99 protein-coding genes, 2 rRNA genes, 1 pseudogene and 1 riboswitch are annotated in these 106873 nt (G+C 69.0%); of the genes and pseudogenes, 55 read left to right on the top strand and 47 right to left on the bottom strand.

Going from position 1 to position 106873, the window contains the following annotated elements; all coding sequences use genetic code 11:
* Window positions 1-561: pseudogene (locus tag ON19_RS12325) on the bottom strand (methylmalonyl-CoA mutase family protein); the annotation flags it as partial.
* A gap of 181 nt (window positions 562-742) precedes the next feature.
* On the opposite strand from ON19_RS12325, the gene ON19_RS12320 reads away from it, so the two are divergent.
* Complete coding sequence (locus tag ON19_RS12320; protein ID WP_174377690.1) at window positions 743-1429, top strand: TVP38/TMEM64 family protein; 687 nt, start codon at window positions 743-745, stop codon at window positions 1427-1429.
* A gap of 7 nt (window positions 1430-1436) precedes the next feature.
* Here the strand turns inward: ON19_RS12320 and ON19_RS12315 are convergent, their stop codons facing one another.
* From ON19_RS12315 to ON19_RS38845, 3 genes are all read right to left on the bottom strand, one after another.
* The gene (locus tag ON19_RS12315; RefSeq protein ID WP_174377691.1) at window positions 1437-2339 is read right to left on the bottom strand and encodes a S1C family serine protease; all 903 of its coding nucleotides are present in this window, start codon (window positions 2337-2339) and stop codon (window positions 1437-1439) included.
* Between the two features lie 338 nt (window positions 2340-2677).
* On the bottom strand, window positions 2678-3046 hold the full coding sequence (locus tag ON19_RS12310; RefSeq protein ID WP_043690294.1) for a nuclear transport factor 2 family protein: 369 nt from the start codon (window positions 3044-3046) through the stop codon (window positions 2678-2680).
* 136 nt (window positions 3047-3182) lie between these two features.
* Window positions 3183-4112: a CorA family divalent cation transporter gene (locus ON19_RS38845; protein WP_051168782.1), complete on the bottom strand. Its 930-nt coding sequence runs from the start codon at window positions 4110-4112 to the stop codon at window positions 3183-3185.
* A gap of 751 nt (window positions 4113-4863) precedes the next feature.
* On the opposite strand from ON19_RS38845, the gene ON19_RS12300 reads away from it, so the two are divergent.
* Window positions 4864-5184: an ArsR/SmtB family transcription factor gene (locus tag ON19_RS12300; RefSeq protein ID WP_051168786.1), complete on the top strand. Its 321-nt coding sequence runs from the start codon at window positions 4864-4866 to the stop codon at window positions 5182-5184.
* Window positions 5185-5229: 45 nt separating this feature from the next.
* Here the strand turns inward: ON19_RS12300 and ON19_RS12295 are convergent, their stop codons facing one another.
* Window positions 5230-6252, bottom strand: coding sequence for a glycoside hydrolase family 113 protein (locus ON19_RS12295; protein WP_043690292.1), 1023 nt, complete (start codon window positions 6250-6252; stop codon window positions 5230-5232).
* Window positions 6253-6368: 116 nt separating this feature from the next.
* On the opposite strand from ON19_RS12295, the gene ON19_RS12290 reads away from it, so the two are divergent.
* The 5 genes from ON19_RS12290 to ON19_RS12270 all read left to right on the top strand — a co-directional run bounded on the left by ON19_RS12290 (window position 6369) and on the right by ON19_RS12270 (window position 12626).
* Window positions 6369-6986 carry a TetR/AcrR family transcriptional regulator gene (locus tag ON19_RS12290; protein WP_051168785.1) on the top strand — a complete coding sequence of 206 codons (618 nt, stop codon included), beginning with the start codon at window positions 6369-6371 and terminating at the stop codon, window positions 6984-6986.
* A gap of 370 nt (window positions 6987-7356) precedes the next feature.
* Window positions 7357-8655, top strand: a complete 1299-nt coding sequence (locus ON19_RS12285) for a condensation domain-containing protein (protein WP_043690290.1) — start codon at window positions 7357-7359, stop codon at window positions 8653-8655.
* Between the two features lie 392 nt (window positions 8656-9047).
* On the top strand, window positions 9048-9497 hold the full coding sequence (locus ON19_RS12280; protein WP_043690287.1) for a helix-turn-helix transcriptional regulator: 450 nt from the start codon (window positions 9048-9050) through the stop codon (window positions 9495-9497).
* 5 nt (window positions 9498-9502) lie between these two features.
* A complete protein-coding gene (locus ON19_RS12275) occupies window positions 9503-9913 on the top strand; it encodes a VOC family protein (protein WP_043690284.1) in 411 nt (136 codons plus the stop codon).
* Between the two features lie 319 nt (window positions 9914-10232).
* Entirely contained in the window at window positions 10233-12626 is a 2394-nt protein-coding gene (locus tag ON19_RS12270; RefSeq protein WP_043690281.1) for an ATP-binding cassette domain-containing protein, read from the top strand.
* Between the two features lie 121 nt (window positions 12627-12747).
* Here the strand turns inward: ON19_RS12270 and ON19_RS12265 are convergent, their stop codons facing one another.
* Genes ON19_RS12265 through ON19_RS12255 form a run of 3 tightly spaced genes read right to left on the bottom strand, consistent with a single transcriptional unit; the run spans window position 12748 to window position 14027 of the window.
* The gene (locus ON19_RS12265; RefSeq protein WP_043690278.1) at window positions 12748-13191 is read right to left on the bottom strand and encodes an SRPBCC family protein; all 444 of its coding nucleotides are present in this window, start codon (window positions 13189-13191) and stop codon (window positions 12748-12750) included.
* Between the two features lie 45 nt (window positions 13192-13236).
* Complete coding sequence (locus ON19_RS12260; RefSeq protein ID WP_043690276.1) at window positions 13237-13578, bottom strand: ArsR/SmtB family transcription factor; 342 nt, start codon at window positions 13576-13578, stop codon at window positions 13237-13239.
* On the bottom strand, window positions 13575-14027 hold the full coding sequence (locus tag ON19_RS12255; protein ID WP_043690274.1) for an SRPBCC family protein: 453 nt from the start codon (window positions 14025-14027) through the stop codon (window positions 13575-13577). The genes ON19_RS12260 and ON19_RS12255 overlap by 4 nt, the downstream gene beginning before the upstream one ends.
* A 75-nt stretch (window positions 14028-14102) precedes the next feature.
* Between ON19_RS12255 and ON19_RS12250 the strand changes: the two genes are divergently transcribed.
* Window positions 14103-14735, top strand: a complete 633-nt coding sequence (locus ON19_RS12250) for a TetR/AcrR family transcriptional regulator (protein ID WP_051168781.1) — start codon at window positions 14103-14105, stop codon at window positions 14733-14735.
* A gap of 37 nt (window positions 14736-14772) precedes the next feature.
* On the opposite strand, the gene ON19_RS12245 is transcribed toward ON19_RS12250, so the two are convergent.
* Window positions 14773-15390 (bottom strand): LppP/LprE family lipoprotein, encoded by a 618-nt coding sequence (locus ON19_RS12245; RefSeq protein WP_043690272.1) that lies wholly within the window; start codon window positions 15388-15390, stop codon window positions 14773-14775.
* Between the two features lie 206 nt (window positions 15391-15596).
* Here ON19_RS12245 and ON19_RS12240 point away from each other — a divergent pair, with 206 nt between their 5' ends.
* Window positions 15597-17189, top strand: coding sequence for a bifunctional phosphatase PAP2/diacylglycerol kinase family protein (locus tag ON19_RS12240; RefSeq protein ID WP_083899322.1), 1593 nt, complete (start codon window positions 15597-15599; stop codon window positions 17187-17189).
* 21 nt (window positions 17190-17210) lie between these two features.
* Here ON19_RS12240 and ON19_RS12235 read toward each other — a convergent pair whose 3' ends face one another.
* Window positions 17211-17777: a hypothetical protein gene (locus ON19_RS12235; protein WP_043690271.1), complete on the bottom strand. Its 567-nt coding sequence runs from the start codon at window positions 17775-17777 to the stop codon at window positions 17211-17213.
* 182 nt (window positions 17778-17959) lie between these two features.
* On the opposite strand from ON19_RS12235, the gene ON19_RS12230 reads away from it, so the two are divergent.
* Both ON19_RS12230 and ON19_RS12225 read left to right on the top strand, forming a co-directional pair.
* Entirely contained in the window at window positions 17960-18847 is an 888-nt protein-coding gene (locus ON19_RS12230) for a DUF2268 domain-containing putative Zn-dependent protease (protein ID WP_043690345.1), read from the top strand.
* A gap of 39 nt (window positions 18848-18886) precedes the next feature.
* The gene (locus ON19_RS12225; protein ID WP_043690269.1) at window positions 18887-19429 is read left to right on the top strand and encodes a YaeQ family protein; all 543 of its coding nucleotides are present in this window, start codon (window positions 18887-18889) and stop codon (window positions 19427-19429) included.
* A 215-nt stretch (window positions 19430-19644) separates the two neighbouring features.
* On the opposite strand, the gene ON19_RS41325 is transcribed toward ON19_RS12225, so the two are convergent.
* The 7 genes from ON19_RS41325 to ON19_RS12190 all read right to left on the bottom strand — a co-directional run bounded on the left by ON19_RS41325 (window position 19645) and on the right by ON19_RS12190 (window position 25309).
* Complete coding sequence (locus ON19_RS41325) at window positions 19645-20085, bottom strand: hypothetical protein (protein ID WP_157229679.1); 441 nt, start codon at window positions 20083-20085, stop codon at window positions 19645-19647.
* A 310-nt stretch (window positions 20086-20395) separates the two neighbouring features.
* Window positions 20396-22117, bottom strand: a complete 1722-nt coding sequence (locus ON19_RS12215) for an urease subunit alpha (RefSeq protein WP_043690342.1) — start codon at window positions 22115-22117, stop codon at window positions 20396-20398.
* 59 nt (window positions 22118-22176) lie between these two features.
* On the bottom strand, window positions 22177-22488 hold the full coding sequence (locus tag ON19_RS12210; protein WP_043690266.1) for an urease subunit beta: 312 nt from the start codon (window positions 22486-22488) through the stop codon (window positions 22177-22179).
* Between the two features lie 56 nt (window positions 22489-22544).
* The gene (locus tag ON19_RS12205) at window positions 22545-22847 is read right to left on the bottom strand and encodes an urease subunit gamma (RefSeq protein WP_043690264.1); all 303 of its coding nucleotides are present in this window, start codon (window positions 22845-22847) and stop codon (window positions 22545-22547) included.
* Between the two features lie 76 nt (window positions 22848-22923).
* Complete coding sequence (locus tag ON19_RS12200; RefSeq protein WP_227955040.1) at window positions 22924-23313, bottom strand: PaaI family thioesterase; 390 nt, start codon at window positions 23311-23313, stop codon at window positions 22924-22926.
* 99 nt (window positions 23314-23412) lie between these two features.
* Window positions 23413-24219 (bottom strand): carbonic anhydrase, encoded by an 807-nt coding sequence (locus ON19_RS12195; protein WP_227954873.1) that lies wholly within the window; start codon window positions 24217-24219, stop codon window positions 23413-23415.
* A 382-nt stretch (window positions 24220-24601) separates the two neighbouring features.
* Entirely contained in the window at window positions 24602-25309 is a 708-nt protein-coding gene (locus ON19_RS12190; RefSeq protein ID WP_043690259.1) for a hypothetical protein, read from the bottom strand.
* 132 nt (window positions 25310-25441) lie between these two features.
* Here ON19_RS12190 and ON19_RS12185 point away from each other — a divergent pair, with 132 nt between their 5' ends.
* The 13 genes from ON19_RS12185 to ON19_RS12125 all read left to right on the top strand — a co-directional run bounded on the left by ON19_RS12185 (window position 25442) and on the right by ON19_RS12125 (window position 40071).
* Window positions 25442-26488 (top strand): FecCD family ABC transporter permease, encoded by a 1047-nt coding sequence (locus ON19_RS12185; protein WP_043690257.1) that lies wholly within the window; start codon window positions 25442-25444, stop codon window positions 26486-26488.
* A gap of 74 nt (window positions 26489-26562) precedes the next feature.
* Window positions 26563-27573, top strand: a complete 1011-nt coding sequence (locus ON19_RS12180; protein ID WP_083899321.1) for a FecCD family ABC transporter permease — start codon at window positions 26563-26565, stop codon at window positions 27571-27573.
* The gene (locus tag ON19_RS12175; protein WP_043690253.1) at window positions 27570-28469 is read left to right on the top strand and encodes an ABC transporter ATP-binding protein; all 900 of its coding nucleotides are present in this window, start codon (window positions 27570-27572) and stop codon (window positions 28467-28469) included. The genes ON19_RS12180 and ON19_RS12175 overlap by 4 nt, the downstream gene beginning before the upstream one ends.
* 71 nt (window positions 28470-28540) lie before the next feature.
* Window positions 28541-28933, top strand: a complete 393-nt coding sequence (locus ON19_RS12170; RefSeq protein WP_043690252.1) for a BlaI/MecI/CopY family transcriptional regulator — start codon at window positions 28541-28543, stop codon at window positions 28931-28933.
* 43 nt (window positions 28934-28976) lie between these two features.
* The gene (locus ON19_RS12165) at window positions 28977-29915 is read left to right on the top strand and encodes a M56 family metallopeptidase (RefSeq protein WP_043690250.1); all 939 of its coding nucleotides are present in this window, start codon (window positions 28977-28979) and stop codon (window positions 29913-29915) included.
* 178 nt (window positions 29916-30093) lie between these two features.
* On the top strand, window positions 30094-31695 hold the full coding sequence (locus ON19_RS12160; RefSeq protein WP_043690248.1) for a DEAD/DEAH box helicase: 1602 nt from the start codon (window positions 30094-30096) through the stop codon (window positions 31693-31695).
* 4 nt (window positions 31696-31699) lie between these two features.
* Entirely contained in the window at window positions 31700-32545 is an 846-nt protein-coding gene (locus ON19_RS12155) for a DMT family transporter (protein ID WP_043690245.1), read from the top strand.
* 53 nt (window positions 32546-32598) lie between these two features.
* The gene (locus ON19_RS12150; RefSeq protein WP_043690337.1) at window positions 32599-34035 is read left to right on the top strand and encodes a GuaB1 family IMP dehydrogenase-related protein; all 1437 of its coding nucleotides are present in this window, start codon (window positions 32599-32601) and stop codon (window positions 34033-34035) included.
* 244 nt (window positions 34036-34279) lie between these two features.
* The gene (locus ON19_RS12145) at window positions 34280-35662 is read left to right on the top strand and encodes a hemolysin family protein (protein ID WP_043690243.1); all 1383 of its coding nucleotides are present in this window, start codon (window positions 34280-34282) and stop codon (window positions 35660-35662) included.
* Window positions 35655-36719 (top strand): hemolysin family protein, encoded by a 1065-nt coding sequence (locus tag ON19_RS12140; protein ID WP_043690241.1) that lies wholly within the window; start codon window positions 35655-35657, stop codon window positions 36717-36719. Before ON19_RS12145 ends, ON19_RS12140 begins: the two co-directional genes overlap by 8 nt.
* Before the next feature lie 43 nt (window positions 36720-36762).
* Window positions 36763-37692, top strand: coding sequence for a hypothetical protein (locus tag ON19_RS12135; RefSeq protein WP_043690334.1), 930 nt, complete (start codon window positions 36763-36765; stop codon window positions 37690-37692).
* A 154-nt stretch (window positions 37693-37846) separates the two neighbouring features.
* Window positions 37847-39421 (top strand): LVIVD repeat-containing protein, encoded by a 1575-nt coding sequence (locus tag ON19_RS12130; RefSeq protein ID WP_051168780.1) that lies wholly within the window; start codon window positions 37847-37849, stop codon window positions 39419-39421.
* Window positions 39422-39423: 2 nt separating this feature from the next.
* A complete protein-coding gene (locus ON19_RS12125) occupies window positions 39424-40071 on the top strand; it encodes a DUF305 domain-containing protein (RefSeq protein ID WP_043690237.1) in 648 nt (215 codons plus the stop codon).
* 8 nt (window positions 40072-40079) lie between these two features.
* Here the strand turns inward: ON19_RS12125 and ON19_RS12120 are convergent, their stop codons facing one another.
* Together ON19_RS12120 and ON19_RS12115 are read right to left on the bottom strand one after the other, a co-directional pair.
* A complete protein-coding gene (locus ON19_RS12120; protein ID WP_083899315.1) occupies window positions 40080-40853 on the bottom strand; it encodes an NAD(P)H-dependent oxidoreductase in 774 nt (257 codons plus the stop codon).
* Window positions 40850-41179, bottom strand: a complete 330-nt coding sequence (locus tag ON19_RS12115; protein WP_043690236.1) for a hypothetical protein — start codon at window positions 41177-41179, stop codon at window positions 40850-40852. The genes ON19_RS12120 and ON19_RS12115 overlap by 4 nt, the downstream gene beginning before the upstream one ends.
* Window positions 41180-41237: 58 nt before the next feature.
* Between ON19_RS12115 and ON19_RS12110 the strand changes: the two genes are divergently transcribed.
* Complete coding sequence (locus tag ON19_RS12110) at window positions 41238-41885, top strand: hypothetical protein (protein WP_227954874.1); 648 nt, start codon at window positions 41238-41240, stop codon at window positions 41883-41885.
* 132 nt (window positions 41886-42017) lie between these two features.
* Window positions 42018-42929 (top strand): hypothetical protein, encoded by a 912-nt coding sequence (locus tag ON19_RS12105; protein ID WP_043690330.1) that lies wholly within the window; start codon window positions 42018-42020, stop codon window positions 42927-42929.
* Here the strand turns inward: ON19_RS12105 and ON19_RS12100 are convergent.
* The 3 genes from ON19_RS12100 to ON19_RS12090 all read right to left on the bottom strand — a co-directional run bounded on the left by ON19_RS12100 (window position 42923) and on the right by ON19_RS12090 (window position 46270).
* Entirely contained in the window at window positions 42923-43438 is a 516-nt protein-coding gene (locus ON19_RS12100; RefSeq protein WP_043690235.1) for a hypothetical protein, read from the bottom strand. The genes ON19_RS12105 and ON19_RS12100 overlap by 7 nt on opposite strands.
* A gap of 56 nt (window positions 43439-43494) precedes the next feature.
* Window positions 43495-43647, bottom strand: a complete 153-nt coding sequence (locus ON19_RS41795; protein WP_157229678.1) for a hypothetical protein — start codon at window positions 43645-43647, stop codon at window positions 43495-43497.
* 442 nt (window positions 43648-44089) lie between these two features.
* Window positions 44090-46270 carry a malate synthase G gene (locus ON19_RS12090; RefSeq protein WP_043690233.1) on the bottom strand — a complete coding sequence of 727 codons (2181 nt, stop codon included), beginning with the start codon at window positions 46268-46270 and terminating at the stop codon, window positions 44090-44092.
* Window positions 46271-46513: 243 nt separating this feature from the next.
* Here ON19_RS12090 and ON19_RS12085 point away from each other — a divergent pair, with 243 nt between their 5' ends.
* From ON19_RS12085 to ON19_RS12070, 4 genes are read left to right on the top strand one after another with little or no spacing between them, the layout of a single operon-like run.
* Complete coding sequence (locus tag ON19_RS12085; RefSeq protein WP_043690232.1) at window positions 46514-47254, top strand: SDR family NAD(P)-dependent oxidoreductase; 741 nt, start codon at window positions 46514-46516, stop codon at window positions 47252-47254.
* A complete protein-coding gene (locus ON19_RS12080; RefSeq protein WP_043690230.1) occupies window positions 47251-48300 on the top strand; it encodes a zinc-binding dehydrogenase in 1050 nt (349 codons plus the stop codon). The genes ON19_RS12085 and ON19_RS12080 overlap by 4 nt, the downstream gene beginning before the upstream one ends.
* On the top strand, window positions 48297-48935 hold the full coding sequence (locus ON19_RS12075; protein WP_043690229.1) for a TetR/AcrR family transcriptional regulator: 639 nt from the start codon (window positions 48297-48299) through the stop codon (window positions 48933-48935). Before ON19_RS12080 ends, ON19_RS12075 begins: the two co-directional genes overlap by 4 nt.
* 2 nt (window positions 48936-48937) lie before the next feature.
* A complete protein-coding gene (locus ON19_RS12070; RefSeq protein ID WP_043690226.1) occupies window positions 48938-50227 on the top strand; it encodes an acyl-CoA dehydrogenase family protein in 1290 nt (429 codons plus the stop codon).
* 29 nt (window positions 50228-50256) lie between these two features.
* Here the strand turns inward: ON19_RS12070 and ON19_RS12065 are convergent, their stop codons facing one another.
* On the bottom strand, window positions 50257-50955 hold the full coding sequence (locus ON19_RS12065; RefSeq protein WP_043690224.1) for a winged helix-turn-helix transcriptional regulator: 699 nt from the start codon (window positions 50953-50955) through the stop codon (window positions 50257-50259).
* Between the two features lie 88 nt (window positions 50956-51043).
* On the opposite strand from ON19_RS12065, the gene ON19_RS12060 reads away from it, so the two are divergent.
* The 6 genes from ON19_RS12060 to ON19_RS12035 all read left to right on the top strand — a co-directional run bounded on the left by ON19_RS12060 (window position 51044) and on the right by ON19_RS12035 (window position 55776).
* Entirely contained in the window at window positions 51044-52186 is a 1143-nt protein-coding gene (locus ON19_RS12060; RefSeq protein WP_043690222.1) for an acyl-CoA dehydrogenase family protein, read from the top strand.
* Between the two features lie 120 nt (window positions 52187-52306).
* Complete coding sequence (locus ON19_RS12055) at window positions 52307-52843, top strand: DM13 domain-containing protein (RefSeq protein WP_043690219.1); 537 nt, start codon at window positions 52307-52309, stop codon at window positions 52841-52843.
* 34 nt (window positions 52844-52877) lie between these two features.
* Entirely contained in the window at window positions 52878-53105 is a 228-nt protein-coding gene (locus ON19_RS12050; protein WP_043690217.1) for a hypothetical protein, read from the top strand.
* Window positions 53106-53159: 54 nt separating this feature from the next.
* Window positions 53160-53705 carry an HNH endonuclease gene (locus ON19_RS12045; protein ID WP_043690329.1) on the top strand — a complete coding sequence of 182 codons (546 nt, stop codon included), beginning with the start codon at window positions 53160-53162 and terminating at the stop codon, window positions 53703-53705.
* Window positions 53706-53733: 28 nt separating this feature from the next.
* Entirely contained in the window at window positions 53734-54006 is a 273-nt protein-coding gene (locus ON19_RS12040) for a WhiB family transcriptional regulator (RefSeq protein ID WP_043690215.1), read from the top strand.
* A 105-nt stretch (window positions 54007-54111) separates the two neighbouring features.
* Window positions 54112-55776 (top strand): VWA domain-containing protein, encoded by a 1665-nt coding sequence (locus ON19_RS12035; RefSeq protein WP_043690213.1) that lies wholly within the window; start codon window positions 54112-54114, stop codon window positions 55774-55776.
* A gap of 178 nt (window positions 55777-55954) precedes the next feature.
* On the opposite strand, the gene gcvP is transcribed toward ON19_RS12035, so the two are convergent.
* The 8 genes from gcvP to ON19_RS11995 form a co-directional block, all read right to left on the bottom strand.
* Window positions 55955-58765 carry an aminomethyl-transferring glycine dehydrogenase gene (gcvP, locus tag ON19_RS12030; RefSeq protein ID WP_051168778.1) on the bottom strand — a complete coding sequence of 937 codons (2811 nt, stop codon included), beginning with the start codon at window positions 58763-58765 and terminating at the stop codon, window positions 55955-55957.
* 157 nt (window positions 58766-58922) lie between these two features.
* Window positions 58923-59023, bottom strand: a riboswitch (glycine riboswitch).
* A gap of 100 nt (window positions 59024-59123) precedes the next feature.
* Complete coding sequence (locus ON19_RS12025) at window positions 59124-60476, bottom strand: M14 family zinc carboxypeptidase (RefSeq protein WP_051168777.1); 1353 nt, start codon at window positions 60474-60476, stop codon at window positions 59124-59126.
* Between the two features lie 138 nt (window positions 60477-60614).
* Entirely contained in the window at window positions 60615-61172 is a 558-nt protein-coding gene (locus tag ON19_RS12020; protein ID WP_039797830.1) for a MerR family transcriptional regulator, read from the bottom strand.
* A 187-nt stretch (window positions 61173-61359) separates the two neighbouring features.
* Entirely contained in the window at window positions 61360-61833 is a 474-nt protein-coding gene (locus ON19_RS12015; RefSeq protein WP_043690208.1) for a bifunctional nuclease family protein, read from the bottom strand.
* Between the two features lie 158 nt (window positions 61834-61991).
* Entirely contained in the window at window positions 61992-62795 is an 804-nt protein-coding gene (ftsR, locus tag ON19_RS12010; protein WP_086006628.1) for a transcriptional regulator FtsR, read from the bottom strand.
* 94 nt (window positions 62796-62889) lie between these two features.
* A complete protein-coding gene (gene odhI / locus ON19_RS12005) occupies window positions 62890-63375 on the bottom strand; it encodes an oxoglutarate dehydrogenase inhibitor Odhl (RefSeq protein ID WP_043690204.1) in 486 nt (161 codons plus the stop codon).
* Between the two features lie 168 nt (window positions 63376-63543).
* Entirely contained in the window at window positions 63544-63942 is a 399-nt protein-coding gene (gene gcvH, locus ON19_RS12000) for a glycine cleavage system protein GcvH (RefSeq protein WP_043690202.1), read from the bottom strand.
* A 42-nt stretch (window positions 63943-63984) separates the two neighbouring features.
* On the bottom strand, window positions 63985-64632 hold the full coding sequence (locus tag ON19_RS11995; protein ID WP_043690200.1) for a CDP-alcohol phosphatidyltransferase family protein: 648 nt from the start codon (window positions 64630-64632) through the stop codon (window positions 63985-63987).
* Between the two features lie 164 nt (window positions 64633-64796).
* Between ON19_RS11995 and ON19_RS11990 the strand changes: the two genes are divergently transcribed.
* The 3 genes from ON19_RS11990 to ON19_RS11980 all read left to right on the top strand — a co-directional run bounded on the left by ON19_RS11990 (window position 64797) and on the right by ON19_RS11980 (window position 68956).
* Window positions 64797-66491, top strand: coding sequence for a GMC oxidoreductase (locus ON19_RS11990; RefSeq protein WP_043690325.1), 1695 nt, complete (start codon window positions 64797-64799; stop codon window positions 66489-66491).
* Window positions 66492-66536: 45 nt separating this feature from the next.
* The gene (locus ON19_RS11985; RefSeq protein ID WP_043690198.1) at window positions 66537-67934 is read left to right on the top strand and encodes a DUF2252 domain-containing protein; all 1398 of its coding nucleotides are present in this window, start codon (window positions 66537-66539) and stop codon (window positions 67932-67934) included.
* Between the two features lie 125 nt (window positions 67935-68059).
* Entirely contained in the window at window positions 68060-68956 is an 897-nt protein-coding gene (locus ON19_RS11980) for a nuclease-related domain-containing protein (protein WP_043690196.1), read from the top strand.
* A gap of 25 nt (window positions 68957-68981) precedes the next feature.
* Here the strand turns inward: ON19_RS11980 and ON19_RS11975 are convergent, their stop codons facing one another.
* Window positions 68982-70934: an acyl-CoA dehydrogenase family protein gene (locus ON19_RS11975; protein WP_043690194.1), complete on the bottom strand. Its 1953-nt coding sequence runs from the start codon at window positions 70932-70934 to the stop codon at window positions 68982-68984.
* Between the two features lie 103 nt (window positions 70935-71037).
* Here ON19_RS11975 and ON19_RS11970 point away from each other — a divergent pair, with 103 nt between their 5' ends.
* The 4 genes from ON19_RS11970 (at window position 71038) to ON19_RS11955 (ending at window position 76303) form a co-directional block, all read left to right on the top strand.
* Window positions 71038-71691, top strand: a complete 654-nt coding sequence (locus ON19_RS11970; RefSeq protein WP_043690192.1) for a TetR/AcrR family transcriptional regulator — start codon at window positions 71038-71040, stop codon at window positions 71689-71691.
* Window positions 71691-72623 carry an ABC transporter ATP-binding protein gene (locus ON19_RS11965; protein WP_043690323.1) on the top strand — a complete coding sequence of 311 codons (933 nt, stop codon included), beginning with the start codon at window positions 71691-71693 and terminating at the stop codon, window positions 72621-72623. The genes ON19_RS11970 and ON19_RS11965 overlap by 1 nt, the downstream gene beginning before the upstream one ends.
* Complete coding sequence (locus ON19_RS11960) at window positions 72620-74254, top strand: ABC transporter permease (RefSeq protein WP_043690190.1); 1635 nt, start codon at window positions 72620-72622, stop codon at window positions 74252-74254. The genes ON19_RS11965 and ON19_RS11960 overlap by 4 nt, the downstream gene beginning before the upstream one ends.
* A 153-nt stretch (window positions 74255-74407) precedes the next feature.
* Complete coding sequence (locus ON19_RS11955; RefSeq protein ID WP_043690188.1) at window positions 74408-76303, top strand: vWA domain-containing protein; 1896 nt, start codon at window positions 74408-74410, stop codon at window positions 76301-76303.
* An 89-nt stretch (window positions 76304-76392) separates the two neighbouring features.
* On the opposite strand, the gene ON19_RS11950 is transcribed toward ON19_RS11955, so the two are convergent.
* Window positions 76393-77247 (bottom strand): LLM class F420-dependent oxidoreductase, encoded by an 855-nt coding sequence (locus ON19_RS11950; protein WP_043690321.1) that lies wholly within the window; start codon window positions 77245-77247, stop codon window positions 76393-76395.
* A gap of 237 nt (window positions 77248-77484) precedes the next feature.
* Here ON19_RS11950 and ON19_RS11945 point away from each other — a divergent pair, with 237 nt between their 5' ends.
* The 4 genes from ON19_RS11945 (at window position 77485) to ON19_RS11930 (ending at window position 83805) form a co-directional block, all read left to right on the top strand.
* Window positions 77485-78909 (top strand): threonine/serine exporter family protein, encoded by a 1425-nt coding sequence (locus tag ON19_RS11945; RefSeq protein WP_227955041.1) that lies wholly within the window; start codon window positions 77485-77487, stop codon window positions 78907-78909.
* Between the two features lie 106 nt (window positions 78910-79015).
* Window positions 79016-79672 (top strand): biliverdin-producing heme oxygenase, encoded by a 657-nt coding sequence (locus ON19_RS11940; protein ID WP_043690186.1) that lies wholly within the window; start codon window positions 79016-79018, stop codon window positions 79670-79672.
* Between the two features lie 85 nt (window positions 79673-79757).
* Window positions 79758-81461: a bifunctional metallophosphatase/5'-nucleotidase gene (locus ON19_RS11935; protein WP_051168776.1), complete on the top strand. Its 1704-nt coding sequence runs from the start codon at window positions 79758-79760 to the stop codon at window positions 81459-81461.
* Between the two features lie 316 nt (window positions 81462-81777).
* Window positions 81778-83805, top strand: coding sequence for an SDR family oxidoreductase (locus tag ON19_RS11930; RefSeq protein WP_043690184.1), 2028 nt, complete (start codon window positions 81778-81780; stop codon window positions 83803-83805).
* Window positions 83806-83871: 66 nt separating this feature from the next.
* On the opposite strand, the gene ON19_RS11925 is transcribed toward ON19_RS11930, so the two are convergent.
* Together ON19_RS11925 and ON19_RS11920 are read right to left on the bottom strand one after the other, a co-directional pair.
* Complete coding sequence (locus ON19_RS11925; protein ID WP_051168775.1) at window positions 83872-84528, bottom strand: cutinase family protein; 657 nt, start codon at window positions 84526-84528, stop codon at window positions 83872-83874.
* A gap of 155 nt (window positions 84529-84683) precedes the next feature.
* Window positions 84684-85688 (bottom strand): zinc-binding alcohol dehydrogenase family protein, encoded by a 1005-nt coding sequence (locus ON19_RS11920; RefSeq protein ID WP_043690311.1) that lies wholly within the window; start codon window positions 85686-85688, stop codon window positions 84684-84686.
* A gap of 214 nt (window positions 85689-85902) precedes the next feature.
* Between ON19_RS11920 and ON19_RS11915 the strand changes: the two genes are divergently transcribed.
* Together ON19_RS11915 and ON19_RS11910 are read left to right on the top strand one after the other, a co-directional pair.
* Window positions 85903-86541 carry a TetR/AcrR family transcriptional regulator gene (locus ON19_RS11915; RefSeq protein WP_043690182.1) on the top strand — a complete coding sequence of 213 codons (639 nt, stop codon included), beginning with the start codon at window positions 85903-85905 and terminating at the stop codon, window positions 86539-86541.
* Window positions 86538-88229: an FAD-binding dehydrogenase gene (locus ON19_RS11910; protein WP_174377689.1), complete on the top strand. Its 1692-nt coding sequence runs from the start codon at window positions 86538-86540 to the stop codon at window positions 88227-88229. Before ON19_RS11915 ends, ON19_RS11910 begins: the two co-directional genes overlap by 4 nt.
* Window positions 88230-88232: 3 nt before the next feature.
* Here ON19_RS11910 and ON19_RS11905 read toward each other — a convergent pair whose 3' ends face one another.
* The 3 genes from ON19_RS11905 to ON19_RS11895 form a co-directional block, all read right to left on the bottom strand.
* On the bottom strand, window positions 88233-89102 hold the full coding sequence (locus ON19_RS11905) for an expansin EXLX1 family cellulose-binding protein (RefSeq protein WP_083899311.1): 870 nt from the start codon (window positions 89100-89102) through the stop codon (window positions 88233-88235).
* A gap of 291 nt (window positions 89103-89393) precedes the next feature.
* Entirely contained in the window at window positions 89394-90467 is a 1074-nt protein-coding gene (locus tag ON19_RS11900) for a phosphotransferase (RefSeq protein WP_051168773.1), read from the bottom strand.
* A 364-nt stretch (window positions 90468-90831) separates the two neighbouring features.
* A complete protein-coding gene (locus ON19_RS11895) occupies window positions 90832-91764 on the bottom strand; it encodes an AraC family transcriptional regulator ligand-binding domain-containing protein (RefSeq protein WP_157229677.1) in 933 nt (310 codons plus the stop codon).
* Window positions 91765-92209: 445 nt separating this feature from the next.
* Between ON19_RS11895 and ON19_RS11890 the strand changes: the two genes are divergently transcribed.
* Together ON19_RS11890 and ON19_RS11885 are read left to right on the top strand one after the other, a co-directional pair.
* Window positions 92210-93406 (top strand): cytochrome P450 family protein, encoded by a 1197-nt coding sequence (locus tag ON19_RS11890; protein WP_051168771.1) that lies wholly within the window; start codon window positions 92210-92212, stop codon window positions 93404-93406.
* Between the two features lie 148 nt (window positions 93407-93554).
* A complete protein-coding gene (locus ON19_RS11885) occupies window positions 93555-94517 on the top strand; it encodes an NAD(P)-dependent alcohol dehydrogenase (protein ID WP_255218377.1) in 963 nt (320 codons plus the stop codon).
* On the opposite strand, the gene ON19_RS11880 is transcribed toward ON19_RS11885, so the two are convergent.
* A complete protein-coding gene (locus ON19_RS11880; protein WP_218006397.1) occupies window positions 94498-94908 on the bottom strand; it encodes a helix-turn-helix domain-containing protein in 411 nt (136 codons plus the stop codon). The two genes, ON19_RS11885 and ON19_RS11880, sit on opposite strands and share 20 nt — an antisense overlap.
* Before the next feature lie 552 nt (window positions 94909-95460).
* Between ON19_RS11880 and ON19_RS41790 the strand changes: the two genes are divergently transcribed.
* On the top strand, window positions 95461-95754 hold the full coding sequence (locus tag ON19_RS41790) for a hypothetical protein (RefSeq protein WP_157229676.1): 294 nt from the start codon (window positions 95461-95463) through the stop codon (window positions 95752-95754).
* Window positions 95755-96395: 641 nt separating this feature from the next.
* Here the strand turns inward: ON19_RS41790 and ON19_RS11875 are convergent.
* The 4 genes from ON19_RS11875 to ON19_RS11855 form a co-directional block, all read right to left on the bottom strand.
* On the bottom strand, window positions 96396-97727 hold the full coding sequence (locus ON19_RS11875) for a hypothetical protein (RefSeq protein ID WP_157229675.1): 1332 nt from the start codon (window positions 97725-97727) through the stop codon (window positions 96396-96398).
* Between the two features lie 122 nt (window positions 97728-97849).
* A complete protein-coding gene (locus ON19_RS11870) occupies window positions 97850-98959 on the bottom strand; it encodes a site-specific integrase (protein ID WP_051168768.1) in 1110 nt (369 codons plus the stop codon).
* A 994-nt stretch (window positions 98960-99953) separates the two neighbouring features.
* On the bottom strand, window positions 99954-100793 hold the full coding sequence (locus ON19_RS11860; RefSeq protein ID WP_043690173.1) for an IclR family transcriptional regulator: 840 nt from the start codon (window positions 100791-100793) through the stop codon (window positions 99954-99956).
* Between the two features lie 160 nt (window positions 100794-100953).
* On the bottom strand, window positions 100954-101214 hold the full coding sequence (locus tag ON19_RS11855; RefSeq protein WP_051168767.1) for a three-helix bundle dimerization domain-containing protein: 261 nt from the start codon (window positions 101212-101214) through the stop codon (window positions 100954-100956).
* A 160-nt stretch (window positions 101215-101374) separates the two neighbouring features.
* Here ON19_RS11855 and ON19_RS11850 point away from each other — a divergent pair, with 160 nt between their 5' ends.
* Both ON19_RS11850 and ON19_RS11845 read left to right on the top strand, forming a co-directional pair.
* Window positions 101375-101851 (top strand): nuclear transport factor 2 family protein, encoded by a 477-nt coding sequence (locus ON19_RS11850; protein ID WP_043690171.1) that lies wholly within the window; start codon window positions 101375-101377, stop codon window positions 101849-101851.
* A gap of 84 nt (window positions 101852-101935) precedes the next feature.
* On the top strand, window positions 101936-102988 hold the full coding sequence (locus ON19_RS11845; RefSeq protein ID WP_043690298.1) for an aminotransferase class V-fold PLP-dependent enzyme: 1053 nt from the start codon (window positions 101936-101938) through the stop codon (window positions 102986-102988).
* Between the two features lie 543 nt (window positions 102989-103531).
* Here ON19_RS11845 and ON19_RS11840 read toward each other — a convergent pair.
* Window positions 103532-104608, bottom strand: a complete 1077-nt coding sequence (locus ON19_RS11840) for an NAD(P)H-dependent amine dehydrogenase family protein (protein ID WP_043690170.1) — start codon at window positions 104606-104608, stop codon at window positions 103532-103534.
* A gap of 1 nt (window position 104609) precedes the next feature.
* Complete coding sequence (locus ON19_RS11835) at window positions 104610-105401, bottom strand: SDR family oxidoreductase (RefSeq protein WP_043690169.1); 792 nt, start codon at window positions 105399-105401, stop codon at window positions 104610-104612.
* A 98-nt stretch (window positions 105402-105499) separates the two neighbouring features.
* Here ON19_RS11835 and ON19_RS11830 point away from each other — a divergent pair, with 98 nt between their 5' ends.
* Window positions 105500-106372: a helix-turn-helix domain-containing protein gene (locus tag ON19_RS11830; RefSeq protein WP_043690166.1), complete on the top strand. Its 873-nt coding sequence runs from the start codon at window positions 105500-105502 to the stop codon at window positions 106370-106372.
* A 123-nt stretch (window positions 106373-106495) separates the two neighbouring features.
* On the opposite strand, the gene rrf is transcribed toward ON19_RS11830, so the two are convergent.
* Together rrf and ON19_RS43275 are read right to left on the bottom strand one after the other, a co-directional pair.
* Window positions 106496-106612: ribosomal RNA gene (rrf, locus tag ON19_RS11825) — 5S ribosomal RNA — on the bottom strand.
* A gap of 133 nt (window positions 106613-106745) precedes the next feature.
* Window positions 106746-106873: ribosomal RNA gene (locus ON19_RS43275) — 23S ribosomal RNA — on the bottom strand; the annotation flags it as partial.

The raw sequence follows: 106873 nt of genomic DNA, 5'->3' as shown, positions 1-106873 counted from the left end.
GGTCAGCGGCGCGGCGCTGAGGCTGATCCGAATATCCTCGCGGTCCGGCGCGGCGTAGCCGTCGAGCACGGCGAACACCTGTGCCGCGGCATCGGCGACGTCGCCGCCCGCGTCCAGCGTGAGCGGGGCCAATTCGAACAGCAGGCCGTTGAGCGCGCTCGGCAGATCCGCCACCGGCACGCCGCGCTCGCCCACGCCGAGCCAGATCGCGCTGATCCCGTTCTCCAGCCCCGCGAGGATCTCCCGATTGGCCGCGGCGGCGTCGTGCTGCGCGACCTGCGCGCTGACGAACCAGCCCTGGTGCACGTCCCGGGTGGCGTCCCGGCCGCGAACGAAGGGAAAGGTTCCCGGCAGCGGCTGCTCCGGCAACTCGTCGCGCCGGGTATAGAGCGGGGCGACGGTCAGGCCGTCGTAGGTGGTTTCGTCGAGCAGCCGTTCGGGCTCCTCGGGAAGGTCGGTGACATCGACGCGGCGAGCCTTCGCCAGCACCCCGGCAACGCCCTTGCGCCATTGAGCGTAGTCGGGCACCGGATCCGCCCCGGGATCTGAAGCAATCGGCATAGCTTGCTGTTCCTCTTCCTCAACGCGGACGCACCGGCAGTGTGCGCCCGATTCCCTCACATTCGCCCAGCTCAGCGACTACTTCGGTTAACGAGCATTCGTCCCGCTTCCACTGATGCTAGCGGGCGGATTCCCGGCCGGTTGACCCTGCCCGCCACTACCAACCGGTAACCTGTCGCCGGTGACCAGGCTGCTCCGTGACCCGCGTATCGTCGCCCTGATCGTCGGCGCGGTTGCGTTGTTCGGCACGGCGCTGCTCGTCCCGCTGCCGTCGCCGCGCCAGGTGCAGGAGTGGGCGACATCGGTCGGCCCGATCTTTCCCCTGCTGTTCTTCCTGGTCCACGCCCTGGTGACGGTGGCACCGATCCCGCGCACCGTATTCACCGTGAGCGCCGGACTGCTGTTCGGACCGCTGCTGGGCATCACGCTGGCGGTCGGCGCCACGACGGTCAGCGCGGCGCTGGCGATCGCGCTCGTCCGCGCGCTCGATCGCGACCAGGTCGCCGCCCGGCTGACCCACCCGGCGGTGCGGGCGATCGATGAGCGTCTCGCGCGCCGTGGCTGGCTGGCGGTCGGCTCGCTGCGGCTCATCGCGGCGGTGCCGTTCTCGATAATCAACTATTGCTGCGGACTGTCCTCGATCCGGTTCTGGCCGTATCTGATCGCCACGGTGCTCGGTGTGCTGCCCGGCACGATCGGCACCGTCATCCTCGGCGACGCGCTCACCGGCACGACCCACCCCGCGATGCTGGCGCTGTCCGGCGTCTGTCTCGCGATCGGCTTGGCCGGCCTGGTCGTCGACGCCCGGTGGAAGACGGCGCCGACCACTCCGGTGGCTACCGCCGAGCCGGTCGCTGCCGCCGATTAGGTCGCGTTCAGTCCGCGGCCAATTCCACCGGAACCGCGATCACGTCCACCATGGCACCGTTGCGCAGCACGGTCACCGGCAGTTGCACGCCGATCGCCTCGGCGAACAGCTGCCGCTGGATGCCCTGCGCGTCACGCACTTCCGACCGCGCGACGCTCAACACCAGATCACCGCGGCGCAGCCCCGCCCGGTCGGCGGGGCCGCCGCGGACCACCTCCACGATGCGCACCCCGGCGGCCTGCCCGGTGCGCTCGGCGACCGGGTCGGGCAGTGGCGCGGGCACCCCGACCAGGCCGAGATAGGCACGCCGCACGCGCCCCTCGGCATGCAGCGTGCCGATGATCCGGCGCGTCGTCACGTTGATCGGAATGGCCAGGCCGAGCCCGATTCCGGCGACGGCGGTGTTGATGCCGACCACCCGGCCGGCCGAATCCGCCAGCGCGCCGCCGGAATTACCGGGGTTCAGCGCGGCGTCGGTCTGGATCACGTCTTCGATCACCCGTCCGGCGCGGCGCGAGGCGACCGGCACCGCGCGCCCGAGCGCGCTCACCACGCCCGCGGTCACCGAACCCGCCAGGCCGAGCGGGCTGCCCACCGCGACCACGAGCTGGCCGACCACCAACTGGTCGGCGTCGCCGAGGGTCACCGCGTCCGGCGCGCCGCCGTGCGCGCGCAGTACCGCCAGATCCGACAGCGGATCCACCCCGACGACGCCGAACCGTGCTTCCACCCCGTCGGCGAAGACCACCTCGCCCTCGCTCGTCGCGCCGATGACGTGCGCGTTGGTGAGCAGAAACCCGTCATCGGTGAAAACCACCGCCGATCCGCTCCCCCGCCTGGTCCGCACACTGGCCACGTGCGGCGTCACCGACGCCGCCACCGCGATCACCGTGCGCGAGTAGGCATCCATCGCGGCGTCGTCCACGCCGACCACCACCCTGTTTGCCGGAATTGCACTACTCGTCCAGGATGCCCCCGGGGCGGGAACGACGCACCGTGTTCGCCACAGGCGCAACCGGACTGCGGCGCGCCGGGCGTGTCACCGGGCCGCGGACCTGGCCGTGGAGCGTGGGCGAGGCAGCGGACCGCCCCGGTTTCGCCATGCCGGACTCGGCCTCACCGAAGTTCGGCGGCGACCAGGAAAACCGGCTTCCGGCCTCTCGGTCTCGGTGCCGTGGTCAGCGGCACCGATTCCCGCAGCGAAAGAGGCCGAACCACAGCCCACCGGGACAGTGGCGTCAGCGGCCGTCAGGCGGAGGGCACCCGGTCGAGAAAGCCGTGCACATTCGTGATCCGGTCGTCGGCCCCGAGGGTGATCACGTCCGAGCCCGCGACCGGGGCGCTGCCGTCGGCCCGCGAGACCAGTTCCCAGGAGAAGCGGGCGATGTCGTGGTGGCCATCGATCTCGCCGAGCCGACGGAACTCGAAGCCGGGGAACTGCGCCTGCACGCCGCCGATGGCCGCGGCCAGCTCGGCGTGCCCGCTGACCGCCGCGAGCGGATCGGTGTACCCGCCGTCCTCGGCCCACGCGGCCACGACCGCGGCGGTCCTGGCGTCCTCGTCGGTGGCGTTCCACGCGGCGAAGTACCGATCGACCGCTTCCTCGTAACGCGACATGCTGAAGCCTCCTGTGCTGTAACGGTTTTCGTCATCCGATCCGGATCTTCCGATCGGCTGTCTCCAACCTTGCCGCGCCGCGGGCCCCAGGTCGATTACGCGCGAGGTAATGATCGGCGGAAGCCGCGGCCGGGACTCAGCGCAGTCGGCCCTTCTTCCCGAGATAGACCAACGGAAGCACCGCGACCAGCGCCATCAGGACGATGGCCACGAGCCGATACTGCCAGGGTGACTCGGGCATCCAGGTGAAGTTCACGCCGAAGCAGGTGGCGATCAGCGTGGGCGGCAGCAGGACCGCGGTCAGTATGGTGAACGTATCGATGACCTGGTTCCGTTTCACCTCCGGCCGGCCGATGGCCGATTGCTGCAGGTAGCGGACCTTGTCGTGCTCGACCCCGGCGTGCTGTCGCACCCCGTCGATGTCGGCGAGGAGGATGCCGGTCACACCGTCGAGCTCGTGGCCGGGCGGCGTGTCGGCCATCAGGTGGCGCGCGGCGCGGGCCAGTTGCAGCTGGGTCTCCCGGACGCGCGAGACGATCCGTTCGGTCGCGTCCATCCGCGCCATCGTCGCGCGCACGTCGGCGGACGTGGTCGCCCGGTCGTGGCCGTCGACAGCGCTCGCGATCTCGTCGCGCATCTCCTCCAGCGTGTCAGCGGCGTGGTGGAGCACCCGCTCCGATGTCTCGTTCAGCGCCCACAGCAGCGCATACATCACACCGTGCGCGGAGCCGGCGAGCGCCGTGTTGCGCCGCATCTTCGCCACCGCTTTGTCGAACGGGACGAAATGCTCGGACGGCTGCAGCGTCACCAGGAACTCACCGCCCAACGCGAAGACGATCGTCGCGCGTTCGATGGTTTCGCCGCGCTGGTAGGTGGCGACCACCGGAATGTAGAGGAAGTTGTCGGTCTCCCAGACCTGGTTGCGTACGGCGGTGAAGTCGATGCCGAGCCGTTCCCGTAGCACGGCCGCGGTGTCGGCGTCGTCGGCGGCGAGGGGAATCCAATGCTGCTGGAGCACTTCGGTGTCGAAGTGGTCGGCGGTCACGGCGTTGAGAAAGGTCGTCATCGGCTACTGCCGCCCGGAGAGAGTGCGCGCGGGCGAACCTGCCTGCTGCGGAAGACTGCCACAGCGCGTGGCCGCATCGAGTAAACGGTGAGGACCACGGGCGAACAGGATCGCCCGGCCTTCCGGACTCGGTGGGCGAGGCGATGTTTCGGCTTTTTCGGGCAATATGGCCATAGCGGGGGCTCCAATACTTACTATCGTGCGGGCTGGGGCACCCCTCCGGAGACGGGCGCACGGGTGCGGGCAGCGTCGAGCCGCGACGACACCATGTCTGGGTCGCCTGCGGACAAAGGACCACGCACCGGTCGAACCGGGAGGCGCTGTCCTTACGCGTCGAAGAAATGACGAAGGTGGATTCGTGCCGCGTCGGCCGATCGCGGCGCCGTTGCCCGGCCGCCGATCACGCACACAGATCAACGACGCGCCGGCGCAACCCGTTTCGCGAGAGAGGCCCGGCTGTAGACGTCGATACTGTCATCCGGCATCTGCCGCTCACCTCGCTTCGTGGGTCGACCGGCGCGCGAATTGCGCCATCCATCATTAGAAACCCGCCGATCGGGGTACGTCAATCAGTTGCGCAAGTATTCGACCACGCGCCACCCGGTGGAAACCCAACGGCGCGGGCCGACCCGGATGACCGGGCACGACAGAGGTTTTCGCGGTGCGCGGCGCCGGTGCCGGTCACCGGCGGCCGGACGGTTGCACAACCGGACACGGTCGTGCCACCCTACCGACAGCTTTGGAGGCGGACGTGACCGAGCACGGCGAGCCGCCGGGCCCCATCCCGGAGGACCGATTACAGGACACCGCAGCGGTTTTCGGCATGCTCGCGGCCACCGCCCGCCTGCAGATACTGTGGCTGCTGGCTCAGGGCGACCGCGACGTCGGCACCCTCGCCGCCGCCGTCGGCCACTCCGTGCCCGCCGTCAGCCAGCACCTGGCCAAACTCAAACTCGCCGGGCTGGTCCGCGTCCACAAAGTCGGCAGGCGCCATGTCTACACGATCGCCGACCCCGGCATCGCCGACCTCGTCCGCCTGGCCGTCCGCCACCACCGCGGGCACCCCGGCTGACCGGCCGCCACTACGACCGCCCCCCGGCTCGGAGACTCTTGCGCCTCAGTGACTTCGGTAGTAGTCGGCGAGCGCGCCGAAGGCGGCCTTGGGCTCCCACGGAAGGTCGGGGTAGGTGTGGCCGCGGCGGCCTTCGAGGACTTTGACTATGCCGTAGCTCGCCAGGTCCAGGTCGTCGCGTGGGTCACCACCGGGGCGGTGCACGTGGTCGTAGAGCGCGAGGATGAACACGAACGCGCTGTCGACGCTCTCGGCGTCGAAGACGTCCAGTAGTTCCCGCAGATAGGCCGCCTGCCCGGCCTCGTCGCGGACGTACTCGCCGTCCAACCGGATCGGTCCGTGGGTGTCGTATTCGACGATATCGAGGCCTTGGGCGCCCACGTCGCCGGCGCCTTCGAAGGTCGCCGCGCCGAACTCGGTGATCGCGAGCGGCTTTCCCTGCGCGACAAGGGTACGAACGCCGTCACCGAATCGCTCGGCGACCTCGGCCGTCCGGTACAGGTCCACCGACACGATGTCGAACGGTGTCCAGTCGACGCGCTCGAGCGGGATGGAAGCGTAGGTGACGCGCCCGCCGAAACGCTCGCGCACGACGGACACCGCCTTGCCGAGGAAATCGTTCACCCGCGCGCTGGCTTCACCGACCCGCTCGCGCAGATCATCCGGCCGGGCGGTGAGCAACCGGACGCGCTCGTCGAGAGTGTCGCCGGGGAGAAAACCGTGGTGCATCAAGCTCAGTTCGGCGCCGGTCACGAACACGACCTCGGCCCCCCGCCGCCGAATCCGCTCCGCGCGCTCGGCACAGTCCGCGAACAGCGCCAGCATCTCGTCGTTGGTCGATTCGAGAGGGTACGGCGAGAACCATACCTCGAGGCCCAGATCGGCGGCATGGGTAGCGGCGAGTTCCAGCCGTTCGGGATCACCCCCGATGACCCGGACCGCGTTGCAGTGCAGGTCGTCACGGATGATACGCAGCTCGCTGGCCACGGTCTGTGGATCGAAATTTACGCGGGCGGATTGCCCGTCGCGCAGGAAGCCCGTCTCGTAGTTGATGCCTTTGGCGCGCATGGCAGCCGTCCTTTCATTCAACATAAGGTACTTCACGTACCCTAAATGGTCTGCGCGGACCGGGCAAGCCCGTGTTCGGGAAGTACGATCGGCACCGACTGCGGAAAGGGGTCGTCGTGGAGGATGCGGTGCGGCAAGGCGGCGCCGGGCAGACGCGCCGGCGCGGACCCGCCCTCGAAGGGGCGATACTGCGGGCCGCGGCGGACGAACTCGTCGAATCCGGATACGCCGCGCTCACCATGGACAAGGTCGCCGCCCGCGCCGGCACCAACAAGAACGCCATCTACCGGCGGTGGCCGAACCGGCTGGCGCTCGGCGTCGCCGCCTACCGGCAACTGGCCACGACTGCGCAACCGCCCGATACCGGCGATCTGCGCGAAGACGTGCTCGAACTGCTGCGACGGGTCAACCGCCATTGGAGTTCGCCGCTGGGCGCCGTCCTGCGGGAACTCATGGCAGCCGCGGGTGGCGCCTCGGAACTCCTGGCACAGCTGCCGGACCAGTCCGGCGAGGCCACCGCCGCACCGTGGCTCACCTTGCTCGGGCGCGCGGTCGCCCGGGGCGAAGCCGCTCCCGAAGCGCTGCATCCGCGCGTCGCCACAGTGGCCCTCGTTCTGCTCCGCAACGAATTCGTCGTCCGCGCGGCGCCGACCGCCCCTGACGACGTCCTGGTCGAGATCGTGGACGAGGTCTACCTGCCGTTGATCCGCCGCCGGGATCCGACATCGAGCTGACCCCGAAGCCGGCACCGCGCCACTCATCCGTTGCTGAAGTGGCCGGACGTCCAGCCCGAGCGCTCGGCATCGCGAGGCCGGGCGCTCTCGGCAACTCTTCCGCAGGTCGCTTCGAACAGCGCCCGGCCATGTCGTTCGCGCTGGACAGCGAACGCATCCGCATCTCACGGCCGTCCGTGGCGCCGGGCCGCCGAGGCCGCCGGCACCGAACCCGCCAGTAGGGTTGACCACGGCGTTGCCAGGCCGGATGCTCTACCTTGGCCGACCATCTCGAACATTCGAACGATCCGCATCGCGTAGCTTCGAGTCGTGGCGGCGACGACGCCGGTGCGGCTCTGCTCCGGCGTCCGGAACTCGAGGGGAGAATCGCGTGACCTACCGCCTGGACGACATCGACTGCGTGAGTGCACGGGGGCACTCCGCGCTAGGGGGAACCCTGGCGATACAGGCGGTGTGGCGTTACGACCGCCCGGTGGACCTGGCCGCGCTGAAGAACTTCCACGAGGCATTGCGCCACGGCAGGCTCGGTCGAGCGGTCGCGCCCGCGATGATCCCCGCCGCAGGGGATCGCTGGACCACGCGAGCCGAGTTCAGTCCGCTCGAGGTCGCGGACGCCCCCATTCCGCGCGGGCGATTGGAGGCCTGGATCGCCGAGCAGGGGCACGCGGAGTTGCGCACCTACGGCGGGCCCGCGTGGCGGTTGGCGGCGACCCAACTCGACAACGGGGAAAGTGCGGTGTCGCTGCTGGTTTCGCATACCCTCGCCGACGGCCAGGCATTCTGCGCGGCGGTCGCGGACGCGGTCGCGGACAAGCGGCTCGAGCTGACCTACCGGTCCGATGAATTCGGCCGGATGCGCCTGCTGTCCAACGATTTTCGCGATGCCGCGCGGCGCGCCCGGTCGCTGCCCTCGGCCGTCGGCTTGGCGCTGCGGTTGGGTCTGGCCCGCCGCGGCGGCGAGACCGGGCGGCCCGACGCGGACTTCCGCCTGCCGACGGTCACCGCGACCGTCCCGGCGCAGCTGTGGCAAGCGGCGGCGCGGACCCGAGGCGGAACCGGCACCACGTTGGCGGTGGCGATGATGGCGACCATCGCCACCGAGATCGGTCGCACCGACGAAGAAGGCCGGGTCCGCATCATGATGCCGGTCAGCACCCGCACCGCCGACGACCTTCGTGCGAACGCCTTGACCTCCATCGACTTCGAAGTCGACCTGCGCGACGGCCGAGCGGCCGACCTCGCCCCGCTGCGTGCGGTGATGAAGGAGAAGCTCAGCACCGCTGCCGCCAAAGGACAGAACGTCCCACCGCTGATCCCGATAGCCGTCGCGCTACCACGCGGGCGCTACGCCGCGCTCGCGCGGCAAGCCGCCACCGATCCGATTTCCACGGTGTGCTCCAGCCTCGGCAAGCTCGACCCCGAAATTCTCCGCATCGACGGGAGCCCGGCCTCGGCAATGACGATCGGCTTGGTCAACCAGAGCCTCGACTCCCCGACCGTCCTGACCGAACGCGGCGGCACCCTGTACGTCGCGCTGGTGGAGTCCGCCGAGGGAATCACGCTGCGCATCAACGGTTTCCACCCGCCGAAGCTCACCGATACCGAACAGCTCGGCGAACTCGTGCAGCGTGTGCTCGCTCAGTACGAACTCGCGGCAACCTTCTGGTAGCGATCGACCGGAACCCGCGTCGTGCGGGTGATCCACCCGAGGTGCGGAGCCCAGTAGTGCAGGGACCGAGCCCGCTCAGCGGCTACCCGAAGTCCGCAGTGCCCGCTCGGATGCCGAACCCGGCTCCGCGGCGAACAGGTCCAGCCCGCAGCACGACGGCTCGTCGGGCAGCGCGACAAGTTCGCCGTGCAGGGGTCAGCTCGCCCACGATGGGGTGGTGCAGCAGGTACGTCCGGCCGCTGCCTCCGATCGACCCGGCCTCCATTCGGGACAAGCTGCCGCCGGCGGTCACTGAGCGCAGGTGACGAGTAGCCGCCCGGTGGCGGGGCGGTCGGGCGCCGACATGTTGGACACCCGACCGATCGTCCCCACGATGTGGCACCATCTGGTAGATGACCAGCAAACCCGCCGGAGCGCCGCAGCTGCGTGACCTCGCTCGGTTGCGCCGCGTCCGCGACCGCATCGACCGGGAGTACGCGCAGCCGCTGGACGTGGAGGCGCTCGCGCGCGACGCGCACATGTCGGCCGGGCACCTCAGCCGCCAGTTCCGGCTCGCCTACGGCGAGTCGCCGTACTCCTATCTGATGACGCGGCGCATCGAACGGGCGATGGCGCTGCTGCGCCGGGGCGACCTCAGCGTCACCGAGATCTGCTTCGCGGTCGGGTGCTCGTCGCTGGGCACGTTCAGCACCCGCTTCACCGAGCTGGTCGGTATACCGCCGAGCGTCTATCGGCGCGAGGCCGAGCGCGCGACGGCCGGGATGCCGTCGTGCGTCGCGAAACAGGTGACCAGACCGATCAGGAATCGAGAAGCGCCTGCTACCCAGCCGCAATTAGCCTGATCGCCATGGACATCACCATCAACGCGAGCTTCCTGCCGCACGACGACCCGGACGCGGCCCTCGCCTTCTATCGCGACCTCCTCGGCTTCGAACTCCGCAAGGATGTCGGGTACGAAGGGATGCGCTGGCTCACCGTCGGCCCCGCCGATCAGCCCGGCACTTCCATCGTCCTGCACCCGCCGGGGGCCGACCCGGGCATCACCGACGACGAGCGCCGCACCATCGCGGAGATGATGGCCAAGGGCACCTATGCCGGCATCCTGCTGGCAACGAAGGATCTCGACGGCGCCTTCGAACGGCTGGCCGCCGGCGACGCCGAAATCGTCCAGGAGCCCACCGAACAGCCGTACGGCGTTCGCGACTGCGCCGTCCGCGATCCCGCGGGCAACCTGGTCCGTATCCAGGAGCTGCGCTGAGTTCTCCGGCTCTCGCACGCGAATGCGGCAGACGACGGCGGTGACGGCCGCCGTCACACCGGACACCGGCCCACCCAGGACGAAGACGTCCGCGGAGCCGGTGCCTCGGCGGGCGCCACCGGCCTCCGGCCGGGACGACGAGAGGCCCGGGGGGCCACACCCACGAACGAGAGCGGCACGGGCTGACGCGCGCCGCCCATTGCCCCGGCCTCCCCCCGACAGAGGTAAGCAGACCTACCGGGCGAAGCTGGTTAGATCGACCAAGGCGACGCCGACGGAGACCGCGCAGGCGGCCCCGCCCGACACAGATGGAGACACGATGAGCACGGCCACGAGAACGCATACGCAGTCGCCTGCGCTGCACGCCGCCGACAGCCACGATCTGATCCGCGTGCACGGGGCGCGCGAGAACAACCTGAAGGACGTCAGCATCGAGATACCGAAGCGACGGCTGACGGTGTTCACAGGTGTCTCCGGCTCGGGCAAGAGCTCCCTGGTGTTCAGCACGATCGCCGCGGAGTCGCAGCGGCTGATCAACGAGACCTACAGTGCATTCGTCCAGGGCTTCATGCCGACGCTGGCGCGGCCCGAGGTCGACGTGCTCGACGGACTGACCACCGCGATCATCGTCGACCAGCAGCGCATGGGTTCGGACCCGCGCTCCACGGTCGGCACCGCCACCGACGCCAACGCCATGCTGCGCATTCTGTTCAGCCGGCTCGGACAGCCGCACATCGGCTCGCCGCAGGCGTTCTCCTTCAACGTCGCCTCGATCAGCGGCGCGGGCGCGGTCTCGGTGGAGCGCGCCGGGCAGACCGTCAAGGAGCGCCGCAGCTTCACCATCACCGGCGGCATGTGCCCGCGCTGCGAAGGCAGGGGCTCGGTGTCCGATATCGACCTCACCCAGCTCTACGACGACTCGAAGTCGCTCGCCGAGGGCGCGTTCACCATTCCCGGCTGGAAGTCCGACAGCTTCTGGACGGTCCGGGTGTACGCCGAGTCGGGATTCGTCGACCCGAACAAGCCGATCCGCAAGTACACCAAGAGGGAGATGCAGGACTTCCTCTACAAAGCGCCGACCAAGGTCAAGGTCGAGGGTGTCAACCTCACCTACGAGGGCCTGATCCCCAAGATCCAGAAGTCTTTCCTGTCCAAGGACCGGGAGGCGATGCAGCCGCACATCCGGGCGTTCGTGGACCGGGCGGTCACCTTCGCCACCTGTCCCGAGTGCGACGGCAGCCGCCTCAGCGAGGCGGCTCGATCGTCGAAGATCGCGGGGATCAATATCGCCGACGCCTGCGCGATGCAGATCAGCGACCTGGCCGAATGGGTCGGCGGCCTCGACGAGCCGTCGGTGGCGCCGCTGCTGGCCGCGCTGCGGCACACCCTCGACTCGTTCGTGGAGATCGGGCTGGGCTACCTCTCCCTCGATCGGCCCTCTGGCACGCTGTCGGGTGGTGAAGCACAGCGCACCAAGATGATTCGTCACCTCGGCTCCTCTCTCACGGACGTCACCTATGTCTTCGACGAGCCGACCATCGGCCTGCACCCGCACGACATCCAGCGGATGAACGACCTGCTGCTGCGGCTGCGGGACAAGGGCAACACGGTGCTCGTCGTCGAGCACAAACCGGAGACGATCGCGATCGCCGACCATGTCGTCGACCTCGGCCCCGGGGCAGGCACGGCGGGCGGCACCATCTGCTTCGAGGGCAGCATCGAGGGCCTGCGGGCCAGCGGCACCGTCACCGGCCGTCATTTCGACGACCGGGCCGTACTCAAGGAGTCGGTGCGCAAGCCCGAAGGCGCGCTGGCGATCCGCGGCGCGAAGGCGAACAACCTGCGGGACGTCGACGTCGACATTCCGCTGGGGGTGCTGGTCGCCATCACCGGCGTGGCCGGCTCCGGCAAGAGCTCGCTCGTGCACGGGTCGATCCCCACGAGTGAAGGTGTGGTCTCGGTGGACCAGGCGCCCATCCGCGGCTCGCGGCGCAGCAACCCGGCCACCTACACCGGCCTGCTCGAGCCGATCCGCAAGGCGTTCGCGAAGGCCAACGGCGTGAAACCGGCGCTGTTCAGCGCCAACTCCGAGGGTGCGTGCCCCACCTGCAACGGCGCGGGCGTCGTCTACACCGATCTGGCGATGATGGCCGGTGTCGCCAGTACCTGTGAGGAGTGCGAGGGAAAGCGGTTCCAGGCATCGGTGCTGGAATACCACCTCGGCGGCCGCGACATCAGTGAGGTGCTCGCGATGTCGGTGCTCGAGGCCCGGGAGTTCTTCGGCGACGGCGCGGCGCGTACGCCGGCAGCGCACGCCATCCTCGGCAGGCTCGCCGATGTCGGGCTGGGCTACCTCAGCCTCGGCCAGCCGCTCACCACGCTGTCCGGCGGCGAGCGGCAGCGGCTCAAGCTGGCCACCCATATGGCCGACAAGGGCGGCGTCTACATCCTCGACGAGCCGACCACCGGCCTCCATCTCGCCGATGTGGAGCAGCTGCTCGGACTGCTCGATCGACTCGTCGATTCCGGCAAGTCGGTCATCGTCATCGAGCACCACCAAGCGGTGATGGCGCACGCCGACTGGATCATCGATCTCGGCCCAGGGGCGGGCCACGACGGCGGCCGAGTCGTTTTCGAGGGCACACCCGCCGACCTCGTGGCCGCTCGCTCCACCCTCACCGGTGAACACCTCGCGGCTTACATCGGCGCCTGACCGGCACTCTCGCCGACACCGTGTGACGGCGACCGCGCCGCTGAACCGAGTTCGAGGAATCGGGCGGTCGGTGGCGAGGACGCCGTCACGGTGTCGGTGAGTGACCAGACCATCCGCACGGTCAGTTCCAGTTGTCGATCTTGACGTCGTAGGGCTCCGGTGCGCCTTTCCCGGTTTCGATCAGCGACTTCAGGCTCAGCAGAAAGACCGCCCACTTGGTGCTGCAGTGGTACATGGATTCCACCGGCTCCTTCCAGCCTTGGTGCTTGAACAGAACGATGGTGTAGTCGTCGGCCTGACCGAGGTTCCAGTCCAGCTGCGTGCCGACCCAATCGTCAGGTCCGTCGATCACCTCCCACAGCACGCGCTTACCCGGCTCGAGCTCGCGGACCTGCATGTCGAATCCCCCGGCCCCGAACCGGAATTCGAGCACGCCACCGACCTCACCGCCTTTGCCCCGGGTGTCGGTCGTCCACCAGCCGGCCAGCCCTTCGGTGGTGGTCAAGGCGGCGTAGACCTCGGACACCGGCGATTCGATTCCGACTCTGTGCAGAATGTCCACCATTTTCGAATTCCTCTTTCTCTTCGGTTCCCGTCCGGCAGCGTGAATTCACTGCTGGTCTTGCGTGCGCTGAATCGCTTCGGCGATCCGCTTGATCCGACGGAGCCTGGCGTCCCATGCGGCCCCCACCGAGGACAATTGGGCGACCGCACGAGCGAGTTGCGCCTCGTCCACCCGGTACCTCCGCTCCCGCCCGGCAGACGTGCCGTGCACCAGGCCGACGCGGTCGAGCACGAGGAGATGTTTCGCGACCGCCTGCCGCGTGACGGGCAGCCGCTCGCTGAGACCGGTAGCCGTGCCTTCCCCCTCCATCAGGAGCAGATCGAGCATCCGGCGGCGCGTCGGATCCCCGATCGCGGACCACAGCTCGTCGTCGACGACGGCGGTCACGGCGTCGACACCAACCGCACGATGTACTCCCCCAGCCGGGGAACATAGGTGTCCCATCCCACTGTGTGTTCGCGGTACTGCTCCGCCAGCTTCGCGGCCTCCCAGCCCATCTCGCGGAACCCGACCTCGGTGAGCCGAATCCTGGTGCCCGCGCCGGACGGGGTCAGCTCGAAGGTGACCAGCAGCGAGTCGGCGGAGTCGTCGACCGCGCCGTCCGGATAGCACCATCGGAACGAGAACAATCGAGGCGGCTCGGCATGCACCACCATGATCGGGACGACCTGCGCCCGGTCACCCCAGACGAGCTCACCGACCGCACCGGGAGCCACATCGAACTCGGCGTCGTCGCTCCACCATTCCGACATGTGCTCCGGGCTGCTGACCACCTGGTAGACCACCTCGGGTGAGGCGTCGACGTGTATCTCCCGTTCGATGCTGCCGTACTCCATGCTTGCGCGACCTCCATATGCAACGTTTGGTTGCGCATGACGCTAGCCGAACCCCGGCAATCACGCAACCATTGGTTGCTTATCCCTACCCCCGGAGGACGAATCGTCCAACGCGCACCCTCGAGTGTCGACCAGTTCACCGCCGACGTCGAAGACGACCCGCAGGCCACCCAGATCCTCGACGCGGCCCTGGCCGAGTTCCGCGACCGCGGCATCGACCGGGTCCGCATAGAGCACATCGCCCGCCGCGCCTGCCTGCACCGCGCCACCGTCTACCGGGCCTTTCCCAGCAAAGACCTGCTGGTCACCTCCGCGCTGACCAGGTGGCTACAGCACGTCCTGTCCGGCATCACCACTGCCGCCGCCGACCACACCGACGTCCGCGACCGCGCGGCCGAAGGCTTCGCCATCGCCCTGCGCACCCTGCGCAACGACCCGCTCACCAATCGCATCCTGCTCGCCGACGAAGGCGGCCAACCCTTCGTCATCACCTACGGCGCGACGCTTCTCGCCGCCGCACGCGCGTTCTTCGCCGAACAACTGCGCCGGGCCGACGATCTCGGCAACATCGATCCCGACGCCTCCGCGGAGATCGCCGCCCGCCTCTCCCTCGCCCTGCTGCTCATCCCGAACAGTTATTTCTCGCTCGAGACCGACGAGGACGCCCGCCTCTTCGCCCGCCACCTCATTCCCACCGCCATTCGATAGGACCGGCGGGCCGATACGGCCGCGACCAGCCGCTGAGCTATCCGCTGGGGTTACCGACCTGGTCCGGGATCGCCGGATTCGATGTCACAGTGCGGCCGTCGCCGCCGAGAGTGAAGGTGATGACGACCGGGCCGCCGGAGGGGCAGCAGTTCGCGTCGTCGCCCTCGAGCCACCGATACTGCACCTGCACAGCGCGTTCGCTCGAACCGGCCACCTTCGTGTACGACGTCGCCTTGGCCGTCGCCGTGCCGAGATAACCGCCGTGGTTGAAAAACAGCACATGCCACGGTGAACTCGCGGTCCCGCGGGGTGTCGCCGCCAGCACCCACAACAGTTCCGGGCAGGATCCGACGGGTGCGTCGGTGGCACTGTCGACGACGTACGACGCGCCGCCCGGCGCGGATCCGAGCGAGTTCATCGCGTGGGCGACCACGCTGGAATCCGGATCGACGCATCGTCCGTTTCCGCTGGTAGCAGGAAGTTTCACGGAAGGAGCCCGAGTGGTGTCACCGCTCGGCGGCGTTCGAGTGACCTCGACGGTGGACCGGCCGGGTCGGTTCGTTCCGGTCGCCGGCGTATCCGATCCGCTCTGGCAACCCGCGACGGCCAGGCTCACCGTGATCGCCGCCGCCACTGCGCCCATGATCGTCTTCATTCGCCTCCCTTTCGAATTCCCGACAATTGGAAGTCGGCCTCAGGAAGACGTTGTTACACCTCTGTTTTGGGGCATGCGTTCAGACGCCTGCGCGATCACCGACTCGGTCCCGACGCGAGGGCCCGGCCGAGGCCCGGTTCGGCGGCGAAATACCCTGCCCTGCCGTGTTTCGTGTCGTTCGCACACCGATCGGTAGTCTCGAGCGGGTGAGTAGCTGGGTGCGCCGGAAGTTCCACGGCATCGGACGAATCGATCGAGCGATCGGCGGCGCGGTCGCCGAGCTGCCTGCCTCGGCGGTCGACCACGGCTTGTTGCGGATCACCGGCAGTGCCAACTTCAGCGGGCTGTGGCTGGCTCTCGCGGGGCTGCTCGCCACCCGGCAGGGCGCGCCGCGGCGCGCCGCGTTCCGCGGTGTCGTCTCCGTCGCGGGCGCCAGTTTCCTCGTCAACGTCGTTCTCAAGTCGCTTGTCGCCCGGCGCCGCCCCGCAGCCGAACTCTTGCCCGTGCACCGGCGACTCTCCCCCGCCCCCAAATCGTCTTCTTTCCCCTCCGGGCACAGTGCCTGCGCCGCGGCATTCGCCACGGCAGTGGCTCTGGAAAGTCCCCGTACCGCACTGGTCGTCGCCCCGCTTGCGGCCACCGTCGCTTATTCGCGGGTGCACACCGGCGTGCACTGGAGCTCCGATGTGCTCGTCGGAGCGGCCGTGGGTTCCGGCGTCGCCCTCGCCACCCGGCGCTGGTGGCCGGTGCGCGAATCGGATGAGGCGCAGGCCCGCCCGGCCCGCGAGGTCCCCGCGCTGGTGGAGGGCAAAGGGCTGGTGGTCGTGGTGAATCCGATGTCGGGCGATCCGAACTACGATCCCACCGACGACGTCGTCGAGGCTCTGCCCGCGGCCACCGTGCTGCGCACCCGAGCCGATCTGGACTGTGCCGAACAGCTGGAGCAGGCCATCGCCGAACACGGCGAACCGGTTCTGGCCGTCGGCGTCGCGGGCGGTGACGGCACGGTGGCCGCTGTGGCCGCGGTCGCGCTGCGCCACGAGCTGCCCCTGGTCGTCATTCCCACCGGCACGCTCAACCACTTCGCCCGCGACCTCGGTGTCTACGATCTGCGCGAGGTGATCGACGCCACCGGTATCGGGGAGGCGGTCGCGGTCGACATCGCCGGAGTCGAGTGCGAGGACGAAACCGGTTCGCGCACCCGGCACCTGATCAACACCGCCAGTCTCGGCACCTATCCGGATCTGGTGCAGCTGCGCGAGAAGTGGCAGTCACGCTGGGGCAAATGGCCCGCCTTCGCCGCTGCGCTCGTGGTCACCCTACGCCGGACCGAACCGATCGAGATCTGCCTGGACGGGCGCTGGCAGCGGGTGTGGTTCCTGTTCGTCGGCAACGGCCCCTACCATCCGCACGGCGCGGTGCCCGCCTTCCGCGACCGGCTCGACGCCGGACTGCTCGACATCCGCTGGCTGCGCGCCGATCTGCGCTGGTCACGCACCCGCGCGGTGCTGGCGCTGTTGCTGGCGGCGATCGGTCACAGCAAGGTTTACGGCGAGCGCCAGCTACCCGAGCTGTTCGTGCAACTCCCCAAGCCGGAGGCGTTGGCCACCGACGGCGAGGTGGTCGGCAAAGCCAGCCGCCTGCACTTCTCCATCGCGGGCCAGCTCGCGGTCTACCGCCGCGACGAATCCAATCCGCTCTGGGCCGACCGCAGCCGCCCCCATCACCGCCGAGCCCCTTGGCTGCGGGACGCATTCCGGGCCCGCCTCCCGTTTCAGCGTCGAGCAGGCGAGGACTGAGCGAGCCACTCGCCGGCGCGCCTACTTCATCGAGCGCAGCAACCCGAGCTCGGGCTCCAGCGCGCCATCCTGGCCCAGGGACAGGAAATCCGCCTCGACCGCGGCCCGCTCCAGGACCCCGGCCCGCACCGCGTGGTAGCGCACCACCGACCAGACGAAGACATCGAGGTCGTCGAAGCGGGTGCCTTCCTCGACGACTTCCTCCTCGTGGAACCAGATTCCGATCTGCCCGGTGGTGAGCACCACGTACAGGTTGCCGCCGCCGTCCGCGCCGATGGAGTACACGTCGTCGTCGGTGAGTTCGGTCTCGTAGTCGGAGTCCCGGATTCCGCAGCCATTGGCCGCGAAGTCGAAACCGTACGACCACGAGTAGATGTCCAGGAACTGCGGCATTCGCCCCGAGCGCACCCGGCGATCGAAGGCCGCCAATGCCGCCGCGTCCGCAGGGGCCAGCCGTTCGAGGAAAGGCGTTACGGGCCGGGTCTCCTTCGGCACGGTGACCGGAGGCCGACCGGTAAACCACCGTTCCAAGTCGGCGTCGAGGTCGCGCTCGACGTAGCCGGCCAGGTCGTCACGAGTAAGTGTCACAGCCGAATGCTAGACGCCGCCAACGACATTCGCCGATGGTCGGCGAAGACGGAGAGCCCGTCGTCACCCTTTCCGCAACGGAACCGGACAACCGCTGCTGATCCCGGAAGCGCACGTCGATCGTCATCGGACGATTAATCGAGTTGACCTCGACGGTGCGGCAATGTTTAGTGTCGCGGGTCATGACGATCACCGTTCTCGATACCTACTCGGCGATGCAAGAGATCCTCCGGGCTCCTGCCGCGGATCGCGCCGCCTTGCTGCACACGATGCTCGAGCCGATGAAGGGCATGTACCGGTACTTCCCCGGAGACGTCGACCTGGTGGCCATGCATCACCATTCGTCCGGGTTCCCGCTGGACCGAGACGCGGAGCGCTGTCTCGACGCGCTCGAGACGCTGGCGGCGGCCGGGGCCTGGGACCGGATCCGGCGCGCGCTGGACGACGCCGTCGCCGTGCAATTGGCGGCGACCCCGCAGCTGGAGGTACCGGACATCACCGTGCTGTTCGTACTCGGCGACCCCGGCGACGCCCACTTCATGGGTCCCGTCCTCGGCTTGACCGGCAACGGCGGAATCTCCGGTTACATCGTCATCACGCTGTGGCCTTTCCCCGAGAACGTGGCGCGGCTGGAGGCGACCGTCGTGCACGAACTCAACCACAATCTGCGCTACAGCCCGGGTGGGGTCGTCTGGGACCCGGCGACCGTCACCGTCGGCGAGCACGTGGTCTCCGAAGGCCTCGCCGATGCGTTCGCCCGCCAGCTCTACGGCGACGAACTCGGCTACGCCCGCATCGGCGTGCCCCATCTACGCGACGACGCGGTCTTCGCCAAGGTCGTGTCCGGGCTCGGCGTGACCGGCATGCAGAACTTCACGGCGTGGGTGCACGGCGACGCGACCGCGGAACGGTTCGGCGCTGCCCCGGTGGGGTTGCCCACCGGAGCCGGATACGCCGCCGGCAACAGGCTCGTCGACGCCTACCTGGCGGCCACGGGCCAGACCGCCGCACAGGCGCTGCACGCCGACGCCTCGGCGATCATCGCTACCGCGCTGCACCGCGAGGACTGATCACCGGTAGCCCGAGGTGGGGGCTAAGCTCCTGCACCTATGGCACTCAGCGCGACACTGCACAACTTCGCCGTCCACCTGGCCGACGTCGATCGGGGCGTCTACCAGGAGCTGGAGTTGCGGGTAGCGCGGCATCCGTCCGAATCCGCCGAGTTCATGCTGACGCGCGTGCTGGCCTATTGCCTGGAATACGAGGAGGGCATCGCCTTCAGTGACGGCGGGGTTTCCTCCACCGAGGAGCCCGCGGTGCTGGTGCGGGATCTCACCGGACGCCTCACCGCCTGGATCGAAGTCGGCGCTCCCGACGCGGAGCGCGTGCATCGAGGCAGCAAGCTGGCCGAACGTGTCGCTGTCTACACCCACCGCGACCCCGCCAAGGTGCTGGCGCAATTCACCGGCAAGCGCATCCATCGCGCCGAAGCGATTCCGCTCTACAGCTTCGGCCGCGACTTCATCGATGCCGCCGTCACGGCGATCGAACGGCGCAACACCCTCACCCTGTCGATCACCGAACGCCTGCTGTACCTGGATCTCAACGGCACCGGGCTGAGCACATCTGTGGAGGAGCACCGGCTCGGGTGATCTTCCGGTCGGTGCAGCGCCCCCGATCGAGCAACGACGTCTGTTGGCGATCGCAGCGGGCGGAGGGCGTCGGACACCAGCCCGGCAGGGGCACCCGCACCAGGTCCAACCGGCCTTCCGCATCAGCGTCGTACGCCTCCCTGAGTATCAGCGCGATGTGACACAGCGGAATACTCTCGTCGGCACGCCGACGCGATACCGGCTCGTAGCCCAACTCATCGAAGTCGACGTTCGCACTCTTCGAACGCCGCTCCCGTCACGAAGCAGTCGTAAAGCCCGCTCTGCATGTCACCACTGGTAGGAGGCTCGCCGCAGAGAAGTCCGCATCGCTGATAGTTCGGGACGTGTGTGCCGTCGGGCCAACGGCAAGCATCGCCGTCACAGGTGTAACCGCGCGTGTTGGGATCGCGAGGGATGGGATCCCGACTGTAGGACCACACGAGCACGTCGGTGCCCTGCACCTGTGTGCAGTAGACGGTCCGCCCGTCGGCCAGGCGACCGGCCGCGCCGCGCTCCTGGCAGTAATCGTTCAAGACGACCGTGCCCCCCGACGCCTGCGGCTCGGCCGACCCGCTACCCGACGGCACCGGCGCGGCAGCGGAGGTCGCGAACATCGCAGCCAGAAGCGTCACCGCCCCGACAACACCCACGACCATCCGGCGCACCACCCCCCGCTCAGCCGGCCAACCCATACTGCCCTCCATCTACTCCAGAACCGGGCTCCCGGACTATACGCGCGTCACGCGGCCGCCGCCCCGATGTCTACCGCACGAGTGGTACATGAGCGTGAGCCCTTCTCGCGATTCGCCACAGCCATGTGCCACTCGTCGGGTTGGTCTATTCGGTGTAGGGCTCGGCGAATCTCATTCGGTGCGCCTTCGCGCCGCGTATGTGCGGGTCCGTTTCCGTATTGGGGCAGGTGTCGATGGGGGCGAGTAGGCACGCTCCGGCGAGGTGGCGGCGGGTTCAGAAGAGGAAATAGCGTTGGGCCATGGGTAATTCGGTGGCGGGGTCTTCGCGCCAGACCTCGCCGTCGATGCGGACGGTGAAGGTGTCCGGCTCGACTTCGATGCGGGGCATGGCGTCGTTGTGCGGTAGGTCCGTCTTCGTCACGCCCCGGACGTTGCCGACCGGCACCAGCTTGCGCTGGACCCGCAGCCGGTCGGCGAGGCCGTCCTCGATCGCCTGCTCGGAGACGAAGTGCAGCGAGGTCGCGGCCGCGGCCGCCGGGGCGGCGCCGAACATGGGGCGCGGCAGCACCGGCTGCGGCGTCGGGATGGAGGCGTTGGCATCGCCCATCGCGGCCCAGGCGATCGCCCCGCCCTTGAGCACGGCGTGCGGGCGGACGCCGAAGAACGCGGGTTCCCACAGCACCAGGTCGGCGAGCTTGCCGACCTCGACCGAACCGATCTCGTGGTCCAGGCCGTGCGCCACGGCGGGGCAGATGGTGTATTTCGCGACGTAGCGCCGCACCCGGGCATTGTCGGCGGCGCCGTCACCCGGCAGCGCGCCGCGGCGGCGCTTCATCACGTGCGCGGTCTGCCAGGTGCGCAGCACGACCTCGCCGATGCGGCCCATGGCCTGCGAATCGCTGCCGATCATCGAGATGGCGCCGAGATCGTGCAGCAGATCCTCCGCCGCGATGGTGGAGGGGCGGATGCGGCTCTCCGCGAAGGCCAGATCCTCCGGGATCGACGCGCTCAGGTGATGGCACACCATGAGCATGTCCAGGTGCTCGTCGAGGGTGTTGACGGTGTGCGGGCGCGTCGGGTTGGTCGAGCTGGGCAGCACGTTGGGATGGGCGGCGACGGTGATGATGTCGGGCGCGTGCCCGCCGCCTGCCCCCTCGGTGTGGTAGGCGTGGATGCCGCGGCCCGCGATCGCCGCGAGGGTGTCCTCGACGAAACCGGCCTCGTTCAAGGTGTCCGAGTGCAGCGCCACCTGCACCCCCGCCGCGTCGGCCACGGTGAGGCAGGCATCGATCGCGGCGGGCGTGGAGCCCCAGTCCTCGTGCAGCTTGAACCCCGATGCCCCGGCACGCAATTGCTCCCACATGGCCTCGGCGCTGACGGTGTTGCCCTTGCCGAGCAGCACGATGTTCACCGGCCAGGCGTCGGTGGCCTCGAGCATCCGCGCCAGATGCCATGCGCCGGGCGTCACGGTGGTCGCCTTGCTGCCCTCGGCCGGACCGGTGCCCCCGCCGATGAGGGTGGTGATGCCGCCGCCGAGCGCCTCCTCGAGTAGCTGCGGGCAGATGAAGTGCACGTGACAGTCGATCGCGCCCGCGGTGAGGATGCGGCCGTTGCCCGCGATGATCTCGGTGGACGGGCCGACCACCAGGTCCGGATGCACCCCGGCCATGATGTCGGGGTTGCCCGCCTTGCCGATCGCGCTGATCCGCCCGTCGCGAATCCCGATGTCCGCCTTGATGATTCCCCAGTGATCGATGACGACCACGCCCGTGATCACGGTGTCGGGAGCGCCCTCGGCGCGCGTGGCGCGGGACTGTCCCATGGATTCGCGCAGCACCTTGCCGCCGCCGAACACGGCCTCGTCACCCGCGCGCCCCGGCCCACCGCTGCGGTCCTCGGTGATCTCGATCAGCAGATCGGTGTCCGCCAATCTGATCCGGTCGCCCGTCGTCGGCCCGAACAACTCGGCGTACCGCTTCCGGCTCAGCTCACTCATCGCGTCCTGCCTCCTGAGCCCGCGTACGAATTCCCGCATGCCCCGGCCGGGCACCCGGACTAGTCATCGAGACGGCCCGGTGGGGTCAGGGTGATCCCGTGGACTTCGCGAGCGCCGCCCAGCGGCACGAGCCGGACGCGTTGCCCGAGACCGGGTTCGAAGCGCACCGCGGTCCCGGCCGGGATGTCGAGGCGGCGGCCGTGCGCGGCCGCTCGGTCGAAGTCCAGCGCCGCGTTCGCCTGAGGGAAGTGCACATGGCTGCCGACCTGTACCGGCCGGTCACCGGCATTGATCACGTCGAGTTCGAGACGATCCGCGCCGGAGTTCAGTTCGATGACGCCCTCGGCGCAGAAATATTCGCCGGGAATCATGCCGGGCCTCGCCTTGCTCCGCGGAGGACCTCGCTCGGGTGGTGCATACCGGCCACCTAACCGATCGGGTGGTGCACGGTGACGAGTTTGGTGCCGTCCGGGAAGGTCGCCTCGACTTGGACGTCGGGAATCATCTCCGGCACCCCTTCCATCACGTCGGCGCGGGTGAGAACCGTCCGCCCCGAGGACATCAGCTCGGCGACAGTGCGGCCGTCGCGCGCGCCTTCCAGCACGTGGTCGGTGATCAGCGCCACCGCCTCCGGGTGGTTCAGCCTGAGTCCGCGGGCCTGCCTGCGCCTGGCCAGCTCGGCGGCGTAGCTGAGCAGCAGGCGTTCCTGCTCGTGCGGTGACAGTCGCATCCGGGCTCCTCACCGGTTCGCAATGGCAGGTGACGGACATTCTGGCACGCCCGTTCCGCCGTCGCCGGACGAGCGCTCAGGAACGACGCGGCAGATTCTGCAGCCGCACCTGGCCGCGGGCCACGGTGCGACCCTCCTCGTCGGTGATGACGACCTGCCACAGCTGCTGCAGCCTGCCGCGATGCAGCGGAGTCGCCTCGCCCGACAGCGTGCCCTCGCGCACCGCGCGCAGGAAGTCGGTGTTGTTGTTCACGCCGACCACCGTGCCCTGGTCGCCGAACCAGACACCACCGGCGATGCTGGCCAGCGTCTCGATGACGGTGCAGTACACGCCACCGTTCTGGATGCCCGCGGGCTGGTACAGATGCGGTTTGACAACCCACTCACCGCGCACGCGGTCGGGGCTCAGCTCGGTGTAGCGCAGGCCGATCAGGTCGGCGAAGGTGCCTTCGCTGTAGGCGTTCATCTGCTCGGGCGTGACATCCGCCAGCGAGCCGACCTGCTGGGTCTCCTGCTGTGTCATGTAATCACTGTCGCACAGCGCGCACCGCCCGCCGTGGGGGCCTCACCCGCCGGCCAGCGTGACCGTCCGTCCGTTCAACGGCTGCGTCGGGCGATTGCTGTGTGCGAACAGCGTCCGGTACCGATCCGCTTCGGCCGCGGCCACCGCGACCGGGCTGCCGAGCACCGTCCACGAGACGCCCTCGCTGCACGGCGGGGTGGTGAGCGAACCCTGATAGCGGTATTGATCGGCGACACCGGGCAGCATCGAGCGCAGGTCGATCGGGCCCGGCGCGACGGTCGCGGCGTCCACCGCCTGCGGCGCGACCGAGAGGATCGGCGCGAAGGCCGACGGCTCCGGTGCGGCTTGCAAGAGCACGGCGAGCACGGCTACTTCGCCCGCCGCGCTCTTGTGCACGAAGTGCGCTTCCATCGTCGTGCCGACGCCGTCCACGGTGTGCTCGCTCGGCAGATGGAAATGGAACTGCGCGAGTTCGAACGGCACGCCGTCGACCACGACGCGATTGCCGTTGCCCGCCGGGAGATTCGCCTGCACGGTGTGCCCGTTGTTCAGCAGGGTCACCGCGGGCACCGAGTGGTAGTCGATGGTGATGTGTTCGGACAGCTCGAGCCGGGCATGACCCGGGAGATCGACGGGCGACTGCTGATGGCCGCTCTTGCAGGTCAGATAGTCCCGATCCAGGTCGGCCCAATGGTCGGGACCCTCGGCGTCGTAGTCCCAGTGCGGCGCGGCGTGCGCGGGCGGGGGCGCGGGGCTGTACGCCTGCCGCGCGTCGGAGCCGCAGGCGGGCAGCAGGAGTACCGCGGCCAGCACGGCCAGGAGGGACCGGGACGGTCTGATGGTGAGCAAGTGGCAACCCCTCGAGCAACCGGTGAGCCACCGTGAACGCCTGCGCGGCAAGGCGAACGAGCGCATCGACGGCTCAGGACGGCGCGCGACGGTGCGCACCGATGATCGCGACACAGCACCGGCGGATCCGCGGCGCGACGGTGACCCGCCGGGGACAGCCGGACGACGAATACCCTTGGTGTGCAGCGGGTTCAGCGTTCGTGTCGGCGTCAGCGTAGATCCGGGACAGGCGGCGCGCCAGAGCCGGGCGACGTACTTCACACCGGAACAGAGCGGCGGGCCCCACCCGAAGGGGGAGCCCGCCGCGGCAAGGGATCGGGGGTCACCGCAGCCCTCGGGACTCTCACGCGATCCGTACGCCGAGTATGAGTATAGGCCAGGCTTACCTAACTAAGCAATACCCCGAGCGGCGCACCGGAAGTCCACGCCCGGCCATGGCCGCCAGCAGTCCCTGCCCGCGCCGCACCCCGGCAGCGGAATCGGTCCGAGCGAGATCGGGCACGTAAGTCGAAGCGCCCGCCACGGATTCACCGACGAGAGACCAGAACCGGCGGGCGCTCAAACCCGAGCAGCGTGCCATGTTCTGCTGAACGACGGTCAGCGCCGACTCGCAACGATGCGCGAGCCAGACGTACATCGCTTCCGGACAGGGCAGAGCGACCACACCCGCCTCGCCGGCCAGCGAATCACCGTCGAGCACCCGAATCGTGGTGTCCGACAGCCCCGCCCAGTCGATTCCGCCATCGTTGTCGTTATGAATCCAGAGGTTCTCCAATCCCGGATCCCACGCCCGCCCTTCCGCGACGAGCAGTGCGACCACCCGTCCGACGATCGCGTGGATCAGCGCCGTGGCAACCACTTCCGCGGCGATGTCGGCACTGATCATCTCCGCCGCGTGCCGCCGGTACATGAGTTCGACGCGCCCCTCGCGCACTCCGTCCGACAGCTGCCACCAGCGCCGTTTACCCTGCTCCGCCATCGCCGCCACGGCGTATACCCGCGGATGCTCCGGTTGCAGCGCGCGCAGCCGGGTACAGGCGCGGCCGAACGCCGTCATCGATCGATATGGCGTGGTGATGAGCTCGGTCATCGGACCTCCTCAGGAGTCGGCTCCGTCGCGCGGCGCGGCGGACAATCGGCCATGCCCGTTCGTCAGCGAAAGATAGGTTAGGCTTACCATTCTTAGCAACCGTACCGCTGATTTCAGGAGCACCTCGTCGCTGTGACCTTCCTTGCCACCGTGCGGAGGCGACGTCTTTCCGGACTTCTCGTCTCGACCGTCCTGCTCCTGCTCGCCGTGCTCGCCGGCGTGGCGGTCGGCGCGCGCTCGCTCGCGCCCGGAACCGTGTACGACGCCGTGCACCACGCGCTCACCTGCCCCGGCGGGCCCTTCGCCTGCGCGGCCGACTCCACCGAAGAACACATCGTGCGCGCGCTGCGGCTCCCCCGCACCGCGCTGGCGCTGGTCTGCGGATCGGCCCTGGGCATAGCGGGCGCGCTCATCCAGGGCTACACCCGCAACCCGCTCGCCGACGCCGGGCTGCTCGGACTCAACGCCGGCGCAGCGTTTCTCGCGGCGCTGAGCGTGTACCTGTTCGCCTTCAGCGCGCCGGAGGAATACATCTGGTTCGCCTTCGCCGGAGCGCTGCTCGCCGGACTGGTGGTGTTCGGCACCGCCTCCGTGGGCGGCGGCAAGGCGAGCCCCCTGAGCCTGGTGCTCGCCGGCGCAGCCATCACCGCGTTCCTGCAGGCGATGACGAACGCCGTCGTGCTGTTCGACGCGCAGGTGCTGGACACCTACCGATTCTGGGTGATCGGCACGGTCGCGGGCCGCGACGCGGCGGTGTTCTGGCAGGTGCTGCCGTTCCTGGCGGTAGGCGTGCTGCTGGCGGTCCTGGCAGCGCCCGGACTGAATCTGCTCGGCCTGGGCGACGACGTCGCGCGCGGGCTCGGCATGCATATCGGCCGGGCCCGCGCACTCGGGCTCGCGGCCATCGTGCTGCTGACGGGCGCGGCGACAGCGGCCGTTGGACCGATCGCCTTCCTCGGTCTCGTCGTGCCGCATCTCGCGCGGATGTTCACCGGACCGGACTATCGGTGGCTGGTCCCGTATTCCGGCCTCTTCGGCGCATTGCTGCTGCTGATCGCCGATGTGGCCGGACGTCTGGTCGCCCGGCCCGGCGAGCTGGAAGTCGGGGCGATGCTGGCCGTGCTCGGCGTGCCGTTCTTCCTCGCGTTCGTACGCAGGCGAAAGCTGGTGAACCTGTGACGATTTCGCGGCGAGCCACGAATGCACGACCCGCTCTGCGCGTCGGCCCGGTGTCGGCGGTGCTGCGACCGCGAATGGTGCTGATCGTCGCGATTCTGATCGTGCTGGCGCTCGGACTCTTCTGCCTGGACATCGTGGTGGGCGAATCCCACCTGCCCCTCGCGCGCGTGCTGCACGTGCTGACCGGCGGCGGCACCAGGGCGCAGCGGTTCATCGTGCTGGAATCCAGGCTGCCGCGCGCACTGACCGCGCTCGTGGTCGGCCTGGCGCTCGGACTCTCGGGCGCGATCACCCAGTCGATCCTGCACAACCCGCTGGCCGCTCCGGACATGCTCGGCATCACCTCGGGCGCGAGCCTGGGCGCGGTCGCCGTGCTGGTCACCACCGGCGCGAACACCGGGCTGGCCGCTTCGGTCGGCGCGCCACTGGCGGCGCTGGCCGGCGGCCTGCTCACCGCCGCGGCCATCTACCTGCTCGCCTGGGGCCGCACCTCCACCGGCGCTTACGGCGCCACCGGGCTACGACTCGTGCTGATCGGCGTCGGCGTCAACGCGCTGCTGATGGCGGGCATCAACTGGCTGCTCACCCGCGCCAGCCTGACCGACGCCCAGCGCGCGCAACTGTGGCTGAACGGATCGCTCAATGCGGCCGATGCCGACCATCTGGCACCGGCGACGATCGCCACGGGCGTCGCCGCGCTCGTCGCGCTCGGCTCGGCCCGCACCCTCGCCGCGCTGCGCCTCGGTGCGGACACCACGCGCGCGCTCGGGGTGCGGATCCAGACCCAGCAGGTCATCCTGATCGGGGCGGCCGTCGTGGCCGCCTCGGTGGCCACCGCCGCGGTCGGGCCGGTCGGTTTCGTCGCCCTCGCGGCGCCGCAGATCGCGCGACGCCTGCTGCGGACCCCGGGCGAACCGCTCGTCGGCTCCGCCGTGTTCGGCGCCATCCTGGTGGTCGGCGCGGATGTCGCGTCCCGCACGCTGTTCCCGGTCGACCTGCCCGTGGGCGTCGTCACCGCGGCAGTCGGCGGCCCGTTCCTGCTGTACCTGCTCGTGCGTATGAACCGGAAGGCGACGCTGTCATGACGATCGCGGACATCACCACCCCCGAAGCCCCGGGGCAGGCGAGCGCTCCGGGGCACCGGCTCGGCGCCGAGGGCGTCACGCTCGGCTACGGCGACCGGGTGGTCGTCGACGGGTTGAGCTTGGCCATCGCCCCCGGCGTGGTCACCACCGTCATCGGACCGAACGGTTGCGGGAAGTCCACCCTGCTGCGCTCACTCGGCCGCCTGCTGCGCCCGCGGGAAGGCCGGGTCCTGTTGGACGGCAAGGCCATTTCGACGATGAGGACCAAGGACGTCGCCCGGATCGTCGGCATGCTGCCGCAGTCGCCGGTCGCTCCGGAAGGACTCACCGTCGCCGATCTGGTCACGCGCGGGCGCCACCCGCACCAGTCCTGGTTCCGGCAGTGGTCGGGTACCGACGAGTCCGAGGTGACGACCGCGCTGGAACAAACCGGGATCGCCGACCTCGCCGACCGCGCGCTCGACGAGTTGTCCGGCGGCCAGCGCCAGCGCGCCTGGATCTCCATGGCGCTGGCCCAGGGCACCGACATCCTGCTGCTCGACGAGCCGACCACCTATCTGGATCTGGCCCACTCGATCGAGGTGCTCGACCTGGTCGACCGGTTGCACGCCGATCTGGGACGCACCGTCGTCATGGTGCTGCACGATCTCAACCTCGCGATCCGCTACAGCGACCAGTTGGTGGTCATGCACGACGGGCGTGTCGTCGCCGCGGGCGCGCCGGAGGAGGTGATGTCGGTCGAGTTGCTGCGCGAGGTGTTCGACCTGGACGCCACGGTGCTCGAAGACCCCGTGTCGGGCCGGCCGATGATCGTGCCGATCGGCGCGAGGCACGTGCGCGGAAAAGTGGGCGGACCGGCTGCCGGAGGGCCGGAATCCGCGCCCTATGAGAAATGACACACCAGCTATTTCATGGTTACGACACCCTGTAGTACGCATCCTCGTCGTTGAGTACCTAAAATTGTGGGATGGCAGGTCTTGGTGAACTCGAGAAAGCGGTCATGGACCAGTTGTGGTCGGCCGACGAACCACAAACGGTCCGGCAGGTGCACGAGGCGCTCGCCGCACGCCGCGAGCTCGCGTACACCACGGTGATGACCGTGCTGCAACGCCTCGCGAAGAAGAACCTCGTGGTGCAGCGGCGCGACGACCGCGCGCACCGCTACGCGCCGGTGCACACCCGCGACGAACTCGTGGCCAGTCTGATGGTCGACGCGCTGCAACAGGCCGACGCAGCGGGCAGCCGCGCCGCCGCGCTGGTGCACTTCGTGGAACAGGTCGGCAAGGACGAGGCTGCCGCATTGCGCGAAGCACTCGCTAAGCTCGAAGCAACCGAGGACTCGCCACCGCCGCCGCAGTAGACTCCTCGGGCGCCCTGGCCCCACAACGCAGTGAGCTGAGTCGATGAACGCAACCGCGCCGGTCTTCGCCGGACTCGCATTGCTTCTCGCAGGGCCCGCCCCGGCCTTGCTCAGCCGGGCGACCTGGACTTATCGGACACCCCGCGCAGCGCTGGTGCTCTGGCAGGCCATCGCGCTCGCCGCCGTGCTCAGCGCGTTCGGATCCGGGCTGGCCATCGCCGCCGAGCTGCTCGTGCCCGGCCCCGACGGCCGCCCGACCACCGCGCCGACCCGGGAGATCGACGCGCTCGGCCTGCCCCTGTGGCTGGCATACGTGTTCGTCTTCGCGCTGACGCTGCTCGTCGGCGCCCGGTTGATCTACGCCGTCGTCCGGGTCGGCGTGCACACCCGCAGGCGGCGGGCGCGCCACCGCATGCTCGTCGACCTGCTGGACCAGAGCGGTCCGCACCGGCGCGCGGCCGACATCCGGGTGCTGGCCGCCACCGAGCCGATCGCCTACTGCCTGCCCGGCCTGCGCCAGCGCGTCGTGCTCAGCGAGGGCACCCTGACCAACCTCGCCGACGCCGAGGTCACCGCCATCGTCAGCCATGAGCGTTCGCACCTGCGGGCCAGGCACGATCTCGTGCTGGAGGCGTTCACGGCGGTGCACGAGGCGTTCCCGCGGGTGGTGCGCAGCAAGGCCGCCCTCGGCTCGGTGAAGCTGCTCATCGAACTGCTCGCCGACGACTCGGCCGTCAAGGTCACCGGGCCGAAGCCGCTCGCCCGCGCCCTCGTCGCGTGCGCGAAATCCACCGCGCCGCAAGGCGCCCTCGCCGCGGGCGGTCCCACCACGCTCATCCGCATCCAGCGGCTCAGCGAGCGGATCGGCGACATCCGCATCGCCGCGGCCGCCTACCTCGGCTCGGCCGCCATTCTGGTGGTGCCCACGCTCGCCGTAGCCGTACCCTGGCTGGTGGAGCTGAGTCGGCTGTTCAACGGCTGACTCCCGAGCACGTATCCTGGACACTCGGTCCACTCCGGTCGGCCACCCCTCTCGTTCCACGCGGCGCGCGTCACGACCCGAGCCGCAGCGCGGTGAACCGCATCGCGCACCGCTCTCCTCCCACCGAACAGCGCGTTCGCTGCCGAACGCGCTGTGCGACGAAAGGCACACCCACCTCGTGACCCCCTCGACCACCGTCGCCGTGGCGCCCACCGCGACCTTCGCGGACCTGGGCCTGCCCGCCGTGCTCGTGCAAGCACTGCGGCGCGAGGGCATCGAGACGCCGTTCCCGATCCAGGCCGCCACGGCGCCGGACGTCCTTGCCGCCAAGGATGTGCTCGGCCGCGGGCCGACCGGTTCCGGGAAGACCCTGGCCTTCGGCCTCCCGATGCTCGCCCGTCTGATGGGCGCCTCGGCCAAGCCGGGCCGACCGCGTGGACTCGTGCTGGTGCCGACCCGCGAGCTGGCCGCGCAGATCGAGCGAGCGCTCGACGAACCGGCGCTCTCGCTGGGCTTGCGGGTGGCCTCGGTGGTCGGCGGCGCCCCGATCAAGCGCCAGGCCGACCGGCTCGCCCGCGGCGTCGACCTGCTCATCGCCACACCCGGGCGACTCGCCGACCTACTCGCACAGGGGGCCGCCGACCTGTCCGAGGTGATGATCACCGCGCTCGACGAGGCCGACCACATGGCCGACATGGGCTTTCTGCCGCAGGTGACCAAGCTGCTGGACCGCACGCCGCGCGACGGTCAACGCCTGCTGTTCTCGGCCACGCTGGACGGCGAGGTCGACAAGCTGGTCAAGCGCTACCTGCGCGCCCCCGTCACGCATTCCACCGCGCCGGCCTCGGCATCGGTCACCACGATGTCGCACCATCTGCTGTACGTCGGCGACAAGGTCGCCAAACGGGCGGTCGCCACCGAGATCGCCGCCCGCGACGGGCTGACCATCATGTTCGTCCGCACCAAGCACGGCGCCGACCGGCTCGCCAAACAGCTGCGCGGCGCGGGCATCCCCGCAGGCGCGCTGCACGGCGGCAAGGCGCAGAACAACCGCACCCGCACCCTCGCCGCGTTCGCCGACGGCTCGGTGCCGGTGCTGGTCACCACCGACGTCGCGGCGCGCGGCATCCACGTGGACGGGATCTCCCTGGTCGTGCACGTCGACCCGCCGCCGGAGCCGAAGGCCTATCTGCACCGGGCCGGGCGCACCGCCCGCGCGGGCGAGGACGGCGTGGTCGTCACGCTGGTGATGAACGAAGAGCGCCGCGAGGTCGAGGCGATGGCCCGCAAGGCCGGCGTCGAGATCGACGGCGTGGAGGTCCGCCCCGGCGACCGCACGCTGATCGAGATCACCGGCGCCCGCCGCCCCTCCGGTATTCCGATCGCGGCGGCGGCCGCGCCCGTGACCGCGGCGGCCACGGCTGCCGCGAAACCCGCACGGCGCAAGCCAGGTAAGCGCGGTGAGCCGACGGCGGCCGTCGGACGCGGCGGCGGTTCGCCGAAGCAGCCCGGTGGCCGGTCGGCCGCCGGATCGGGCCGCGGCGGCGAATCGGCCACCGCGCCCGCCCGCCGCCGGGGCACCGCGAAACCCGCCACGAGCAACACCGTCGGACGCGGCGCGAGCCCGGCCACCGGCGCTCCCACCCGCAGTTCGGGCAGCACGGGCGCGTTCTCCGGTCGCGCCGGTAGCCCCGCCTCCGGCGACACGCCCGGGCGGACACGGCGACGCGCCGCGCGAACCCAGCAGCCACCGAACCGAGGCAATCGGGCAGCAAACTAATCTGGTGTCCACCCATACGGCTGCCGCCGTCGTCTGCGCCCTACTGGCCGCGCTGTTCTTCGCCATCGCCGCCGTCGCGCAGCAGCATGCGGCGGCCGCGGTGCCGGAGGGTGAGTCGCTGATCCGCGCGCTGATGCGCAGTCCCCGCTGGTGGGGCGGCGTCGTCGGCGACGCGGGCGGATACGCCATGCAGGTCGCCGCCCTCGCCCTGGGCGCGGTTCTGCTGGTGCAGCCGATCCTGGTGAGCGCGCTGGTGTTCGCGCTACCGCTGTCCGCCCGGCTCAATCACCGCCGCGTGCCGCCCCGCACCTGGGCGACCGCCCTGGCGCTCACCGCCGCGCTGGCCTGCTTCCTGCTCGTCGGCAACCCGACCGCGGGCAATGCCGATGCGCCGCTGCGCGATTGGCTCATCCCGCTGGGCATCCTGCTCGGCCTGATCGCCGCCGCTATGGTCGGCGGCGTCACCGCGCGCGACCCGGGCCTGCGGGCGCTGCTGCTGGGCGTGGCGAGCGGCGCGCTGTTCGGGCTGGCCGCAGCCGTCACCTCCTACGTCACGGATCTGTTCGATCACGGCCTCGGCCACGTGCTCGGCGCCTGGCAGACCTGGGCGCTGATCGCGGCCGGCGTCGTCGGCGTGTACCTGCAGCAGCGCGCGTACCAAGTCGGCCCGCTCACCGCATCGCTGCCCGCCGTCACCATCGCCGAGCCGCTGGCCGCGGCATTCATCGGCTTCGCCGTGCTGGAAGAGCGGTTGCAAACCGGCGCGGGCGGGCTCGTCGTCGTCGTGGTCGCCGTGCTCGTCATGTGCGCCACCGCCGTCTCGCTGTCCCGCTCCCAGGCGGCCGCCTGAGGCGCTCGCGCAGAAGGGCCCGCGCCGGTCGGCTCCCGGTTATGATCGGTCGAGTGCGCTTTCTCCCCGGTCATCAGCCGCCGTACGACCTGACCTACGACGACCTCTTCCTCGTCCCGAACCGGACGGACGTCGCGTCGCGCTTCGACGTCGATCTGTCGACCACCGACGGGTCCGGCACCACCATCCCGATCGTCGTGGCCAACATGACCGCCGTCGCCGGGCGCAGAATGGCCGAGACCGTGGCCCGTCGCGGCGGCCTCGTCGTGCTGCCGCAGGACCTGCCGATCACCGCGGCCGCCGACACCATCGCCTTCGTCAAGAGCCGCTCGCTCACCGCCGACACCCCCGTGACCCTCGACCCCGACCGCTCGGTCTCCGAGGCAGTAGCCCTCATGCACAAGCGTGCGCACGGCGCGGTGGTGGTGACCGACGGCGGACGCCCGGTCGGCGTGGTGACCGAGGCCGCCTGCGCCGATGTCGACCGCTTCGCCCGGTTGCGTGAGGTCGCGGACACCGATTTCGTGCGGGCCCCCGCCGCCACCACCCCACGCGATCTGTTCGACCTGCTGCACGCCGAGCACGCCGAGTTCGCCGTGCTCACCGCCGAGGACGGCACCCTGGCCGGGGTGCTGACCCGCACCGGCGCCCTACGCGCGGGCATCTACCAGCCCGCCGTCGACGCCACGGGCAAGCTGCGCGTCGCGGCCGCGGTCGGCATCAACGGCGACGTGGCCGCGAAGGCCAAGTCCCTGGTGGATTCGGGCGCCGACCTGCTCGTCATCGACACCGCGCACGGTCACCAGGCCAAGATGCTCGAAACCCTCGCCGCCGTGCGTGATCTCGGGCTCGGCGTGCCGCTGGTCGCGGGCAACGTAGTGTCCGCCGAGGGCACCAGGGATCTCGCCGAGGCGGGCGCGAACATCATCAAGGTCGGTGTCGGGCCCGGCGCCATGTGCACCACCCGGATGATGACCGGCGTCGGCCGTCCGCAGTTCTCCGCGGTGGCCGAATGCGCGGCCGCCGCCGCGGAACTCGGCGTGCACATCTGGGCCGACGGCGGCGTGCGCCATCCCCGCGACGTGGCGCTCGCGCTGGCCGCGGGCGCGTCCAACGTGATGATCGGCTCCTGGTTCGCCGGTACCTACGAGTCCCCCGGCGACCTGCGCGTCGATCGCGACGGCAACGCTTACAAGGAGAGCTTCGGCATGGCGTCCAAGCGGGCCGTCGCCGCCCGCACCGCCTCCGACAGCGAATTCGACCGCGCGCGTAAGGGGCTGTTCGAAGAGGGCATCTCCAGTTCGCGGATGCGGCTGGACCCCGAGCGCCCCGGTGTCGAGGACCTCATCGACCACATCTGCTCGGGTGTACGCAGCGCGTGCACCTACGCCGGGGCACGCACGCTCACCGAATTCCACGACAAGGCCGTGCTCGGTGTGCAGTCCGCGGCCGGATTCGCCGAGGGTCGCCCGCTGCCCAGCGGTTGGTGAGCGCCGACACGCGCATCACACCGGCACCGGCCCACGCTGCTCGGCAGGTGGGCCGGTAGCATGGTGGTTGCCGGACACCGGCACCACGACAAATTTGCGAAAGGATCCAGTTGTCACCCGCGTCCAAGGGCGCCGTACAGGAGGGCTCCTCTACCGAGCCGGGTGACCACCCCGGCGTCCTCCTCCCCGCAGTAGTCCCAATCAGCACAGGCTGTCTCCCGGCACCGCTCAGGTGGTGCTGAGGATGTCCATCGCGCTCACCGCGCTCAGCCTGATCGGGTTCATCGCACTCACCGTCGGCACCGCCCTGTTCGTCGCCGCGGAATTCTCCCTCACCGCGCTGGAGCGCAGCACCGTCGAGGCGCACGCCCGCACCGGTGACGTCCGCGCCCGGATGGTCCGCAAGGCGCATCGCACTCTGTCGTTCCAGCTGTCGGGCGCCCAGCTCGGCATCACCATCACGACGCTGATCACCGGTTACATCGCCGAACCGGTGCTGGCCAGGCTGCTGAATCCGGTGTTCACCGGTCTCGGGCTGAGCGACGCCGCGGCGAGCGGCGTCGCCTTGACGCTGGCCCTGATCCTGGCCACCTCGCTGTCGATGATCTACGGCGAGCTGGTGCCCAAGAACATCGCCATCGCCAAGGCGCTGGCCACCGCCCGCGTCACGGCCGGGCCGATGATCGCGTTCTCGGTGGTGTTCAAATGGATGATCCACTTCCTCAACGGCACCGCCAACTGGGTGGTCCGCAGACTCGGCGTCGAGCCCGCCGAAGAGTTGCGCTCGGCCCGCTCGCCGCAGGAACTCGGCTCCCTGGTGCGCACTTCCGCGCTGCGCGGCGCGCTCGACCAGCCCACCGCTCAGGTGATGGATCGCTCGCTGCAGTTCGGTGAGCGCAGCGCCGAGGAATTGATGACGCCGCGGGTGAAGATCGAAGCGCTGGACAAGGACGGCACCATCGCCGATCTGATCAACGCGGCAGGCCGCACCGGCTTCTCTCGTTTCCCGGTGATCGATGGCGACCTCGACAACACCCTCGGCTTCGTGCACGTCAAGCAGGCGTTCACTCGCCCGGCGCACGCGCGCAGGACGTTCCCCCTGCACCGGCTCGCCCAGCCGGTCCCGATCGTGCCCGCGAGCCTGGACGGCGACGAGGTGCTCGAGCGCGTGCGCGCCGACGGCATGCAGGTCGCTCTCGTGGTGGACGAGTACGGCGGCACCGCGGGCCTGGTCACCATGGAGGACATCATCGAGGAGATCCTCGGCGACGTCCGCGACGAGCACGACGAGGAGGAGCGCGACGTGCGGCGAGTCTCCGACGGCTGGGACTGCTCGGGCCTGCTGCGCATCGACGAGGTCTCCCGGGCGACCGGATACGACGCCCCCGAAGGCGAGTACGAGACGCTGGGCGGCCTGGTACTGACCAGGCTCGGCCGCATCCCGGTGACGGGCGACGAGGTCGTGCTGCCGAATCCACGCTCGCAGCAGTGGACGGTGACCGAGAGCCCCGACGGGGGCGGCTGGGTCGCCCGCGTGGAGCGCATGGACGGACGGCGCATCGACCGGGTCCGGCTGATCCCGGTCGACGCCGACGCCCTCGCGACCAAGGAGCACAGCCATGGGTGACCTGTTCGGCGTCCTGCTCACCGTCGTACTGCTGGCAGGCAACGCCTTCTTCGTCGCCGCCGAGTTCGCACTCATCTCCGCCCGCCGCGACCGGTTGGAAGCGCTTGCCGCACAGGGCAAGCGGAACGCGAACACCGTCATCCGGGCGGGCGAGAACCTCTCGATGATGCTCGCTGCCGCACAGCTGGGCATCACGATCTGCTCGATCCTGCTCGGCCGCGTCGGCGAGCCCGCCGTCGCGCACCTGCTGGAAGGACCGTTCGAGTTGCTCGGCCTGCCCGAGCAGCTGCTGCACCCGGTGGCGTTCGCGATCGCGCTGACCATCGTGGTCATCCTGCACATCCTGTTCGGCGAGATGATCCCGAAGAACATCGCGCTGGCCGGGCCGGAACGCAGCGCGCTGCTGCTGGTACCGGCGCACCTGATGTGGCTGCGGCTGGCCCGCCCGCTCATCGCGTTCTACAACCTGGCCGCCAACCTGTCGCTGCGCCTGTTGCGGATCGAACCGAAGGACGAGCTGGAGGCCACCGTCTCGACGGTCGAGCTGGCCGAGATGATCGGCGAGTCCCGCTCCGAGGGACTGCTCGACGAGGAGGAGCACCGCCGTCTCACGCAGGCTCTCGGCACCAGTGACCGGGTGGTCGCCGACGTGATGGTGCCCCTGGACGCGACCCGATCGATCCCGCTGCGCGGCAACGGGACCACGCTCGGTGACACCGAATCCGCCGTCGCCGAGACCGGGTTCTCCCGCTTCCCGGTGCGGGCGAGCGACGGCTCGCTGGTCGGTTACCTGCACGTCAAGGACGTGCTCGACAAGGTCGCCGACGAGAGCGCAGGTCCCACGACACCGATCCCGCGCACCGATATCCGCCCGCTGCCCACGGTCGGCATGAACACCACGCTCTACGAGGCGCTGGCGCGGCTGCGCCGCACCAACAGCCATCTCGGCCGCGTGGTGGACGAGCGGGGTAACACCACCGGCATCGTCGCCCTGGAAGACCTGGTGGAGGAGTTCGTCGGCACCGTCCGAGACGGCACGCACCGGGTGGGCGAATGACGATCGGGGCGAGCGTCACCGGACCGGCCGGAGTGGGGTGACCATGCGGGTGTTGTCCGGTGCGCAGTGGCGGGCCCGCGCCGCCGCCCACCGGGCCCGGCTGGACGAGTTGGTCGGGCCCTATCTCGAGCGGCGGGCGCAGGGTTCGTCGCACCCGGTGATCGACTTCTTGTTCACCTACTACGGGAACAAACCCGCCCAGTTGCGGCGCTGGCATCCGGGCTACGGCACCGGGCTGGTGGATGCCGCCGAGTATCACGGCGCACGGGGGTATCACCTCGTCGTCCCCGACCGGGCGTCTGATTCGGGTGCCGAGGGCACCGCGGCGGGCAGCTACACAGCCGATCCCGCCTACCTGGCCAAACGTCGCGGCACCGTCGCGTTCGTCGCGAACCTGTTGCGCGCCACGGCGTCCCGGCCCGCCCAGCTGTCCTGCTTCGGTCTACACGAATGGGCGATGGTGTATCGCACCGACGACATCCGGCATCAGAAGGTGCCGCTGCGACTCGGACGAGCGGGCACCGACGCCGTGGTCGACTCGATGGCGCTGCGCTGTACGCATTTCGACGCCTACCGCTTCTTCACTCCGGAGGCCGTCGGCCGCAACGCCGAGCCGCTCACCCGCGCCGACCAGCTCCGCCGCGAACAGCCGGGCTGCTTGCACGCGAACATGGACTTGTACAAGTGGGGCTTCAAGCTGGTCCCGCTGATCTCCTCCGAGTTGCTGCTGGACTGTTTCGAGCTGGCCTGCGCCGCCCGCGAACTCGACATGCGCGCCAGCCCCTATGACCTGTCCGGGTTCGGCTACGAGCCGGTGCGCATCGAGACGGCTGCCGGGCGGGCGGAGTACGTCCGCGCCCAATCCGCGCTGGCGCAGCGCGCCGCCGAACTGCGCCGAACCTTTCTGCGCGTCTGCGACGAACTGCTGGCGGCGGACGCCGACGAGCACACACAGCCGGCCCACCCGCGCTGACGCGCCTCGACGGAAAAATTCGCGAATCCGTGCGGGATTCGATGAAACCGTCCCCCGAAGTTACCGCCAATTACTACCATTCAGTCAGTTCAGCGGTGACTGTCCCAGTCACCCTGGCCAGCCAAGCCCGAAGACGAAGTTGGGGGACGCGACGATGCGCCCAGTGGCCAAACTGTGCCGTGCCAAACCGTTGGCTCTGCTCACCATCGGCATGGTCACGGCCATGCTGCTGCCCGTGAGCGCCTCGGCCGATCCGGAATCGGTTACCCGCAACGCGGTCCAAGAATTCCTCGACGTCGGACGCACCTCGGTCCCCCGGGCCGACTGCGGACCGGGTTCCGCACCCGAGGGCGGTCTGCAAGGCGATGTCACCGCCGCCGACCGCGACAGCGGGCGCAGCACGCAGGGCTACCGGTGCAATATGTCCTTCGTCGGCGGCTTCGCGGGCCGTGGCGCCGGCATCACCTCCACCAGCTTCGAGCACTGCGCCTACCTGGGCTCGTTCTTCCCCGGCGACCTGATCAGCGAGGGACGCGGTGTCCAGGTGCTCGACGTGTCCGATCCGGCGAACCCGCGCCCGACGACGACGCTGACCGAGCCCGCCATGCTCGCGGGCACCTGGGAAAGCCTCAAGGTCAACACCGAGCGGAAATTGCTGGTCGGCACCGGTGTTCCCTTCCTCGAGGGCGTGGGCTACCTGTCGGTCTACGACGTCTCCGACTGCGCACACCCGCGGCTGCTCAATCCCGGCCCCGGCACGAATCTGGCGATGCCGCTGCCGATCACCACGCACGAAGGCGGCTTCTCCCCCGACGGCAACACCTATTGGGCCTCGGGGGTGGCGCCCGGTTTCGTCAGCGCGGTCGACCTGACCGACCCGGCCGACCCGCGCGTGGTGTGGCAGGGACTGACCGGCATCGAAGCGCACGGCTTCGGCATCAGCCCGGACGGCAACCGGATGTACATCTCCGCCCTCGGCGGGTTCACCGTCCTCGACATCAGCGCGGTGCAGCGCCGCGATCCGAACCCGCAGGTGCACCACCTCGGCCGGGTGTTCTGGACGGACGGCTGGGCGACCCAGCACAGTGTCCCGGTCAGCTACGACGGCAAGCCCTACCTATACACCGTCGACGAAGGCGGTTCCGGCGGCGTCAAACTCATCGATGTCTCCGACGACACCGCGCCCACGGTGGCCAACAAGATCAAACTCGAGATCAACCTGCCCCAGCACCTCGACAGCAATATCGGGTCCTCCATGGGCGGTTCCGCCTTCGCCTACGAAGCGCACTACTGCGCCGCCGACCGGCAGGAGAACCCGACCGCGCTGGCCTGCGGGTGGATCTCCTCGGGCATCCGGGTGTTCGACATCCGCGATCCCTACGCCATCCGCGAGATCGCCTACTACAACCCGCCCGCCCGCACCGGACAGAACCTGAGTCTGTGGAACTCGCCGCACGCGCTCGCCTCCCTCATCGGCGTTCCTTTGATGAGCGCGCCCCCCGCCGTGCGCGCCGTGCTGGAGGGACAGTTCAACCCGCTGGATGCCACCACCCCGCGGACCGGTCGCCTCGCCTTCGGCGACGTGTCCACCGACTGGTGTTTCTCGCCGCCGGAATGGCGCGGATCGCAACTCTACGTCGCGTGCTCGGACAACGGATTCATGGTGCTGCAATTGGACAACGACGTGTACTCGCCTCCGGCGAACCAGCAGTCGATCGTCGGGTCTTAGCGATGCGACGCTGGACGCGAATCGCCGCCCTGGCTTCGACGGCCTTCGCGCTGCTCGTGCTGGGCGCCGCGATGCGGCCACTGGCATTCCCGGAGAACCGTTCCGCCGCACCCGTTCTCACCGCGGTGGAGATCGGCTTCGTCCAGGACATGACCACCCATCACCAGCAAGCGCTGCTCATGGTGCAGCGGCTCGATCGCTCGGTCGACCCGGCGATCGCCCGGCTCGCCGAGCAACTCGACCGCACGCAGCGGCTGGAGATCGGCACCATGCTCGGCTGGCTGCGCTTGGCGGACGCGGCCCCGAGCTCCGACCGTCCGATGGCGTGGATGCACGCCGCGGACGCGTCGCCGCATCGGCACCCCGCAGCGGTCACGGAGCCCGCTCCCACTCCCCTCATGCCGGGGATGGCGAGCACCGCGGAGCTGGATGCCTTGGCGACGGCGCGCGGCCGCGACGCGGAAGTCCTGTTCCTACAGTTGATGTTCCGGCATCACCAGGGCGGAATCGCGATGGCCGAGGCCGCCGACGGGCTCCTGCGCTCGGGACCGGTCAAGGAGATCGCCCGTGCCATGATCCACGGGCAGGGCCAGGAAGCGGGGATGATGGGCATGCTGCTCACCCAGCGCGGGGCGGCCCCGCCGCCGTGACCACCAGGTCACGACGCCACATGCAATTCGAATCCGGTCACTCCGCGCGTCTCGCGACCAGGCTCGAGGCGCAGGCTGCGGTCGTAGTCGCCCCCGGCCTGCGGGCGGTACGGAATCGGCGCCAGCTGCGCCAGATCCGACATCCGCCGCCGTAGGTCATCGGCGACCTCGTCGAAGCGCGCCGAGCCGAGCCGGATCGTGTCGTGGACCAGGAACGGCGGCAGCACGTCCATGCCGGTGTAGTACAGGATGCCGTGGTGGATCGGGAACAGCAGATCCTCGACCGGGCCGTTGATCCCGCGGTCGGAATACGACGGCTGCTTGCCCCCGATCGAGACCACGAGCATCGCACGCCGGCCCGCCAGCACGCCCGCCCCGTACCTGGGCAGCGCCGTGCCACCGGCGCCGTAGGCGAAACCGCAGGTGAGGACCCGGTCCACCCACCCCTTCATGATCGCGGGCATGCCGAACCACCAGAGCGGGAAATGCAGGACCACGGCATCCGCCCACAGCAGTTTCTCCTGCTCGGCACGGATGTCGGGACTCAGTGTCCCGTTGCGGTAGGCCACGCCCGAGGCCAGCATGAAGTTGGGTTCCGCGACCGCGCCGAAATCGTCGGTGTCGGCGGCGGCCTTCCAGCCCATCGCGTAGAGGTCGGTGATCCGAACCTCGTGACCCTGCGTCCGCAATTGCCGCACGGCAACGTCTTTCAGCGCGCCGGTGAGTGAGTCCGGCTTCGGGTGGGCGTACACGACCAGTACGTTCGATCCAGCTTTCGTCACGTCTGGGCGCAACAGCCCTGGGCGCGCAGGAATTCCGGCGTGGCGCCGACCTGCACGGACGCGACACCTTCAACCCGGCGTCCTTCCGGCTGCGGAGTCTCGTGGAATGCGATGGGGGCGGTGCCCTCGACGACCGTCGATCCGGCGAGCGAACCCGAGCGGAGAGGAATGCGGAGTGTCCGGATAAGCCGTTCGAGGGCCGGCACGTCGTCGTCACGGGCGGCGGCGGGACAAGGCCTCGCTGCCGCGCTCGCGCTCGCCGAGCAGGGCGCGACGAGCATCGTGATGACCGTGACGGTCGCCCGACGGCGGACCGGCGACACCACGACGGTATCGTCAGCTGGACCGGGTCACGATCGTCGGCCGGGAGAGGTTGGGCAGCGGATGATTCGGACCGATGCGTTCACGGTGCCGAGGCACGTGCGGGGTTATCCGGGGGTGGCTTTCGGCGGGTACGTGGCAGGGCTGCTCGCCGCCGCGAGCGGTTCCGAGCAAGTGCGCGTCGACTTCCGCCGCACAGTTTCGGTGGACACCCCAGTCGTGCTGGCCGCCGACGGCTCGGGCGGCGCGGCACTCACCGATCAGGACGGTGCGGTGCTCGCCGAAGCGTCCGCGTCGACGGTTACGGTCACGCCGCGGCCCGCGCCCACGTGGGCGCAGGCACGAGCGGCGAGTGCGACAGCCGACGTGCTGCGCAAAATGAGCCACTGCTACGGCTGCGGCGCGGCCTGCCCGCCCGGCCGTGGGTTGCGCCTGTCCCCCTGGGCAATGCCCACGCACGACATGGTCATCGCCGCATGGACCCCCGATCTCTCCCTGGGCGGTCCCGATGGCCTTCTTTCCACCGAAAACGTCTGGGCCGCTTTGGACTGCCCCGGCGGGTGGGCCGCGATGGCCCTGCGTGACCTGCGCCCGGGCGCGGTGACCGCCGCCCTCACCGCCACACAGTTCGAACCCGTCCGCGCCGGCGCCCCCTACCTCTCCTACGGCTGGCCGATCTCGGCGAACGGCCGCAAACACAGGTCGGCGTAGCACTGGCCCGCATCGACGGCACGCTCTGCGCCCTCGCCGAAGCACTGTGGATCGAGCCCCGCCAACCACTGCCGTTCGAGTGGTGATCAACCCCACCCGCACCTGTCGGTGGCTATCGGTATCGTGCCCGCCATGCCCTCGTCGGTGCACGAAGTCCTCATCGAATTGGTCCGGCGCAGACCGACTTTGGTCGCGGAACTGCTGACTTCCACCCTCGGACTATCGCTTCCCGAGTTCGATCACGCACGCGTCGACTCGGGCGACCTACCGGACATCGAACCGACCGAGTATCGCGCCGACCTGGTCGTCACGCTCACCGCCGCCGGCGCCCCGGTCCTCGGCATCGTCGTCGAGGTGCAACTGCAGCGCGACGACGACAAGGCGTGGAGCTGGCCGGTATACCTGACAACACTGCGTGCGCGCCTGCGCTGCCTCGTCCTGCTGGTCGTCGTGTGCCCGAACGAGCGCGCCGCTGCCCACTGCCGTCGTCCGATCACCGTAGCGCCCGGGTTCACCCTCTCGCCGATGGTGCTCAGCCCGGCCAACGTGCCGGTCGTCAGCGACCCCCACACCGCGCACGAGCGCCCCGATCTAGCCGCCCTGTCCGCCATCGCCCACCGCAACGATCCCGAACGCGACGCGATCCTCACCGCCCTCGCCGCGACAGCACACGACTCGGCGGACGGTAAAAGGTACATTGACCTGGTACTGGCCGCTCTGCCGAAAGCAGCGGCCCGGCACTTCCTGGAGATGCTGATGACGACCGATACGTCCCCGTACTACAGCCAGTACTTCAAGCAGCTGTACGCCGACGGCAGGACCGACGGAATAGCCGAAGGCAAAGCCGAGGGCAAAGCGGAAGGCAAGGCCGAAGGAGAAGCCAAGGCGCTGCTGACCGTGCTCGCGACTCGCGGATTCCACGTCCCCGAGGCCTTGGCCGCCGAAATCAACGCTTGCACCGACGACGCGCGCCTCACCGAATGGATCACCCGAGCCGTCACCGCCGGCACTCTCGAGGAGGTCTTCGGCGACGGGGCTCAGTGAGTGTCGATGAAGCGGTACCACTGGCCGTCGAAGGCGGAGTATTCGACGCCGTTGGTGGACGGGGGGCCGAGGTGGGGTGGGGTGGCCGGGTCGCGGAAGAAGGCGAAGCCTTCCGAGTCCTGGTCGCCCGCTTGGGTGTAGAACAGGCAGCCGCCGTCACGGGGCGTGATGAAGGTGATGGTGTAGACGCCCAGGCGGGTGCGGTGGCCGGAGTGGGCGCAGTCGACAGCTTGGTCCTCGAGGATCCCGCGGGAGAGCCGCCAGCCGGTGTCCTCCGGGACGTCGTAGAGCGTCAGCGCCACCAGGACGCCGATCAGCACGGGCGAAGCGAGACTGTGGAACAGGGCGCGGTAGCGCAGCAGGCCGAGCAACCCGAACAGGACGGCGATCCCGCCGAGCACGCCGAGAACCACCCACAGCACGACGAGGGTCGGGAACGTGCCCTCCGCGGCGAGTTGCCAGAACAGCGCCGCGCAGCAGAGCACGACCAGGGCGGTCAGGAGCCCCATCCACAGCACGAACCAACGAGGAATACGCGACCGTGTGCGCACGGACCCAGCGGAGTTCACGTGTTCAAGATACGAGGGGCCGCAGCTTCGCGCGCGGTATCGGTGGCGAAATCGCCCAGCTCCATGGGGATCACGTCGATCCGGCCGGCCACCACAAGCGTGACGGATAGCCCGCGAAGCGGTGCGGAGTCGATTTCGAAAGCTCGCATGCTCGCCTCGTGTGGTCGAGAACGGTACCGCGCATCGAATTCCGGCGGTCCGATGATCGCTCGCGGTCCGTGGACAGTCGAGCCCGACAGTGTGAAAACAAACATTCCGGAACGCTTTTGCCGATTCCGGCCCGAACGCGAAATCCCCTGGCCAGAAAACTGACCAGGGGATTGCCTATTGCTCGAAGTAGATCGCGTACCGCACGCTCACAGCGGCGGGAAGCCCGCCGATCCGGTGGCCATCCAATTCCAGAACATCGCCGCGCGATTGGCGAGCAATGCCACGATGTCGAGCACAACGCTTCCCATGAATCTTCCTCACAAATCGAACGATCTCGTGCGGCCCCCAGGGTAACGGACCGATAAACGGGAGTCGAAATTCCGGATCCCGGAAGCACGAATCCCCCGGCCGACGGACCGGGGGATTCGCGTTGGGCGCGGACTAGACGCAGGCCAGCGCCTTCGCCTCACGGCGACGGCGGTGCAGGATCGGCTCGGTGTACCCGTTGGGCTGCTTGGTGCCCTCCAGGATGAGCTCCTTGGCCGCCTGGAAGGCGATGCTGCCCGCGAAGTCGGGGGCCATCGCCCGGTAGTTCGCGTCACCGGCGTTCTGCCGGTCCACGACCGGGGCCATCCGCTCCAGACTGGCCACCACCTCGTCGGCGGTGACGATGCCGTGACGCAGCCAGTTGGCCATCAGCTGGCTGGAGATGCGCAGGGTCGCACGGTCTTCCATGAGCGCGACGTCCTTGATGTCGGGCACCTTGGAGCAGCCGACGCCGTGGTCGATCCAGCGCACCACGTAGCCGAGGATGGACTGCGAGTTGTTGTCCAGCTCCTGGCGCTTCTCCTCGTCGCTCCAGTTCGGCGCGGCGGCCAGCGGGATCTCGAGGATCTCGTCGACGGTGGCGCGGCGGCCGCCCTTGGCGATCTCCTGCTGACGCTTGAACACGTCGACCAGGTGGTAGTGCGTCGCGTGCAGGGTGGCGGCGGTGGGCGAGGGGACCCACGCGGTGTTGGCGCCCGCGCGCGGGTGACCGATCTTCTGGGTGAGCATGTCGGCCATCAGATCCGGCATGGCCCACATGCCCTTGCCGATCTGCGCCTTGCCGGGCAGGCCTGCCGTCAGACCGGTGTCGACGTTCCAGTCCTCGTAGGACAGGATCCACTGCTGGGACTTCATGTCGGCCTTGCGGACCATCGGCCCGGCCTCCATGGAGGTGTGGATCTCGTCGCCGGTGCGGTCCAGGAAGCCGGTGTTGATGAACACCACCCGTTCGGCGGCGGCCTGGATGCAGGCCTTCAGGTTCACCGTGGTCCGGCGCTCCTCGTCCATGATGCCGACCTTGAGCGTGTTGCGCTCCAGTCCGAGCACGTCCTCGATCCGGCCGAACAGCTCGTTGGTGAACGCGACCTCGTCGGGACCGTGCATCTTCGGCTTCACGATGTAGACCGAACCGGTGCGGCTGTTCTTCAGCTTCGCGTCATCGGCCAGGCTGTGCTTGGCGATCAGCGAGGTGATCAGCCCGTCCATGATGCCCTCGGGCACCTCGTTGCCCTCGGCGTCGAGGATCGCGTCGGAAGTCATCAGGTGACCGACGTTGCGCACGAACAGCAGCGAACGGCCGTGCAGCACCAGCTCGCCGCCGTCCAGCGCGGTGTACACGCGGTCGGGGTTCATGGTGCGGGTGAAGGTCTTCTCGCCCTTGGTGACCTTCTCCGCGAGCTCGCCCTTCATCAGGCCGAGCCAGTTGTGGTAGCACAGCACCTTGTCTTCGGCGTCGACCGCGGCGACCGAGTCCTCGAAGTCCATGATCGTGGTGACCGCGGACTCCAGCACGACGTCCTTCACGCCCGCGGTGTCGGTGCTGCCGATCGGGGACTGCGGGTCGATCTGGATCTCGATGTGCAAGCCGTTGTGCTTCAGCAGCACCGAGGTCGGCGATTCGGGATCACCGAGGTAGCCGACCAGCTGGGAGGCGTCGGCCAGACCGATGCTGGTGCCGTCCTCGAGGCCGACCTCCAGCTCGCCGTCGACGATCTTGTAGGACGTCGAGCCGATGTGCGAACCGGTGATCAGGGTGACCGAGTCGTCGAGGAAGTTGCGCGCCCACTCGATGACCTTGTCACCGCGCACCTTGTTGTAGCCGGTGCCCTTCTCCGCGCCGTTGCCCTCGGGGATGGCGTCGGTGCCATAGAGCGCGTCGTACAGCGAGCCCCAGCGCGCGTTGGCCGCGTTGATCGCGAAGCGGGCGTTCATCACCGGCACCACGAGCTGCGGTCCGGCGGTGACGGCGATCTCGTCGTCCACGTTCTGGGTGGTGATCCGGAAATCGGCGGGCTCGGGGCGCAGGTAGCCGATCTCGGTCAGGAAGTTCTTGTAGGCGGCCTTGTCGTAGTTCGCGCCGGGGTGTTCGGCGTGCCAGGCGTCGACCTTGCCCTGGATCTCGTCGCGTTCGGCCAGCAGGGCGCGATTGCGCGGTGCGAGGTCGTTGACGACCTGCTCTGCCCCGGCCCAGAACGCGGCGGAATCCACGCCGGTCCCGGGGAGCGCCTCGTTCTCGACGAACTCGTGGAGAACGCGTGCCACCTGGAGCCCGCCGACCTGAATCCGCTCTGTCATCTACTGCCTCACTTCCGCGAAACCGGGTGGGAAAACAAAGCCATGTTACCCGCGGGTAGTGGTGCCACCGCGCGCCGGGTCGTCCGGCCCTGTGCCCGAATCTGTCCGCCACGCCGATATGAGCGGGTTTTCACCCGGCGGGTCGTCGAGCCGTCGGCGGTCGGCCGGACAGCCCCTTGATCGTAACCCGCGGCCGATTTAATGTACTGATCGGAACATTTCTCGACCCACGCAGGAGTTCAGGTGTCACTCACCGACAAGGTCGCCGTCGTCACCGGGGGCAGCCGCGGTCTGGGCAAACAGATGGTGCTCGCGTTCGCCGAAGCAGGCGCGGACGTGGTGATCGCCAGCCGCAAGCTGGAGGGATGCGCCGCGCTCGCCGAGGAGGTGACGCGGCGGTTCGGTCGCCGCGCCCTGCCGGTGGCCTGCAACGTCAGCGACTGGTCGCAGTGCGACGCTCTGGTCGAGACGGTCTACGGCGCGTTCGGCCGGGTGGACGTGCTGGTCAACAACGCGGGCCTCTCGCCGCTGTACCCGAGCCTGGACCAGGTCACCGAGTCGTTGTTCGACAAGGTCATCGGCGTCAATCTGAAAGGCCCGTTCCGGCTGTCGGCCCTGATCGGCAGCCGCATGGCGGCCGACGGCGGCGGTTCGATCATCAACATCTCCTCGATCGAGGCGGCGCGGCCGGAGCCGTTCGCGGTTCCCTACTCGGCGGCCAAGGCGGGGCTCAACGCCCTCACCGGAGGGCTGGCGCAGACGTTCGCGCCGAACGTGCGGGTCAACACCATCCAGTGCGGCCCCTTCGAGACCGACATCGCCACGGCGTGGCCCGACGAGCTGCGCACGGAACTCACAAAGCACAACGCGTTGCGCCGCGTCGGCGAGCCCGGCGAGGTGGTCGGGGCGGCGCTGTTCTTCGCCACCGACGCCTCCGCGTTCTGCACCGGCGCCACCCTCGCGGTGGACGGAGGCTGGCGATGAAGGCTCTGACTTACGAAGGCCCGCAGCGGATCTCGTACAACGATCGGCCGGACCCGGTCTTGCCGGGCCCCGACGGCGCGATCGTCCGGGTGACCGCCGCCGGCATCTGCGGCAGTGATCTGCACATCTACGCCGGACACGGTTTCGTCGCGGGCGCCGGTTACGGCGTCGGGCACGAAGCGGTGGGCGAGATCGTCGAACTGGGACCGCACTCGCGCGGGTTCTCGGTCGGTGACCGCGTGCTGGTCGCCGCGTCGGCGGGCTGTGACAGCTGCCCGCAGTGCCGTGCCGGAATCGTCACCGCATGCGCGCGCCACCCGCTCCCGGTCGACGCCTGCTACGGGCTCGGCGGCTCGCTGGCGGGATGCCAGGCCCAACTGCTCGCCGTACCGCACGCCGCGGGCAACCTGGCGAAGCTGCCCGACGAGGTGAGCGATACCGCCGCCGTCGTACTCACCGACAACGCGCCCACCGCGTGGTACGGAGCCCGGCGCGCCCGAGTCGCGCCCGGCGACACCGTGGTGGTGATCGGCCTCGGTCCGGTCGGACTCATGGCGGTGCAGTCCGCCTTCGCGATGGGCGCGGCGCGGGTGCTCGGCGTCGACCTGCTCGCCGAACGCCGCAAGCGTGCCGCCGACCTGGGAGCCGAGCCGGTCGCGTCCGACGACCCGAAGCAGGCGATCCGGGAAACGCTGGGCGGCGGGGCGGATGTCGCGATCGAGGCGGTGGGCGCCGACGAAACCATCAAGCTGGCGATCAGCGCGGTCGGGCACGGCGGCCGGGTCAGCGTGATCGGCGTCAGCCACAACCGCGCCTATCCGTTCCACCTGATGGCGGCGCAGGTGAAGGACCTCGAATTCCACATCGGGCTGTGTGCGATCCAGTACGAACTGCCCGCATTGCTGAAGCTCACCGCGGGCGGCAGGTTGCGGCCTGAAGCCGTGGTCACCCATCACCTCCCCATGTCCGAGGGGCCCGCGGCCTATCAAATGTTCGCCGAGCGGGCCGACGGCGTGGGCAAAATCGTTCTGGACCCGTCGAGATGACCGCCCCTTCGCGTCGGCGCGGCCGCCCGCCCGCCGCCGAATCCACGGCGAGCGACACCAGGGAGCGGATCGTGCGGGCGGCGATCGACCTGTTCGCCGAGAAGGGCTTTCACGGCACCGGCGTGGCCGAGATCGGCGAGCGCGCCGACGTGCAGCGTGGTGCGCTGTACTACCACATCGGTTCCAAGGAGGAGCTGCTCTGGCAGATCCTGCGCGACTACATTCAGCGAATGCTGGCCGACGCCGAACAGATCGCCGACGGCCCCGACGATCCGGTCACCAAGCTGCGCAGGCTGATCCACAGTTACGTGCGGCTGATCATCCGGCATCAGCGTGAGGTGGCCATCCAGCTGCGCGACGTCGGCGCGCTCACCGGCGAGCGCGCCGCGCAACTGCAGGACCTGCGCGACCGGGTCCAGCACTGCTGGCAGCGGGTCATCGACGCCGGGCACGCCGAGGGGGCGCTGCGCACCGCCGACCACGTGGTCACCAACAGCCTGCTCGGCATGTTGAACATGGTGTCGGTCTGGTACCGCCCGCACGGCGACCGCTCGCCCGGCGAGATCGCCGACATCCTCACGAGCACTTTGCTCGACGGCGTGGTGACCAGCACCGCGCGGGACACGAAAGGCTGACCATGGCTTGGGATTTCGAGACCGACCCGGAGTACCAGCGGAAGTTGGATTGGGCGGCGGAGTTCGTCCGGACCGAGGTGGAGCCGCTCGATCTGCTCTATCCCAATCCGTACGACCGCACCGACCGCGAGGCGATGGCGCTCATGCGCCCGCTGCAGGAACAGGTCAAGGAGCAGGGCCTGTGGGCCTGCCACCTCGGGCCGGAACTGGGCGGCCCCGGCTACGGGCAGATGAAGCTCGCCCTGCTCAACGAGGTGCTCGGCACGTCGGTGTGGGCGCCGTCGGTATTCGGGTGCCAGGCTCCGGATTCCGGCAACGCGGAAATCCTCGCCCACTACGGCACGCCGGAGCAGAAGAAGACCTACCTCGAGCCGTTGCTGGCCGGGGAGATCGGCTCGTGCTACGTCATGACCGAGCCGACCGGCGGCTCGGACCCGACGCTGTTCCGAACCCGCGCGGTGCGCGACGGCGACCACTGGGTGATCAACGGCGAGAAGTGGTTCAACTCCAACGCGCAGTTCGCCGCCTTCCACATCGTCATGGTGGTGACCGACCCGGACGTGAGCCCGTACCAGGGCATGTCGATGTTCATCGTGCCCGCCGACGCGCCCGGCCTGGAGATCGTGAAGAACTTCCATGTCGCCGGATTCAGCGAGCACGAGGGACACCTGCGGTTCACCGACGTTCGTGTCCCCGCCGACCACCTGCTCGGCGCCGAGGGACAAGGTTTCGTGGTCGCGCAGACCCGATTGGGCGGCGGCCGCGTACACCACGCGATGCGCACGGTCGCCATGGTCCGCAAGGCGTTCGACATGATGGCCGAGCGGGCGGTCTCGCGCCCGATGCGCGGCGGCCCGCTGGCCGGGTTGCAGATGACCCAGGAACGCATCGCCGACAGCTGGATCGAGATGGAGCAGTTCCGGCTGCTGGTGCTGCGCACGGCCTGGCGCATCGACAAGGAGCAGGACTATACGAAGGTCCGCAAGGACATCGCCGCCATCAAGGTCGCCATGCCCAAGGTGATGCACGACATCGCCCAGCGCGCGCTGCACCTGCACGGCGCGATCGGCGTCAGCCAGGACCTGCCGTTCATCGACATGCTCAGCTACGCGGAGGTGATGGCCCTTGCCGACGGCCCCACCGAGGTGCACAAGATCACCCTCGCGAAAGAGGTGCTGAAGGACTACGCCCCCGCCGACCCGGTGTACCCGAGCGGATACCGGCCCGCGCTCCGGGAGAAGGCGCGCGAACTGGTGGCCCGGCGCCTCGAGCACATCGTCGGAAACCTCTGACCGCTCGCACGCGGGGATGCCGTCCGAGTTCAGGACGCGCGCTTGGCGGTGTCCCCGACGTGTGAGGTGTCCGCGTATCCGGCGACGGGACTGAGCCGCAGCACCGACGGCATCCGGCGGGTGAGCGCGGGCGGGCCGATGAATCCCACGCGGCCCATGCGCAGCGCGTGCGTCAGCGGCAGCCGCCCCAGCCACACCTGATACAGCGACGCGACGTCGGAGCTGATCGCGACGTCGACGGGGTATCCGGGATCGGAGTCGCACACCGAGGGCACGCCCGCCTCGATCACGATCCAGAAGCGGCGCAGATCGTCGGTGAACCGCACCAGCAGCACATGGCGCCGACCAGGAAACGACGAGGTGTCCACGCGTTTGTGCATCCACCACACCAGCAGGGCGGGGTCGCGCTCGTCGTCGCGTGGTGCGCCGAAACTCCAGCGCGTGCCCCATTCGCCGAGACCGAACAGGATCGGCTCCAACTCCCGGCCCGCGTCGGTGAGCAGGTATCCGCCGCCCAGCTTCTCCACCAGTCCGGCCCGCTCGAACTGCCGTAGACGTTTGGCGAGCAGGCTGCGCGACAGGCCGGGCAAGCCACGGGCGAGGTCGTTGAACCGGGTGGTGCCCAACAACAGGTCGCGCAGGATCAGCAGTGACCAGCGCTCGCCCACCACGTCGAGCGCCCGGGAAATCGGGCAGTACTGGCCGTAACTCGGCATCGAAGTCGTCATGGCACCTCGCGGACGGGTCTCGTTTCTGGACCGGGGTGGTCCACTTTCTGCACTATCCGGTTATCGCGGCCGTTCCTAACTTCGAAACATGACCACTACAGCTCCCGACATCACCGACATCACCACCATCGACTGGATCGCCCGCGCGCGCCGCGTCGGCGAAGCCCTGCGTCCCGAGGTCGCGGCCGGCGACCGGTCCGGCGATATCTCCCTCGCCGCCTTCGACCTGCTGCGCGAGAGCGGGCTGTCCGCGGCGCTCGTCCCCGCCGATTTCGGCGGCGGCGGGGTCACCCACCGCGAGATGGGCGCGATCCTGCGCGAACTCGGGCGCCACGATCCCTCCACCGCGGTCGCCTTCGCGATGCACACCCACCTCGTCGCCGCCCAGGTGTGGCGGCACAACCACGGCATCGACGCCGCCCCGCTGTTCGCCAAGGTGGTCGCGGGCGCGATCCTGGTCAGTACCGGCGCCTCCGATTGGGTCGGCTCCAACGGCCACGCCGAGCGGGTGGAGGGCGGCTACCGGGTGCACGCGCGCAAAGCGCCTGCCAGCGGATGCGAGGCGGGCACCGTCCTGGTGACCAGCGTGCGCTGGGACGACGCACCGGACGGCCCGCAGGTGCTGCACTGCGCCATCCCGTTCGCCGCCGACGGCGTTCGAATCGAAAAGACCTGGGACACTATGGGTTTACGGGCCAGCGGTTCACACACCGTCGTGCTCGACGACGTGTTCGTTCCCGACGCCGCCGTGTCACTCGCCCGCCCGGCGACCGTATGGCCGCCACTGCTGAACGTCGTGCTCGGCGCGGCGATGCCGCTGGTGATGGCGGCCTACCTCGGCATCGCAGACGGCGCGGTCGGCCTCGCCACCGCGCTGGCCGCGGGCCGGACCGACGCGCCCACCGTTCAACTGGCCGGCGAGATGGCCACCGCGCACACCACCGCGAACGACCTCGTCGACGCCATGTTCAACGGATCGCAGAACCTGCACTTCGCCAACACCGACCAGTACGCGAGCCGGACGCTCAGCCGGAAGACCGCCGCGGCGGACGCGCTCGTGCACACCGTGCGCCTGGCCATCGAAACCGTCGGTGGGCTCGGCTATTCCCGCACCTGTGAACTGGAGATGCGCTACCGGGACGTGCACGGCTGCCTCTTCCACCCGTTGCCACGGGCCAAGCAGACCCACTTCACCGGCCGGGTCCTGCTCGGGCAGTCGCCGATCGGATGAGACCTGCCCGATCCGTTAACGCCGCCGCCGCTCGCCCCCATAATTCGATGGGGGCGAAAAGCTCTGCGCGGTGAGCCGACCCGATCGCCGGGTCACGCGACGACGCCCCGAGGAGAAGCCATGGTGTCCGCACGCAGGATCGCCCGATCGCCGATCACCTGGACCGTCGCGGTGCTGCTGGTGGCGGCACTCGGCGCCGGACTGGCCGTGTTCCAGCCGTGGCGGCTGTTCATCGACACCACCGTGCAGGAGGCGGCGCCCTCGGCCGCCACGGCGCCCGGGCCGGATGATGCGGCGCAGCAGCCGCGCGCCATCGCAAAGGGCACGTTCGTCTCGCACGAGCACGCCACCGCGGGCACCGTCGTCGTCCTGCGACTGCCCGACGGCAACACCGTGCTGCGATTGGAGAACCTCGACACCTCCGACGGCCCCGACCTGCACGTCTGGCTCACCGACGCGCCGGTGCGCGAAGGCCGCGACGGGTGGTTCGTCTTCGACGACGGGGCGCACACCGACCTGGGCGAGCTCAAGGGAAACCAGGGCAACCAGAACTACGCCGTTCCCGCCGACGCCGACCTCACCCAGCTGACCAGCGTCGCGATCTGGTGCGACCGGTTCAACGTCTCCTTCGGCGCCGCCGAACTGCGACCGGTCTGACCCCGGGCAACCCCTTGCCGAGCACCGCCGGAAAATGACCCGACAACGGCGGGTGCGCTGTGCCACCATGTGTTTCGACAACGATCACCGCCTCGAGGTGGTCGCCGAGCAGTGGAGAGGAGGGGCGGCAGTGATTCCGGAGACGACGAAGCGAACGCACGCCGAGACGGCGTGTTCGTCGGTCGCGGGCAATGCGTTCGGCAGGCCGATGCGCGCACCGCACGGCGAACCGGACGACAGCCGCCTCCAGGCCGTCGGCTGATCGCCGTCTTCCTCTCCTCCTTCGCTCGATTCCGCACGAAACATGGTGATCCCCATGACGTTCCGCCCTGCCGCCGACCAGGCAGCGCCGACCGCCGACAACTGGATACACACCGACGTCCTCGTCCTGAACGCCTCCTACGAGGCGCTCGACGAGATCAAGGCCGACCGGGCGGTGGTTCTGCTGGTCGCCGGAGCCGCGGAGTCGGTCGCCGACCGCGAACCACACTTCCCGATCCGGTCGCGGCACGTGGAACTCGCTCTGCCGCAGACGATTCGGCTGTTGCGCTACGTCTACCTGGAGCACGCCGTTCTGGTGCACGACGAGAGCAGGGCCACGCTGGCGGGCGTGCTGCGCCGCGACAGGAACCGATGCGGCTACTGCGCCGGGTGGGCGCGCACCGTGGACCACGTCCGGCCGCGGTCCCGGGGCGGGCCGAACACCTGGAGCAATCTCGTGGCCTGCTGCGCGCCGTGCAACTCGGCCAAGGCCGACCGCACCCCGGAGGAGGCGGGCATGCGCCTGCTCTGGGAGCCGAAGGCCCCCACCCATCAGGTCAGGCAGCAGCGCCGGATCTGGAAGCAACTGGCCGCCACTTGACCACGACCCGGGAAAGGAGAAGATCGCGATGACGCGCACCGAGACCACCGCCGTCGCGGAGTTGACCCTGGCCGACCTGCTCCCACTCTCGGATTCCCGAGGGTGGCACCGGGCGGCCTGCCGCGGCGACCCGAACCACGAGGCCTGGTTCCCGTACCCGTCGCAGGACTTCGACTACGCACGAGAAGTGTGCGCGGGCTGCCCGATTCGGGAGGCGTGTGGCGACTTCGCCATGCGCACCGGGCAGTCCGGCGTCTGGGGCGGGCACGAGTTCGACCGCGGACGAGTGATCCGCCACTGAGGTTCCGCCGCCGTGCCTTCGGGCGCGGCGGCGCAAGACCCCTTCCCCTGGTCAGGAGGAGCCTCGCCGAGTCCGGCCGGAGCCGGTGACCATACACTGGGGCGCGTGGGCACTCATCGCAGCGGAACCAGGTCCCGGGGCGTCAGCAAAGGTCCGGTTATCGCGGTGGTTGCCGTTGTGTTACTGGCCGCGATCGTCGTCGGCTGGTTCCAGCTGCGCGATCGCGCGGCGACTCAGGACAGCGCGGCGGCGGCCGAATGCGTGGAAGGGCCCGCGACGCTCTACGTGACCGCCGATCCGAGCATCGCCGCGCAGGTGCGGACCGCCGCGGACAGCTACAACGCCACCCAGCCGAAAGTGCGCGATCACTGCGCCCGGGTCGCGGTGACCGCGCAGCCCTCCTCGACGATCGTCGCCGCGTTCACCAGCGGCAAGCCGTGGGATCAGGCGCTCGGCCCGCAGCCGGCGCTGTGGATCGCCGATTCGACCCGCTCGATCGAGTCCATGCGAGTGCCCGGACTGATCGAGGGCACGCCGGTGTCCATCGCCGCGAGCCCGATCGTGCTCGCGGTGCCGGAGGAACTGCACCGTGCGCTGGAGCAGGCCGAGGTTTCCTGGGCGGATCTGCCGCGGTTGCAGCAGGGCTCGCTCGGCGAGATCGGGCTGAGCGGCTGGGGCGGGCTGCGGATGGCTCTGCCCGCGGGTGACGCCACGCTGGCCGCGGCCACGGCGGTCGGCTCCGCGGTCTCGGGCGCCGAGCCGCTCACTGAGCAGGCGGCGCAATCCGGTCAGGTGGTCGCCGCGATCTCCGGACTCGCCGCCGACGCCCCGGAGTCGTCCGGCGCCGCGGCCGCGCTGTCGGAGATCACGGCACAGGACGCGCCGATGCACGCCCTCGCGGCTACCGAACAGCAACTGAAAGGGCTGCCCGGCGTCCTCGGGTTCCGGCCCGCAGGCTCGGCGCCGGTGGCCGACTACCCGGCCGCGTTGATGTCCGGCGCTTGGGTGGACAAGACCCAGAACCTCATCGCCGGGCGGTTCACCGACTACCTGCGCAAGCCCGAGCAGGCGCAGGCGTTCGTCACGGCGGGCTTCGGCAGCGCGCCGCAGACCGCGGCCGCCGTCCCTTCGCGTGGCGCGCTCGACAAAGTACGCGACACGCTGGCGCATCCTGTGCTCGGCGTCCGGTCGACCGTCTTGGTCGACGTGTCGTCCTCGATGGGCACCGCCGAGGGCGCGACGACCCGACTGGCGAACGTCCTCGCCGCGCTGAACTCCACGATGACGGTCATGCCGCCCGAGTTCGGTCTCGGTGTCTGGACCTTCGGCAAGAACCTCGACGGCAACACGCCCTACCGGGTGGCGGCCGCGACCGCCCCGCTCACCACCGACCAGCGTACGAAGATCAGTACCGCCCTGAGCTCGGTCCGCCCGGACGAGAGCCGATCCGACCAGGCCTATCCGTCCCTGATCGCGGCGTACAAGAGCGCGGTCACCGGGTACACGCCGGGCCGCACCAACTCGGTCCTGCTGATCACCGACGGACCCGACGACGATTCCACTGTGACCGGCACCCAACTGGCCGCCGACATCACCGCGGCGATCGACCGCACCCGCCCGGTGCGCGTCGACGTGATCGTGCTCGGCGGCAGCGGCACGCAGACACTCCAGGCGCTGGCCCAGCAGACCGGCGGAAGTTACACCCGCCTGGCCACCTCCGACGACATCGGCTTCGGCTCCGCCGTGGTCAAGGCACTCACCACGCCGTAGCCGCGACCACTCGGCATCGACCGGAGTCTCGCGCTTCGCCCCGCCGGGTCGAACTCGTGGTGGACGCACCCATCGACACCGCGACGGACCGAGCCGGGAGTCCACGCACGACGCGGGCGGACGGCCGGACCTGGCGAACAGTTACGCGAAGAGGGCCGCCGCCGAGTGCGACCGGCATTCAGTCCGCGTACGCCTCCAAGGGAGGGCACGCGCACACCAGGTTCCGATCGCCGTAGGCGCCGTCGATCCGGCGCACCGGCGGCCACACCTTCGCCCTGGCGTGCCCGAGCCCACGGGGATAGACGGCGACTTCGCGGCTGTAGGGATGCTCCCAGTCCCCCACCAGCGATGCGGCGGTGTGCGGTGCGCCGCGCAGCGGATTGTCGGTCACCGGCCACACGCCCGCGGCGACCTGGTCGATCTCCGCGCGGATCGCGATCATGGCTTCGATGAAATCGTCCAGCTCGGCGAGGTTTTCGCTCTCGGTGGGCTCCACCATCAATGTGCCCGCCACCGGGAAGCTCATGGTCGGCGCGTGGAATCCGTAGTCCGCCAAGCGTTTTGCCACGTCGTCGACGGTGACGCCGGTCTGCTTGGTGATCTCGCGCAGGTCCAGGATGCACTCGTGCGCCACCATGCCGTGCTCGCCGGTGTAGAGCACGGGGAAGTACTCGTCCAGCCGCCGCGCGATGTAGTTCGCCGAAGCGATCGCCGACAGTGTGGCCCGGCGCAGGCCGTCGGCGCCCATCATGCGGATGTAGGCCCAGGTGATCGGCAGGATCGATGCCGAACCGTACTTCGCGGCCGACACCGCGTGCGAACCTGCTTCCAGCGGATCGCCGGGCAGGTACCGCGCCAGGTGCGCGCGCACCGCGACCGGCCCGACGCCGGGCCCACCACCGCCGTGCGGGATGCAGAACGTCTTGTGCAGGTTCAGGTGGCTCACGTCGCCGCCGAACCGGCCCGGCCGGGCGAGGCCGACCAGGGCGTTCAGATTCGCGCCGTCCACGTAGACCTGGCCGCCCGCGTCGTGCACCAGCGCGCACAACTCGGCGATCTCGTGCTCGTAGACGCCGTGCGTGGACGGGTAGGTGATCATGATGCAGGCCAGGCGATCGGCGTGATCGGCGATCTTGGCGCGCAGGTCGTCCAGGTCGACGTCGCCGTTGGCGCGGCATTTCACCACCTCGACGCGCAGCCCGGCCATCGCGGCCGACGCCGCGTTGGTGCCGTGCGCGCTGGACGGGATGAGGCAGGTGTCGCGGTGGGTGTCACCGCGGTCGAGGTGATACCGGCGGATCGCCAGCAGGCCGGCGTACTCGCCCTGGCTGCCCGCGTTCGGCTGCAGGCTCACCGAGTCGTAGCCGGTGATGTCCGACAGCCAGCGTTCCAGGTCCGCGATCACCTTCAACAGGCCGGGCGCGTCCTCGACCGGCGCGTAGGGATGCACGCGAGCGAAACCGGGCCAGGTGATGGCCTCCATCTCGGCGGTGGCGTTGAGCTTCATGGTGCAGGAGCCGAGCGGGATCATGCTGCGGTCCAGCGCGATGTCCTTGTCGGACAGCGCGCGCAGATACCGCAGCATCGCCGTCTCGGTGCGGTACTTCGTGAACGCGGGATGGTTCAGGAACTGCGAAGTGCGGCTCTCGATCGCCGCGACCGGCGCGGGCGTCCCCGCGTCGGACGACACGGCGGTGCCGAAGGATTCGAGCACGGCCGCGACGTGCGCGCCGGTGGTCGCCTCGTCGCAGGCGATGCCGACATGGTCGGCGTCCACCAGGCGCAGGTTGATGCCGCGCGACTTCGCTTTCGCCACAACGGCTTCCGCGCCGCCGGGCACGTGCGCGAGCACCGTGTCGAAGAAGCTGTCGTGCACCACGGCGCCGTCCAGCCCGGCCGCGATCGCCGCGGCGTGCCCGTGCACCCGGCGGGCGATCGCCCGCAATCCGTCGGCGCCGTGGTAGGAGGCGTACATCGCGGCGACGACGGCCAGCAGCACCTGCGCGGTACAGATGTTGGAGGTCGCCTTCTCGCGACGAATGTGCTGCTCACGGGTCTGCAAGGCGAGCCGGTAGGCGACCGCGCCGTCCGCGTCCACCGAGACGCCGACCAGGCGGCCGGGTAGCTGGCGGGCCTGCGCCTGCCGGACGGCGAGGTACCCCGCGTGCGGGCCACCGAAGCCGAGCGGGACGCCGAAACGCTGGGTGGTGCCGAAGCACACGTCGGCGCCCTGCTCGCCGGGTGGCGTGATCAGCGTCATCGCCAGCAGGTCCGCGCCGACGGCGACCAGTGCCCCCCGCTCGTGCGCCGCGGCGATCAACTCGGTCAGGTCGACGACGCGCCCGGAAGCGCCAGGGGCCTGCGCCAGCACACCGAAGAACTCCCCCTCGGGCAGCTCGCCGGTGGACAGATCCGCCTCCACGATCTCCAAGCCCAGCGGCTCGGCACGGGTGTAGAGCACCGTCTTGGTCTGCGGGAAAAGGTCGCTGTCGATGACCAGCCGGACCGACTCGACCTTGCCCGCGCGCCGCAGCAGCGTCATCGCCTCGGCGGCGGCGGTGGCCTCGTCCAACATGGACGCGTTGGCGACGTCCATGCCGGTCAGTTCCGCCACCATAGTCTGGAAGTTCAGCAGCGCCTCGAGCCTGCCCTGGCTGATCTCGGGCTGATAGGGCGTGTAGGCGGTGTACCAGGCCGGGTTCTCCAGGAGGTTGCGCACCAGCACCGGCGGGGTCAGCGTGTCGTAGTAGCCGAGGCCGATCATCGAGGTGGCCACGGTGTTGGACGCCGCGAGTTCGGCGAGTTCGGCGAGCACCTCGTGCTCGGTGCCCGCCGCGGGCAGCCCGGCCAGGCCGTCGCCGTCGATGATGCTCGCCGGAAGCGCTCGGGCAGCCAGCTCGTCGAGCGACGACACGCCGGCGACGTCCAGGATCCGGGCGAGTTCCTCCCGGTCGGGTCCGATATGGCGGTCGGCGAATGAGCGAGTCACAACAGCTCCCAAGGTCGGGCGGGGTCGACCAGGTGGTCGACGGGTACCGGCCCTCCCCCTCTGTCGTGGCGCCTGAGAGATTCGGGTGCCGCGACCGGTGGCCGAGACCCTTTCCCCATGGGCGGGCGGCTCGAAGCCACCGCTTTCCAGAGGCGCCGAAGCCCGCACGGTCCTGGTTGCCTGAGAGATTGACGGGGAGGTGCTGCTCCTTCGGCGCTCGGACTCTTTTCGAGACCGAGGCTCTCCCGCACGGCGGCGACGCACCGTCAGTTTATGCCGACGCCACGCCGGAGCGCGCCATCGGACCCCGGGTGAGCCCTGTCGTTCTGGTCACTCCGAGGCCGGGTGGGAATCACCGTCAGATGGCCAGCCCGGCGCGCAACCTCGTCGCGGCGAGCACGATCGACTCCGCTTGGATGCCGACCAGACGAGCCAGTGGCACCGCGACACCCGGCGCATTCTGCTCCACGTCGGCGCACCACCGATCGAAGATCGCGGCGAAGCGGTCGCGCTCGGCGGCCAGCACCGGCGCGGCGCCGCGACGGTATTCGTCCTCCAGCAGCCGCAGCAGCATCCCGCCCAGCCGCAGGCGCAACATGGCGGTCCAGTCGTACTGCTCGACGAAGATCTCGCCGCGCGTCGCGATCCGGTTCCGTTCCGGCACAGCCTGTCTGCTCACGGCGAGACCGGGCAGCCCGGCGACCAGCGCACGCACCGACCGCTCGAACGGGCTGCGGCCGCTCAATCGGCCGTCGACGCGAGCGAGCACCTCGGAGGCGACCTCGGCCATGGCGTGATAGTCGGCGGCTGTGGCGTCGAGCAGGTCGCCGAGCACTCGGTCGCCCGCCGAGCCGTCGCCGATGCGCGAGTCGGCCCAGAGCGGCAATTCGCAGACCAGGATCGCCGTACCGTAGCGCGCCGCGTAGTCCCGGCAACCACCCCCGCCAAGCGCCGCGACCGAGTCCAGGCCTTGCGCCGCGAGCAGATCGGCCATCGCCTCGAACAGCGGCAGTTCGAAGACTCCCGGCGCCAAGGTGCGGGCGCCGGGCGCGTCGGGTTCGCCGCGGTGGATCGGCACGTCGGCGGCGGCCAGACGAGCGGTCAGCGCCGACCAGTACTCGGGGTCGCCGCCGGAGGTGTAGAAGAACCCGCCGCCGAACTCCGCGTTGTGCAGCGAGGCGATCAGAGCGGGCCGGGTGCGGTCGATCAGCGACATCATCGCCTTCGTCTCCGGGAGCGGGACGCCGACCTGCCTGCCGCGCCACACGGTCGGAAAGCACCATTCCGGTTGCTCGGCCGCGGGTGGCCGGTAGAAGCCGCGCGCGACGCTCGTCCTCGTATGCGGTCCGGCGAACCACCCTTCGTTCAACCGGGTGCCGTCCGGGTCGACGCACAGCAGGAAATGCCACGTAGCGCCCACGGTCGCCGCATCGTCCGCGGCCATCCGGCCGAGCAGGTGGCGGATCGTGGCCATGCCGATGGGCTCGTTCGGATGCGGATTGCCGAACACCAGGATGTGCCGGTCGCCCGAGCCGACCGTCACCTCGCGAATCGGATCGCCGCCGCGCGACCGCCCGAGTTCGGTGACCGAGACCCGTTCCGGATGTTCGGCCGCCAGCGCGTCGGCGAACGCGTTGAGTTCGTCGACGGTCGGGAACGCGTCGATCCGGCCGATCGGCCCGACCAGGCCGGTGATGTCGCCTGTCTGCACGGCGCCCCCCTTTCGCCGCCGCCGCGGCCCTTCACCCACTGTGGCGGCGTTGTCACACACCACGGCCGGGGAGGCGACACGCCTTACCCGGCCGTGGAAGCGTTTTATTTCATTGTGTGCGGGCCGAACGTGCGATTGCTAGCCCGTCTTGCGGTTCATTCGCGCCTTCCGACGGAACGACAGCTCGTCCTCCGGACGTTCGGTGATCGCCGACGCGCGTTCGGCGGGGAAATTGGCGATGGCGCCGGTCAGTTCGCGCATGGCGCCGCTGACGGCGATCCCGAAGACGCCCTGTCCGCCCTGCAGTAAATCGACGACCTCCTCGGCCGAAGTGCACTCGTAGACCGAGGTGCCGTCGGAGAAGAGGGTGATCCCCGCCAGGTCCTGCACGCCGCGGCTGCGCAGATGATCGACGGCTATCCGGATGTTCTGCAGCGATATGCCCGCGTCGAGCAGCCGCTTGACGATCTTCAGGACCAGGATGTCCTTGAACGAGTACAGCCGCTGACTGCCCGACCCCGCAGCGCTCCGGATGGAGGGCACCACCAGACCCGTGCGCGCCCAGTAGTCGAGCTGCCGATACGTGATTCCGGCCACCTGGCACGCACTGGGAACGCGATAGCCGACCAGATCGTCAGGTACCGAATCGTCGGGGAACAGGCCTGGCTGTACCACATCCTGCGATTGCTCTGCCACTGACCACTCCCTTGCTTCGCCGACGCATTCCCAGCCTCATCGATGACCCGGCTCCGTCACCGACCGAATCGGTGCGGATTCGGCCGAAACGGACGTGGCCCAACTGTCGAGATTACTCCCCACGATTGTCCAGGGAGCGACGTCATCGAGCCAAACGCGACGCGCGGTAAAAGTCTCGACCTCTACTTCAGCTATCGGTCGCCTTGAAGTCGTCCGGGGACACCGACTCGAGAAACTCCTTGAACTTCTCCACCTCGTCCTCGCGCTCGTCCGGCATCACCAGTCCGGCTTCCTCGAGAACGGACTCCTCGGCATGGATCGGGCAACCGACCCGCAAGGCGATCGCAACCGAATCCGACGGCCGCGCGGAGATCCGCAGATCGTTGTCGAACACCAGGTCCGCGTAGAAGGTGCCCTCCTGCAGATCCACGATCCTGACCTCCTTGAGGGTGTGCCCCAGCTCGGTGATCAGGATCTTGATGAGGTCGTGTGTCAGCGGGCGGATCGGAGTCACCCCCTCCTGCTCGAGGACGATCGCAGTCGCCTCGGCTTGCCCGATCCAGATCGGCAGATACCGGTCGCCCGCCACTTCGCGGAGCAACAGCACGGGCTGGTTCTGTGGCTGCTCGACACGGATGCCGATCACGCGCATTTCGCTCATCGCACTGCCTCCCATACTCGCCGCCGGCCCGGCATGACCGCTGCAGAGCTCGCCGTACCACGAGTCTAGGCGAACCCGCACCGGTCCAGCGATCCGTCTGCACAGCCGAAATCACCGTGTTGGCTCCGCGAAACCTCGGGACGCGAGGCCACCGGGGGTCAACCCCCCAGCGAACCCCGGACCGAGGACTTCACCAGACAGGTGTGCAGGGTCAGCGACAGCGCGGCCAGTTCGCGCACCGTCTCCTCGGCACGGGCGCGTGCGTCCGCGTCGCGGCTCTTCGCGATCGGGGCGACGATCTGCGCCACGAGCGCGGCCTCCCGGTCGGCGGCGAGCTTGAACGCACGCAAATGCCGTGCCTCCAAACCGAATTCGGCCATCGCCCGTGCGGTCTTGGCCAGCGTGACCGCGTCGGCGTCGAAATATCCCGCCGGGCCGGGCGTGATCAGGTTGGCCCTGATGAGGTCGGTGAGGAACCTCTCGTCGATCCCGGCCTGTTCGAGCAGATCGGCCCGGGTGACCCGGATTTCGTGATCGAACCGCAGATCATCCGGAGAGACCTCGGTCGGCACGACGCCGAGCCTACGAGGCGCGGCCACCGGGCGCACGCCACGTTCGGAACCCGGAGCGGCCTGCTCGGCGTCCGGCGCACCCGGACCCGACTCCGGTGCCCCGGACCGCACGGAGTGCGCTCGGGCGCGGGCTTCCCGCACGCCGAGCGTCGCCGCACCGCTGTCTATGGCCTCGAGCTGTTCCTTGATCACCTTCAGCGGCAGGTACTGGTCGCGTTGCGCGGTCAGCACGAACCGGAGCCGTTCGACATCCGCCACGGAGAATCTGCGGTAGCCCGAAGGGGTCCGCTCCGGCCGGATCAGGCCCTCCGCTTCCAGGAAGCGGATCTTGGAGATGGTGACGTCGGGAAAGTCGGGGCGCAGCAGGTCGAGCACGGATCCGATCGACATTCCTCCGCGTGCCCACTGCGCCGCACCGGTCACAGCGCCAGGTCCTTCATGACTCAGAGCCTTTCATGAGGGGTACAACCCAGCGCCGACGCTGTCATAGACTCCCCGCGCCCGCCGACGAGTCGGTGACCTGGGCGCGCGGTCCGGTGAGGAACACCAACCGGAACTTGCCGATCTGCACTTCGTCGCCGTTCTGCAGCTCCGAGGAGTCCACCGGCTCCCGGTTCACGTACGTGCCGTTCAGGCTGCCCACATCGACGACCTGGAACGAGTCGTCGTCCTGACGGAACTCGGCGTGCCGACGGCTGACGGTGACGTCGTCGAGAAAGATGTCACTGTCGGGGTGCCGCCCCGCCGAGGTGGTCGGCTGATCCAGCAGGAACCGCGACCCCGCGTTCGGGCCACGCTTGACGACCAGGAGGGCCGCGCCAACGGGCAGACCCTCGACCCCTTGGACCGGCTGCTCGCCGGTCGGCTCTCCGGAGCGCGACGCGTCGACCTCGTTCAGGAAATCCGCGCGGAAGACCGACGTCGTCTCGGCCGCGGTCTCCCCGTAACCCGGGTCTTTGTTCTCGCTCACCGTTTCTCTCCTCCTCGAACCTGATTATCCATGCAAGCAGGTGATGCCTCTGGCACCACGACCTGCCGTCGAGTCTCTAGATTCCCGGCGCAGCCGCCGGGTGCATCTGTTGGCATTGACCGTACCCTGCCGGGCCGCACCCGTGCAGGTAGAACTGGGAAGGCTGCTTCAGCCCCCGATAACTCCTTGATAACCTGCGGCATCCAGCAGTTCACCGAGTGTCACGTCGAGGCTCGCCGCGTCGCTCACCTCCAACTCGAACAGCCACCCGTCACCATAAGGGTCGGTGTTCAACGTCTCCGGCTCCGAGTTCAGCACGTCGTTCACCGCAACGATTTTCGCGCTCAGCGGCGCGTAGATGTCGGACACGCTCTTGGTCGACTCCACCTCCGCGATGCTGTCCGCGGCGGCCACTTCCGCGTCCGTCTCGGGCAGCTGCACGAACACAACGTCACCGAGTTGAGACTGGGCGTAGTCGGTGATGCCCACCCGCACCCGGGTCGGGGCGATCCGGCGTACCCACTCGTGCTCCTCGGTGTAGCGCAGATCCTCGGGGGTCTGGGTCACAGGCCGTCCTTTCTTTTGAACGTTGCACGCAAACTCTATCGGCTAGGCCGTCCGATGCCCCACAGCCGGTATCGCTCTTGCGACCGCGATGGCCTTGCCGGTATAGAGCACGCCGGTCCACACGTACACCGCCGTTCCCCAGATCAGGAGCGCCCCGCCGAAGGCACGCCCGAAACCGGCGGCCGCCCAGTCCATCTGCCCGGCCAGCAGCCAGGGCAGCGCGGACATCAGCGCGAAGGTGGCCGCCTTGCCCAGGTAGATCACCTCCGGCGGGGGCAGGTCGCGGCGTTTGTACACCGACAGCGTCGCGGTGAGCACGAGATCGCGCCCGACCAGGATCGCCGCCACCCACCACGGGAGCAGCCCGCGGATCACGAAGGCCGCCAGCGTCGTGACCAGAAAGAGCCGGTCGACGAACGGGTCGAGCAGCGCCCCCAGTCGCGAGGACTGATCCAGCAGCCGCGCGAGCTTGCCGTCCAGGAAGTCGGTGACGCCGCTGGCGACCAGGAGCGCGAACGCCCAGCCATCGGCCCGCTCGATCAGCAGCAACCACAGGAAGAGCGGAACGCCCAGCAGGCGCAGCACGCTCAGCACGTTGGGCACGGTCAGGACGCGATCGGCGAAGACGCCGCGTACTCCGCCGCCGTTGGCGCGTTCCTCGGGTTGCGCTGTGCCCGATTCGGTTGTCACGACCCGTGCATACCCCACCGACCCCCATCCCCGCCATCTCCGAGCGCCGATTTTCCACATCTCGGCACGGCACGCCCGTGCGAGGATGGTTTCCGCCACAGCGCGGCGGTGACAGAATGATTGAAAATATTTCTCACCGTATGGCCGGTGAGCGAGAGGAAGTCATGTCCGCATACGACTACGACGTGGTGGTGATCGGTTCCGGCTTCGGCGGTAGCGTCAGCGCCCTGCGGCTCACCGAGAAGGGCTACCGGGTCGGTGTCCTCGAGGCGGGCCGCCGGTGGGATCCCGAGGACATCCCGCGCACGAATTGGAATGTGCGCAAATCGATCTGGGCGCCTCGCCTGGGTCTGACCGGACCGCAGCGGATCAGTCTGCTCGGCAAGTGCGCCGTGTTCTCCGGCGCGGGTGTCGGCGGCGGCTCGCTCATCTACGGGAACACGCTCTACGAACCCCTGCCGAACTTCTACACCGACCGCCAGTGGGCGCACATCACCGACTGGCGCGCGGAACTGGCACCGTTCTACGACCAGGCCAAGCGCATGCTCGGTGTCGCGCCCAACCCGCGCACGACGCCGGCCGACGAGGTGATCCGGGAGATCGCCGAGGACCTCGGTGTGGCCGACACCTACCATCCCACCGACGTCGGCGTGTTCTTCAACGAGAGCGATCCGGGCACGGAGGTAGACGATCCCTACTTCGGTGGGGCGGGTCCCCGCCGCACCGGCTGCGTGCACTGCGCGCGCTGCTTCACCGGCTGCCCGCACAACGCCAAGAACACCACGACGACGAACTACCTCTATCTGGCCGAGCAGGCGGGCGCGCAGGTCCACCCGCTGACCACGGCCACCGCCGTGCGGCCGCTGCCCGGCGGCGGGTACGCCGTCGACACCCAGCGGTCCGACCGCTGGATCCGCAAGCAACGCAGGACCTTCACCGCCGAGCAGGTGGTGTTCGCGGGCGCCGCGCTCGGCACGCAGAAGTTGCTGCACAAGATGCGCGACGACGGCGTGCTGCCGCACCTGTCGCCCCGGCTGGGCGAACTGACCCGGAGCAACTCCGAAGCCATCCTCAACGTCGTCAGCCGCGCGCGCCGGGATTTCGCCGAAGGCATCGCGATCACCTCCTCCATCCATCCGGAGGCCGACACCCATGTCGAGGTGTGCCACTACGGCAAGGGTCAGAACGCGCTGTTCCCGATGTCGGTGCCGATCGTGGACGGCGGCGCGTTCCGTTTCGTGCGGTTCCTGCTGGCGATCGTGCTGCACCCGCTGGTGTTCCTGCGCAGTCTCGACGCACGGCACGCGTCGGAGAAGTCGGTGATCCTGCTGATCATGCAGTCGCTGGACAACTCGCTGACCTCGTTCCGCAGCCGCGGGCGCCTGCGCACCAGGCAGGGCACCGGCGAGCCGAACCCCACCTGGATCCCGCTGGCCCACGACATCGGGCGGCGATTCGGGGCGAAGGTCGACGGCGACACTCACGGGCTGATCATGGACGTGTTCGACATCCCGGCCACGGCCCACTACATCGGCGGCTGCGTGATCGGCGACAGCCCGCGGACCGGCGTGGTCGACCCCTATCAGCGGGTCTACGGACATCCCGGCCTGCACGTGGCGGACGGCTCGGCGGTAACCGCCAACCTCGGCGTGAACCCGTCGCTGACGATCACCGCGCAGGCCGAGCGCGCGATGGCGTTCTGGCCCAACCGCGACGACCCCGACACCAGGCCGGAGCTCGGGTCGGCCTACCGGCGCATCGCGCCGGTCGCCCCGGCGCGCCCGGCGGTGCCCGCGGCGGCGCCCGGCGCGCTGCGGCTGCCGATCGAGCCCGCGCCGCCCCGCGTCCCGGTGGACTGAATCCGACGCCACACCGGCACGGGCCACCGGCTAGCGTGAGCCGTTGTGTCAGACAGTGGTATCGACCTGCGCTCCTACGTGCCGGCGGAGCAGGTCCGGGACCGAGGCCGCGCGCTGCGTCAGCGGACCCCGGTCATCGCCAGGGACCGGGAAGCGACCAGCGTGCGGCGTCCGGGCGTGCTCGACTTCGTCGCCGCGAGCAACGCGGGCCGGCTTCCGCATCTGATACCGCTGCGGATCGGGCGGATGATCGCCTCGCCGTTCACGTTCTACCGGGGCGCGGCGGGCTTGATGGCAGCCGACCTGGCGGGTGGCCCGGACAGTGGGCTCACCGCCCAGCTCTGCGGTGACGCGCACCCGGCGAACTTCGGTCTGTACGGCACGGCGCGCGGCGAAATCATCATGGACATCAACGATTTCGACGAGACCGTGCCCGGACCGTGGGAGTGGGATCTGGAGCGCCTCGCGGCCGGCCTCGTCCTGGCCGGACGCGAGGCGGGCGCCGGCGAGGACGAGTGCCGCACCGCGGCGCGGGACGCCGCACGCTCCTACCGCCTGGCCGTCGACGCGCTGGCCGCGATGCCGTTCATGTCGTCCTGGAGCGCGCTGCCGGACGAGTCGGTGATCACCCAGGCCAGGGCCGACGCGCTGCTCGACGACTTCCAGAAGGCGGCCAAGAAAGCGCGCAAGAACACCAGCGCCAAAGTGGTGGCCAAGTGGACCGAGCACCTCGAAGACCACCAGACCGGCATCCGCAGGCACCGATTCGTCAGCGACCCCCCGATCCTCACCGCCGTGGACGAGCAGGCCGCGGAGGCGGTGACCGATGGGCTGGAGCGCTACGCCGACACCCTGCACGGTTCGCGGCGCAACCTGCTGGCCCGATTCGCGGTGTCCGACATCGCGTTCCGGATCGTCGGGACCGGCAGCGTCGGCCTGCACAGCTATCTGGCACTGCTGCACGGCAACGACGGCGAGTCGCTGGTCCTGCAGGTGAAGCAGGCCGCTCCCGCGGCACTGGCCCCGTTCCTGCCGACGCGCGACGTGCGGCACGAGGGTGAGCGCATCGTCGAGGGCGCCAGACTCGTCCAATCCGAAGCGGACATCCTGCTCGGCTGGACCTCCCTCGCCCCGGTCGGCGACGGCGCCGAATTGCCCTTCATCGTCCGGCAATTCCGCAATCTGAAGGGCAGCATCGATCCCGCCGAGCTGCCCGCAGGCGACCTCGACGACTACGGAAGGCTCGCGGGCGCGCTGCTGGCCCGAGCCCATTCCCGCTCCCTGGACCCGCGGCTGCTGTCGGGGTATCTGGACGGCGACGAGCGCTTCGACGAGGCGGTGGCCGCGTTCGCGGTGCGCTACGCCGACCGCACCGAGGCCGACCACGCCGAGCTGCTGGCGGCCGTGCGGGCGGGCCGGATCGACGCCGAGGAACCGGAGTAGCGGGTCCGCGCGCGGCCACGCCGCCGTGGGACCGACACGCCGCCGGTCGGCGTGCGCGCGGCGAATCCGTTGGGGCACCTCGTATCCTGTGCACTGTCGAGTGTCGACGTGAAGGGTGGTCGCCAATGCTCGTGCGAGTCCAGAACGCCGCAGGCACCAATGCCGAGCGGGCGCTGATCGATTGGCTGCGCACCTGGAAGGACCCCGATAGTCCGCATGGTGTCGCGACGATCACCTGCAGCCTGTTCCACAAGGACCGGCTGCACCAGTTCGACGCCGTGATCTGGACACCGACCAGCTGCGTGGTGATCGAGGCCGACGCGCTCGTCGCCCGCCAGGACGGTGTACTGGAGGTCCCGCTGAACGGCGAGTGGACCGTCAACGGCGAGCCGGTCGCGACCGAGAGCCGCGACCGCCGCACACCGCTGGACAAGTCGCGCGAGCACACCTTCGCGTTGCAGGAATGGCTGGCCGCTCGTGGTCTCGGGCAGCGCGTCGTGCACGGCGTCGCATTGGTGGTCCCGCTGCCCGGCGCCCAGCTCCAGCTCGAACAGCGGTGGGCTGATCCGAGTTTCGACGTGATCATCGGCGACGGGCCCGGCCGGCTCCAGCACTATTTCGACTCCCTCGCAGCGGAGGAGAAGTTTCTCTGGACGGCCAACGACGTGGCGGTCGCGTTCCGTGGTCTGGGCATCCTGCCCTATCTTCCCGCTCCGCAGGACCTGCTCAACGAGGGCTTCCTCGGCCCGATCGACATCACGCTCTGGCACGGCGGCCCGAACCAGGCGCAGGCCGAGGCCTACGCGGAGGAACTCGCGCAGGCCGAGCGGGACGCGCAGGCCTCGGCCTTCGCCGTACGGGCGCCGTGGTACAGCCCGTGGAAGCTGTATCCGCGGGAGCGCGGTGACCTCGACTTCGGCCGCGCGGTGATGCGTACCGTCCTGGCGATCGGGATGGTCATCGCCTTCGTCTGGATCCTGTGGTTCGTGGTCACCGCGATCGCGGCGTACGGGCCGGGCTGATCGGCCCCGAACGAGCCCCGCGCCGCTACGACGGCACCGAGATCGGCTGCGCCCGGTCGAACACGCTCGCGTCGTCGAGCATGGCCGCGCGCAGCATCGACTCCGGCACGCCCATGGCCTCCACCAAGGTCAGCGCGTGCGGACGCAGCCGGTCGACCAACTCGTTCACGCCGCGACGGATGGCCTTCGCCCGCTCCACCGACATGAACCGGTGCATGATGTACCAGGCCTGGTTCTCCTCGATCGTGGTGTAGACGAACAGGTCGCACATCCAGTCGGCCAGCTCCCTGGCCTCCGGATCCTCGATGTCGGCGATGCCCTCGATGAACGCCTCGAGGACGAGGCGGTCGATATGCGCCGAGCCCGCGGCCAGGATGTGGTCCTGGGCGTTGTTGAACGCCTCGAACGGCCCGGTGTCCTCGGCCCTGGCGCGCAGCCGGTGCGCCGCGGTCCGGACCAGGTAGTCCTCGCGATCGGCGAACAACTGCAACTGCACCGCCCGGCGCGAGAGGTCGCCCTCCTCGATGGGATCGTCCCCGCGGTCCTTCAGGTTCTGGATCAGCTGACGCACGCCGGACCGCTTGCGTACCACGTCACCGGCCATGGTCGCGGCGAAGCGCACCCAGCCCAGCGCGTCCAGGTCGCGCACCTCGTCGGCGTAGGCGGTGAGCAGTTCCTTGGCCACCAGCTGGGTGAGCACGATGTTGTCGCCCTCGAAGGTGGTGAACACGTCGGTGTCCGCCTTCAACGTGACCAGGCGGTTCTCCGTCAGATAACCCGCACCGCCGCATGCTTCGCGACATTCCTGGATGGCGCTGGTGGCGTGCCTGGTCTGCGCGACCTTCAGGCCCGCGGCGCGCTTCTCCAGCGCGCGCTGCGCGCCCGCCTCCAGGTCCTGGCCGGTCTGCACCAGGTGCATCCGGCGTACCAGGTCGTTCTGCGCGAAGGCGAGGGCGTAGGACTTCGCGACCAAGGGCAGCAACCGGCGCTGATGGCTGCGGTAGTCCAGCAGCACGGTCTCCACACCGGTGTCCGGGTCGGAGAACTGGCGTCGCCGCAGTGCGTAGCGGACCGCGATGCTCAGCGCGACCCGCGCGCCTGCCGCCGCTGCGCCGCCGACGCTGACCCGGCCGCGCACCAGAGTGCCGAGCGTGGTGAAGAACCGACGGCTGGGATTCTCGATCTCCGAGCTGTAGGTGCCGTCCGGCGCGACGTCGGCGTACCGGTTGAGCAGGTTCTCCCTGGGCACGCGCACGTGATCGAAGACGATGCGCCCGTTGTCCACACCGGGCAGACCGCCTTTGAGACCGTCGTCGTAGGTCGTCACGCCGGGCAGGTCGGCGCCGTTCTCGTCGCGGATCGGCACCAGCAGGCAATGCACGCCCCGGTTCTCGCCGCCGGTGATCAGCTGGGCGAAGACCGCGGCCATCCTGGCGTGCTCGGCCGCGCCGCCGATGTAGTCCTTGCGCGCCGATGGTGTCGGGGAGTGCACCACGAATTCCTGGGTCTGCGGATCGTAGGTCGCGGTGGTCTCGAGATTCGCGACGTCGCTGCCGTGCCCGGACTCGGTCATGGCGAAGCAGCCGAGCAGGTCCAGCGAGATCAACCGCTCGATGTACTCCCGGTGCCGCTCGGTGCCGAGGTTCTCCACCGCGCCGCCGAACAGGCCCCACTGCACGCCCGATTTCACCCACAGCGACAGGTCCGCGTACGCCAGCATCTCCAGGCTGACCACCGCCGCCCCCGGCTCGCTGGTCCCGCCGTTCTCCCGGCGGAAGCCGCGCTCGGCGAACCCCATCGTGGCGATCGCCTTCATCTGTTCGAGCACCCGAGCCCGAGCCGCCTTGTAGTCCAGGTGGGGATCGGCGGTGAACTCCTCCCCCGCCAGCAGCGTCCGGGCTTCGTCCCGGACGGCCGCCCAGGGTCCGTCGAGTGCCGCGCGTAGGTGGTCCGCCGTCGTTGCCGTGCCGCTAGTCATGTCTCGACGATAGCCCGGTACACCGGCGGCAAACCGTGACGCACGACAAGTCGGAGACGGGGTCTTGCTAGACCGTTGAACGACTGTTTAATATACTGAACATGTGTTTAACCAACAGCCCGTTTCGCAAGGATCCCCCGAAGATCTGACCACCGCGGCGCGGATTCGCGATACCGCGATCGAGGTGTTCGGCGAGCACGGATTCCAAGTCGGGGTCCGTAAGATCGCCGCCGCCGCCGGCGTCTCGCCCGGGTTGGTCAACCATCACTTCGGTTCCAAGGACGGCCTGCGCGCCGCCTGCGACGACCGGGTGCTGCAGTTGATCCGCGACGAGAAGGTCAAGGCGATCACCGCGTCATCGGTCAAGGCGGGCATGCTCGACGCCCTCGCCGAGATCGAGTCCTACGCGCCACTGGTCGCCTATATGGTGCGCAGCCTGCAGGCGGGCGGACCGATGGCGGAATCACTGTTCGAGCACATGGCCGCCGACGCCGAGGGATATCTGGAGCAGGCGGTCGAGGCGGGCACGATCAAGCCGAGTCGCGACCCGGCGGCGCGCGCCCGATATCTGATGATGCTGAACGTCGGCGCCACCCTGCTGTACATGCAGATGCGCCAGCACCGCGACGAAAAGATCGACTTTCGCAAGGCGATTCGCGACCTCACCGAAGAACTCACCCCACCAGCCCTGGAGTTCTACACCCAGGGTCTGCTCACCGATTCCACGATCTTGGACACATTCACCAAGGAGAAGTGATGTCCGACATCATCGAAGTCCGCGGCCTCCGCAAGACTTTCGGTCACGTCACCGCGCTGGACGGCCTCGACCTCACGGTCGCCGACGGCGAGATCCACGGCTTCCTCGGCCCCAATGGCGCGGGCAAGTCCACCACCATCCGGGTGCTGCTCGGCATCCTGCGCGCCACGGGAGGACAGACCCGGCTGTTCGGCCGCGACCCGTGGGCCGACGCGATCGCCTTGCACCGCGAATTGGCTTACGTCCCAGGCGATGTCACGCTCTGGCCGTCGCTTTCCGGTGGCGAGACCATCGACCTGCTGGCCCGGATGCGCGGCGGCATCAACGCGCAACGGCGCGACGAGCTGATCGAGCGCTTCGACCTGGATCCGCGCAAGAAGGCACGCACCTACTCCAAGGGCAACCGCCAGAAGGTCGCGCTGGTCGCCGCGCTGGCCTCGGACGTGCGGCTGCTGCTGCTCGACGAGCCGACCTCGGGTCTGGACCCGCTGATGGAGCAGGTCTTCCGGGAGTGCGTGCACGAGGCGCAAGAGCGCGGCGCCACCGTCCTGCTGTCCAGTCACATCCTGTCCGAGGTCGAAGTGCTGTGTGAGCGGGTGACCATCATCCGGGCCGGGCGCACGGTGGAGAGCGGCTCGCTGTCGGATCTGCGCCACCTCTCGCGCACCTCGATCACCGCCGAATTGATCGGCGACGCAGGCGATCTCAGCCGCATCCCGGGCGTGGAGGACATCGAATTCGACGACCACACGCTGCGCTGCCAGGTCGACAACGAGCACCTGGGCGAGCTGATCCGGGTGCTCGGCGATGCCGGCGTGCGCAGCCTGACCAGCACGCCGCCGACGCTCGAGGAGCTGTTCCTGCGGCACTACCACGTCGACGGCCACGACGCCGAGTCCACCGCGGACACCGGGGAGAAGGTGCGAGCATGACCACCGCCACCGCCGGCCGCGCCACAGCGATACCGGCATTCGGCGTATCCGGCGACTTCGCGGGCACCGGGCGACTGCTGCGGCTGTACCTGCGGCGCGACCGGATCGTGCTGCCACTGTGGACGCTACTCATCGGGCTGATGCCCGCGTTCCAGGTCGTCAGCGTGAAGGACCTGTACGACAACCAGGCCTCTCTGGACAGCTTCGCGCGCACCACGGCCGACAGCCCCGCACTGATCGCCATGTACGGTCCGGTGTTCAGCTCCGCGCTCGGATCGATCGGCACCTGGAAAGCCGGCGCCATGTACACCATGATCGCCATCGCCACGGTGCTCACGGTGATCCGGCACACCAGGGTCGAGGAGGAGACCGGACGCGCGGAGCTGGTGGGCGCCACCAGCATCGGACGCTACGCGGGCCTCACCGCCACCCTGATCATGACCTACGCGGGGGCGCTGCTCGCCGGAGTCGTGTGCGCCCTGTCGCTCTACGCCGCCGACCTGCCCGGCGCGGGATCGGTGGCCTTCGGCGCGGCCTTGGCGGCGTCGGGCATCGTCTGGGCCGCCGTCGCCGCGGTCGCCGCCCAGGTGAGCGCCGGTGCGCGACTGGCGCGCGGTGTCGCGTTCAGCGCCCTCGGCGCGGCCTTCGCGCTGCGGGCGGTCGGCGATGCCGGAAACGGCGTGCTGTCCTGGTTCTCGCCGATCGGATGGTCCTTGCAGATCCGCCCGTACGCCGACGAACGCTGGTGGGTGCTGATCCCGTTCGCCGCCGTCGCGGTGCTGGGGACCGCGGGCGCGTACACGTTGCTCGGCAACCGCGACGTCGGTTCGGGGCTCATCGCGGAGCGTCCGGGACCGCGCGCCGCGGCGCCGGGCTTGTCCGGCCCGCTCGGTCTGGCGTGGCGATTGCAGCGCGGCACCCTGCTGGCGTGGACGGTGGGCTTCGCCCTCTACGGGTTGCTGATCGGCGGTGCGGTGAACAGCGTCGGCGACATGCTCGACGGCAGCGCGTCCATCCGTGACATGGTCACCCGGATGGGCGGCTCACAGCAGCTGCAGGATTCCTTCATCACCTACGCGATCACGATGCTGGCCGCGGCCGCGTCCGCCTACTCGATCTCCGCCGCGCTGCGGCTGCACGACGAGGAGTCCAGCGCGCGGGTCGAGGCCACCCTCTCCGGCGCCGTCGGCCGTGTTCGTTACGCGCTCAGCCACATCGGCTTCGCGCTGCTCGGGCCCGCGGCGGCACTGCTGGTCTCCGGTGTGGCGATCGGCGTCGTCTACGGCGCCTCGGACGGCGACCTCGGCACGAAGCTCGCGCAGTCGATCGGCGCCGCGGCCGTGCAGGTGCCCGCGGTCTGGGTCGTCACCGGCATCGCGGTGGCGCTCTACGGGGTCGCACCGCGGTTCGCCCCGATCGCGTGGGGTGTGCTCAGCGCCATGGTGGTGATCTTCTTCGTCGGTTCGCTGGACGGCCTACCGCAATGGATGGTCGATCTGGTGCCCTTCGTCCATCCGCCGAAGGTGCCCGGCGCCGAGTTCCAGGCGCAGCCCGTGCTGTGGCTGCTCGCGAGCGCGGCACTCCTGCTCGTCGTCGGCATCGCCGCGTTCCGCAGGCGCGACCTGCGCTGACGGTGTCTCGGTGGTCCGCGCGAAGCCGATTCGCGCGGGCCACTTCCCGTCCGAGGGCAGTTCGACTCGCGCGGCGGCGCGACCGGCCAATACGGTCACCGGGACCGAATTGCCGTGCCGTGCGACATCGCAGGCGAACCATCGACGAGGATCATGCCGAGATTCACCCAGCTCATCGCCGTGCTCACCGCCTGCCTGATCGGTGCGGCACTCGCCGCGCCCGGCGCGGCGGCACAGCCGGACCGGACCGAGCAGCCACCGCGGTACGCGCCGACCATGCTGATCCTGGACGCCTCCGGATCGATGCAGCGGCCGGACCCGGCGGGCACCATGATGGATGCGGCGAAGAACGCGGTGCGCGCGTTCGTCGCGGCCGCGCCCGCCGAGTCGAAGGTCGGCCTCGTCGCCTACGGCACGGGCACCGGGAACGCCGAGGCGGAGAAGGCCGCCGGATGCCGGGACGTCCACCTGCTGCGGCGTGCCGATCCGCTCGACAAGGCCGCGCTGACCACCGCCGTCGACGGCATCCAGGCGCGCGGCTGGACGCCCATGGGTCCCGCGCTGCGGCAAGCCGCCGATGCCATGCCCGGCCCGGGTCCACGCTCGATCGTGCTGGTCTCCGACGGTGAGGACACCTGCGCTCCACCCGACGCGTGCGACATCGCACGGGAAGTGAAGCAGCGCGGCATCGATCTGGTCGTGCACGCCATCGGGTTCGCGGTGGACCCCGCCGCCCGCAACCAGCTGACCTGCATGGCACAGGCCACCGGCGGCACCTACACCGACGCGGCCGACGGTCGCGCACTGGAGCGGGTGCTGCCGCGCGTGAGCGCCGCCGCTCTGCGCAACTACCGCGCCGCGGGAATACCGATCACCGGCACCGGCTCGCACGACACCGCGCCGGTCGCCGCGCCCGGCCAATATCTCGACACCATCGGCCGGCAGGAGAAGAGGTACTGGTCCGTCGACGTGCCCGCGGGGGCGACCGCCTACTTCAGTGGGACGGTGTCGTTCCCGCGCGTCCGGGACGTCTCCGTGACCGAGGATCTGAACACCTTGCAACTACGCGTATACGGCGCGGACGGTCAGGATTGCCATGCCTTCGAATCCGAGCTGACCACCAAATCCAGTGACGGTGCGGCGCTCACCATCGCCAAGACCTGGGACGGCGCGACCAAAGAGCGCAGCGGCAGCGCGAGCGGGGACAAGTGCCGCGGAGGCGGCCGCTACTCCTTCGCCGTGACCTGGGACAAGGTCTCGGCGGGCGTCCCGGAGCGCCTACCGGTCGAGTTGCTGGTCGGTATCGAGCCCGGGGCGACCGACCCTGGCCCGGCGGCTGCCACCACGCCCACGGCATTCACCGAGCCCACCGGTTCCGGCACGCCTGTGACCGGTGGCGGATCGTTCAACGTGGCCGCACCGCTGCCGGGCAGTGGTCGCTACACCGATACCCTGCGGCAAGGCGAGTTCGTGTTCTACCGTGTCCGGCTCGACTGGGGCCAGGGCCTGGCCTACCGGGTGCACTACGGCGGCAACGGCGGGCGCGGACTGGACAACATCTCCAATATCCGCACCACGCTCTACAGCCCGATCCGCCAGGAGATCGAGTCCGATTTCTCCGCCTACACCGGCACCGACACCGTGCTGCCGACGAAGGACGCGAGGGCGACGGTACCCGTGCGCTACGCCAATCGGACCGCCGACGACATCAAGGCCCGCAGGCAATCGGTGCCGGGCTGGTACTACATCGCGGTGAAAGTCGGCTCGACCTTCGAGCAGGGCGACGCGGCGCCGGTGCCGATCCGGCTGGACCTGACCGTCACCGGCGGTCGGGAACCCGGGCCGACGTACTCCTCCGGCGTCGCCGACGGCGTCTTCGGGGAGAAGGCCGACACTCAGCGGGTCGCGCAGCGCACCGACGCGGTGGCCGCCGCGGACGCGGCAACGGAGTCACGGAGCGAATGGCTGCTCGTCGCGGGTCTCGGCGCCATCGCCGTCGTCGTGGTCGGTGTCATCGCGGGCGTGCTGGTGCTGCGCCGACGCGGCTAGCCGCGTCCGGCCGTCAGCCGGGTGACGGGCAGGTCGGCTCGGGCTCGGGCTCGGGCTCGGGAGGTCCTCCGGGTCACGCGTTCAGCGCGTCACCCGATGTGCTCGATCCCGAGTTTCCCGGCCAACCGGGTGAGGTAGGCCCGCACATCCTCCGCCGGGCGGTCCGGCAGCCCGAAAACGACTTCGGTGACGCCGAATTCGGCCCAGCGAGCCAGCTGCTCGGCGTCGTGCCGACCGGCGAGCGCGACGACCTCGGGGGTGCCCGCGCGCTCGTGCTCGCGCCACACGCGGTGCAGCAGGTCGATCTTCTGGTCCAAGCCGTCCTCGGTCGGCGTGGTGATCCATCCGTCGGCGTGCTTCGCCAGCCAGGTGAAGTTCTTCTCGGTGCCGGCCGCGCCGAGCAGGACCGGGATGCGCTTCTGCACCGGCTTCGGCCAGGACCAGCTCGCCCCGAACTCGACGAACTCGCCGTCGAAGTCGGCCTCCTCCTCGGTCCAGAGCACGCGCATCGCCTCCAGATGCTCGCGCAGCACGGTCCTGCGCTTGCCCGCCGGCACGCCGTGGTGGGCCAATTCGTCGGTGTTCCAGCCGAATCCGACGCCCAGGCTGACCCGGCCGCCGGACAGATGGTCCAGCGAGGCGATGGTCTTGGCCAGCGTGATCGGGTGATGTTCGGCGGGCAGCGCCACCGCGGTGGACAACCCGATGCGCTCGGTCACCGACGCGGCGGTGCCGAGCGCGACCCACGGGTCGAGGGTCCGCAGGTAGCGGTCGTCGGGCAGGCTCGCGTCGCCGGTGCGCGGATGCGCCGCCGCGCGGACCACGGGGATGTGGGTGTGCTCGGGGACATAGAACGTGTCGAAACCGGCACGTTCGGCGGCCACCGCCGCATCCGCGGGGGTGATGCCCCGATCGCTGGTGAACAACACGATTCCGTACCGCACCGTACGCGCTCCCATCGCCGAAATTAGAACAAGTTCTACCACGATTCGCCGGTCCGACCAAGGGGGACGGAGCCGGGACCGGCACGCCCGCGCCCACCCGCACGGATGCCAACGGCACATCGGATGACTAGGTTCGCCTCCATGGGTCCTGACGCATCTTCCGTAGGCGATGTCACCACCGCACGGGTGGATCACCTCGGCTGGCGTCGCGGGCTTCGCCTGCGACGCGCCCGGCCGATCCCCGTCGTCAGCCAGGCCGTCGGCCTGCTGGTCGCGGACCGGCAGGCGACCGCGGACACCATCGTCACGGCGCCGACGCCGTTGCAGCCGATCGATCTCACCGACGACGCCCGGGTCGCCGAAGTCCTCGATCTCGCGGTCCGAGTCGGTGAAGTGGTGCTCGCCTCCGGCACCGGCGTGGTCGACACCACAACGACGGTGCGGTTCATCGCCGCCACCTACGGGCTGTCGCGCTGCAGCATCGACGTCACCTACGACGCCATCCGCATCTGGGCCGACCGCGGGCCGGCACTGCCCCCGGCCAGCACCATGCGGATCGTGCACTATCGCGCCCTCGATTTCACCCGGCTCGCCGCCGTGGACCGGCTCACCCGCCGGATCCGCAACGAAGTGGTCCCCCCGAACCAGGCCCGCGCAGCGCTCGACGCGATCACCTCGGCGCCGCATCCGTACCACCGGTGGACCGCCACCGCCGCGTGGTCGCTGATGGCGGCGGCGATCGCCGCGCTGCTCGGCGCGGGCGCGCTGGTGGCCGCGGTCAGTTTCGCGACCACCGCGGCGATCGACCGCACCAATCGCGTCCTCAACCGCTACGGGCTGCCGTTCTTCTTCCAGCACATGGTGGGCGGGGCCATCGCGGCGATGCCGGCCATCGTGCTGGCGAGCCTGGCCGCGCGTTTGCAGATCGACGTCGACCCGACCCTGATCATCGCCGCCGGAATCACCGTGCTGCTCAGCGGATTACAGCTGGTCGGCTCGGTGCAGGACGCGATAACCGGTGCGCCGATCACCGCGACGGCCCGCATGCTCGAGGTGATGATGATGACCGGCGGCATCATCGCGGGCATCGCGCTCACCCTGCACGTCGCCGATCTCCTCGACGCCACCGTGCCACCGGTCTACCTGTCCTCCGCCCGCGACATCACCGACCTGCCGGTGAAGATCCTGGCCGGTGCGGTCGCCGCCCTGGCGTTCGCGCTCGCCTGCTACGCCGAACGCCGGGCCCTCGCGGCGGCCGCGGGCAGTGGCGCCGCGGGCACCATCTGTTTCCTGCTCATCCAGCAGGCCGGATTCGGCCCCGTGATCTCCTCCGGCGTCGCCGCGACGCTGGTCGGCCTGGCCGGTGGCCTGATGGCCCGCCGCGCGCTGACGCCCCCGCTGGTCGTCGCCGTCGCGGGCATCACCCCGCTGCTACCCGGCCTCAAGGTCTACCGCGGGCTCTACGCCCTGCTCAACGACGAACTGCTGATCGGTGGCAACCAGCTGCTGTCGGCCTTCGGCATCGGCTGCGCGCTGGCGGCGGGGGTCACGCTCGGTGAGTGGTGCGACCGCACTGTGCGCAGGCCGCGGATCCTGCGCCGGTTCGGCTCGCTGCGCCGCCCGATCGTGCGGCGTCGCCGCCGGTCGGCGCCCGCGCGCTGAGGCGCGAGGTGCATGCGCGCCGAACGCCCGCCCGGTACCCTCTTATCGAACTGGTCAGGGCGGCCCGAATCGGCGGCGGCCCCGGTTGAGGTGAGGTGGTTCGGGCATGTCGGAAGCAGTACCGTTCTCGACGCAGATCCGCACCGCCACCGCGCGCCAGCATGCGGAGGCGGAGAACTCCCGCTTCATGAGCGACATGCTCGGCGGCTCGCTCGGCGTGGACTCGTATCACCGCTACACCGGTCAGCTCTGGTTCATCTACCGCGCGCTCGAGGGTCGCTGGAAGACACTCGCCGATGATCCGGTCGCCGGGCCGTTCATCCGGCCCGAGCTCGCCCGCACCGCGGAACTCGAACGCGACCTCGCACATCTCATCGGTCCCGGCTGGCACACCGGTCTGGAGCCGCTGCCCGCGACCGCGGCCTACGCCGAGCGCATCGATGAGTGCGCGCGCGACTGGCCCGCCGGGTACATCGCCCACCACTACACCCGCTACCTCGGCGACCTGTCGGGCGGACAGGTCATCCGCGGCACCGCGGAAAAGCTGTGGAACCTGCCGCATCGCGGCGACGGCGTGCGCTTCTACGTCTTCGACGGCGTCGGCAACCCCGCGGCGTTCAAGCGCGAATACCGCAGCCTGCTCGATCGCCTGCCGCTGGACGATCTGGAACGCCGCCGCGTACTCGACGAGGGTCAGCGCGCCTTCGCGCTGAACAGCGCGGTGTTCGAGGAGCTCGCCGAGGAGTTCCCCGCCGCTCAATAGCGGGCCGGGCCGAGCCCATCGTCGCTGTGGCACGCGGAATTTCGGCCGTCGTGCGCGAACGCCGGAGACATGGGACAGTCGTGGTATGAGAGCGCGCCGTCGCATCGCCGTGGTTCTTGCCGGTCTTGTCGGTGTCGGTCTGGTGGGGGGTTGCGGCACGACGTCCGATCCCGGCGCCGGTCCCGGCTCGTCGACGGCGGCACAGATCGTGCCGTTGATCTCGACGAACGACCTACGTCCCGCGCAGCCGGACGAGGTGCACCTGTTCGGATTCAACGACCTGCACGGACATCTCCAGCCGCCGGGCGGATCCACCGGGAAGATCGCCGGACACGACGCGGGCGGCGCCGCCTACCTCGCCACGCATCTTGCCCGGCTGAAGGCCGCCTATCCGTCCAGCGCCGTGCTGGCGGCGGGAGACAACATCGGAGCGAGCCCGTTGGTGTCGGCGCTGTTCCACGACGAGCCGACGATCACCTTCCTGAACAACACCGGAGTCGCCGCGTCGGCGGTCGGCAACCACGAATTCGACGAGGGCGTCCGGGAATTGGCGCGCCTGCAGCAAGGTGGCTGCGCTCTCGACGGATGCTCGCCCGGCGCCCCGTTCACCGGTGCCGGGTTCCCGTACCTGGCCGCGAACGTGGCCGACGCGCAGGGCAACCTGCCGCCCGCGCTGCGTCCGTGGACCTCGCTGGAGGTGGGCGGGCACCGGATCGGCGTGATCGGGACGGTGACGCCCGATACCGCGAATATCGTGCTGCCCGAGGGCATCCGGGGCTATCACTTCGGCGACGAAGCCGCCGCGATCAACCGCTACGTGCCGGAGATGAAGGCGGCGGGCGCCGAAACCATCGTGGCGCTGGTGCACGACGGAGGCGCCCAGCGACCCGAGCGGGACGCGCCGCTGGACTACAACGGATGCGCGAACGTCACCCCGAACGTGACGGGGCTGGCCGAGCGGATCGACCCCGCGGTCCGGGCGGTGTTCACCGCCCACAGCCATCAGCCCTACGTGTGCACCGTCGGCGGCAAAGTGATCACGCAGGCGGCCTCGTACGGACGGCTCATCACCGATGTCACACTGCGTTTCGGCAGCGACGGCGTGCAGGCCTCGGCGGTGAACCGGGTCGTGACCCGCGAGGTCACACCCGACGCTCCGACGACCGCTCTGATCGATTTCTACACCGAGCAGTCCCGGCCCCGGGCGGGCCGCGTCGTCGGCGCGACCGCGGATGCCCTTCCACACGGCCCCGGCCAGGCCGGCACCTCACCGCTCGGCGAGGTGATCGCCGATTCCATGCTGTCGGTCACCGCGGGCCCCGCCTCCGCGGTCGCGGCCTTCATGAACCCCGGCGGTGTGCGCGCCGACCTGAAGCAGGGGCCGATCACCTACGGCGACATCTTCACCGTCCAGCCGTTCGGCAACCAGGTCGTCACGCTGACGCTGACCGGCAGCCAGATCCTGCGTCTGCTGGAACAACAGTGGAACGACCCCGCGAAGCCGACCATCCTCTCCCCCGCCGGTATCACCTACACATACTCCGCCACCGCCCCCAAGGGCGCGAAGGTGATCGCGGACAGCGTCCGCGTCGGCGGGCAGCCGCTCAACCCCGTCGCCACCTACCGGATCACCACCAACAGCTTCCTCGCTTCCGGGGGTGACGGGTTCACCGTCTTCACCGAAGGCGCCGATACCGCGGCGGGCCCGACCGACCTTGATGCTTTCGAGACATTTCTCCGGGACAAGCCCCCACTGCAGGCGCCGCCCGACCGCGTGGAGAAGAAGTAGCCGTCTGGAAGTAGCCGCACCGGACGCTGCCGGATTGCTGGACACTCGACCAGATTGTGGGTAACTGGAAATCTATGTAACACATACCGTTTGACCTGCACATTCGGGTGACCAGTCCCACAGGCCGAACGGGTCATGATCGCTTGCCGGTGCCACACGCGGTCGATTACTGTTCAGTAATAAGTCAGGACGAAGGTGTTCCTACTTTCGGCCCGACGTTCTGTCGCTGGGGGCCGAGCGACGCTGTCCGGATCCATTGCCGCATGCCGGATGACTTGTGCGACAACATGGTTCGAGTGAACAGCAGGAGAGTGCGATGGCCACTTACATCGTGACGGGCGGAACCGGATTCTTGGGCAGGCGGGTCGTGCAGGACCTCCTGGATCGCGACGCCGAGGCGATTGTCCACGTGCTGGTGCGCGAAACGTCGCTGGCGAAATTCACGGATATCGCGGCGGGTTGGCGCGGCGCGGAACGTGTCTTCGCGCTGATCGGCGATCTCACCGCCGACGGACTCGGCCTGGCGTGCGAGGCACCGCAGGCCGACCACGTCGTCCATCTCGGCGCCGTCTACGACATGACCGCCGACGAGGACACCGCGCACGCCGCGAACGTCACCGGCACGCGCTCGGTGCTGAGCTTGGCGCGCGAGCTGGGCGCGGTGCTGCACCACGTCTCCTCGGTGGCGGTGGCGGGCGACCACAAAGGCAAGTTCTTCGAGGAGGACTTCGACCTCGGACAGCAACTGACCTCGCCGTATCACCGCACCAAGTTCGCCGCCGAGAAGCTGGTGCGCGAATCGCGCGGCGTGCGCTGGCGGGTCTACCGGCCCGCGATCATCGTGGGCGATTCCCGTACCGGCGAGATGGACAAGATCGACGGCCCCTACTACTTCTTCAGCGCGATCGCGAAGCTCGGCACCCTGCCGTCCGATCTGCCGTTGCCGCTGCCCGATCTCGGCGCGACGAATATCGTTCCGGTCGACTATGTCTCGGCCGCGATGGCGGAACTGATCCGCCGCCCCGGCCTGGACGGCCGCACCTTCCACCTGGTCAACCCCGAGCCACAGCCGTTCGGCGAGGTGTACAGCGCCCTCGCCGCCGCGGCGGGCGCGCCCACCGGCGTGGGCACACTGCCGGGCAGCGGGCTGGCGCTCAGCGGTCTGGCACACCTTCCCGGGGTCGCCACCGTGCGCGATTTCCTGCTCGAACAGCTCGGCATCCCGGCCGAAGTCGCTCCGCACACTTCGTTCTCCGCGGAGTTCATCAGCGACTCCACCCGCGCCCAGCTGCGCAGCGCCGGGCCGACCGTGCCGTCGTTCGACAGCTACGCCGAACGCCTGTGGCAGTACTGGCGTGACCACCTCGACCCGCAGCGCGGTCGCGTGACCGTCTCCGGCGACCCGCTGGCCGGCCGGGTCGTGCTGATCACGGGCGCGTCCTCCGGGATCGGGCTGGCCACCGCGCACGCCGTCGCCCGGCGCGGCGCCAAGGTGCTGATGGTCGCCCGCGGTCACGACGACTTGGCGGCCGCGGCCGACGCCGTGCGCGCGGAAGGCGGTGTCGCGCATACCTATCCGTGCGACATCACCGACTCCGAAGCCGTCGAGAAGCTCGTGCAGTGCGTCCTCGACGACCACGGCCACGTCGACTACCTGGTGAACAACGCGGGCCGCTCGATCCGCCGCTCCGTGCTCAACTCCACCGACCGGATGCACGATTTCGAGCGCACCATGGCGGTGAACTACTTCGGCGCGGTCCGGCTCATCCTCGGACTGCTGCCGTCGATGCGGGCGCGCCGCTTCGGGCACGTGGTCAACATCTCCTCGATCGCGGTGCAGACCAAGGTGCCCCGGTTCGCCGCCTATGTGGCGAGCAAGTCGGCGCTGGACAACTTCAGCGAGATCGCGGCGGTGGAGAACCGGGATGCCGGAATCACGTTCACCTCGGTGCGGATGCCGCTGGTGCGGACCCCGATGATCGCGCCGACCGATCTGTACCGGGCACTTCCGGTACCGGATCCGGAGCAGGCCGCCGCTATCGTGGTCCGCGCGCTGGAGGACCGCCCGGATCGCATCGACACACCGGTCGGCACCTTCGCGCAGGCGGTCGAGTTGCTGATGCCGTCGGTCAAACGCCAGATCATGCACCAGGGCTTCCGCCTGTTCGGGGAATCCCGCGCCGCGCGGGGCGACTCGGACCGCCGTCCGGCCGAGGAGTCGACCGCCGAGCAGGCGCCCAGCCGCGGCGCGCTGTCCGTGCTGGCCCCGGTGATCATGCCGCTGATGGCGCTGCCCGCCCCCGCGGCGCGCGTCGCCCGCGTCGTTCCTGGTTTGCACTGGTAGCGGGCACCCCGGACGGTGGGGCCGACCTCGGTCGGCCCCACCGTCCGGATTCCCGTTTCCGGGATGTCACACCCGGTACACCGTGAACTCGACCGCGGGCCACATGGCCCACCGGTAGTCGGTGTGCGCGGCGGGACGGATGCCGCCCTCGCACACCGGATCACCACTCGCGCAGTAGTTTCCGGTTCGCCAGGCGTATCGGTCCGGCACGCCCCAGCCGATCAGCCGGATGGGATCGCCGAACAGCAGCACCGCCGACACCCGGGATTCCAGGTCCGCGGGCAGCGAGTGAATGCCGCCGAGCGCGGTCACGATGCCGGTGCCGAGCACCCCGTGGGTCACGACAGCACCTTGCGAGAAGCCGACCAGGATGAACCGCTGGTCCGGGCACCTGGCCGCTTGCCACATCACATGGGCGGTCATGTCCTGGGTGCCGCGGCTGATCGAGGAGGGATCGAGCAGGTCGGCCGGATAGTCCACCCGGTAGGCCTGCGAGTCGACCGGAAGTGCTTGCCACAGCGCGTCATAGAGCGGGTCGCCCACCACCGAACCCAGATATCCGGGTTCGTGGGTGCCTCTCGCGACGACGACGTCGACCGCCGCACAGGACGTCGCCCATGCCTGCAATCCCGTCGCCGCCCCGAATCCCGCGACGAGCAGTAGCACGGCAAACGCCCTTACCACACGCCACTTCTCGAAATGAATTACCTTCCGATTGGCCATCGTACTCACCTACTCACGCCGTTGTGAGACAGCCGATCGACACTTGTCAGTGACAATTACGGCTATATCCGCGAAGGTAAGAACGGCTCCCAGGGCCGTCAAGGAACTCCATCCGACCGATACGGACTCAGCGCCGAATCGTGTTCTCCGAGCCCCTACGGCACGAGAACCGCTGCGCCGGTGAACCGTCCGTGCGCGAGATCGGTCAGCGCCCGATCCGCCATGTCCAGGGAGTACCCGTGCGTGGTCAGATGTATCCGGTGATCGGCGGCGAAAGCCAGGAATTCGCGGGCGTCCGCGCGGGTATTCGCGGTCACCGAGCGAATCTCCCGCTCCTGGAACAGATGCCGCTGGTAGTTCAGCGCGGGAATGTCACTGAGATGGATACCGGCGACGGCGAGTACGCCGCCCCGATCGAGCGCCGCCATGGCGGGCGGCACCAGGTCACCGACCGGCGCGAACAGGATCGCCGAATCCAGCAGCGCCGGAGGCGGATCCGCCGCGCCCTGCACCGACGCCGCCCCGAGGGCGGACGCGAGCTCGCGCGCGGCCGGATCCCGTGTCATCACGTGCACCTCCGCTCCCTGCGCGGCGGCCACCTGGGCGGCGATGTGCGCGCTGCCGCCGAAGCCGTATATGCCGAGCCGCCCGCCCGGCGGCACGGCGGCCCGCAGCAGCGCCCGGTACCCGATGATGCCGGCGCACAGCAGCGGAGCCGTGTCCGCGTCGGAGTAACCGGGGGGCAGCCGCAGCGCGTATGCCGCAGGAACGCGAGCGAATTCGGCGTACCCGCCGTCGGCATCCCAGCCCGTGTAGGCCGAATGCGCACAGAGGTTCTCCGCCCCGCGCAGGCAGAATTTGCACTCCCCGCACGTGTGCCGCAACCAGGCGATGCCCACTCGATCCCCGACCGCGAAACCCTCCCGCTGCGCACCCTGACCGAACGCGACGACCTCGCCGACCACCTCGTGCCCGGGCACCACTGCGGCGCGGTGTACCGGAAGATCCCCCTCGGCCACATGCAAGTCGGTCCGGCACACGCCGCAGGCGAGAACACGCACCAGCAGATCCCCCGGGCCGGGTTCCGGCACCGGCGTGCGCTCCGCGTGCAACGGGCCGCCATCGATCGGCCCCGGCCTGCGCACCCGCCAGCACCGCATCGAGGTCCTGCCGCCGGGGAGTTCGCTCATCGCCGGATCACCTCGCACCGATAGGACCGACACGGATCGGGCAACCCGGCCCCCCACCGGGGTGCGCCGGATTCACCCTACTCGGCGCATTCGGCCGTGCTCGGCAACGCAGTCTGATACGTTTCTGTATCGAGTACATTTCTGTATCCGATGATCGGTCGAGGCCGAACCGAGGAGGTGCCCGATGGCGTCCGACGCCGCGCAGGCCGCGCCCGCCCGGGTCACCCGCCGCCGCGCCGAAACCAGGAACCGGCTGTTGAAAGCCGCCTACGAGGCGTTCGCCGAGGAGGGCTTCGGACGCGCCACCGTGGAGCGGGTGTGCGAACGCGCCGGGTTCACCCGCGGGGCGTTCTACTCGAATTTCAGTTCGCTGGACGAGCTGTTCCTGGCCATGTGGGAGCAGCGCTCCACGGCGATGCTCACCGAGGCGAGCGCGATTCTCGACGGGATCGCGGCCGGAGGCGCCGATGACGTGCGCACCGCCGTCGAGCGCCTGGAACGAGCGGTTCCCGTCGACGAGGGCTGGTACCGGATCACCGCGGAATTCACCGCGCACGCCCTGCGCACCCCCGCGCTGCGCCGGGTGATGGCCGCCCGCGAGGAGGCCATCGTGGCGGCGCTCATGCCCACCATCGTCGCCGCGCTCGCCCGCGGCGGCCGCACCGTGCCGGATCCCGAGTCGTTCGGCCAAGCGCTCATCGCCGTGCACGACGGCACCAGCGTGCAGGTCCTGATGGAGCCGGACAGCCGCGCCGTGCGCGCGCGGCGCACCGAACTCTTCCACCACGTCGTGCTGGCCTACAGCACCGCAACCGAAGGATGAACATGTCCCACAGCAGCCCCGAGGTGACGCCGGAGGCGGACGTCCTCGTCATCGGCGCCGGGCTGGCCGGCCTGGTCGCCACGCACGAGCTGGTCAAGGCGGGTCGCACGGTGCACGTGCTCGACCAGGAGAACCGCAACAACCTGGGCGGCCAGGCGTTCTGGTCGCTGGGCGGCCTGTTCTTCGTCGACAGCCCGGAACAGCGGCGCCTCGGCATCAAGGACTCCTACGATCTCGCCCTGCAGGACTGGCTCGGCTCGGCCGGGTTCGACCGCGACGACGAGGACAAGTGGGCCAGGCAGTGGGCGCAGGCGTACGTGCGGTTCGCGGCCACCGAGAAGCGCGACTATCTGCGCGATCTCGGCCTGCGCGTGACCCCGCTGGTCGGGTGGGCCGAACGCGGCGGCGACCGCGCCGACGGGCACGGCAATTCGGTGCCGCGCTTCCACCTCACCTGGGGCACCGGCCCCGAGGTGGTGCGGGTCTTCGCCGAGCCGGTCCTCGAGGGCGAGCGGCGCGGTCTGGTTCGCTTCAGCTTCCGCCATCGCGTGGACGAACTGATCGTGGCGGACGACGCGGTCGTCGGCGTGCGCGGCACCGTGCTCGAGGACACCGATCTCGAGCGCGGCCGCGCCTCGTCCCGGACCGCGGTCGGTGAGTTCGAACTCCGCGCCAAGGCCGTGATCGTGACGTCCGGCGGCATCGGTCACAACCACGAGATGATCCGGCGCAACTGGCCCACCGAGCGACTCGGGCCGTGCCCGAAGACGCTGATCTCCGGCGTGCCCGCGCACGTCGACGGCCGGATGCTCGGCATCACCGAGGCGGCGGGCGGCGCGATCGTCAACCGGGACCGCATGTGGCACTACACCGAGGGCATCGTCAACTGGGATCCGATCTGGCCCGACCACGCCATCCGGATCATCCCGGGCCCGTCGTCGCTGTGGTTCGACGCGAACGGAAAACGGTTGCCCGCACCGTGTTTCCCCGGGTTCGACACCAATACGACGATGAAGGCGATCCTGAAGACCGGCTACGACTACTCCTGGTTCGTGCTCACCCAGTCGATCATCGAGAAGGAGTTCGCGCTGTCGGGCTCCGAGCAGAACCCGGATATCACCGGTAAGGATCTCAAGCTCACCCTGAAAAGCCGCGTCGCCAAGGGGGCGCCGGGGCCGGTCGAGGCGTTCAAACAGCACGGCGTCGACTTCGTCGTCGCGGACACGCTGCGTGAACTGGTCGAAGGCATGAACAAGATCGCGCGCGGCCCCCAACTGGACCACGACGACCTGGAACGCCAGATTGTCGCCCGCGACCGGGAACTGGCGAACAAGTACAGCAAGGACAGCCAGCTGATGGCGATCGACAACGCGCGCCGGTACTTCGGCGACAAGGCGGGCCGGGTCGCCAAACCGCACCGGATCCTCGACCCGGCCGCCGGACCGCTGATCGCCGTGCGGCTGAACATTCTCACCCGGAAGACTCTGGGCGGCTTGCAGACCGACCTGGATTCGCAGGTGATCCGGCCGGACGGCACGGCGTTCCCCGGTCTGTACGCCGCGGGCGAGGTGGCCGGGTTCGGCGGCGGTGGCGTGCACGGGTACAACGCGCTGGAGGGCACCTTCCTCGGCGGGTGCATCTTCTCCGGCCGGGCCGCCGGACGTGCGCTGGCCGCGAAACTGGCCTGATCGCTATGGCCTGCACCGGGACGCCGCCGCGGCAGGCCCCGTCGAGGTCGCCAGGGACGGCGCGAGGGACGTGAACCAGGGCGCGCCGGAGTAGAGCCGAATGCCCGCCGAGTATCGCCCCGGCTTCACCGTGACGTCGGTGATCTCGGCCTCGTTGCCGAAGACGTCCGTCACGCGTGCCGTGAACGGGCCCCGTCCGGCGCCGGAGAGGGTCCAATAGTTGTCGGCCCGCCGGGTGAGCTGTTGCCACGGACCGCCACCTGCGGGCCGGACAGCCGCCTCGCGCAAGGGATTTCCGGTGCCGGCGAACAGAATGCCGAACCAGGATGGGGAAGAGTCCTGCTTGACCTCGAAGGTCAGCTCCTGCACCGGTTGCGGGTCGCGGACCAGGCGGTAGCGGATCGGAGCCACCCCGTCGTCGGGATCGGCGATCAGCTCGAACGCGGCCGCGCTCAGATTCAGTTCTTCCCCAGCGCATGCCGGACAGTGGTCCACCACCAGCGCCCGGACCGGACCGCGTGGGCCCTGGATGTCCAGATACGCCCCGCAGAGGTCGGCACGACCGTAGTCGGAGGTGGACAGCCCGGCGTAGTACCCGTCCGGCGGCAGCTCGCGGAAGGAACACGACACCTGCTTGCCGAACCTGTTGTAGCGCGCCTCGGCGGACCTTTCCGGCCCGAGCGGCGCGAAAGTCATGGCGCTCACCGGTAATCGCGAGGGCGAGGACGCCTCGTTCAGTGCGGTCGCGGCACCGCAGCTCGGCGCCGACGGCCGCACCAGCCAGACGACCACCGCGACGGTGGCCAGCACGCCTGCGGCAAACCACAGCCATTCGGAACGGAATGGCCGCTCTTGGATCGGTACCCGGTGCATCGCTTCCCCGACTCCGGCTCACCTGCTCGCGGACTGTCCATCCTGACTTCACCAGGAAAGCAGCCCCGCGCCTCGTGTGCACCGCGAACGAAAATTCTTCATTGTGAAAGAGCACCCTTTCGTAGCGAACTCGCAACCTGGCAAGGGTTCTACACCGCATCTGACATGGGACTGCTGCACGACGAGGTGTCAACCTGTCACCTCGTCGTGCAGCAGTCCCAGGCCCTGTATCCGCCGCAGGCGATGGGATCGCCGCTCGGCGAGTAGGCCAAAACGAACAATCCAGTGGGATCAGCTGTTGACCGCGTGCAGCGCGTCCAGGTCCATGATCGCCGTGGATGTGCGGTGCACGATCGCGCGACATACCTCGTCGGGTTGGAATTCGGGCATGAGGGCACTGCGCCCGATGGTGATCATCCATGCGAAATAGGGATAGAGGCACTGCTGTCGGTAGGCCAGCCATGCGGCCTCGAAAGGCAAGGCAGGCCCGCCTGCCGCGTGCAGGCGGTCGACATAGAACTCGATGAGCTCACGCTCCCACGCCCGGCGATCCTCCACCTCGAGCCCGGAGGTGATCGTGTAGGTCACGTCGAAAGCCCAGCTGCCCCGCAGTACCAACTGCCAGTCGGTGAAACCCATGCTGCCGTCATCGCACACATACGCGTTGCCGATGTGGGGGTCCCCGTGCAGCAGTGTCTGCGCGCTTCGTTCGGCGATCAGTAGGGACTTCTCACACGCGTCATAGAGTTCGTCCTGTACGGGAGGCAGCGTGTCGGGCACGAGCTGGGGAGCGCGCTCGAGCCCGACACTCGCTCGTTTCCTCATTCCGAGGAGCCGGTCGAAGTTGCGGAAGTGCGCGCTCGGCGTCTTCAACCATTTGTGCGACTTCAGTTCGGGCGACTCCCAGTAGTGACCGTGCCAGACTGCCATGTTCGCCAGCAGGTCTTGTATCTGCTCCCGGGTGATGGGCTCCATCGGGGTGCAGAATCGTGCCTGCTTGGTGACGCTGATGTCTTCGAGCAGCGTGAGTGACCGGCCGGTGCGCAAATCCGCGGCGCCGAAATATCCGTGTGGAGCCTCGATATTCAGCTCTGGACGCAAGTACTGGAAGAACCCAGGCTCACCGGGCAGCGCGTGTGCCAAGTATTGCGTCAGACGTTGGGTAAAGGTCGACGTTGTCTTAGCGAACAGATGCTCAGGCAACTGAGCCTTCCGACCGGCCTCGTTGTAGCTGACCGTAGCCTTCCACCGGCTTGTCGTACCAACGCTGGCATCGACGATCTCGAACGATTCCACCTCCGCCCCAGGATGTTCGGCCGCAAGCACCGCGGTCAGCCACTGCGCGTCGACCTCGCGCTTCTTCATCGGAATCTCGACAACTCTGCGCCGAAAGATCCTCTCCGCCAGCACGTGGCCGCCGAGTCTCAGTATCCCGGGCAGCACTCTTTGTGCTGGACCGCTTGTCGATGCCTCGCCCACGCCATCGCCTTCCTCGACTCATCACGCTTCACAGCTACCTGGTGGATGGCAAGTATGCGGCAGCACATTCGCCCCCCGCGTTGCCCGCGCGTCGGGTAACGGGAGTCCGTGGGTGCGGACATTCCGGCGGATCACCACTGCCACCTGCCAATACGCGCGGCTCTCGATCGCGTGGTAGGCGCACAACATGGCGCGGTTCGCAGTGTGGTTGGCGCGCGGTGCCCCTGCTACGCGAGGACATCCGCCATCGTCATGTCCGAGTGGCCCATCTCTGCTGGGCTCGACGGAGCGTGCCGGGATCGGAGTAGCCGAGACGCCTGGCCAACGATGTCAGGGTGTCGTCCGGGCTGGTATGGGAGCGGTGTTCCGCCAGCGCGCTGCGTGCGCGGTCGAGTTCGCGAGTCCAGGTGGTCCCCTCGTCGGCAAGCCGTCGCTGCAGACTGCGCCTGCTTGTCGCCATGTACCGCGCGGCGCGATCGATGGTCACTCGGCCGTCGCCCAGCATCGCGGTCAGTGCATGGTGCACCTGACTGGACCATGTGGTGTCGACGCGGCGCGGTGGCGGCAGAGCTGCCGCGCACCGGCGCAAGATGTCGGCCAGTGCGAGGTCGGCTGTTCGCAGCGGCATCGCCAGATCGACTGTACGGAAGGTGATCTGGTCTGTCGGCGCACCGAAATCGACCCGACGGGTGCCGAACGCCTCGATGAAGCGGTTGTGTCGCCGTGGCGCGCGCTGCCGGAAGCGGATCCGGACCGGATGCAGATCCCGTCCGGTGGCGTATCGCGCCCGGGCCACGACGGCTGCGAGTGCGAACTGCGTGGCCAGTTGACGTCCGCGTCCATGACCGTTGAGCAACCGGACATCCGCATTCGCCTCGTCCTGGGACTCGTCTGACACTGCGAATCCGACATTGGTGGTGACGAGGCTCGCATGCTGCTCGGAGAGTGCCAGTCCTTCGCCGAGGGTCGGCGCCGTGCTGAACAAGTAGTCGTGCAAACCGAAGCACCCCAACGTGTTCATCTGCCCGACGCGCAACGCTACATGCGGATCGTCCAGCTCGTGCTCGACCAGTTCCCACAGATGCAACTGGCTATTGCTGGGCACCATGGTGTCACTGCTCGCCAACACCCACTCCGGCAGATCCGCCGCTCGAGCCAGCTGCCGCCGCGACGATCCAACCAAACCGGCATTGTCCAAGATGAATTTCGAGAACGAAACGTTGTCCACCGTATCCAATTGCGAACACCTAATCAGAACGAACGGGCATGGCCGGCACGCCCCGATCGGCGACGCTCCTCGGAGGATAGTCGAGCACCGCGGCCACAGCATCGAGCACCACTCCTGGTGCAGCGGTCGAACGCGACACCGAGCACATCGGTGGGGAGATATTGGCGCGGTTCGCTTGCCTGCTGGCACGAACAGCACTTTTCGTTCAGCCCGATGTGATGTCACCATCGTCGGGTTGACAACCTCCGTCACCACTGCTGGCGATCGCAGTCGGTCCTCATTCACCCAGCACGAGCGAAGACCCGTCGGAAGCAAGCAGTTAGGACAACGATTGCCGCATCGGAATCTTCCCCCGCTCCCGCCCCATGCCCCATCCTGTCCGATCGTCCATGGCGCGCCGATGGCTTTCGACGGTCCGAGGGTGCCGCTGTACTCGCCGGAGTTCGCCGCCGACCCGCACCACGCCTACCGCGAAATGCGCAACCGGTACGGCTCTTTGGCACCAGTAGAGCTGGCGCCAGGCGTGCCCGCCACGTTGGTGGTCGGGTATGACACCGCGCTGCGGATCCTCAACGATCCCGAACGCTTCCCTGCCGATCCGCGCACCTGGCAGAAGAACATCCCTGCCGACTGCCCTGTCCTGCCGATCATGGAGTGGCGTCCCACCGCGAGTAGAAACTCCGGAGTGGAGTTCCTGCGCTATCGGCAGGCCATCACAGCCAGCATCAGTGAGGTGGATCTGTACGCTCTCCACACCACTGTGGAGGAGATCGCCATCCCGCTGGTGAACACCTTCTGCCAGGCCGGCACGGCCGATTTGATCAGCCAGTACGCGTTCCCACTGACGTTCGAGGTCGTCAATGCCCTGCTCGGCTGCCCGGCGGAGATCGGACAGCGAGTCGCCACCGGTATGGCCGCGCTCGTCGAGGCCGTCGAGGCCGAGAACGGCAACAAGATGATCAGCGAGGCGATGCTGGAACTGGTGGCGCTCAAACAAGCCGAACCCGGTCCCGACATCACCTCGATCCTCCTGCGGCAGCCCGCCGGACTCGATGAACAGGAGATGGTCCATCAAGTGGCGGGCCACTACGGCGCCGGGATCGAATTCCAGCAGAACCTGATCGCCAACACCTTGCTGCTGATCCTCACCGACGACCGCTTCGGCGAAAGTGTCCTGGGCGGGACCCTGTCCACCCGCGACGCCCTGGACGAGGTCTTGTTCAACGACCCGCCGCTGGCGAACTTCCTCACCACCTACCCGCGTCAGCCGATCCTCATCGACGACGTCTGGCTGCCCGCGCATCAACCGATCCTCATCAGCATGGCCGGCTGCAACAACGACCCCGCGATCCGGACCGAAGATCACACGGGCAATCGCTCGCACCTGGCGTGGGGCGTCGGCCCCCACGCCTGCCCCGCGCAATCGCTCGCCTATCTGGTCGCTCAATACGCCATCGATCAGCTTCTCGATGCGCTACCCGAAATGCGGCCGGCCATACCGGCCGGCGCACCGACCTGGCGGCCCGGTCCTTTCCACCGGGCCCTGGCGGCTCTGCCGGTCACCTTTCCCCCCTCCGCTCCGCTGCACCTGTACTGAGAATGGATGTTCACAGAGGGCAAAGATGACCAGCACCGCACTCGATCAGCCAGTCGCCTAGGCTCGATGACATGCCAGGCTGCCCGACGATGCCAGACGGTGGAACAACGTGAAGGCCGTCGTCTACGACCGCTACGGTGGGCCGGAGGTGCTGTCGATCGCCGAGGTCGCAATACCATCACCTGGGCAGAGGCAGGTACTTGTCCGGGTTCACGCCACATCGGTCAACATTTCGGACTGGGAGTGCTTACAGGGGACACCGTTGTATGCACGCATCGGCGGGTTGCGGTCGCCTGCGCGGCAGGTTCTCGGGTCCGATATCGCCGGGCGGGTCGAGGCCGTCGGCTCTGGCGTCACCCGGTTCCGGCCCGGCGACGAGGTCTATGGTGACAATCTCGACCTCAAGGGAGGTTTCGCCGAGTACGCCGTGGCTTCCGAGTCCGCTCTGGCACTCGAGCCGGAGTCGCTGACATTCGCCGAGGCGTCGACGCTGCCGCAGGCCGCCGCGATCGCGCTGCAGGGGACAGCCGGTGCCGGTGCCGGTCCCGGGAAGTCGGTCCTGATCAACGGTGCGGGTGGCGGCTCAGGATCGTTTGCGATCCAACTCGCCAAGAGTGCCGGAGCCCACGTGACCGGGGTGGATAACGTCTCCAAACTGGAGTTCATGCGCTGCCTCGGGGCGGACGAGGTGATCGACTATCGCGCTCAGGACTTCACCCGAGCCGGACCCTACGACCTCGTGCTCGACCTCGTCGCGCACCGTTCGGTATTCGCGTATCGCAGGGCGCTCGTTCGCGGCGGTCGGTACCGCTGTGTCGGAGGGACCACGCGGGCGTTGCTGCGCGTTGTGACGGTCGGTGCACTCATCGGGATGACGACCGGCCGCCGCGTGGGGGTCCTCGCGGTGAAGCTGGGGCCGGCGCATTTCACCCCGCTCGCCGAACGGCATGCCGCCGGGCACGTCGACATCCACATCGACCGCCGTTTTGCACTCGACGAGGTGTCCGAGGCACTGGCACATGTCGGCGAGGGACACGCCCTCGGCAAAGTGGTGGTCGAGATTGCTCGAGAACGCGACACTGCACGTGCAACTAGAAAATCTCCTGTGTGAACGAGAGTTGTTCATTCGCGCGGGAACCGCTGTAGCGGTAGTCGCTGGGAGTTCGCCCGTAGATGCGGTGGAACAAGCGGCTGAAGTGGGCGGCGTCGGAGAATCCCCACCGGCGAGCGATGGTGTGTATCGGATGGGAGGCCAGGCGTGCGTCGGTCAGGTCGCGGTGGCAGCGTTGAAGGCGGCGTCGGCGTATCCAGGCGGCCGGGGTGGTGTCGGCGTCGGCGAACAATTTCTGGAGCGTGCGCAGTGAGATGTGATGTGCCAGGGCTATCTGTCGAGGCGTAAGAGCGGGATCGTCGAGATGGTGGTCGATGAACTCGTGAATCTGGGTGCGTAGCGCGCGGCGACGCGCCTGCGGCGTGAGCTTGTCGTGCGCCTGCAATGGCACCGCGAGGGTGGCGGCGAGCAACTCGAGGGGGACCGAGGCGAGTGTGGGAATCTGCGCGGATGTGAATTCCTCGGCACGGGCGGTCAGTTCGGTCAGCCGTCGAACTGATCTCGTCGTGCCAGGCTTGTTATGTCGAACTCCCGCAACAGCATCGCTACCCCCTCGCGACCGTTTCCTTCTCCCATTGTGCTACAGACGAATTCGGTCGGACAGAACGACGTGCGGCGTTCCGGCCCTGCTCTCGCCGGATCCAGCAGTCCGTCGTGCCGCTGTCCGGGGGTGAACGGCTCGGCGGGATTCGCCGCCGTCTCCGGCGTATCTCCCGGCGAATCGCGGCAACGGTGTTCTGCGCGAATGGACAAGCACGGTGCGCGATTGTCTGAGGACACCTCCCGAATCCTTCCGCATGCTGGACTCGATCCAAGCTCTCGGCGACTAGCCGCCGTGGCCTCCATCGCAGTATCACATCTATTTGCTGACATCGTCGCGCGGTCAGCCGAAGTTGCCTGGGCCGCGTGCCGGTGCGGAACCTCTAGAGAACGGAAAGATTCGATGCGAAAGACGATGCGAAAGAACAGCCTTCGAATTGCCGTCGTGTCCGCCGCTGCCGCATCGGCATCGGTGTATGCCTTCGGCATCGCAGGCCCTGCTGAGGCTGCGACCGCCGATTGCACGTGGTACCTCGGCCATGTGGGCTACAACGTCGGAGAAAGATCCCGCGACGCGTGCACGAAAGCGGCAGGTAACTATCTGGGCGAGGGGTGGGCCTATTGCGACGACGACCTGCGTGCGCTCGGTGTCCATCCGAACCACTCGTCCGAAGCGTGCTGGCGGGGCGGTTGGTAGGGCCCAACGCGCTACGGATTCCGGATGACCCGGCACCGATTTCCCGCGGCGAAAACCTGCGCAGGCAGGTCTTTCGTTACGACTGGTATCGGTGGCAGGAGGTGGCGGCGATTGCGGCCGTGAGTTGGCGCCCATCGTGACCGCCCCTGCGGCGGAACCGGCCATACCCACCGAGCCGCCGGCACCGCGTCTGTGCCCGCATTCAGCCGCCCGGGCTCGGCCCGCACGCTCCGCACCCGGCTCATCGACCTCGGATACCTCGATGCCCAACATATTGTGTTGCCGACCGCAGCATCCAGCTGAACGGCACGAGACAGCCTCGAAGCGGCAGATCATGCCAAGATCTCGCCACCCGAATGATGGGTTGATCTGTAGTTACAGCGCCTGCTGCCGCCAATCGTTACCGAATATTCGCAATAACTTGCCCATTCGATCCGTGCGTGTTCAGTGTGCGCGAAGCCTGTTCAGCGGGAACCGATCCGGGTTCGTGCTGTGGCAGCACGAAAGGCGTCCGGTTCCAGCGAACTGCGGACTCGAACGAGGCTGAGGAGGAGCTGGAGCCCGGCGAGCTCAGCCGCCGGGGAGGCGAACGGGTTCTTCCGCTGAGGTCTCCATGATGGTTCTATCGGGGATCTGTGACGTCACCTGTCGGTGGATGTTGGCGTCGGTGCCGGCCGGGAGTTATCCGTATCGGCAAATTTCGACGTGGTGATCTCGGTCGCGGTGCGCGGATGCTTCCGGTCGGAATCGTCGGCAAGTTCCAGGAGATGTGCCAGCCGGCGGTACGGGTTGTACCAGGGCACACCCCGGTCCCGCACTGCCCGGGCCCGTGCTTCGATCTCCGGCACGGCCTGGAGTTCTCGACGAACTGTGTGGGCGCGACGGATTCTCTGCCACTGCTGGCTCGCGGCGATGAACCGCTGTCTTTCCTGCACGGAGAGGCCGCAGCCATGAACAGTCTGGGCGTGTAGCACCCAATAATCGCCGATGGGATACTCTGCTTCAACCCAACCGTCGAGGAGTGCGCGCGCGAACGCTACCGACGATGCGGGGTCCACCGCGTTGATCACATCCTGTACACCGGCGTAGTCGCGGCCCGGCCTACACATCATGAGCATTGTGATCAGGTCGATGACAGCTTGTGACGGCAGGGCGGAGCGTCTGTGGTGCAGTAGTATCCGCGGCAGCCGATCGAGTACGATCCAACGGCTCGGCTTGGGGATTCGTTTCGGTAAGAGAAGCCTGGGGTCGGTATCCAGGATCGCCGCGACTCCCGCCGGAGCACGCGGATCAAGGCGATCTGCTGCATTAGTCAGGGCATCGCGGTATCCGGCCTCGGCCAAGACTCGAAGGGCGGCTGCGGCGCGGAAATGGTCGCGACCCGTTCGACCGAGCGCGATGGCTATCAGATCGAGTGCGGCGCCGTCGAGGTGGCGGTCGAACCAACGCAGCGCGACCGTGCGTCGCCGGTTCGCTGAATACAGCCAGCGCGCCATGAAGATCGACACCGCGGTGCCGTCGACCGGCTCGAGAACGCTGGCCAGGCTATTCGGGCGACGCGGCACCGCGGCCATTACAAAATCGGCGGCATCGTCTTCGAACAAACCCAACAGCCTGCGATATACCGCTGGTTCACCGTTGGTCGGCCATCGAACAGGTTCACGCACGCGCCGGCGTGCCAAGTCGGGCGGTGCAAGTGCGAGAACGTACGGCGACAGGGGCTGGTACTCGTAGACGGTGACGTTTCTCGCCGCGTTCGCCTGCGTTCCTTCGAGCCAGTCGCGGCTGACGTCCAGCGGGGTCTGTGCCCACTGCTGGCGCTCTCCCGCCCTCCAACGCAATGACAACGCCCGATGACAGACAACAGAGTCGATGACCGTACGAAGCGGTCGGCGATATCGCCACCACGGCGGCTCCGCCAATACCGACGGCAAGTCGGTCGCCGCAGCGTCAGGCACATCGAAATCGCTCATATTCCGACCATCCCATAAGGCTGGAAGAACCCATGCCACGACCGAGAACCCCTTGCGCTCCCTCCATCACCCCTCGGCACGCCGGTCGAACGACATCAATTTTCACCGTCAAAGATCTCCGATCATCCCGACCATCGGTCTCCGAATTCACCGATGAACGAGGTCGGAATTCGGTGGCATAACCACCATGAGCTGGTGGGCGAGCATCGCGAAGTCGACCGCAGTCCGGTCACTGAGTCCGAACGTGATCGACAGGTGCAGGGGTCAGCGTTCGTCGACAAGGCTTCCTGGAGAACACGATCACCCCGGATGCGCTCGAGCTCGACGCCGAGTAGGCCCAGATGCCAAGTCAAGTGGTGATCGGTGACCGGGGAAGTTCCGAAAACGGAGTCGGTAGAGACGATCACGTGCGGGTTCAAGGTGCCCGGCCATCGGTGTTGCCGGTAGGTCAGCCAGTCGGTCAGGACGTCGTGGGTGAACTCGGTGAGCTGGTGAACGGTCCCGCCGATCCGGATCCGCCGGCGCGACAGGTCAACGTCATCGAGCACGAGATTCCGCAGCGGGTTCGCTCGGACAGCATAGACCGCGACCAGACCGACAATGACGCGCTGCATCGGCGTCACGGCCATGGCGGTCACCGCGTCCACCTGATCGTCGGTCATCGGCAAGAGCACGCGCGACGGCGCCGTGCCGACCCGCAGGCGACGGGTGGGGTCAACGAAGATCAAGTGGTGCCGTTCGGCGAACTGGAACAGCGAGCGCAGCGCGACAAACGTTCCGATTCGCTTGTGCCCGGTGAGCCGGTTCAGCACTGCGGACACGTCTGCCTGGGTGATCTCGCGCAGGTGCGATCGGGTGCTCGCCCACTCGGTCAATGGCGGGTGTGCCCGGCTGAAGTAGGCGTGCAACGTCGCCTCCGCCCGAGGTCGCGCCCGTTCCTCGCCTTCGTGAAGCACCAGCAACCAGGCCCGGACGTCGTCACGGAATCCCGCTGGGAGAGTTGCAGTTCGGCGGTCGACCCACTGACGTGTCGGTGACTCGGTGTCATCGACCAGCAGACCACACTGATCGAGCAGCCGGGCCACGATCCGGGACTGCCAGATGTTGCCCAGTTCGGCGCGGACCTGGCTGAGCCGGATCGGCTTTTCTTCACCAGTGGCCGCCAATACGCGCCGCAACTGATCGCCCTTGCGTCTCAGCGTTTCGACGCTCCAGCCGCCGATATGGGCCATATCGAACAGTCGTTCCAGGACTTCTTGCCCGGCTCGGTCGGTTGGTTCGCCGAAGATCTCGGCGAACCGGAGGCCGACGAGCGGACGGGGCCGACGTTGGCGTGTGTGAACCTGGCGGCCATAACAGGCGTCGCAGTAGATGCGGGGCCGCCCCCTCCGCTGGCCGCTGTGGTCGATCGGCGCACCGCATTGGGCGCATTGACGGTCGCGGTATGTCTCCGGGGCGGCGGCCTGGGCGGCTCGATCGCCGCAAGGGTCGGTGGGCCGGACCTCGTCGCGCTGGCGAGATCGGGGTGTTCGGAACCGGCGGCCGCGGCAGCCGTCGCAGTAGATGCGGGGTCGTCCGGCCTTCCGTGCGCTGCGTTCGAGTGGTGTGCCGCACTGGGCACACGAGTCGTCGCGGTGGCCGTTGGGGCCTTCGGTTCTGCGTTCGGCTGTCTTCGACGGTCGGCAGGTCAGGCAGTATTGGCGCGGGCGACCGCCGCGTGGGGAGGTGCTGGGCTCGATTGGGCCGCCGCATTCCCCGCAGCCGGGTGCGGTCATCGAGGCGGCAGGGATCGGCCTGTTCGGGTCTTCGGGTTGAAAAGGTTGCGGCGCTGCACGACAACGCTGTTCGAGCGGACCGACGCATCGTTGAACAAGACGGTTATCTAACTCATAGCAACGGCCGCTGGCGCGAATTGCGGGACATCGGCCAGACGAATGGGCCGACGCGGTGGACTTCGATCGCCGCATTCGCCACGGAGTTCCCTCTGCCATCGCCTCCGGCTCCCCGCTGAATGGCCAAGCATTTCTGCATCGTTCGCGAGTTCCGCTGGATGAGGCTCCGATCGACCACGTCACATCCAGCGAGTGGCGCTCGCGCCAGACCGACATCTTCGACCAGATCGCCGATGTCGAGGTCGGAAGTCTGGCGAGACCGACACGGTAGGCAGGCACCGGCCGATCGGAAATGATCCGGCGCGGCTGCGGCCCGACCGGATCGTGCGGCCCGTCAATGTCTGCGCGCGTGCCGAGGGAAAAGGTTCCGGCCCGCCTCCTGCGCCACCTCGGCCAGCGCGCGGGCCAGCCGCGCGGTGTCCAGCACCGCTCGGTCGGCACCGACCCGGCCCGACAGCGACACGGCGGCCACCGCGGCACCGCGACCCCGAATCGGCACAGCCACACACGCGATGCCCGTCACCGACTCCTCGTTGTCGACGGCGACACCCTGGCGGTTACGGATGCGACTCAGTTCGCGATGCAGTTCGGCACGGTCGGCAAGGGTCCGTGCGGTCAGCTGCGGCAGGCGATCCCGGAAGGACGCTTCCACGATGCTCGGCTCCAGCGTGGCCAGCAGCGCCTTGCCCAGTGCCGTGCTGTGGGCGGGCATCCGGCCGCCGAGCCGGGTGGGTACGGTCGCGGCGCACCGGCCTCCGACTTTGTCCAGGTACAGCACGTCGTGCCCGTCCAGAACACCGAGGTGACCGACCATGCCGGTCTGCTGGTGCAGGTCGTGCAGCAGCGGACTCACCGCGTCCCGAATCTCGTTGTGCTCGGCCGCGAGTCCGCCCAGCTCCAGCGTGCGCAGTCCGAGCCGGTAGCCGCCCGGCGCGTGGGCGAGCCAGCGCAGCCGGATCAGCTGATCAAGGATACGGTGCACGGTGGACCGCGGCAATCCGGTGCGCTCGGCGAGTTCGACGAGCGTCAACGTCGGCGTCGCGCCGTCGAAAGCTTCCAGTATCAGCGTCATCCGCTCGATCATCGACACCGGCGGCTGGCCCGGCCGTGCCGCCGATCCTGAGCCGGTCCACCACTCCCCGGGCTCGAAATCGGTCATCACCTCGACCGTCATTGCCAACCTCCACGCATGCTCGCGTAGAGCTTAGGAGCAATCCTCTCGTACAGGGGTAATTCACTGATCATTTCGACGCGCCGCCGCCGAGCGCGCGGGCCTGCGAGCGGCTCACGCGCCGACGGCGCCTGTGTTCGCAGATGACGGCCCGATCCAGCCGCTAGGCGGATCCGGACGCGGAATCCGCGACGGTGAACAGCCACTCGCGGGTGTACCGCTCGGCCAGCAGCGGCAAGTAGTTCACGATGGTGGCGTGGTCGGCGAAATGGTCGTACGACGAGTGCAGGTGATCCTCGATCGCGGCCTCGCTGACGACGCCGTCGAATTCGTCCTCCAAGCGCTGCGCGGCCGCTTTCAGGGCGAGTTCCTGGTCGAGGGGGGTCTGCTGGTTCGGGTCATGGGTGGCAGGACGGTCGGTCATCGCAAGGTTCCCTTGGTCGTGACGAGATCGGTACCTCGGGCGCTGTCGTAGCCGCACGATAACGCCCGACGGTGGGGTACCCGGTCGGGCCGGTTCGACACCCCGGACTGAAATAGAACACGTTCTTGTCCTGGAAGGCGGCGCGTGCCAGGCTCGACAGATGGATCTCGACGCCATCGAAGCCGTCCGCCGGCTGAAGTACCGCTACTTCCGGAGCCTCGATCTCAAAGACTGGGACGCGTTCGCCGACACCCTCGCCGTCGACGCGGAAGGACGCTACGGCACCCACGCGATGGGCGAGCCGCTGCACCTGGACGGCCGCGACGCCATCACCGCGTTCATGCGGGAGAACCTCGGCCCCTCGATCGTCTCGGTGCACATCGCCAACCATCCGGAGATCGATGTCGACGGCCGAACGGCCACGGGATCTTGGGCATTCGAGGACACCGTGATCGCCACCGAATACGGCGTGCTGATCCGGGGGGCCGGTTACTACACCGACACCTACCGCCGCGACGCCGACGGCAAATGGCGCATCACCTCCACCGGCTATCGCCGCATCTACGAATCCATGCAGTCGCTGGCGGACACGCCCAGCTTCCAATTGCTGTCCAATATGTGGGCGCCGGAGAAATGACCGCCCAGCGCCCGACGCGAAATCGGTCCACTATCGGCCCGGTGGCGCTGGACTGCCCGGCGCCGCCCGGTGGATGCTGCGAACATGCCCTCCCTAGCGCCTGATGAATTCACTCCCGAAACCACCTACCTGAACACCGCCTCCTTCGGGCTGCCGTCCGCCCGTGCCCTGGCCGCGGTGCGCGACGCGAGTGCGAGCTGGGCGTCCGGCCGCGGTGCGCCGACATCCGAGGTCGATCGCCTGGTACCCGACCTGCGTGCCGGGTTCGCCCGGCTGCTCGATGGCGCGACCGCCGACGACATCGCGCTCGGCAGTGGTGTCGCCGGCCTCATCGGCCCCGTGGCCACCGCACTGCCGCCCGGCGCGGAGGTCCTGCTGCCGGAAGGCGAATTCTCTTCCGTCTCCATGCCTTTCGTGTACCGTGGCGACCTCGTCGTGCGCTTCGTGCCCTTGCACGAGCTGGCCGCGCACGTGCGACCGGAGACCGCGCTGGTCGCTGTGAGCGTGGTCCAATCCGCGGACGGCCGCGTCACCGATCTGGCCGAGTTGCGCGCGGTCACCCGGGCCAACGATGCGCGCCTGCTCGTGGACGCCACCCAGGCCGCGGGCTGGCTGCCACTGCGCTTCGCCGAGGCGGACTACTGGGTCTGCGCCACCTTCAAATGGCTGATCGGCGCGCGCAGCGTCGCGTTCCTCGCCACTGCGCGCGACCTCGTCCCGCAGCTGCGCCCGGTCGGCTCCAGCTGGTACGCCGCCGAAGACCGCTGGGCCGAGCTCTACCGCCCGGTCGCGCTGCCCGCGACGGCACGGCGGTTCGACACGACACCCGATTGGCTCGGCGTCGTGGCGGCCTCGGCCGGACTGTCGCTGATCGAGGAACTCACCGTCGACAAGATCGGCGCGCACGACCTCGAACTCGCCGACCGCTTCCGCGACGGCCTGCGCGACCTCGGCTTCGAGCCCGTCGAAGCGCGCTCGCCCATCGTCTCCGTGCCCGGCGCGGCGGACTTGGCCGCCCGGCTCGCGGAGGCCGAAGTGGTCGCCTCGGCACGTGGCGGCGGGTTGCGGTTCGCGTTCCACCTCTACAACAGCGCCGACGACGTCGAGCGGGCACTGTCGGTGCTGCGCGCCGGTTAGCCCGTGGCGGCCGCGTGCCGCCCGGCCGCACCGGGCTCCAGCGGGCCTGATGCGCGGCACGCCACGGGCTAGTTGACCGCACTGCCGGTCAAGGGCTCAGGGCCGGAGCGCCGACCCCACCGAACATCGAGCGGGCGCTGCCCTGGCCGCATGCCGGACAGTGCCCGAGCGGCATCCGAGTGCGCCCCGGCCCGTCAAGGAACAGACGGGCCCGATGACGCCGCACGCCTGCGGAGCCGCGCGACCTCACCGCCGGTCAAGGACCCAGGGCCGCAGTGCGGGACGAGCACCACCGAGTTGAATATTCCCCGAACGGCGGCCGCGTGCGACCCCGCCCGTCAAAGACCAGACGGGCCCCATGACGCGGCACGCCTGCGGAGCCGCGCGGCCGCAGTGCCGGTCGAGGGCTCAGAGTCGCACCGCAGTGCGAAGCCCGCCGAAGCCTCGAGCAGTGCTGTCCCCGCCGCATGCCGAATAGCCCCCCGCGCGTAACCGCATGGCCGCATGATCGGTCGGCAACCAGGGAAGCCCGGATACCCGCGATCACCGACCAGGGCGGTGTGCGGGAGCGGTGATCAGTGGGAGATCCAGCGCGGTGAGAATTCCGGCGGGGGCGGCGACCACAGCGGGGACGGCGTTGACGATGCGCAGGCCGGTCGCCAGGACCGTCGCGTAGTTGTGATCCCCATTGCGGCTCGAGGTCACCAGATCCAGCGCGTAATCGGGCTCGCCGGTGATCTCGACCCGGTAGGAGCCCTCGGGGTGCGCCGGCTGCGGCCAGTCCGGGCACAGGTCGGGGCGCAGCCGGGTCACGTGCTCGAGCACCGTGACCGGCACGTCCCCGACCATGCCCCGAACTTCGAACCGCAATGCCGCCGCGGTTCCCTCGGCGATGTGGCCGGTCGCGATGTCGAACGACTCCGGCGCGGGGATGCGCTCGTAGGACTGCGTGACGGCATCGAGGGTGACACCGATCCCGGCCGCGAGCTGACGGACCGTGCCACCCCAGGCCAGCGACAGCACGCCGGGCTGCAACAGCATGGGGATCTCGTCGACGGGCTTGCCGAAGCCCATGATGTCGAACATGACCGCACGGTTGTCGTAGCTGGCGTAGTCCACGATCTCCAGACAGCGCACCTGGTCGACCCGCAGACAGGTCCCGGCGAGCGCGAGCGGGAGCAGGTCGTTGGCGAAACCGGGGTCGATGCCGTTCACCCACAGCGACGAATTGCCTTGCGCGGCCGCCTCCTGCACCGGCTTCAGCAGCTCGTCGGGCAGCACGCCGTAGGGGTACTGGAAGAACACCGGTGCGCAAGCGACGACATTGATCCCGGCGGCCAGGATGCGCTGCAGATCCTGCACGGCTTCGAACAGCCGGTTGTCGGTCATCGAGCAGTAGACGACGCAGTCCGGGCGCGACGCGAGCAGTGCGTCGGCGTCGGTCGTGGCGGTGACGCCGACCGGATGATCGAGCCCCGCGAGGGTTCCGGCGTCCGTGCCGCTCTTGGCGGGACCGGACACCCACACGCCGGTCAGTTCCAGTTCGGGATGGGCGATGACGCCGGCCAGGGCATGCCTGCCCACGTTGCCGGTGCCCCACTGCACTACGCGATATGTCATGTCACAGATCCGGGATCGGGAGGTCGAGGTTCGGGATGATCAAGCCGCCGTCGGGCTCGAGAATCTTGCCGGTGAGGTACTTTCCCGCGGGCGACACCAGATAGAGCGCGGCGGCGGCGATGTCTTCGGGTTCGCCGATGCGATGCAGCGGTGTCTTGGTCTCCAATTCCGTGCGCATGGCGTCATTGCTCGCGACGATCTCCAGCGCGGAGGTCAGGATCGAGCCGGGCGCGATCGCGTTCACCCGGATGCGCGGATTCAAGTCGAGGGCGGCGAGCTTGGTGTAGTGAGCGAGAGCAGCCTTGGCGGTGCCGTATGCCGCGAACGCACGGCCGGGCAGCCGCCCCATCGTGGAGGTGATGTTCAGAATCGAACCGCCTCCTGCGGTTTCGAGCATGTGCGGAACCGCGGCCCTGACCAGGGCGTGCGCATTGACGACGTTGAAGTCGAATGCCTGCGCCAGCGCTTGCGGCGTCGTGTCCAGCAGCGGGCACGGCAGTGCGCCGCCTACGTTGTTCACCACGATGTCCAGCCGCCCGAAGCGTTCGACCGCCGACGCGGCGAGGGCCGCCGTGGCAGCGGCGTCGCTCAGGTCTGCCGGCACCACGTGGGCCTGTCGCCCGGCGGCGGCGACCCGCTCGGCGACCTCCTCGAGCTGGCTCTCCGTCCGTGCGGCGATGACGACGTCCGCGCCCGCCTCCGCGAACGCGACCGCGATGGCCGCGCCCAGGCCGCGGCCCGCGCCGGTGACTATGGCGACCTGATCATCGATTCGGAACCGGTCCAGAATCATTCGCGCTCCCTACGCTGATGACGAATATTCGACAGGGCTGTGATCTAATATTCGTCATCGTAAGTCGCTCACCCGAGCCGGGACAAGGGGTTGCCGCCATGCCGGACCGATCCGCGTCGCCACCGACGCGTCGCGTCATCGATATCGTCTCGCTGCTGGCGACCTCCGGTGAGCCGATCAGCGTCGCGGGCATCGCCGAACGTCTCGGTATCGCCCGCGCGACCGCGACCGCGATCCTGGCCGAGCTGGATGCGGCCGGTTGGGTGGCCCGCGACCCGGCCCGCGGCTACGTCATCGGGCCCGCGCTGGCCGGGCTGCACGGTGCCGCCCTCCCGCACGGCGTCGGCGACCTCCTCGCCGGCCTGGCTGCCCGGACCGGCTACGGTGCCACGTTCAGCCGCATCGAACCCGACCGGCTCACGGTGCTCGACGTGCGGCACGGCGGCGACCGCGTCGTTCCCGGAATCCCGGTGGGGCATCGCATTCCCCTCCAGTTCCCAGCCGGTGCCAGCGTCATGCCGTGGCGTCCGGCGAGCGAGCAGAACACCTGGCTGCGCACCGCCACCGAAGACGACCAACGGATGGCCGGTGCGCTACTCGCGCTGGTACGCGATCGCGGGGTGGCTGTCTTCCGGCCACGCGCCGACGACGCGGGGATGGTCGACCTGCTCGCCGATCTGCTCGGCGCGGTGGGATCCGAACTGCTGCAACCTCGTCTGCGCACGCGCGCGCTTCGCCAGCTCGCCGCGCTCACGTCACGGCCCTTCACCCGGACAGAGCTGGATTCGGAGGAGATATTGCCGCTGAGTTATCTGGCGGCGCCGGTTTTCGACGCGAGCGGCACCGCGGCTTACGAAGTGCAGCTGGGACCGTTGCGTTCCGCGACGACGCGAGCCGAACGCGAGGATTTCGTGGACGCGACGCGCAACGCGGCACATGAATTGACGAACGCGCTCGCCATTGATCGGTAAGGAATGTAATTTCCGGATAAACGACGAAAGGCCCCCGACGGTCGTCGGGGGCCTTTCGGAGCCTGTGGGGTGCTCAAACGCGGATAGGGGACCCAGAATCTGGGTCCCCTATCGCAAAGAATGTTCCGGCGGTGTCCTACTCTCCCACACCCTGTCGAGTGCAGTACCATCGGCGCTGGCAGGCTTAGCTTCCGGGTTCGGAATGGGACCGGGCGTTTCCCTACCGCTATGGCCGCCGTAACTCTATGAAACTATCCACACCCCCCACACCCACCCCACCGAATCCCTATCTCAACGATAGGAACCCCGTGGGAGGGGGTGGGCGGTCTGTGTGTTGTTTCAGATACCGCACAGTGGACGCGTAGCAACCTTTGTTGGTAAGTCCTCGGCCGATTAGTACCGGTCACCTCCACACGTTACCGTGCTTCCAGTTCCGACCTATCAACCCCATGGTCTGTGGGGGGCCTTAACCACTCAAGGTGGTGAGAAACCTCATCTTAG

This window comes from Nocardia abscessus NBRC 100374, assembly GCF_000308455.1.
GTDB lineage: Bacteria > Actinomycetota > Actinomycetes > Mycobacteriales > Mycobacteriaceae > Nocardia > Nocardia abscessus.
Note: the sequence above shows the minus strand (reverse complement) of the source record. Positions and strands in the feature narration are given on the sequence as shown.

Excerpts from the sequence above, each read along its gene's own strand:
- ON19_RS12130 (WP_051168780.1), top strand. The coding sequence starts at position 37,847 with ATGCGCCCAGTGGCCAAACTGTGCCGTGCCAAACCGTTGGCTCTGCTC.
- ON19_RS12215 (WP_043690342.1), bottom strand. The coding sequence starts at position 22,117 with ATGAGTGAGCTGAGCCGGAAGCGGTACGCCGAGTTGTTCGGGCCGACG.
- ON19_RS12225 (WP_043690269.1), top strand. The coding sequence starts at position 18,887 with ATGGCACTCAGCGCGACACTGCACAACTTCGCCGTCCACCTGGCCGAC.
- ON19_RS12135 (WP_043690334.1), top strand. The coding sequence starts at position 36,763 with ATGCGGGTGTTGTCCGGTGCGCAGTGGCGGGCCCGCGCCGCCGCCCAC.
- ON19_RS12070 (WP_043690226.1), top strand. The coding sequence starts at position 48,938 with ATGGCTTGGGATTTCGAGACCGACCCGGAGTACCAGCGGAAGTTGGAT.
- ON19_RS11925 (WP_051168775.1), bottom strand. The coding sequence starts at position 84,528 with ATGGCCAATCGGAAGGTAATTCATTTCGAGAAGTGGCGTGTGGTAAGG.
- ON19_RS12090 (WP_043690233.1), bottom strand. The coding sequence starts at position 46,270 with ATGACAGAGCGGATTCAGGTCGGCGGGCTCCAGGTGGCACGCGTTCTC.
- ON19_RS12125 (WP_043690237.1), top strand. The coding sequence starts at position 39,424 with ATGCGACGCTGGACGCGAATCGCCGCCCTGGCTTCGACGGCCTTCGCG.
- ON19_RS12315 (WP_174377691.1), bottom strand. The coding sequence starts at position 2,339 with ATGGATGCCTACTCGCGCACGGTGATCGCGGTGGCGGCGTCGGTGACG.
- ON19_RS12245 (WP_043690272.1), bottom strand. The coding sequence starts at position 15,390 with ATGAAGACGATCATGGGCGCAGTGGCGGCGGCGATCACGGTGAGCCTG.
- ON19_RS11855 (WP_051168767.1), bottom strand. The coding sequence starts at position 101,214 with ATGACCGACCGTCCTGCCACCCATGACCCGAACCAGCAGACCCCCCTC.
- ON19_RS12230 (WP_043690345.1), top strand. The coding sequence starts at position 17,960 with ATGACGATCACCGTTCTCGATACCTACTCGGCGATGCAAGAGATCCTC.
- ON19_RS12170 (WP_043690252.1), top strand. The coding sequence starts at position 28,541 with ATGGCAGGTCTTGGTGAACTCGAGAAAGCGGTCATGGACCAGTTGTGG.
- ON19_RS11860 (WP_043690173.1), bottom strand. The coding sequence starts at position 100,793 with ATGACGGTCGAGGTGATGACCGATTTCGAGCCCGGGGAGTGGTGGACC.
- ON19_RS41795 (WP_157229678.1), bottom strand. The coding sequence starts at position 43,647 with ATGCGAGCTTTCGAAATCGACTCCGCACCGCTTCGCGGGCTATCCGTC.
- ON19_RS11910 (WP_174377689.1), top strand. The coding sequence starts at position 86,538 with ATGAACATGTCCCACAGCAGCCCCGAGGTGACGCCGGAGGCGGACGTC.
- ON19_RS12100 (WP_043690235.1), bottom strand. The coding sequence starts at position 43,438 with ATGGGGCTCCTGACCGCCCTGGTCGTGCTCTGCTGCGCGGCGCTGTTC.
- ON19_RS11965 (WP_043690323.1), top strand. The coding sequence starts at position 71,691 with ATGTCCGACATCATCGAAGTCCGCGGCCTCCGCAAGACTTTCGGTCAC.
- ON19_RS11870 (WP_051168768.1), bottom strand. The coding sequence starts at position 98,959 with ATGGCCCATATCGGCGGCTGGAGCGTCGAAACGCTGAGACGCAAGGGC.
- ON19_RS12055 (WP_043690219.1), top strand. The coding sequence starts at position 52,307 with ATGGTGTCCGCACGCAGGATCGCCCGATCGCCGATCACCTGGACCGTC.
- ON19_RS11955 (WP_043690188.1), top strand. The coding sequence starts at position 74,408 with ATGCCGAGATTCACCCAGCTCATCGCCGTGCTCACCGCCTGCCTGATC.
- ON19_RS12270 (WP_043690281.1), top strand. The coding sequence starts at position 10,233 with ATGAGCACGGCCACGAGAACGCATACGCAGTCGCCTGCGCTGCACGCC.
- ON19_RS11905 (WP_083899311.1), bottom strand. The coding sequence starts at position 89,102 with ATGCACCGGGTACCGATCCAAGAGCGGCCATTCCGTTCCGAATGGCTG.
- ON19_RS12265 (WP_043690278.1), bottom strand. The coding sequence starts at position 13,191 with ATGGTGGACATTCTGCACAGAGTCGGAATCGAATCGCCGGTGTCCGAG.
- ON19_RS12200 (WP_227955040.1), bottom strand. The coding sequence starts at position 23,313 with ATGAACGCCTACAGCGAAGGCACCTTCGCCGACCTGATCGGCCTGCGC.
- ON19_RS11830 (WP_043690166.1), top strand. The coding sequence starts at position 105,500 with ATGCCGGACCGATCCGCGTCGCCACCGACGCGTCGCGTCATCGATATC.
- ON19_RS12075 (WP_043690229.1), top strand. The coding sequence starts at position 48,297 with ATGACCGCCCCTTCGCGTCGGCGCGGCCGCCCGCCCGCCGCCGAATCC.
- ON19_RS12180 (WP_083899321.1), top strand. The coding sequence starts at position 26,563 with ATGGTGCTGATCGTCGCGATTCTGATCGTGCTGGCGCTCGGACTCTTC.
- ON19_RS11915 (WP_043690182.1), top strand. The coding sequence starts at position 85,903 with ATGGCGTCCGACGCCGCGCAGGCCGCGCCCGCCCGGGTCACCCGCCGC.
- ON19_RS11835 (WP_043690169.1), bottom strand. The coding sequence starts at position 105,401 with ATGATTCTGGACCGGTTCCGAATCGATGATCAGGTCGCCATAGTCACC.
- ON19_RS12165 (WP_043690250.1), top strand. The coding sequence starts at position 28,977 with ATGAACGCAACCGCGCCGGTCTTCGCCGGACTCGCATTGCTTCTCGCA.
- ON19_RS38845 (WP_051168782.1), bottom strand. The coding sequence starts at position 4,112 with ATGACGACCTTTCTCAACGCCGTGACCGCCGACCACTTCGACACCGAA.
- ON19_RS11930 (WP_043690184.1), top strand. The coding sequence starts at position 81,778 with ATGGCCACTTACATCGTGACGGGCGGAACCGGATTCTTGGGCAGGCGG.
- ON19_RS12205 (WP_043690264.1), bottom strand. The coding sequence starts at position 22,847 with ATGCGACTGTCACCGCACGAGCAGGAACGCCTGCTGCTCAGCTACGCC.
- ON19_RS12280 (WP_043690287.1), top strand. The coding sequence starts at position 9,048 with ATGACCAGCAAACCCGCCGGAGCGCCGCAGCTGCGTGACCTCGCTCGG.
- ON19_RS12045 (WP_043690329.1), top strand. The coding sequence starts at position 53,160 with ATGACGTTCCGCCCTGCCGCCGACCAGGCAGCGCCGACCGCCGACAAC.
- ON19_RS12310 (WP_043690294.1), bottom strand. The coding sequence starts at position 3,046 with ATGTCGCGTTACGAGGAAGCGGTCGATCGGTACTTCGCCGCGTGGAAC.
- ON19_RS11980 (WP_043690196.1), top strand. The coding sequence starts at position 68,060 with ATGCTCGTGCGAGTCCAGAACGCCGCAGGCACCAATGCCGAGCGGGCG.
- ON19_RS12065 (WP_043690224.1), bottom strand. The coding sequence starts at position 50,955 with ATGACGACTTCGATGCCGAGTTACGGCCAGTACTGCCCGATTTCCCGG.
- ON19_RS11890 (WP_051168771.1), top strand. The coding sequence starts at position 92,210 with ATGGCTTTCGACGGTCCGAGGGTGCCGCTGTACTCGCCGGAGTTCGCC.
- ON19_RS12175 (WP_043690253.1), top strand. The coding sequence starts at position 27,570 with ATGACGATCGCGGACATCACCACCCCCGAAGCCCCGGGGCAGGCGAGC.
- ON19_RS12255 (WP_043690274.1), bottom strand. The coding sequence starts at position 14,027 with ATGGAGTACGGCAGCATCGAACGGGAGATACACGTCGACGCCTCACCC.
- ON19_RS11960 (WP_043690190.1), top strand. The coding sequence starts at position 72,620 with ATGACCACCGCCACCGCCGGCCGCGCCACAGCGATACCGGCATTCGGC.
- ON19_RS11845 (WP_043690298.1), top strand. The coding sequence starts at position 101,936 with ATGCCCTCCCTAGCGCCTGATGAATTCACTCCCGAAACCACCTACCTG.
- ON19_RS11990 (WP_043690325.1), top strand. The coding sequence starts at position 64,797 with ATGTCCGCATACGACTACGACGTGGTGGTGATCGGTTCCGGCTTCGGC.
- ON19_RS12295 (WP_043690292.1), bottom strand. The coding sequence starts at position 6,252 with ATGCGCGCCAAAGGCATCAACTACGAGACGGGCTTCCTGCGCGACGGG.
- ON19_RS11840 (WP_043690170.1), bottom strand. The coding sequence starts at position 104,608 with ATGACATATCGCGTAGTGCAGTGGGGCACCGGCAACGTGGGCAGGCAT.
- ON19_RS12145 (WP_043690243.1), top strand. The coding sequence starts at position 34,280 with ATGTCCATCGCGCTCACCGCGCTCAGCCTGATCGGGTTCATCGCACTC.
- ON19_RS12140 (WP_043690241.1), top strand. The coding sequence starts at position 35,655 with ATGGGTGACCTGTTCGGCGTCCTGCTCACCGTCGTACTGCTGGCAGGC.
- ON19_RS11920 (WP_043690311.1), bottom strand. The coding sequence starts at position 85,688 with ATGCGGTGCTGGCGGGTGCGCAGGCCGGGGCCGATCGATGGCGGCCCG.
- ON19_RS11900 (WP_051168773.1), bottom strand. The coding sequence starts at position 90,467 with ATGAAGAAGCGCGAGGTCGACGCGCAGTGGCTGACCGCGGTGCTTGCG.
- ftsR (WP_086006628.1), bottom strand. The coding sequence starts at position 62,795 with ATGTCGATCGGATCCGTGCTCGACCTGCTGCGCCCCGACTTTCCCGAC.
- ON19_RS12060 (WP_043690222.1), top strand. The coding sequence starts at position 51,044 with ATGACCACTACAGCTCCCGACATCACCGACATCACCACCATCGACTGG.
- ON19_RS12015 (WP_043690208.1), bottom strand. The coding sequence starts at position 61,833 with ATGAGCGAAATGCGCGTGATCGGCATCCGTGTCGAGCAGCCACAGAAC.
- ON19_RS12080 (WP_043690230.1), top strand. The coding sequence starts at position 47,251 with ATGAAGGCTCTGACTTACGAAGGCCCGCAGCGGATCTCGTACAACGAT.
- ON19_RS12110 (WP_227954874.1), top strand. The coding sequence starts at position 41,238 with ATGATTCGGACCGATGCGTTCACGGTGCCGAGGCACGTGCGGGGTTAT.
- ON19_RS11935 (WP_051168776.1), top strand. The coding sequence starts at position 79,758 with ATGAGAGCGCGCCGTCGCATCGCCGTGGTTCTTGCCGGTCTTGTCGGT.
- ON19_RS11940 (WP_043690186.1), top strand. The coding sequence starts at position 79,016 with ATGTCGGAAGCAGTACCGTTCTCGACGCAGATCCGCACCGCCACCGCG.
- ON19_RS12210 (WP_043690266.1), bottom strand. The coding sequence starts at position 22,488 with ATGATTCCCGGCGAATATTTCTGCGCCGAGGGCGTCATCGAACTGAAC.
- ON19_RS11850 (WP_043690171.1), top strand. The coding sequence starts at position 101,375 with ATGGATCTCGACGCCATCGAAGCCGTCCGCCGGCTGAAGTACCGCTAC.
- ON19_RS12050 (WP_043690217.1), top strand. The coding sequence starts at position 52,878 with ATGACCCGACAACGGCGGGTGCGCTGTGCCACCATGTGTTTCGACAAC.
- ON19_RS12275 (WP_043690284.1), top strand. The coding sequence starts at position 9,503 with ATGGACATCACCATCAACGCGAGCTTCCTGCCGCACGACGACCCGGAC.
- ON19_RS11975 (WP_043690194.1), bottom strand. The coding sequence starts at position 70,934 with ATGACTAGCGGCACGGCAACGACGGCGGACCACCTACGCGCGGCACTC.
- ON19_RS41790 (WP_157229676.1), top strand. The coding sequence starts at position 95,461 with ATGCGAAAGACGATGCGAAAGAACAGCCTTCGAATTGCCGTCGTGTCC.
- ON19_RS12190 (WP_043690259.1), bottom strand. The coding sequence starts at position 25,309 with ATGACCGAGCTCATCACCACGCCATATCGATCGATGACGGCGTTCGGC.
- ON19_RS41325 (WP_157229679.1), bottom strand. The coding sequence starts at position 20,085 with ATGGTCGTGGGTGTTGTCGGGGCGGTGACGCTTCTGGCTGCGATGTTC.
- ON19_RS12105 (WP_043690330.1), top strand. The coding sequence starts at position 42,018 with ATGCCCTCGTCGGTGCACGAAGTCCTCATCGAATTGGTCCGGCGCAGA.
- ON19_RS12040 (WP_043690215.1), top strand. The coding sequence starts at position 53,734 with ATGACGCGCACCGAGACCACCGCCGTCGCGGAGTTGACCCTGGCCGAC.
- ON19_RS11875 (WP_157229675.1), bottom strand. The coding sequence starts at position 97,727 with ATGAGCGATTTCGATGTGCCTGACGCTGCGGCGACCGACTTGCCGTCG.